The sequence below is a fragment of the Wolbachia endosymbiont of Drosophila pseudotakahashii genome, from assembly GCF_026015925.1.
GTDB lineage: Bacteria > Pseudomonadota > Alphaproteobacteria > Rickettsiales > Anaplasmataceae > Wolbachia > Wolbachia pipientis.
Genome location: NZ_CP110359.1, coordinates 978403 through 1093745, shown reverse-complemented (window position 1 = coordinate 1093745; position 115343 = coordinate 978403). Strand labels below are relative to the sequence as shown.

Genomic DNA, 115343 nt, shown 5'->3' with positions numbered 1-115343 from the left:
ACATGATGGCGTTTAGGCTTATCTACTTTATTGCGGCTGTCCCGGTCGGATTTTAACTTTAGCACGTATACTTAAAAAGGGCTTGAAAGTTTTTTGGCGCAATAAGTACCTGATAGAGTTTCTGTCTCATTACACTAAATAAAACTGAAAAATTTAAACGATACTCAGTAATTTGATCTGGTTTCCAAGGCCCTTGTGCATCACATATATGAAGCGATAATATATTGCACATGAACAAGTTTGCCCAAAATTCTTGTAATACAGCCTCTCCAGAAAAATTCTCTAACTCTGCTCCTACTTTGAGTCGTTTATAGCACTCCTCTATGTGCCACCTTAACACATAAGCTTTGCTCCAAAGTCTCGGTCAAAAACTCTGTTTCTCAGTTGGCTAATGTCAGCACTATAACTCTTACTTTCTGTCCTTTTATTTTATTTTTTAGCTTTTCATTTTCTAATATAAAATCAAAATCTAATTCGCCAGCGTTCCCATAGCTTACTATAATTTCTTTTTTGCAAGCGAAAAATAAAATCTACTTCCAAATCATAATGCTGCTGAATGAATTTTACTGAAGACGATCATAGATAAATAATAATTTCTCTTGATTTAATAAACGCATTTGAGTGATAACTTCGGGTAATTGCTCTGCCGCCAAGGTTTGTTCACCTATATTCCAAGCTGCAAGACGAGCACTGCAAATCAATGAAGTACACAAATCAACAAACAAATTGCCAATGGTGCCTGTTGTTCCATTTGGTTTAAAGCGGCCAAACTCGGATACAATTTCCTCAGAGCTGGGTAATCTCATACCAGAACCATCTGCTGCAATAAGTCTATAGCCTCTCCAACTCAGGTTCATCCTGATAGGCTGTTTGGATGCTTAAATTCTTGAAAGCCTGTATGGCAAATCTTATACCTTGCTTTAGAAAAAGCTTGCTTTGAGGGTACATGTCAATGGCTCCATAAGTTCACATTCTATTCCCAAACTTTTTTTAACTAACTTTAAAATCATAGAAAATACTGTCGAAAAAGGAAGTTTTCTTGTTCGTGTAAAACTGTTTTTTCCAACACAATGGATTCTCTGAAAAGTTTTCGAGTATATTGCATTTTTAATTTGTAGAATAAGGTTTTTTCCTTTTTGCATGTTTCACCTAAAAAAGACACATTTTAAACTTTTTTGTTGCAATAAAATAGAAACAAAAGTGCTGTTTCTTGCACTCTTTGGATAATTTAATGATAAAAAATTTAGAGAGAAATTTTATACACAATCTCTGACATTTTTCCTTAAGTTGACGCCATTGTGTGAACGGTTACGGTTTCCCGTCTTCACCATGCTATATAGAAAAAAGTCTGGATTCCAATTTGCATGACAATATGGAGTATCTGCTTCTTTCATCCCAGTGGGATCTTTTATTCCATTTTATCAACAGTTTGTTTTGCAGTATCAAACAATTTTAATCCTATAATCCCGAATGTAACTAAAATAAAGCATATTACTTCGAATAAATTAACTGGTTCATCAAATAGGTAAACTCCAAGTATCGAAGCTCCTATAGCGCCCACTCCAGTCCAAATTGCATAGCATACTCCGATAGGTATAGAACGTGTAGCGAGCGAAAGTAAATATGTACTAAGAGCCATGGAGAATATGCTAATTATTGATGGTACGAGATGAGTAAATCCACAACTATGCTTAAGTGTTATGACCCAGAACACTTCAATTAGTGACGATAAGAGTAAATATATCCAATTCATGCATAAACTTTAGGTTTAAATAGAGAGCTTTAGCCCTATGGTTCCTATTACAATTAAAACGATACATAAAACTTGAGATAAATTAATATTCTCTGTGAAAGTGGTTGCACCAATTATAGTTATTCCAATTGTGCATATTCCAGAGGAAACTGCATAGCATACTCTAATAGGTAGAAAGCATGCTGCAAGAGATAAAAAATAAATGCTAATGATCATCATTACCAATGTTGCAATCGAAGGCACAACTTTAGTAAAACTGTTACTAAACTTTAGTGTTACAGCCCACAGTATCTCTAGGATACTAGACAGCAACAAATATAACCAGCACATTTTCGTAACACTTCAATCTTGTATTGTAACAGAAATTGTTAGTTAAAACTATACTAAAGTGCAATAGATCTCTCTTTCGAAATTGCTTTAATATTAAACTTAAAATAACATCCTAAAAAACTTTTCTACGAAATTCAATTCCTGCACGTCATTTGCTGCATAAAGTGGTGTAGTTTGTTGCTCAATACCTGGTATTTCTACAAAAACTTTGCCCACTTCTTGACCTTTTTTAATTGGTGCAGGTATCATATCTTTATATTCAATACGCACCTTAATTTGGTCATGCAATTTGCGGTTGTAAGTTATGGTAACATCGTTTGCAACTGTAATAGGCACTTTTTTATCTTTTCCATAGAGAACATTTACTTCCTCAACTACGCTATCCTTAGCGAATATTTTCTTGGTGTTAAAATGATTTAAGGAATATTGTATCAGTCTTTTTGCTTCTTCTATTCGCTCTTTCTCAGTGTTTAAGCCATTTACGACAGCAAAAATTCTCCTATCGTTTCGTTTTGCAGATGCTACAATGCCATAACCACCAGCATTTGTATAACCGGTTTTTAAGCCATCAACTCCAATGTCGTGAAAAAGTAGAAGATTTTTATTCTTTTGTACAATTTCATTATATGTCAAATATTGTTCAGAAAATAAATCATAATATTCAGGAAAATCGGTGAAAATCCTTTTTGCCAGCATTACCAAGTCTTTTGCGTTCATAAAATGATCTTCATCTGGCCACCCGCTTGAGTTGACAAAATGACTGTCATTCAGATTCAAATTTTGTGCGACTTCATTCATTTCAGCCACAAAATTCTCTTCTGATCCTGCAATGCCCTCGGCTAGTGTTATGCAGGCATCATTGCCTGAGACTATTGTAATTCCTTCAAGTAATTCCCTCGCCGTAACGGATTGACCTTCTTTCAAAAACATAGAAGAGCCTCTCCTTTCCCACGCTTTTCTACTTACTCGAAATTTATCCTCCATGTGTATTATTCCAGCTTTTAGATAATCGAAGGCTATATATAAAGTCATTAGCTTGCTCATTGAAGATGGGGCCATTTTTTCATCAGAATTATGGTCAAAAATGAATGAGTCTGAAGCTAAATCTAAGACTACTGCTTGCTTTGCTTTGGTTCTAAACTGGTATGAGTATGAAGAAAAAGGAAGTATAAAAACTAATAGCAAAATTACCAATCTGCTTAACATATTTATAATTTTAAACTTACAGTGTACTAATTAATAGTATAATTTTACAGGGGCATTTCAATAGATCTCTTGCATAAAAATTCCTTGACAAACCTCGCCAGCCCCCTTATCATGAAACTGAAGCTATTTATTTATCTTCTCTGTACAGATTAAATGACAAAAAAACTCACGTATCTGGCGTCTCATGTTTAATTTTTTGCACTATGTGCACCTTATGTCTTTATAAAATTTCTAGGTTTTTACCTAATATAAGCTAAAGTGCGCTTATAAAGCATTTAAAACATAAAAAAACGCCAACTTAAAAAATGGATAGTGAGTAACTAGCTACCCTAGGGTTTCTTTTGCCTTTTTTCCTGTTTAGTAAATTTCTTAAATATTTATGACTAAAGGTTAGTTGCATTAAAAAGCAGCTAAATCGCGGTTATTAAGCGTTTAGAATAAAAAAACGCCATACTTGAAAGTATAATGTAAGTAATTAGCCAACCACGGGGCTTCTTTTGCCTTTTTTTTCGTTTGGTAAATTTCTTAAATATTTATAGCTAAACGACAACCGTCATCCCGCTACGTGTTAGCGGGATCTATGTTAAGGTATGGCGGTTAAATAAGGGATCTATGTTAAGAGATACCGCGAATGAATCGCGGTATGACGGTTCGCGGCGGGATTCCAGTGTCTGGGCACTGGGATGACAGGAAAAGGGGCTACTTGGATTACAGCAGATCACCTCTTCACAAAGATTTTATCAGTAATACGCATATCAATAATACTCCAATCGCTGAAAGTAAAATCAGTTGTATTGTGTAAGTGGTTTAAATAGTCCCATGCACTATAAGGGTTATCTTCAGGCAGTTTTACTGTGGAATCGTTATCAAGTATGATATTCCATCTTCTATTCCCTATATAAGCAAAAGAAGAAATGTGGTCTCTTAATTGAGTTTTACTCTCCAACACATCTCTAACAAATTCTAGGTTTGATAACGAGTTTTGTCCTATAATTACAACAAGATCATCTACTAGATAGTCATCTACGATCACTTTACCTTCAAAATCAATTACCGAGGTTTTGTTATTATCTTTCCAGAGAGCAAACGGTTTATGCTCATCTATATTAATGTGTAGAGTATTGGGCAAAATTCTGTGAACTCTTACGTGTTTTATCCATCTGCTTACGGATTGTATGTTACCGGCAAGTTTTGAAAGTGATATATACAGGATAGGTTGCGTTCTATCTGTCAAACTTAGAATATCCTTTTTGTTTGTAAATTTATTGCCGCTCACGACTACTTCGTCGATTGAAAATCCACTACTGAGTAATAAACTAGATAGGCAGTCATTATACCAAGTAAAGTAGTAATTAAATCGATTTATTATTTTATCAAGTGAGCTGTAAAGTATTAGCGTAAGAAAAAGTGCTGTGATAATAACCAAGGCACACTTACGCAAAAAACTCCTTTGGCTTCTAGTAATACTGCTCAACATGACTTAAATCCCTAATATTTTTGTGCTGCAAACTATCTTCAATAATAATTTTAACTAATTCATTAAAATTGATTCCTTTTGCCAATTTTGCAATTTCTGGCACTAACGATAACTCAGTAAAGCCAGGATGTGTATTAATCTCAAGCATTTTTAAAGTGTTATTTTTGGGATTATAACGGAAATCTAAGCGGGAAATAGTTTTGCATCCTAAAAATTGATGAACTTTCAGTGCGTGTTCCAAGGTCATTTTATATATATTGTTAGGAATTTCAGCAGGAAATATATGTTCTGCAAATCCATCTGTATACTTTGCTTCATAATCATAGAATTTATTTTTTGGTCGTACTTCTATAGTGCCAATTGCTTCATCCAGCAATACAGCAGTATGTAACTCTATGCCCGGTATGTATTCTTCTACGATCATCTTTTCCATTATAGTAGAACTATTATCTTTCAGTTCTAAGTAATCCTCGTGCGAGAAAATTATGTACACTCCAATACTTGAACCTTCATTAATTGGTTTTAAGACGTACGGATAATCAATTTTAATATTATTTTTTAGTAGATCTTCTCGGCTAATTACATAACCTTTTGGAGTATCAATACTAAGGGACCGGAATATATGCTTTGACATTGCCTTGTTCATAGCAACAGCCGAAGCCATAACTCCTGAGTGTGTATATTTTATGCCTAAGATTTCCAATAAACCTTGAATGCAGCCATCTTCACCATAAGGTCCATGCAGAGCTATAAAAGCAAGACCCGGATTAATTTTTTTAAGCTTTTCAGCAATATTGCTGTCAACATCTATTTCTATTGCATTATATGAAAGGCTATCAAGCGCCTTCTTGACTGCTTTTCCGCTCATAAGCGATATTTCTCTCTCACAAGAAAATCCACCACTTAAAATTGCTATAGTTGGAATCATAAGCATTCTATGTTTTGCTATATAGCATACATAATGGTTACGTTAAGCTTATTAAATACCTACTTTGGCTAACTATAAACTTTCTTCAAGCACTTTTTTTATCCACTTCAAATAGCGTGCTCGGCAACGGTAGTGGCGTGTTTGCTGCACCTTTATACTGTTCACAGATAAGCTTTTCTAAATCCTCAGCAGATTGTTCTTTTGCTTCTTCTTTTTTCACTACTCCACTAGTTACTAAATCAATTAAGGCTGTAGTGTGTATTATCATTCGATTATTTAGCTCAAATATCTTTTTTGTATCAAGTGAAGAGTTTCTAATTAAGGCAGATAGTGCATGCATATATTTGTCTATATCAGAAAGACTTTTGCTTATATCATAGTTGCTAACTAACATATATTCCTTCAAACGCTCAATTTCTTCTGGAGTAAACTTGTAAACTTCATCAAGTTTCCTTATTAAAGATATAGTAAGTATTCTACTTAGAACTCTCAATTCTCTAATAAATTGTACTCCTTCTCCTTCAGGATAAGACATTTCTTCTTCTTTATATTTCTTAAATAATTCTTGATTATAAGACTTTCTGAGATCTGACGTCATTGCCAATGCTAACTCTTTTGAACCTAGCTTAAAAACTTCGTTGAAGCTGCTTGCGTTGGCATCTTGTGCACCGCCTGCAGTAATTCCACAACTCCAAGAAATCTTTTCAAACAAGCTATGATACTCTTTTATCATCTCTTCCAGCAATATTTTAATATCATCTTCGGTTAACTTTACTGTTGATAATAGATCACATGTTTTTTCAAGATTACCGTTCGCTTGAAAAAGTAACCCTTCAATCTTTTTAATGGTTTCTCTTGTATTTATACTCATAACTTACCCCCAAGATTTGATGCTAACAGCTAGTTTTATAATCAAATATTTCAAAAGTCAATAAGCCTTTTTCCTTAATCCTTAAATTAATCGATACTAATTTATCAGCATAACAACTTAGATAACGCAACTATTTTCAGCAACCAAAAACAATAACCCTAAAATACAAAAAGTTTCTTTTCCTTCAGCAGTATTATTCTAAATTTTCGTCAAAATAAGCTGTTTTATCCTTTTTTTCCTTATACTCTTCTGCAGTATAGAGAGGTTGCTTCTTAGCTGTGATATTTGGCCATTTTTGTGAGTATTCTACGTTTATGTTGTAAAATGATTTGAAGATTTTTTGTTCACTGTTCAGTAACTCTTCATCTAGTTCTAAAATATCTTTTATGGAATCATCAGTTACAATTGCATCTACTGGACACTCAGGTATGCACACTCCGCAATCAATACATTCATCTGGGTTAATCACGAGCATGTTTTTACCTTCATAGAAGCAGTCAACGGGACATACTTCCACACAGTCCGTATATTTACATTTTATGCATTTATCTGTAACAAAATGCGTCATAAAACACTGTATATTTGTATTATCTTGGGTACACTAAATTGATAAGAAATTCAAGTCTTTTATGAAGATAAATAAATTGAACAACAAAGAATTAGAAGTATGGTTAAGCTTGGCTAGAACTATAGGACCAATAAAGTTTTTTAGTATACTAAGAACACATGGATCGCTAGATGAGATGTTGAAATATCTCAATAGGGTGGCTAATAATAAGGTGTATGGCATTCAAGATGCACGAGAAGAAATCAATAATGCAGAAAGAATTGGAGCTAAAATTATACCCGCATGTGACCCAGATTACCCTGATCTTTTAAGAAATATCTCTAGTTGTCCTCCTGTAATAACTGCGCTTGGTGATATATCATCATTAAGCCGTGAGATAATTGCAATAATCGGTGGGCGTAACTCTTCAATAAATGGAAGAAATTTTGCCAATAAGTTGGCACTTAATTTAAGCGAAGCTGGTTTTATTATCGTTTCTGGACTTGCAAGAGGAATTGATACTGCAGCAAACAGTGTAATATACAAAGATCATCCCACTATTGCTGTTACAGCAAGCGGGATTGATGTGGTGTACCCAAAAGAGAATTTTGATCTATACAAAAAAATCACCGAGAATGGCGGATTAATAGTTACTGAGCTTCCATTTGCTACTAAACCAAAACCTCAATATTTCCCTCAAAGGAATCGAATTATATCTGGTCTATCGCTGGGTGTTGCAGTGATTGAAGCGTCGAAACATTCTGGCTCTCTAATAACAGCAGATTTTGCTTTAAATCAAGGGAGAGAGGTATTTGCAGTTTCTGGTTTCCCTTTAGATTCACGTTGTAGTGGTAGTAATTATTTAATTAAAAACGGTGCTAAGCTTATCGAGTCCGCTGATGACATAATAGAAAGTGTTAGGTTTAGTCTACCTCCGCAGCAAAAAAAACTATTTGATGTTGAGCACTATGCTGTTAACCAAAAACAAGAAAAATTACAACAGGCAAAATCTGTTATAGTTGATCATATTAACTCTGTACCTGTTGATATAGATGAACTTATATTAGCAAGCGGACTTTCTACCAACATAGCTCTAATGGCTCTTTTAGAACTAGAGTTGGAAAACAGAATAGAGCGTTCCCCGGGGAATAAAATATCGTTAATTTTCTAGATTACTTTAGCTATACTAGATGCTCGTACAGACATATGCTTGACACTGGAATGATGCCATTTGTTATAGGATTCTTAGTTGCTGATTTTAGAATTGATAAGAGAAAACTTTTTTTCAACTTGTTGTATAATTTTATAAAAGTGATCGAAATCTAAGCTTGCACTGCCAATTAAAACTCCTGATAAATTTGAGATACTGAGCAAATTTTCTATATTTTCTGAACTGACTGAACCACCATATATAATGTGTTTTTTACCAGTACACAATTTTATTACCTCTATCACCTCAGTAATTGCATCATTATTTGGCACATGACCTGTGCCTATTGCCCATATTGGCTCATATGCTACGGTATATTCACCGTGTGTTGGCAAGCGGTTTTTACATTGATATTCTATTACTTCTTTTGTTTTTTCATTCTTATAATCTTCTGAATTTTCACCTACACAGATAATTGGGTGTAAGCCTGATTCTATTGCTATTTCCGACTTAAGTTTTATTTCACTATCTTCTTCATTGGCCCTTTCAGAGTGCCCAAGTATTACGTAAGTACACCCTAGTTCTTTTAACATTTCTGCACTAATTTCACCTGTGTAAGAACCGAACTTTTTATAATGGCAATTCTGTGCTCCTATATTAATATTATTGTTCAACTCTATACTGCTTGGAAATGATGTAAAAGGAGGGCAAATTAATAATTTAGAGGCAATTTCGTTGCTCTTGTCGTTAAGTTTGCCTATAAAGTCAACAAATGAAGAACGCATTCCATTCATTTTCCAATTTGCTACTATTAAAAAGGACATCAACTTTACTTATTAGTGAGAGTGCCGGCTGTCGGACTTGAACTGACAACCTCCTGATTACAAGTCAGGTGCTCTACCAATTAAGCTAAGCCGGCATAAACACATTAATAATATACAATTATCAATGGATTTTAGTCAACTGATTTTTAAAATACTATATAATGAAAATAATATGAGAAAATTTTTACTGAAGCCAAAAAAGAGTCTAGGGCAAAATTTTATTTTATCGAGTGAGATAACAAAAAAAATCGTCGCTTTAGCTGGTAGTCTGGAAAATTTTAATGTCATTGAAATTGGTCCTGGATATGGTGCATTAACAAGAGAAATATTGGTGCATAATCCAAAGTCTCTACTTTCTATAGAAAAAGATAGAGATTTAGTAAAACACCATGACCAACTGCTAAATGAGCATCAAGGAAAGTATAGAATTATAGAAGCGGATGCACTGCATGTTACAGAAGAAGAGCTGATAGAGCGCCCAGTTAAAGTTATTGCTAACTTGCCTTACAATATCTCGGTAGTGTTATTTTTAAAGTGGTTAAATAATATAAAATTTTTTACGAACTTGACATTAATGTTTCAAAAAGAGGTAGCAGATCGCATTACGGCAAGACCCAATTCTAAAAATTATGGTTCCTTATCAGTGCTAAGCCAGTTGCTATGTGATATAAAAAAGGAATTTGATATTGAACCTAAAGAGTTTTTTCCAAGACCAAAAATACATTCTTCAGTAATTACAGTAAATCCTTTGCCTACCCCAAAGTTTGCAGTAAATTTGGAAACCTTAACAAGATTAACACGTGTCGTTTTTTCTCAAAGAAGAAAGATGCTGAGAAATAGCTTGCAAAATATAACGAACCACACTGAAACTGTCCTTGAAAAGGCTAAATTGAGTGGAAACGAACGTCCAGAAAACTTAACTATTGAGCAGTTTTGTTTGCTGGCAAATAATGTAGAATGCTTATTTTGCAAAAGCCCTATTGCAATTTAATTAATTGGCGTATAAGCTTTAAATAAAGCCTATGAAAAAAATGGAAGCTTGTTATTCGTTTGACGATATACTTCTTTTGCCAGCCTATTCTAATATATTGCCTTGCGATGCAGATACAAAAACTTATTTAACAAATAATATAGAACTAAATATCCCTCTCATATCCTCTGCAATGGATACTGTTACTGAATCGGGCTTTGCAATAGCTATTGCCCAACATGGAGGGATAGGTTGCATACATAAGAATTTATCAATAGATGAACAAGTTTTAGAAGTAAGAAGGGTGAAAAAATATGAAAGTTGGATCGTGTATAATCCAATCACGATTTCACCGAATAAAACAGTTGCGGAAGCAATTTCATTAATGAGAGAGCACAATTATTCTGGCATTCCTGTAGTCAATCAACGCAAGTTAGTTGGAATTTTAACTAACCGAGATGTGAGGTTTATTGAAGACCAGAACATGAATGTAAAAGTTTCCGAAGTGATGACAAAAGATAAGTTAGTGACAGTGCGGGAGCAGGGAGTGAATAGTGCCTCAGCAATGAAATTGTTGCATGAAAATAGAATAGAAAAGCTTTTGGTCGTAGATGAAAATTCTTGTTGTATAGGTTTAATTACGGTTAAAGACATTGAAAAATACAATAGATACCCAACTTCATGTAAAGACAGTAAAGGACGGCTCAGAGTTGCCGCTGCAATTGGCACTGGTAAAAAAGATGGTATAGAAAGATGTGAAGCTTTGATCGGAGAAGAAGTTGATGTAGTTGTTGTGGATACTGCTCACGGTCATTCCGAAAACGTTATCAATACCATTAGGGAAATAAAAAAGATGTATCCTAATACGCAATTAATTGGCGGAAACATTGCAACAAAGGAGGCTGCTGAAGCGTTGATTGATGCGGGTATTGATGCAGTGAAGGTCGGAATAGGACCAGGATCAATCTGTACAACCAGAATAGTTACAGGTGTTGGTGTGCCACAATTCTCTGCAATCAAGAATGTTGCAGAGGCGTGTAGAGCAAGAAACGTCAGACTAATTGCTGATGGTGGGGTAAAATACTCAGGAGATGTTGCAAAAGCTATTGCAGCTGGTGCTGACTCTGTGATGATTGGTTCGATTTTTGCTGGCACTGACGAAAGCCCAGGTGAGATTATCATGTATAAGGGCAGAGCATATAAAGGCTATCGAGGAATGGGATCTATTAGTGCAATGAAACGAGGTTCAGCTAGCCGTTATTTTCAAGATAAAGATTCAAAACTCAAATTAGTTCCACAAGGAGTGGAAGGAAGAGTTCCATTCAAAGGTCCAGCTTCAGGAGTAATCCATCAGTTGATTGGCGGATTGCAAGCTGCAATGGGGTATACTGGTAATAGGAATATAGAAGAGATGAAAAAAAATTGTAAATTTGTTACTATTACTGCATCAGGATTAAGAGAGAGTCACGCTCATGATATAGTCATTACACAAGAAGCTCCAAATTATGCTTATCAAGCGTCCAATTTGTCAACCGATTCGGAGTAGTCCAGAAAAAGTAGAGAGAAAGTTAAGACGTTTTTGGAGTAAAATAAAACGTTTTTTCAAAATATGACAAATAGAAGAGAATATACAGCAGAATTCAAATTAGAAGCTGTTAAGCTGGTTAAAGAAACAGGTCAAGCAAGTACAAAAATAGCAAAAGATCTAGGTATAGATGGCAGTATGTTAAGTAAGAAAATATGATGGAAAAATGTCTGGAGCATACGCATTTCCAGGCAAAGGCTCCTTATGACAAAGAAAGATTTGATCTAAAAAAAGAACTAACAAGAGAAAGAGACATTTTAAAAAAAGCCCTGGGCAAAGAAAAAGAGTAAAGTATTCTTTTATATAGAAATTGCTATAAAACACAGGAACTATGTAGGGTTTTGTACTGGTGGTATTGGTTGCTAAGGAAAAAAGCAGTAAAGAATTAGCAAAAGAAGTGCTTCTAGCAGATACTCAAAAAATACATCAAGCATTCTAAATGCAGATATGGAGCTCCTAAAATTCACGCTGAATTAAAAGCTTTAGGCAAAAATTAAAACAGTACAAAGTGTTATGCAAGAAAATGGCATTAAAACCAAGCTTAGACGAAGGTTCAAAAATAAAAAACAGCAAATAAGCAACCGAGTTGTGGCTCCGAACACATTGGATCAAAATTTTACTACTGATCAGCCAAATAAAGTTTGGGATTACCTACATAAAAACTAAAGAAGGTTGTTGGCGGCAATAATTGACCTATATTCACGCATGGTGGTTAATGAGTAACATGATAATTAGTTATAGATTCTTTATTGATGGCCGTTGATAAACGCAAACCCGATAAAAATCTGCTGTTACATAGCGATCAAGGGTCACAGCATACCTCTCAAAATTACCAATTTCTATTGAATACAAAAAACATCATTTCCAGCATGAGCCATAAGGGCTGTTGTTACGATAACTCTGTTGCAGAAAAGTTCACTTAAAAGGGAGCTGCTTATTGATACTTCTCGCTCAACAAACCAGAACTGCCATATTTGAATACATAGAAATCTTTTATAACAAATAACGTAGACATTCTACTATTAACTATTGCATTCCTGCACAATTTATTCTCATGATAAAAACGTCTTAACTTTCCCTCTACTTTTTCTGGGTAAGGTCAAATAGAGAATTTTACAAAAATCTATTTTTAACTTACAATCAATTATTACAATTTTAAACCTACAACTTATGTACAACAGACTTATAGTCAAATCTTTTTCAGTATTATGCATCTGTTTATTTGCTTTATACATAACACTGCCAAATTTCTTTGATAATAAGCTTTTTATTTCGAAAAAAAGAATAAACTTAGGCCTTGACCTGAAAGGAGGGGCATCTTTGCTTTTAAACATAGACTTAGACTTCTATTTTAAGGAAAAGCTAAGCATGCTAGCTAACGAAATAAAAGAGACATTGCTAACAAAAAATATTGAATCTAACGTACAAAATAGCGTTATAACTTTAAATAATATTGATGATTATAAAAAAGCATCTGTGTTGATTAATGCGATAAATCCAAATTTAGAGCTAAATAGAAAAGATTCTTCGATTCTCATTTCGTATAAACCCCATTATAAAAATTCTTTGATCAGTGAAGTAGCTGCAGAATCAATAAACAATGTCCAGCGCCGTTTGGACAAACTTGGCACAAAGGAAGTCAGCGTTCAAAAACAAGGGCAGAATAAAATATTAGTGCAGGTGCCTGGAGTAGAAGATACCAAGCAGATAAAATCTCTGCTTGGCAAAACTGCTAAGCTAGCTTTTCATTTGGCAAACACTAACATAGCCAAGGTGCAGGATATAGACCATGAAACCACTGTCATGCTCAAGGATTCTTTAGGTAATTCTTATCCAATATTCCGCAAAACTGAAATAGGTGGTGATTCGCTGGTTAACGCATCAGTTAGATTTGGTCACTTAGGTAAACCAACAGTGCATTTTAAATTTGACAGCATAGCGAGTAAAAGATTCGCAAAAATCACTAAAGAAAATGTGGGAAAACCTTTTGCAATTGTTCTGGATAACACAGTCTTAACAGTACCTACAATACGTGAGCCAATTTTAAATGGAGAGGGAGAAATTAGCGGTAATTTCACTGAAAAACAAGCAAGCGAACTTGCAATACTTTTAAAATCTGGAGCACTGCCAGCACCACTTAAAATAATTGAAGAAAAAAACATTGGCCCAAGTCTTGGAGAAGAATCAATAAAGGCAGCGGAAATGGCAGCAACAATCTCTATTATAGCCGTGGCTTTATTTATAATCATCACTTACGGCAAATTAGGTGTATTGGCCTCTGTTGCACTTTTTTCTAATGTAGTTCTTATATTATCAATTCTCACTCTGCTTGAAGCAACTCTAACTTTACCTGGAGTTGCCGGTATTGCACTTACTGTTGGTATGGCGGTGGATGCAAATGTTTTAATATTTGAGCGAATTCGTGAGGAAATCAAATCTGGCAAGAGAGTGGAACGTGCTATTGAAGAAGGGTTTAAAAACGCTATAAAGACAATACTGGATTCAAATATCACTACATTAATTGCTGCAGGAATAATGTTCATTATTGGCAGTGGAGCAATAAGAGGCTTTTCTGTCACTCTATCAATAGGAATTTTATGTTCGATGTTTTCTGCAATCACAGTCACAAAACTCCTGATAGAGTTGTGCATGAACCCGAAGGAACTAGTGCTTTGTTAGTCAACTACCTTCATTCCCACAACGTTATATCCTGAATCAACGTGCAAAATTTCTCCAGTAGTGCCACTACTTAAGTCGCTTAATAAGTATAACGCTGCCTTGCCAACATCCTCTATTGTAACATTGCGTCTGAGCGGAGAATTATTTCTATTCCATTCTGATATGGAGTGAAAATCGCTTATTCCAGAAGATGCTAAAGTTCTGATTGGACCAGCGGAAATTGCATTTACTCTGATATTTTGTGGCCCGAGATCACATGCTATATATTTTACACTTGCTTCAAGTGCCGCTTTACATAAACCCATAACGTTATAATTTGGCATAACTTTTTCAGCGCCATAATAAGATAAAGTAAGTAAACTACCACCATTTGACATCATTTTTTCAGCCCTTTGCGCTAAAGCAGTAAAAGAATAGCACGATATATGCATTGCATTGAGGAAGTTATCCAGTGAAGTATTGACATATTTACCATCTAACTCATTTTTATCGGAGAATGCTATTGCATGCACCAAAAAGTCAAGAGTACCCCATTTTTTCTCTATTATTTCGAAAGCGTTATCTATGATTTTTTCATTTGAAACGTCGCAGTGTAATATTAGCTCCACATTTAGTTCATCTGCTATTGGTGATAGTTTTTCTTTTATTATTTCATTCTGGTAGGTGATTGCAAGTTCTGCTCCGTGCTCTGAGAGAGTTTTTGCTATACCGTATGCTATTGATCTCTTATTTATTATTCCGGTTATTAATCCCTTTTTGCCTTGTAATAGACTTGTCGTCATAGAACTATCTGTTTTTTTATAATTTGGAATATTAACTAGGTAAAGTCAAGATATCACTATGTTTTAAAATATTTTTTGCAGTAACTTGAAGTCTATAAACAGTAATCTTGATTCTTCTACAACAAAGCCATCCCGTATGACATTTTGTCTATACCTAATTAAGTATATCAATAAGTAAGTAAATCTTAATATAATCTTATTATACTTATAAATACGCTGTATAGAATGAAAGTATGGATGATTTCATAACTGCAAGAAGAAAAGATGATGCTGTGGTATCTGTTTGTCAGGATAATAAGAAAAAAAACGTGTTAATTTTAGGGCTCAATCAAGTTGCAATGGATTTGTTAAAATATGAAGAGGAGAATTTGCTTAATAAGCCATTAATTAATATCTTAAGCACAAGAGCAGCTGACAACGTGAAGAATTATTTAGAGTATACCGAAAATGGGCACGATTTACTTGATATATTACCTAAAGTGATAGATTTTTCCTTAACTGATGCTAAAGGAGAAGATATCAGGACAAAAGTAAAAGTTTTCCGCACTACACAATTTGCCAGTAATAAAATAAATTATGAGCTATTAATACGTGATATCAGTTTGTCCCATAAACTAGGAATCTTTAGAGATAAATATCTAATGGGTAAAAAATATAAAAACCATGACTTATTCGATATACTGGGCAATGAGTCCACTATTCTAGAGTTATACGTTATATTAAATTTTGCCTTTCAACATCAAATTAATGCAGCTATAGGAGTGATTGGCTTAAATAGTAGCTGTAGTGAGACAAATAATGCACTGAAAGTTATCATAGAACATTTTTATAAAAATTGCCGTAGTGATGATTTTCTAGGGTATATTGATGAGAATAAAGTGCTTTTTGTTTTGATTAACTGCGATGTAAAAAGTATATCTAAAATAATTAATCGTATACATTCTGCCATTAATAAGCAGTTATTAAAGCGAAAATTACCAAGTGTATCAATAATTTATGGGAATATAGCTCAAAAACAGGCAGCAAAATCTACCAGCGGTGCCTTCTGAAAAGTTGTTTTTTATTTATATTGAGTTTAAACTTAAATTTTTATAAAGATTTAAGTTTATTTATGAAGTTAAAGTACTACCTGGTAGCACTGCTTTCATCATTGTTTTTGCAGAATAGTGCTAGCTCTAAAACAATTTTGGATAAGGAAATATTTTATGCAGAACTAGACGGAAAAATAGATTTGAGATTCGGCTACGCCTTCAACAGAGATTCTTTCAATGCTAAGCCTAAGGATAAAACTTCAAGTTATTCATACTTACGCTTTCTTTATTTACAGCAAGTTTATCCAAATACTCAAATGGGGGTTAATGTTAAGGCAGGGGTTTCTGGTATTGCAAACCTAAAAGCGTTAGACATAGAAAAGTTAGACATGGAGGAATGGTATTTTATCATAAAAAACCAGGAACTTGGATCAATTGAATATGGTAAAAGAAGTTTAGTTGGTCAGAGCATGTTAATTAACACTTCAAAAATTTATGTAGCTGCTGGAGGAGTAAATGGTCATTGGACAAACTATGCAAATTTGCGCGGTGATCATAAAAAAGATGGTGACCCTGGATATGATCAAGACAAGGTGTTCTGGGTCAAGCCCAATATTTATAGCGATTATAATGAACTCGAACTAGGGTTAAAACAATCATCAATTAACTACATCTCCCCTGAAATCTATAACTTTCAACTCGGATTCAGTTATGTTCCAGGAAAAAATGACTTACAGTACAGCAATTTAATTGCTGCTGGCCTTTCCTATAAAAACAGCTTGTCAGATGATATAGGTTTTACTACTGCCTTAACTGGTGAATTTGCAAGAGAAAATTTAACTGATTGCTCAGATGGGACTTCTAAAAATTATGAATGCCGCAATCAATTACTACACTGGAATTTTGGTTTGAAGCTAAAATTGTTCGATCTTGATTGCATTTTTTCGTATGGTAATGGTGGTAAATCTGGTGAGAAGCGTAATCCTGAAACAAATAATACGTATTATATGAATGCAGGTATCGCTTACCGTTCTGATTCTTACAAATCGAGCTTAACATATTTTAGTAGTGGTAGGGATATTGCAGGCGAAGGTACAAACGAGTTAACATCATATGCTTTAAGTCTTGAAAATTCTCTTTTTTTAGGTACTTCATACTATTTCGATATTGTAAAGTTTAGTACAAAAGAGCCTAAAATAGAAAATAACAACTCTGGTTATGTGTTCTTGGCTGGACTGAAATTAAGTTTTTAATATTGCCTCCTTCCAACACTCTTTTCTGTCATCCAAGGTAACCGTTCACAGATTTCCACTTAATTTTTCAATCTCACTCATGGAGAGGCCAGTAAACTGACCTTACCCAGAAAAAGTGGAGAGAAAGAAAAGAGTTTTTTTGGGTAAAATAAAATTTTGGAGGATTAGAAATGGTAAGAGAATATACGGCAGAATTCAAATTGGAAGCTGTTAAACTGGCAAATGAACAAAGAAAGGCAGGTCAAACAATTACAAAAACAGCAAAGGATTTAGGAATAAAGGGTGGTTTATTAGGAAAATGGATAAAGAAACACAACGAAAAAAAGTCGGCAGCAGATGCATTTCCAGGTAGAGGTAACATGGCTCCTTACGACAAAGAGAGGTTTGATTTACAAAGCAAGAGTAACAAGGGAAAGAGACATTTAAAAAAAAACCCTGGCCAGTCAAAAAGAGTAAAATATTTTTTTATATAGTAACTGCTATAAAGTACAGGAATTATGTAGGATTTTCTGCTAGTGGCTACTATAAGTGGACCACAAGAAAAATAAGCAGTAGAGAATCAGCAAATAAAGAGCTACTCGAAGCTATTCAAAAAATATATCAAGCTTCTAAATGTAGATATGGAGCTCCTAAAATTCATGCTGAATTGAAGGCTTTGGGTAAAAGTTGCAATTTGAAAACGGTGCAAAGTATTATGCAGAAAAATGACATCAGGGCTATACTGAGAAGAAAGTTTAAAATTAAAAAACAACAAACAGATAATAGAGCTGTAGCTCCCAATATACTAGATCAAAACTTTATTGTTGATCAACCAAATAAAGTATGGGATTACTTACATCAAAACCAAGGAGGGATGGCTATATTTGGCAGCAATAATTCTCACGTATGGTAGTTAATGAGTAGTGCAATAAATAAACAATTGGTTATGAACTCTTTATTAATGGCCATTAATAGGCGTAAACCTGTTAAAAATCTACTGCTGCACAGTGACCAAGGTTCACAATATACTGCGCAAGGGTATCAATATCTCTTAGCTGTAAAGAATATAGATGAGTAATAAAGGCTGTTGTTGCGACAATTCTGTTGCAGAAAGCTTCTTCAGTTCTCTAAAAAGGGAGTTACCAATAGACACCTCTCGGCACTCTAAACAGCATATCAAAACTGCTATATTTGAATATATAGAAATTTTTTATAACAAACAACGTCACTATTAACTATTGCATTCCAGAACAATTTGATGCATCATTCTTTTTGTAAAAAACATTCCACACTTTCTCTCCACTTTTTCTGGGTAAGGTCACTGACTCAATACCCAGTCAATATCCTTTCCACCAGTTCTTTTACTGCTGGTACGTAGCCATTCTCATAAAATGGATCTTGCTTAAATTTGTACACATTGTGCCCGGAAAACATGAGTTCGTTCTCAATATCACCACCCTGTATAATGTTTTGCAGTGTTTTTTGTATGCAAAAACTACGCGGATCTGGCTTTCGTCCTGTTGAATGGTCACCATGATCTTTCCAATTGCTAAACAAACAATGACTTAAGCATCCCATACAATTGATTTGATCTTGTCTTATCTCTGCAAACCTGCCTGGCGTCACAAAAATAACAGTTGTATCTGGAGTTTTCATTGCTTCTGTATACCCTGCTTTAGTCCATGTATTTGCCAGTTCTTTGTCTTTTGCAGTAAGGTAGATCTTTCTACCTCTGCTACCCATTGCAAATTCATTATTAAATTCTTCGCTAGCATTTTCTGAAAACTTTATTTGACGTGAATTCCGTTCCTGCAACTCACGTATGAAGTTATTTTTTACTGCAGATGAGTAAAACCCTGTTGGACTGAATTTATTTAAAAATACATCACCTTCTTCTAAAGTGAGTAGCTTCTTTTTCCACTCTGCAGAAATTGGGCTTTCTTTCGTCAAAAGTGGACGAGTGCCAAACTGAAAAGCTATTGGTCCAATTTGCAGATTGTCAAACCAATGTTCCCAATCTTTCAAATGCCACACTCCTCCTGCCATAACAATTGGTGTTTCTGAAAGACCGATCTTGTTCATGAAAGATCTAAGCTCTGCAACTCTTTCAAATGGAGCCTGTGGTAGCTCTGGGTCTTCACTGTTACTCAGTCCATTGTGCCCTCCAGCAAGCCATGGATCTTCATACACTACTCCACCAAGCAAATAGGAAGATATTCTTTGGTAAGCACGCTTCCATAATGCTTTAAAAGCACGCACCGATGAGATAATAGGGTAATAATAAACCTGATATTTAGCTGCAATTTCTCCAAGCCTATAAGGCATACCAGCACCGCAGGTAATACCATGAATCAAACCTTTCGCTCCTTCTAATATGCCATGAAGCACGCGTTCTGCTGCTCCCATCTCCCAAAGTACATTCATGTGTATTCTTCCATGACCTTTTGATATTTCATTTGCTATTCTTGCTTGACTAATTCCAGCTTCAATACTATACTCAATCAATTCACTATGCTTTTCATTTCTTGTTTTGCCTTTATAAATTAGTGGCACTAACTCGCCATTATCATCAATAAGCTTAGCATTTGCACCAGAAAATGTACCCACAGCATCTGCTGCAGCAAATGCTCCGCTTGATCTTCCATCACTAACTGCAATGCCTTTGCCGCCCTCGATGATTGGCCACACTTCCTTTCCTGAAATTACTATCTTTTTTATCTTATTTTTCAAAACTTCCTCGCAATCTTTCACTCTATTTTACTTAATTACTAAAAAAATGATAGCTGTTTATTTTTTCTTGTATCATTAAAGCTTCTATAGCTACTCATGCTGTTGTAGTTTGAGAGCAGTTCCCATCGGAAGGGTGTCATTCCAGTGCTTGACACTGGAATGGCTTTGTTGCATCGCTACTTATGAAAGGCTAACTATAGTTAGAATTATAAGCAACTTATTGAAAATCTTGTTTTTTTGCAATCAATCTGATCAAATTTAAGAATAGTAATTTATTATTTATATTAATAAATTTAATTCTATTGAAAATAGCTAAAGCATTGAAATTCTTGAATTTTAGCCAGATTAGTGAGTGGTAGTGAAATTTCTTTTACTCAAATTTAGGTATTCACTGACCGTTCTTATTATAAATACCAGAATAATAAGCTACTGATATTCTCCATCTTTTTTATCTTTAATCCATCATAGCTAGCGATGCAACAAAGCCCACTGGAATCCAGTTTTTGATCAAAAATATTGCTATAGTGCACAATCAATTTTCCTGGATCCCAGTGTCTGGGCACTGGGATGACACCATAGGGGGCTACTTGGATGACAGGGGAGGGAGGCTGCTGGGATCCTGACAACCGTCATCCCGCTGCTTGTTAGCGGGATCTAGAGATACCGCGGCGGTATGACGTAGAGCTACGTGTTTAGGTTTAATGAATCCACTATATCTTTTACTTGAGAAAAAACATACTCTTTGCTTACACTGGTATCGATAATAAAGTCACTCATCTTCCTTTTCTCCTCAATAGATAACTGAACATCGGAGATTAGATTAAGCTTTTCTTTATCTATGTTGCGTTCGTTAAGTCTTTGAGCTTGCACAACGCTATCTGCATGAACAAAAACAATAAGGTCGCAATATAAATAAAATTTTGTTTCTAATAGAAGTGGCACATCTAAAACTAAAAGTTTTCTATCGATCTTTTTTTCCTTGGCAATAAAAAATTCTAATTCACGCAGCACAGCAGAGTGAACCAAAGATTGAAATTGTTTCCAATTTTCATCGTAGGCTAAGAAATATTTAGACAGTACTGTTCTATCTATTTCACCATTTACTACCACTCCAGGAAAATTTTTCTCTGCATAACTTATTATGCTTTTATCCACTTTATAAAGTTGGTGTACAACAGAATCAGCATCAAATACAACAGCACCAAACTCTTGAAAGCAATTAGCTACAAAGCTCTTTCCTACCCCAATTCCGCCTGTTAGACTTATAATCATATAACAAAATACATTCGACTTCTTTTGAAACTATAGCTAAGGTTTCTCTATATATATTAACTAGATTTTCTAGATCCCAGTGTCAAGCACATAACTATACGAACATTGCAATTTGTAGGTGGTGTCATCCCAGTCTGGGATCTAGCTTTTTGGTAATTTTATCGAAAATGTTTGCTCGTTTACAATCAATTTTCCTGGATCGAAGTAGTCAAGGCACTGGGATGACACCCTACTTAACCTTCATACCGCCGCGGTATCTCTTAGCCACTAACACGTAGCGGGATGACGATTGTCGATAAATCTAAGTTACTTTAGCAACAGTTATTCTCCACTAAATTACTCTGAATTTTGGTTATATTATTTGCGGATTTCACTGCTGAAATCTCAAATTTTGAGCTTGTGTTCAAAAATGATTCAACTGACCTGCCAAAAAAATCATATCTCCATCCCTTGAATAATTTATCTGTCTGTCTAGATATTGACCCGGTTAACTCATCTTTTGAAGAAACTAATTTCCTTGATATGTTACTTTCTTTACATTTACTATCTAAAATAATTGAGAGTATATCAAGTACAGATTTATCATAATTACTCGATAAGGTGTTGTTTTGCTGCATCCAATTTCTCTCATTTTCATTAAAAATATTCACAAACTCTAGTAAATCCGCATCTTTTATATTTTTTGTATTCCTCTTGAGATCATCTAAAATCTCATCAACATGCTCTACATTTTTTTCAATAAAATCAGCTATTACAGCATTATTGATTATTTTATTACGGTTCATATTATAGCGCTGTGCTAAGGTTTCTTGCCACTCACTAACTGCTTTAACAGTTAGTATCAATCTTGGATTTACTTCATAATTAAATTTAATCCTCTTCCATGCATCTTTTGGGCTATGTAAATACTTATTTATATCAACTATTGATTCCATCTCTTCTTGAAACCAACCCATCCTATTATTTTCTTCAAGTTTATTGCACAATATTTGGTATAGGTCATATAGGTGTACCACGTCGCTTACTGCATAATCTAACTGATCTTCGGACAACGGACGCCTTAACCAATCTGAATTTTTAGCTTTAATTTTATCCAGTGCTATTCCTTGATATTGCTCCACTACTTTTGAGTAACCAATAAAGTCATGATAATAATGACAAAACATAGCAGCAACTTGGGTATCAAAAATGGGAGTGGGAATACATTTAAATACAGTGAGTAAGGATTCTATATCCTGCCGGCAGCTATGAAACACTTTGGTTATCCCCTGATTTAGCATTATTTTCTTAATGAATGATAAATCAATTTCTGGCACTAATGCGTCTACAATAAAACTCTTCTCTCCGTAAGAAATTTGAATTAACGATAATTTTGGGTAGTAGATTAAATTATTTCTAATGAACTCCGTGTCAACTGCTATAAATTTTGGCTTTTTTGCTATCAACCCCTCACATATGTCCTCCAGCTCCGACGTTGTATTAATTAACATATGTTTTTTATTCAGTGGTTCTACTTTACCACTTATATTAAATTTTTGCAATTAATGACTTCTTGCAGAACTTTCTATCACTCATTGGCATAACACAAATAGCCTTTTCCATCCCAATCCCAGTGCTTCCTTCTCCTGTCATCCAAGTAGCTGACACTGGGATCTAGAAGACTTAATTTCAACCAAGTGGCTGCATAATAAAGGCTGGATTCCAGTGCCAAGCACTGGAATGACAGCACTCTACGTCATACCGCCGCGAACTGTCATAACGCCGCGGTATCTCTAGATCCCGCTGCGGGATGACGATTGTCGTTTAGCCATAAATATTAAGAAATTTACCAAATAAAAAAAAGGCAAAAGAAGCCCTGGGGTTATTATCCGCTTTAAAATATTGGCGTTTTTTATGTTTTAAACGCTTGACAAGCAAGATTAAGCTGCTTTTAATTGCAACTAACTTACGCTGCAAATGTTTAAGAAATTTACTAAGCAGAAAAAAAGACAAAGAATTCCCGAGTTAGCTAGTCTTTTACTATCTCTGTCGAGTATTGGCATTTTTTGATGTCTTGTAACGCTTTGTAAGCGCGTTCAGCTTATTTAGATAAAAATCTAGATGTAGATGAAGTTTTGTAAAGACATACAGTATCTATACACTGCAAAAAATTGAACATAAGACGCCGATACATTAAGTAATCCTTACCTTTTAATCTGCAGATTGGCGAAAGCAAATACAATAGCTCCACTATCATGATAAGGGCGCTGGTGAAGGGTGTCAAGTAAGTTTTTCGTTTCTATAGCTACTACCACGATTGTATAGGTAATTCTTCACTTATAATAATGATTCAAGCCTTCAGCTCCTCAAACACTTCACTTGCTCTATTTAAAACAGAATCAGGAAAACCAGCAAGTTTTGCCACATGTATTCCATATGACTCATCTGCAATGCCTTCAATTACTTCATGTAAAAAGATAACCTCTCCGTTCCACTCCCTTATTTTTACACAAAAACATTTCACGTTCTTCAAGTATTTGCTTACTTTAGTTAATTCATGATAATGAGTTGCAAAAATGGCGCGGCACTTATTTACATTGTGAATATGTTCAATCACCGCCTGTGCAATAGATAATCCATCATATACCCCTGTGCCCCTACCAATTTCATCAAGTATCACCAAGGAACGGTCCGTTGCCTGATTTACTATCGTTGCTGTTTCGATCATCTCTACCATGAAGGTAGAATAACCAGCCGTTATATTATCCGTTGCGCCAACCCTGCTGAATACCTTGTCAATCACTCCAATATGTGCACTCTCTGCTGGCACAAATGACCCCATGTGAGCTAAAATTGCAATGAGAGCGTTTTGCCTCAAGAAAGTGCTTTTTCCAGCCATATTAGGACCAGTAATTAGATGTATACCAGCTAAATTGATGCTATTTGCAATGAATTTATCGTTAACCTCAACCACTGGATGTCTTCCTCCACAGATATTGAACTCTTTACTGTCATCGATAGTGGGTTTTACATAATTATTTTGCACTGCAAGCTCTGCAAACGCGGTTCTAATATCAAGTTTTGCCAAAGCATTTGCAGCAAGAGCAATTTTTTCAGACTCTTTAGCAATTTCACTACACAGTTCACTAAAAATTTTCATTTCTAAGCCGATTGCAGCATCACGTGCCGTAAGAATTTTATTTTCTAGTTCTTTCAATTCATTAGTAGTGTAGCGCATGCTATTTGCTAAGCTTTGCCTATGAATAAATATATCCGAAGTTATTTTGTGATTTGCTGACACTTCAACGTAATAACCGAGTATGTTGTTGTGTAATATTTTGAGTGCGGCAATGCCAGTTAGGTCGCGATAAGATTCACGGAGTTTGGTTATTAGTTTATTACTATTATTTAATACATAGGATAACTCAGATAATTCTGAGTTGTATTTTGAGTGGATAAACCCTCCTTCTTTTACGGAACTAAGATTGTTATCAAGCACAGCACCGTTTAGAAGCTCAAACAGGTTCTTATGATTGTCAAGACTTTTATGTATTGTGCTGAGTTCACTCTCGTCACTACTTATCACCTGAGTGGTAGACACTGACTCCTTTTCTCTAGATTCCAGTGCCAAGCACTGGAATGACATCTGAGAGTTAGCTACTGGTTCTTCACTTAAACAATAATTATGCAAGGTAGACAGAAACTCAGACAACTCTAAAGTTTTTCCTAGGCCTATTTTCAATAGGTTCATATCCTTTGGTGAACCACGCCCTAGTATTAAGCGCGATAAAGACCTCTCAATATCCGGAATGTTAGATAATATCTCTCGTATTTTTCTGCGTGGCTCATGATTATTTACAAAAAATTGAGCGGTGCTGAGCCTCAAATTGATTGCCTTGGAGCAAGCAAGTGGTGAAGCGAGCATTTGCTTGAGCAGGCGTCCACCAGAGGCTGTAACTGTGTGATCAATAACTGAAATTAGTGAACCTTTCTTTTCACCAAATTGAGTTGAAAATAACTCAAGATTTCTCCTTGCTGAAGCATCAATAAGCATGAAATTTTGTTGCTTATAGGTTTTTGGGAATTCAAGCCTTGGAATGGAGCCCCTTTGTGTTACTCTGACATATTCAAGCAGTGCACCGCACGCCATGATCTCTACTTTGCTGAAATTTCCTATACTCCCAAGTTCCCTGATTTTATAAAACTCGCATAACGTTCTGTGAGATTTACTATACTCAAAAAAACTCTGGGCGTGTTGTGTAATTGATATTTTATAGTTTTTTAAAATCGATCTAATTTTTTCGTCCTCAGTGAGTTTTTCAGAAATTAATAATTCTCTTGGTGATATACGCAACAAATCACTATCTAGAGCTTTCAAACTCGTTAAAGTGTGAAAAAATTTTCCCGTCGATAATTCAAGCCAACTAATAGCATATTCGTCATTTTGTTCAACTATGGACGCGAGATAATTATTGCTTTTATCCTCCAGTAGTGAATCTTCTATAATTGTACCTGGAGTTACAACTCGCACTACATCACGTTTTACTATGGATTTATAGCCCCTCTTTTTTGCTTCATCAGCAGTTTCTAATTGGTCACAGATTGCTACTTTGAATCCTAAATCTATTAGCTTGTGTAGGTAAGATTCACTACTGTGTGCTGGCACTCCACACATTGGTATTTCTTGCCCACACGAATTACCTCTCTTAGTGAGCACTATATTCAGCAATTTCGCAGCTTTAATAGCATCATCGAAAAACAATTCATAAAAATCTCCTAGCCTATAAAATAGCAGATGATCTTTGTATTGAGCTTTCAGGTTCAAATACTGCTCCATCACAGGGGTGTTTTTTTCTTTTACGAAGCTCATAATATTTTTTAATATATTGTATTGATAAACGTTATTATAGATTATATTGCACATGTGAATAACATAAATTTTAAATAGGTGTATAGAGGGGAAAATTTAAAACAATTAAATTTCTTGGATCCAAGTAGTCAGGACACTTGGATGACATAAAGAGTAGGAGTATTTGATGACAAAAAAACAAAAAACGCAGTTGTCATTCCAGCGCGTGACGCTGGAATCCAGAATATCCTAATTACAAAGTTTATTATTTAGTTTGAAAAATACTATAGCTTTTTCTATGTAAGTTGTTGCCCTTCTTTATCATTTTTACCATTTGCAGCACCAACAGATATTTCAGAGCTAACAGAGCTAATAGTTTTTTCTATCGCTTTAGCCTGTTCATAGTCTTGACTCAAAAAATACATGGCCAGCCCAACAGCTATACTAGCAACAAGAACAGATGCTATCATTACACCTAGTATCATACCACCAGAAAGACTTACTGCAACATACACACCAGCTCCAAGTACAACACCAAGAAAACCACCAATCATTATGCCAGGCACTAAACTGCCTATCATAGCGCTTTCTTTTTTCGTATGAGCTTGTTTTTTCATACTTTTAATAAGCACTTCTTTTGTTTTTCCTTGAGCTAAATCTGAAGGAATTTTATTATCCGCGTTTTGTATCAAAGGATTTGCACTATATGTAACAAGAAGGGTGGTTATTTCTTCAGTTTTATTACCTATAACTGCATGATGTAGTAATGTATTTCCCTCTTCATCTTTAAAGTTTATATGAGTACGAAATTCTTCATCTAGATTTCTTATTGGGTTGTTTTTTGCATATATCCCAGATTGTATTGCTCTATCTAAGCATTGTATCACTTGTTCTAGTGATTGCTCGCCAGGATTTTGTATAAAATGAAGCAGAATTTCGTGTACTATCGCTTCCTTTGTAGTTTTTGGGCATCGTAAAGCGTAATTAAATGTCTGTGTAGTAATAACTTCTTCTTTTCTTTTTTTAAGAACAACCCTTAAATCTTCAATCGCCTTTTCACCATCTTTTATTCCAAGAATTATTGAATCCAAATTATTTATCATGCTATCCTCCTTGGTTTGATTGCATTACTCATTAATAAATAATATAATGAATCCTGCTAAAAGTCAAGCAATTAATTAATAAGTTAATATAATCCTCCAAAAGGAGCTCCTTACTTTTTGTTCAGCATGTCCATTGGATCAGACTCTTTAAGCTTGCTGTTTGCTGAATTTATTCATCACAATAGCTACAATGTGCTATCGAAGTTCTCTGTAATCTTAGTTGGTTCTTCTAGAATATTCAAAATATCAGTTGCACAATAAACCCGATCTCTCTTTCCTTGAGAAGTTTGTGAAACGATGCCTAAATCTTCAAGCTTTACGATTGCTCTTTGGGCTGTTGTAAATACGACACCTAAGTTTTCAACCACTTTCCTTATAGTAAAGTAAGGGTTTAAAGACTATTAACTAAATCATTGTCCCATTCAAATTTTGGTGGCAAGGGGCTTGGTATAAATGCCTGATAACCAGCGAATACTTTGCCTGATGATGATCCTTTAATATACATTCATTCAACCGAGCACACTATTTTTATAGTATATATTATTTTCAAATAAAGTCAAAAATGAAAATAAGGCTTTATCTTATTTGCGTGCATGAAAATAAGAAACTCTCTTATTATTGATTTTGCTCAAAAACGAAAATAGAAGAAGCTGCTGAACTTTATATATCCTGTTTTTCTGGAGAACTGCTATAAAACTTCTGAGTGAAGTCACTTAATTTTTACACATCTATTGTAGAGTAAGAAGAACCGAATTTGAAACAAAAATGCTAACTGATGCTTGGACTTTACTGACACTTACACTACTTGAAACTATACTTAGTGTAGACAATTTAATCTTTATTTCTCTAGCAATAGATAAGGTACCAAATGCGCTGAGAGAAAGAATGCGCCTTATGGGCCTTGGATTAGCACTATTAATGCGTTTTGTAATACTATTTTTTACATCATCTATATTATCAATGCAAAAACCTATATTTCACACTGCATCAGCAAGGGATTTACTTATGATCGCAGGGGGATTATTCCTTATTGTTAAGAGCTCTATGGAGTTACGGGATGACATCTTTGTATGTAAGAAAAATAAAAAGAAAGCAAACGTTAAATCAAAATTTTTTTTAGTTGTGCTACAAATTATATTAATAGATTTAGTTTTTTCGGTTGATTCGATATTAACTGCTATAGCACTAACTTATAACATGGTAATAATTGCTACAGCATTTACATTTTCCATGCTAGCAATGCTGTTTTTATCAAGTTATACCGCCCAGTTAATCAAATCTAACCCAGGGTTAAAAATAATCGCCATTTTATTTGTTTTACTTGTCGGTGTGTACCTCATACTTCATGGATTTCATATAGAATTACCAAAAGGATATTTGTATTCTTCATTTATGTTTGCACTGCTTGTGGAAATTATAAGCAAAATAAAGAAAATTAACCGTCATACCGCGATTCATTCGCGGTATCTCTAGATCCAGCTAACAAGCAGCGGGATCTTTTTGATTTACTCCCACTCAATAGTTGCGGGTGGTTTAGAAGTGATATCATAAACAACTCTATTTACTCCGGGAACATTATTAACAATTATACTGCCGACATTGCGTAAAAAATCCCAAAATACTAGCAAGTGTTGATCCTTATCTTCAAATGGAAATGCATCGGCTGTCATACCATCAGATGATGTTACAGCCCTTAAAGCACAAACATATCCATACGTACGACCATCTCCCATAACGCCTACAGTTTTTATTGGTAATAATACAGCAAAAGCTTGCCATATCTTATCATATAGATCGTAATTTTTCATCGTATTAATATATATTTCATCTACTTCTTGCAATATTTGCACCTTTTCTTTATCGACTTCACTTATAATCCTCACTGCAAGTCCGGGTCCAGGAAATGGATGTTGAAATATTATCTCGTCTGAAAGCCCAATTTCTTTTCCAAGTAGCCTTACCTCATCTTTAAAGAGGTAACGTAAAGGCTCCACTAACTTCAGATTCATCTTTTCTGGCAACCCACCAACATTATGGTGAGACTTAATTGTACTAGTGTTGTCTGAGGCATGCCCTGACTCAACTACATCAGAGTAGATGGTACCTTGCATCAAAAAATCCACATCACCTATTTTTTTTGCTTCTTCTTCAAACACTTCAATAAAAGTGTTACCGATAATTTTTCGCTTTTCTTCTGGATCAGTTATTCCCTTCAACCTACTCAAAAATAAATTTGATTTATCAACGTAATTTATCGGAATCTCTTTCAACATAGCGATGGTTTGGTTCTTGCGTAACAACCCAGTATCGATAAAAATACAGTTCAATTGTTTTCCTATAGCTTTATGTGTGAGAGCCGCTGCAACGCTTGAATCAACCCCACCACTTACTGCAGCGATTACTTTTTTCTCTCCTACTACATTTTTGATTTTTTCCTTTTGCTCCTCAATAAACGACTTCATTGTCCAGTCTCTTTTGCAATTTGCAATATCCAAGAAGTTAGAGAGCAATTTACTGCCATTTGTTGTGGGCTTAACCTCAGGATGGAACTGAGTACAGTAAATCTTCCGCTGTTCGTTGACAATCATTGCAATTGTTTGATTTATCACACCTGATGCGATAACAGTAAATCCCTGTGGTATAGTATCAACACTGTCCGCATGGTTCATTAATACATCCACTTCAGAATTAACATCCCAGGTATCCTTTACAATGGGGGATTCTTTTAGTATCTTGATTTTAGTTCTACCAAACTCCTGTTTGAAACTCTCTTTTACTTTTGCTCCAAAATAATGACAAATGAGTTGCTGTCCATAGCATATTCCAAGTATAGGAACGTTTGTTGCCTCATTAAGTTTTATAATTTCATGTACTACTCTACTTGTTTCAGAACAATCATCATTTACAGATTGTGGTCCTCCAGAGAGAATAAACCCATTGAATTTTGATATTGTTTCAAAACTGATGTTGCTTGGAAATATCTCACAATAAACACCCATTCCTCTTACTTGTCTTGCGATAAGCTGTGTAAACTGTGAACCAAAATCAATAATGGCAATTGCTGACAATTTGCTCCTCCATATTATTTAAAATGATATCTGATAATAAAGAAAATAATGGAGTAAGTAAACCAAGACCTGTTTAAAAGCTTTAACGCGTGGTACAAGTTAGCTATATAGCTAATTTTCCTACACCATACCGCTACAACGCTAACAAGTAGCGGGACGACGAGCTTATCGTCATACCGCGATTCATTCGCGGTATTCCTTAGCCGCTAACAAGTAGCGGGATTATCTTCATGCTGCCACGAACCGTCATACCGCGATTCATTCGCGGTATCTCAGCCGCTAACAAGAGATCCCGCTAACAAGCAGCGGGATGACGAGGTATAAACTTTATCGTCATGCCACCGCGAACCGTCATACCGCGATTCATTCGCGGTATCTCGGCAATAGATCCCGCTAACAAGTAGCGGGATGACGATTGTCGTTTAGCCATAAATGTTTAAGAAATTTACCAAATGAAAAAAAAGGCAAAAGAAGCCCCGTGGTTGGCTAATTACTTACATTATACTTTCAAGTATGGCGTTTTTTTATTCTAAACGCTTAATAACCGCGATTTAGCTGCTTTTAACTTGCAACTAACCTACACCGCAAGTGTTTAAGAAATTTACCAAGCAGGAAAAAAGGCAAAGAAACCCTAGGGTAGCTAGTATTCAAATTCTCCCTTGTCAATTTGACGTTTTTTGCTGTCTTAAACGCTTTGTAAGCGCGTTTCAGCTTATATAGGTAAAAACCTAGAAATTTTTAAAGACATGCGATGCACGTAGTGCGAAAAATTAAACATGAGACGCCAAATACCCTAAGTTTTTTGTCATTAACCTGCACAGATTGCGAAGATAAATAAATAGCTTCAGTACCATGATAAGAGGGCTGGCGGAGTTTGTCAAGAAAGTTTTTTCGTTTCTATTCCCAATAAAAGTGCGTTATATGGTTATGCAAGAAGTCTATTTACCCATTTGCTTAACTTTCTCTCTACTTTTTTGAGTAAGGCCGCTATTGGCATGACAGACATTCATCGTAGTCAATATCTGTTTTTTGTTGCAATATTTCACTTTTTTTGAATATGTCATGCGAGACCTTATCGGCTCTCTGCATTGATTGTGATCTGCAGTAATATAAGCTCTTCAATCCTTTTTTCCAAGCAAGCATGTGTATTTTGTGCAAGTAACGTTTATGTACGTTGGCAGGTAAGAACAGATTTACTGATTGAGATTGACAAATATACGAAGTTCTATTACTTGCATGTTCTATAATCCATCTTTGGTCAAGCTTGTACGCTGTTTTAAATGTCAATTTTTCATGCTCGCTAAGAAAATCTAAATGCTGAACGGAACCCTCGTTTGTTGAAATTGAAGACCATATTTTATCATTGTCTTGATTTTTTTCTGCTAATAGTTTTTGCAAGAATTTATTTCGCACTACAAATGAGCCTGTAAGTGTCTTTTGTATGAATACGTTTGCTGCGTATGGTTCTATTCCAGGGGAGGTATTACCTGCAATAATGGAGATCGAGGCAGTAGGAGCAATAGCGAGTTTGTGTGTAAACCTTTCCATTAGATCAACTTCTTTGGCATCAGGACATGCTCCCTTTTCTTCTGCTAATTTTTTAGAAACTATATCTGCTTGCTCGCGTAAATACTTAAATATTTTTTTATTCCATTGTTGTGCTGTTACTGATTCAAAAGGAACCATTTTGCTTTGTAAAAATGAATGAAAGCCCATCACACCAAGACCAATACTGCGTTCTCTGGCTGCAGAATATTTTGCTCGCTGCATTTCATTCGGTGCTTTATTTATGAAATCTTCCAATACATTATCAAGAAAGCGCATTATATCTTCTATGAAGAGTTTATTGTCTTTCCATTCTTCGTAGTACTCAAGGTTTACGGATGATAGACAACACACAGCAGTGCGTGACTTATTCAGGTGATCATAACCTGTGGTTAAAGTTATTTCACTGCATAGATTTGACATCTTGATGTCTAAGTTGAGCTTTTTGTAAGATTCTGGCTTATTGTTATTTGTTGCATCAAGGAAAATAATGTAAGGTTCTCCAGTTTCAACTCTTGCTGTTAATATTTTGATCCATATATCCCGCGCTTTTACAGTTGAAATAACCTTATTGTTGTGAGGGCTTATTAAATTCCATTCTTGATCATTCTCAACAGCCTGCATAAATTTATCTGTTACTATTACAGCATGATGTATATTTAACGCTTTGCGATTTGGGTCACCGCCTGTTGGCTTGCGTAAATCTAGAAACTCTTCTATCTCCGGATGAGATACAGGAAGGTAGACTGCTGAACTTCCTCGCCTTAGGGATCCCTGACTAATTGCAAGCGTTAGAGCATTTTGCACTACAATAAATGGAACAATTCCTGATGTTTTGCCGCTACCCTTTACGCTTTCGCCTATTGAGCGTAAATTTCCCCAATAACTACCTATGCCTCCTCCACGTGCAGCAAGCCAAACATTTTCGTTCCATAGATCAACTATTCCCTGCAAGCTGTCTTCGGTTTCATTAAGAAAGCAAGAGATAGGTAACCCTCTCTTAGTGCCACCATTGCTGAGTATTGGTGTTGAAGGCATGAACCACAAGTTGCTCATGTAGTCATAAAGACGCTGCGCATGTTCTTTATTATCAGAATAGTAATTAGCAATACGTGCAAAGAGGTCTTGATAACTTTCATTTTCTATTAAATACCTGTCTGATAGAACTGCTTTTCCAAAGTCGGTTAATTTGCTGTCCTTTGCGTAATTAATGGTAATGTTATTCATAAAATTCCTTTTATTCTTTTATTATATATAGATACTTAAAAGTCATTTTGAGCGATTTTTAAGTTAGGTTTTTCGGATTTTCTTGTTGATGCTGTAATGCAAACAAGATACCGTCAACCTGACTGCCATATATTTTACAGTAACTCATATAACTTATTTGCATATTTATTTCTTTTGCAACATGTTGAACATAACTTTCTGAGTGACGAAAATAGTCTCCTTTATTTACAAAGTCAATACCTTCACCTTCCTTTCTTCTTATTAAACATACAATAACTCCTTTTTTGCTCGTAGATCTTTTTGCTAATTTCAATTCTTCTTGAAAGTCATGTAGATAATGTAGCACTTCAGCAAAGATAATTACATCATACTGCTGGTTTTTCTCTTGTTTAAGAAACTCTTTCATTTCCATATGTATTAATTCATTGTAAACAGGCTTACCTTTTATAAAGCATCCTCTTGCGATATTTAGCATTCTACTTGAAATGTCAATTCCTGTTATGTGGTTTCCAATACTATTTATTTTTAAGAAATGACCACATATTCCAGTCCCACAACCAAGGTCAAGTATATTGAGCTCAGAAGTGGAGTTGTTGAAGATTTTTGTAATTATCATGTGTACAAGTTCATGCCCTCTATATTGTTTGGCAATCAACCAATGCTCAACAAAATATTCACCTGTGTAATCAAAATATTGTCTTATGAGGTTTTTTGGCAATTCTGTAATAAGCGCTGAGTTTGTCATTTTTTTTATATAGTAAGACGCCTCCTCGTGGTCATTATCTAATTTTAGTGTCCTTGTTAAATAATTATAAGCTTTGTTAGTATTCCCTACCGCAAAATGACACCTTCCGATGTTATACCAGACTATAGGTAAATGGGGGTAAAATATGCTAATTAACCAAAATCGTAACTTTGCATCTGATATGCTACCTTTATAAAAGTGATATAAACCGATTTCAATGTTGGTGTTTAACAGGTTCTTAGATTTTTTAAGAAGCACTGTCATTTCTTTATGAAGAGTATTATATTTATTCACAATGAAGTGTTTTACTTTCTTAATATTTAATACGCCAATGAGCTTAGACATACAATTTAAAGCAACGTTTTTTATAAAAGAGAGATTACTTTTCATACGTTAGAAATACTCCGAATGTTTATTATCATTTTTAGGCAATTGATTTTAACACATTTTATCTTACAAAATATCTTTTTTATTAATTTTTACTGTATATATAAGTTTACCACATATTTCTCAGATTATACTGTTTAGGATTGCTAGTATATTGTTGTTGATAATATAAGTAAATGTTTTGTGCAAAAAGGCGTTGACATATTATTTATTAGGTTATAATATATAAAAGATTAATTTAGTTTTTAGATGTTTGACAAGTTTTATGGTAGAGATTAATTTAATCTCAATTCAATTTTAATAATATTTAACTCTGCATATTCTGCATATAGTCGGATAAATAAATTATTAAGAGCACTTGATGGATGCCTTGGCACTAAGAGGCGATGAAGGACGTGGTACGCTGCGAAAAGCCATGGGGAGCCGCGAACAGGCTTTGATCCGTGGATGTCCGAATGGGGCAACCCCCTCGCAAGAGGATCATGTACTGAATACATAGGTGCATGAGGCAAACCCGGGGAACTGAAACATCTCAGTACCTGGAGGAAAAGACATCAACAGAGATTCCGCTAGTAGTGGCGAGCGAACGCGGAGCAGGCCAATGCCTTATCAAGAAGAAGCAGAACGGTCTGGAAAGTCCGGCAAGAATGGGTGATAGCCCCGTATGCGTAGTGTCTTGGTGAGGATTCGAGTAGGGCGGGGCACGTGAAACCCTGTCTGAACATGGGGGGACCACCCTCCAAGCCTAAATACTCCTTAGTGACCGATAGCGAACAAGTACCGTGAGGGAAAGGTGAAAAGCACCCCGATAAGGGGAGTGAAAGAGACCTGAAACCGGACGCCTACAAGCAGTCGGAGCCTCTTATGGGGTGACGGCGTACCTTTTGTATAATGGGTCAGCGAGTTTCTGTTTGCAGCGAGCTTAAGCCGTTAGGTGTAGGCGTAGCGAAAGCGAGTCTGAATAGGGCGAATGAGTTGCTGGCAGAAGACCCGAAACCGAGTGATCTAGCCATGGCCAGGCTGAAGGTGCGGTAACACGCACTGGAGGGCCGAACCCACGCCTGTTGAAAAAGTCGGGGATGAGCTGTGGCTAGGGGTGAAAGGCCAATCAAACTCGGAGATAGCTGGTTCTCCGCGAAATCTATTGAGGTAGATCGTCGGGTGTTTACCCTGGGGGGTAGAGCACTGGATGGGCTAGGGGGGCCCAAAGCCTTACCAAACCTAACCAAACTCCGAATACCCAGGAGTATAGCCCGGCAGACAGACAGTGGGTGCTAAGGTCCATTGTCGAGAGGGAAACAGCCCAGACCACCAGCTAAGGCCCCTAAATCGTGGCTAAGTGGGAAAGGATGTGGGGATTCCAAAACAACCAGGAGGTTGGCTTAGAAGCAGCCATCCTTTAAAGAAAGCGTAATAGCTCACTGGTCTATTAGAAACCCTGCGCCGAAAATGTAACGGGGCTCAAGCCACGTGCCGAAGCTGTGGGTGCATTCTTATGAATGCGCGGTAGCGGAGCGTTCCGTAAGTCTGCGAAGGAGGCGGGGTGACCCCCTCTGGAGATATCGGAAGTGCGAATGCTGACATGAGTAGCGACAAACAGTGCGAGAAACACTGTCGCCGAAAGTCCAAGGGTTCCTGCGCAAGGTTAATCCACGCAGGGTGAGCCGGCCCCTAAGGCGAGGGCGAGAGCCGTAGTCGATGGGAACTAGGTGAATATTCCTAGGCCTGCCAGAAGTGACGAATGAGAAATGTTGTCTGTCCTTATCGGATTGAACAGGCTTTTCGACCATTCCAGGAAATAGCTCTGGCGTATAGACCGTACCCGAAACCGACACAGGTGGACTGGTAGAGAATACCAAGGCGCTTGAGAGAACGATGCTGAAGGAACTAGGCAAATTGCTCGTGTAACTTCGGGATAAACGAGACCCAATCGTGGGCAACCATGGTTGGGTGGCACAGACCAGGGGGTAGCGACTGTTTAGTAAAAACACAGGGCTCTGCGAAATCGTGAGATGACGTATAGGGCCTGACGCCTGCCCGGTGCCGGAAGGTTAAGAGGAGATGTGCAAGCATTGAATTGAAGCCCCGGTAAACGGCGGCCGTAACTATAACGGTCCTAAGGTAGCGAAATTCCTTGTCGGGTAAGTTCCGACCTGCACGAATGGCGTAACGACTTCCCCACTGTCTCCAGCATCGACTCAGCGAAATTGAATTCCCCGTGAAGATGCGGGGTACCCGCGGTCAGACGGAAAGACCCTATGAACCTTTACTGCAGCTTTGCAGTGGCATCAGGAAAATCCTGTGTAGGATAGGTCGGAGGCTTTGAAGCCGGGGCGCCAGCACCGGTGGAGCCACCCTTGAAATACGACCCTGAATTTTTCTGATGTCTAACCGAGACCAGTAAGCCTGGTCCGGGACCCTGCATGGTGGGCAGTTTGACTGGGGCGGTCGCCTCCCAAAGTGTAACGGAGGCGCGCGATGGTGGGCTCAGGCCGGTCGGAAACCGGCTGTCGAGTGCAATGGCATAAGCCCGCCTGACTGCGAGAATGACAGTTCGAGCAGAGACGAAAGTCGGCCATAGTGATCCGGTGGTCCCACGTGGACGGGCCATCGCTCAACGGATAAAAGGTACTCTAGGGATAACAGGCTGATCTCCCCCAAGAGTCCACATCGACGGGGAGGTTTGGCACCTCGATGTCGGCTCATCACATCCTGGGGCTGGAGCAGGTCCCAAGGGTTCGGCTGTTCGCCGATTAAAGTGGTACGTGAGCTGGGTTTAGAACGTCGTGAGACAGTTCGGTCCCTATCTGCCGTGGGTGTAAGAGACTTGAGAGGATTTGTCCCTAGTACGAGAGGACCGGGATGAACATACCTCTGGTGCACCGGTTGTCACGCCAGTGGCACAGCCGGGTAGCTAAGTATGGACGGGATAACCGCTGAAAGCATCTAAGCGGGAAACCCACCTCAAAACGAGGTCTCATAGAGCCGTGACAGACCATCACGTTGATAGGCCGGGTGTGAAAGCATGGTAACATGTGAAGCTAACTAGTACTAATAGCCTGATTGATTTATTTGCTTTCTATATGTGTGTATGCAGTGTTAAATATTAAGTTAAAATTGTTAAGTTAGAAATTTTTATTGACTTGGTGGCTATAGCAAAAATGAACCACCCGATCTCATCTCGAACTCGGAAGTGAAACTTTTTAGCGCTGATGGTACTTGAAAAGGGAGAGTAGGTCGCCGCCAAGTTTATAAAAATCTCTTTGTTAATTAGACAGCAGGTATACTTATATTTTAACTTTCTTGTTTTGTTACTATTCTTTAAGTTTTTACTTTAACCACGATATCTTTTTTTTCTTATATGTTTTTGGTCATTTTCTACATTATTTAGCATTGTTCCTACTTCCCCTAATTGATTCCCTTTTGAAGGAGAATTACTGATTTCTGGTAATATTACATTACTTCCCACTTTTTTAAATAATTCTTCTTGTTGGCGAAATGCTGACCTCCAATCTGTTCCTGTTCCTTTAGGAAGAAATAAGAATTGATACATCTGACCAAAGCCTGTGTTATTTACCTCTTTTATATGCTCTACCATCCACCACACCCATTAACTATTTTTAAAGATTTTATCTATATTATCATAAAAAATATAGTTGTAAATACCTTAATTGAGATTTTTTTTATTTTATCTTTTTTAAGCAAATAGTTAGATCTTTTTGTAAGTTTTTGTAACTTGCTTGCATAATGTTTCTATGAGTTAGTATTATGTAGTAGTGCCCTATATTACTTATATTTAAAATGCTAATTTTAGCAAGCATTCGTAGTTGCCTTTTTATTTTATTTCTTTTTGCTGCTTTTCCGGTTTTTTTACTGATAGCCAGACCTACTCTAATAGTATGAATGTACTTTTCAGGTTCTCTTTCTTTTATAGCGTACAGTGATATATAAAGCCCACGATAAAAAAGACTGTTGAATGCTAACTTATTTTTGAAAGCAGAAGAAAAATCTTTTTTTTTATACTTACTATGCGCATAATTTGTTACACCCTAATGAACGGCGCCTATTAAGGATTTTTCTTCCAGCTCTTGTTGCCATACGTGAACGAAATCCGTGTCTGCGCTTTCTTATCAAATTTTTTGGTTGAAATGTTCTCTTCATTGTTTTTATATTAATATAATTATTTATTTTAAATTGTTTTACTTTATTGTCAAATAATGGTGAACTTGTATGACATTTTCGTAGAATAAAATTTGATGCATGGAAGAATGAATTCGGTGATAGTCATACCTGTCTTACTAATCCTTTTATTTTGTTTTAGTAGGTTTCAAGAAGTAAATAAGGTTAAATCTTATCTATATCTTAGTTGTGTATGGATGCTAACTTGGTTGTTAGTATTCTATAATAATTGTTTTGTAACTTTTATTTCTATAGCGTTACTTTTTTTCATGCTTGCTTTTATCTTTAAAAATAAAAGAAATAAGATAATAAAACTTTCGTTATTTGTGGCTTTGGCCATATCATTTTTTATCACTTTATTTATAATGCTGTCTATTTTTATTCAATCCATTAATTTTTTTAATAAAGTAGCTATTTCAGAATTCTTGTTTTGCTTGAAATGGGGCCACAATGTAGTCACTATCAATGAAGAGAAGATAGGATGTTTTGGTATAGCGCCGCTTTTAGTTGGTACATTACTTATAACTATTATAGCAATGTTAGTTGTCGTTCCGCTTGGTTTATTTTCTGCAATATATATTAGTGAATATGCGAGTGAGAAAGTGCGTTATATTGTTAATACAACTTTGCAAGTTTTGTCTGCTATTCCTACGGTTGTATATGGATATTTCGCGGTTGTGTTTTTGTCTTTCTTTATAAAGCAGGTAGCAAATTTTTTTGGTTTAAGTATACACTCAGAAAGTGCCTTAGTTGCCGGTTTATCGATTGGGATAATGATTCTTCCTTTTATTATTTCTTTACTCGAAGATGCCATAAGATCTGTTCCAAAAAGCTTGCGTTATGGCTTCATGGCACTTGGTGCAACTCCAGCGGAAACTATATGGCATATAACAATACCTTATGCAATGCCTACAATTTTAAGTGCAATTTTATTGTCAATTTCAAGAGTGATAGGTGAAACAATGATTGTGCTAATGGCTGTGGGAATCAACGCAAATTTGACTTTTAACCCTCTTAATTCAGTTACTACCATTACCGTGCAGATCGCTACATTACTTACCGGAGATCAGGATTTCAATAGTGTACAAACTCTTGCTGCTTATGCGCTTAGTTTAGTATTGTTTATTATTACTTGGCTATTAAATGCGTTTGCATTGTTTGTAATGAAGCGTAACTAGTAAGCGTTTTAATGTTGCAAAATTTCTATTAATAATATAAAATTTATTTTCTTTAGAAGTTCTTTTATGGAATTATAGTGTTAGGTGATAAAAATAAAGAGATGAATATAGGCAGAGCGATTAAGGTAACTCAAGCAGTTGTTGATATAAAATTTGAAGGTGAATTGCCTAAAATATTTAATGCTTTAAAAAGCAAACTAAAATATAAGGATAAGGAGCTGGTTTTAGAAGTTTCGCAGCATATAGGTGACAATATAGTTCGTTGTATTGCTATGGATAGCACAGATGGCATGTCAAGGGGGGATGAATTTGTTGATACAGGTGCACCAATATCGGTGCCAATTGGGCGTTCAACTTTAGGAAGGATTTTTAATGTTGTTGGAGAGCTTATAGATGAGTGTGGTCCACTGAAGGGAAAATATAACTTAGAGCCTATACACAGAGCACCTCCAAGTTTTACTGAACAGAGAATACAGGAAGAAGTTTTAGTTACGGGAATAAAAGTTATAGATCTTCTTGCACCTTATCTTAAAGGAGGAAAAATTGGCTTATTTGGTGGAGCCGGTGTTGGTAAAACAGTCCTAATAATGGAATTAATTAATAATATAGCAAAAGCTCATAAAGGATTTTCTGTGTTTGCCGGGGTAGGGGAGAGAACGCGTGAAGGTAACGATCTTTATCACGAGATGATCACTTCAAATGTAATAAATATAAATGAGCATGAAAAATCTCAAGCTGTTTTGGTTTATGGTCAGATGAATGAGCCTCCTGGAGCAAGGGCTAGAGTTGCTTTAACAGCACTTACTATGGCAGAGTATTTTCGTGACCGTGAAAACCAAGATGTTCTATTTTTTGTGGATAATATCTTTAGATTTACACAAGCTGGTTCTGAAATTTCTGCTTTACTTGGAAGAATACCGTCAGCTGTTGGTTATCAGCCAACCCTTGCAACTGATATGGGTGCAATGCAAGAAAGAATAGCTTCAACAACTTCTGGCTCTATTACTTCTGTGCAAGCTATATATGTTCCTGCGGACGATTTAACTGATCCAGCTCCAGCAACTACGTTCTCTCACCTTGATGCCACCACAGTGTTGTCAAGGCAAATAGCTGAAATGGGAATATACCCTGCTGTTGATCCACTTGATTCAACTTCTCAGTCTTTATCTGCTGAAATCATTGGTGAAGAACATTATAAGGTAGCTTCTGAGGTGAAACGTATATTGCAAACTTATAAATCACTGCAAGATATTATCGCAATACTTGGTATGGATGAGCTATCTGATGAAGATAAAATTATTGTTGATAGGGCTCGTAAGATTCAGAAATTTCTTTCTCAACCTTTTCACGTTGCAGAAATATTTACTGGCATGCCTGGTAAATTTGTTTCACTTTCTGATACTGTTTCCAGTTTTAAAGGGATTGTTGAAGGCAAATATGATCACTTACCAGAGGCTGCTTTTTATATGGTGGGGAATATAGATGAAGCAATAAAAAAGGCTGAATTAATACAAGCTGAAGCTAAATAAAAGTTAAGGATTATGAATACTTTTAAAGTGCAATTTTTCTCTCCTGATGATCAAATTTCATTCAGTGGAGTGGTTTCTCTTTCAGTAACTGGGCTCGAAGGGGAGCTTATGATTTTAGCTCACCATGCTCCTTACTTAATTTATTTATTGCCTGGTATGATTACTGTTAAAATGAGTAACCAAACAGAAAAGAAGGTTGTAATTGATAGTGGCGTATTAGAAGTTGCAAGTAATAATTGTAGCATTATAACAAGTCAAATTCAGGTTTTTGATCGTGCAATTCATGATGAGAAATCGTTTAAAAATAAGAGAATTAGTATATACTTAAGTTATCTTGATGAGAAGTTTCTTTCTTAGTTATTTTAGGCAAAAAGTCAATTATCATTCAAGTGGCTATAAGATTTTTGCTCAGGGGGCTCTTTTTTGTCATCCCAGAAACCCCGGGGTGTCATCCCAGTGTCGGAGTACTTTAGGTGTATGATCCCAGAGTGTGATGGTATGGGACCATACACCTAATCAAATAAAAATTAAAGAAGGAGAGTTGGTTGTAACGGTTGGAGATAACGACTTTGTTTTACCTGGAATTTACGTTGGATAAACTACAAAAAATAACAGGTAAAAATCAACGTAAATTTAAGATAAATCTATTTTATTAGTATTATCAAATCAAAATCTGTTTTTAATTAATCAATAATACTTTTTTACATATTTTCATCCCCTTTCATGGATTTTTTAATTTTATAGATGATATCTAATATTATTAGAAGCATTGTAAAATATCTTATGAGAAAAATTATAAAATATATTAGCATTATTGGTATTGCATGTTTGACCTTACCCAGAAAAAGTAGAGGGAAAGTTAAGACGTTTTTATCATGAGAATAAATTGTGCAGGAATGCAATAGTTAATAGTAGAATGTCTACGTTATTTGTTATAAAAGATTTCTATGTATTCAAATATGGCAGTTCTGGTTTGTTGAGCGAGAAGTATCAATAAGCAGCTCCCTTTTAAGTGAACTTTTCTGCAACAGAGTTATCGTAACAACAGCCCTTATGGCTCATGCTGGAAATGATGTTTTTTGTATTCAATAGAAATTGGTAATTTTGAGAGGTATGCTGTGACCCTTGATCGCTATGTAACAGCAGATTTTTATCGGGTTTGCGTTTATCAACGGCCATCAATAAAGAATCTATAACTAATTATCATGTTACTCATTAACCACCATGCGTGAATATAGGTCAATTATTGCCGCCAACAACCTTCTTTAGTTTTTATGTAGGTAATCCCAAACTTTATTTGGCTGATCAGTAGTAAAATTTTGATCCAATGTGTTCGGAGCCACAACTCGGTTGCTTATTTGCTGTTTTTTATTTTTGAACCTTCGTCTAAGCTTGGTTTTAATGCCATTTTCTTGCATAACACTTTGTACTGTTTTAATTTTTGCCTAAAGCTTTTAATTCAGCGTGAATTTTAGGAGCTCCATATCTGCATTTAGAATGCTTGATGTATTTTTTGAGTATCTGCTAGAAGCACTTCTTTTGCTAATTCTTTACTGCTTTTTTCCTTAGCAACCAATACCACCAGTACAAAACCCTACATAGTTCCTGTGTTTTATAGCAATTTCTATATAAAAGAATACTTTACTCTTTTTCTTTGCCCAGGGCTTTTTTTAAAATGTCTCTTTCTCTTGTTAGTTCTTTTTTTAGATCAAATCTTTCTTTGTCATAAGGAGCCTTTGCCTGGAAATGCGTATGCTCCAGACATTTTTCCATCATATTTTCTTACTTAACATACTGCCATCTATACCTAGATCTTTTGCTATTTTTGTACTTGCTTGACCTGTTTCTTTAACCAGCTTAACAGCTTCTAATTTGAATTCTGCTGTATATTCTCTTCTATTTGTCATATTTTGAAAAAACGTTTTATTTTACTCCAAAAACGTCTTAACTTTCTCTCTACTTTTTCTGGGTAAGGTCACTACTTGGATGACAGATAGTAGTGCGAAAGTCTCTTACAACTTACTTTTAATTAGTCTAACCCATGCGTGCCAATCCCTCTCACCAAGATTGCTTTCAAAAGATAGGAGATCCTTTACAGCTTTTGAGCAAATTTCTTCACTTGGAATTGATAACTCCTTATTCATTGCTAACGTTAAACATTGAGTTTTGCACGCTTGTTCTAAATGATACGTGTAAAACATTGCTTCTTGTATAGTCCGACCACACGTTATAGATCCATGATTACGCATTAACATGACAAAATTTTCTTTCAGATCAGCTATTAACCTCTTTCCTTCTGTATCGCTAAGTGCTAGGGAATTATAATTATGGTAAGAGATTTTATTGTAAAAGTGCAGTGCCCATTGACTTATAGGAAGCAGCCCATCTTTGAGAGAAGAAACCGCTACAATAGAAGGTGTATGCAAGTGAAAAATTGCTTGAATATCTTTCCTTGCTTGATAAACAAAACCATGAATTATATAGCCAGTTCTATTATATTGATATTCTTTGCCTTCAATTACATCTCCATCAAATGATACTTTCATTAACGAACGTTCATCTACTTCATCAAAATGCATACCAAACGGATAAATATAAAACGACTTTTGATCTTCAGAACGCACTGAAAGGTGAGTATATGTATGATCATCGAACTTAAGGTAGGACAAAATCTGATAGGCATAGACTAGATCCCTTTTTACTCTGCTCTTTGTTAACAACACAATCCTCTGTTAGAATCTTCTGAAGGTTTATACGCGAAAAGAGACTTGTAGTAAACTAATAAGTCTATGCCACTCTGTCTTGCTTTCTGAATACCAAACACTTTTGTGTTGTAGCTTGCTTAAAAATAGTTGTCGTTATTATAGAGTTTATATACAGAATTTATGTTTTTAAATTACATAATATCTTAACTACAAAAATAATTTTCTATATAATATTTCATATGCTTTAAAGCTTCATTTTTATGTTATTATAAATGTAAGTTTCAAGATTGAAAATAATATGGTAAATATTAACACAAAAAAACAGCCAGCAGGATTTTTCATATATCTCTCTGGTCTTTCGGGAAGTGGTAAACTTTCCACAGCAATAGAATTATCTAATATGATAAACGCATTAATTGTAAATAGTAAGTTCTATAACAATGTTCAAGCTTGTTCTATATACGATGGTGTCTTTGAACGTGATCAAATACCTAAAGAAGTTCAAGATAGAATATATGGCATTATGCAAATTATGCTTCAGGTAATAGAAAATTATCCGATTCACTCAAAAAATTACATATTTATTGATGAGTTGATGGAAAATAATGACCAGAACATGAGGGTGTATGATTCAATAGTAAGGCTTAGTAAAAAAATGAACACAGAAATCCTTCCTGTGGTACTTAGGTGTGATCTACCGACATTACAAAAGCGTATTGCATTAAAAAGGCAAAGAAAAAATAGGAAGGTGATTAATCTAAATAGCATGATAGAGCAATGTAGGATTAACAATTTATTTACACCACCGAGTGCTATAGAGATAGAAAATTCAAATATGAGTATAAAAGAAGTAGCTCAAGAGATAGTAAACCAGATGCACAAGCTTAGCCAAATTGCGTGTATGCAAAAAAATAGTCTATAGCAATTTCATATACTGAGGCTCATTTAAATATAGAGCTTCAACTTCATTTAATTTTTGCTTGTTCTTTAGTCTATAATGAACTAATAGCCCTGCATGGCTAGCATTTAAATTGCAATCCATATGTGTACTGCTTGTAGCGTGACCAGGGTCACATGCTGCAGTTGGACCAGACAGCGGCAATAAATTGAAATCAAATAACTGTGTATAAAACCCTTGAGCATTTTTGATTATAGCTCTGATATTTTTTTTGCTATTTGCACAAAGCAAAGATATTGCGTAGGCTTGAACTTCCAGCGCACTAACCCCGTATAACGGCTTATTTGTAGCAAGATTTATACCTTGTGCAGCTGATATACCAACTCTAATTCCAGTGAAACTTCCTGGTCCAACTACTACCGCCAAATGATCTATTTTATCGTAGTTATAATTGTACTTATTAAATAAAGTATTTAAAGTTTTAAAAAATGATTCTGCATGACTATTGCTGGCGGAATTGCGCTCTACAAAACAATTACCATCATAATCAACTATTGCTATTGAACTACCAATACCTACAGTATCAATCGCTAAAATAGACATTACTTAAGCTTATCATAGAGTTTTGCAAACATCATAGTAAAGGCACCATTACCCATAACATTTGCTGAAGTGATTATTGGATCAAACACTATATACAATGCTGTAATTAACGAAAGCATTTCTGGAGAGAATTTGAGATGTTTCTCAAGAATAGGTAGCATTACCATAATTCCTCCTGCCGGCACTGCCACGATAGCAAACTTAAATAACAAAAAATAGAGAAGAAAAGTTACATAATCTATTGTGAATAATGAATAACCGGAGGCAATTATCATTGATAATATTATAATAAAAAAGCAATCACCTACTAAATGAAAGCTAGCAGTTATTGGTACAACAGACGATGCTATGTCAGGTTGCTTTACATTTTTTTTGCTTCCTTCAAGAGTAAGTGGCATAGTTGCATTACTAGACATTGTGCTCATTGCAGTAATAAATGCCGGTATCATATTGCCTATACTAGCTATCCAGCTTGTGATCTTGAATGAATTTGCTGCTCCATATAAGAGGAAAACATAAAGGTAGGTTGCAGATGCTATAATAATGAAAATTGTTGAGTAATCCTTAAATATTATAGATAAAACTTGATCATGCTGCATTTTTAAAGCAAGCCCAAGTACAAATATTGGAATAATCGGCGTCAAAAACGTCTTCAAAATAAAGAGAGTTAAATCTAACATTTTGTTCGAAAGCTCTTTGCTTTTCTTGGGTAGCAGTGTGGACACTACTATGCTGGACACAAATCCACAGGCAAGGGCATAAAAATTAGAAAGCAATGCAGGCAGCCTAAACGACCATAAGGGAACAATTGTTTCTTCATACATTATATCTTGTATTGAATGAGTGTTTTGTATGATAAAATGCCCAACAGAATAAGCTATTAAACTTGAAGCCAGATTTGACAAGAAGGTCATTATAATAAGTAACAATATGAACTTTATAGCTGACTGCTTAAGATTGTTAACACTGCTAAAGATTAACGCAAAAATAATAAAAGGCATTATAAATAGCAAAACCTCTTTTATACTCAGGCTCGTTGAGTACAAGAAGGTTTTTGCTTCCATTGGAACTAAATGACCAAAGAATGCAACTGAAGTGATGACCGTGAGTAAGATTAATAGTTGTAGCACGTTCTTATATACCAATGTCCTATGGACATATATATGGTAAGTTAGTTGTTAAGTAAAGCAAAACTGTCTAAACTGCATAGCAAATGGTGTAATGAAAGTAGCTGACACTGGAATGACAAAGAAGAGTGAAATTAGCACTCACTTATTATTCGTGTCGTTTTCAGTAAAAGCCTCCTCCCATGTGCCTTGAGTTGCTGCACGGCTATACTCTGTTACTCTATTTTCAAAGAAATTCGTATGTTCCACACCATTTAGTATTTCATCAAGCCACGGAATAGGATTATCATTAACATCATATATGGACTCAAGACCTAATTGCATTAACCGTCTGTTTGCTACGTAGCGTATGTAATTGCGCACTTCTTCTGCAGATAGTCCTTCAACGTCTCCGAAATTAAAAGCAAGCTTTATAAACTCATCCTCAAGCTCAACAATAGTGCGGCATGCAGAATATAATTCCTCTTTAAACTCATCGTTCCAAATTTCATTATTCTCTTTAATAAATGTATTAAATAACATAATAATTGAATTGGTGTGCAAAGTTTCATCACGGGCTGACCAGGCAATTATTTGTCCCATGCCTTTCATTTTTCCAAAGCGTTGAAAATTGAGCAAAATTGCAAATGATGCGAATAACTGCAACCCCTCGGTAAATGCACCAAACACCGCTAGAGTTTTAGCTACATGTTTTTTATCGTGTTTTTTGCTTTCCTCGAATTCTAACATGTATTCATACTTCTTTCTCATAGCATCATACTTTAAGAATGCTTGATACTCGCTTTCTGGCATGCCAATTGTGTCTAAAAGATAAGAATAAGCTGCAATGTGTATAGTTTCCATATTGGAAAAGCTTGCAAGCATCATGCATATTTCTGTTGGCTTAAATATATTTGAATAATGCCTCATGTAGCAGTTATTTACTTCAATGTCTGCCTGAGTAAAGAATCTAAAAATCTGAGTTAGTAGATTTTTCTCTACGTTTGAAAGTTTAGTTTTCCAATCCTTTACGTCATCAGCAAGCGGAACTTCCTCAGGTATCCAATGGATTCTTTGTTGCTGCAGCCACGCATCATACGCCCAAGGGTAATTAAAAGGTTTGTATATTGGATCTGCTTTTAACAATGACATAAGACACCTATTATTTTCTAAAGTAAATATTATATTAAGTGATATTGAGAATCAGTCAATTTAACTTTTTTGAAATTTGACGGCAGATAATTTATTAGTGTATTATAGCTTCAAGTAATTTATCAACAGAAATGCGAGTATTAATATCTTTTATTTTATTATTTACAGTGAGCTGCACTCACACTATTCACAATCACGGAGCTCCTGGCATTAGTGTTGAATTGTGGAGCAAGATAAAAGTAGGTGACGATAAAGAAAAAGTGGTTCACACTTTAGGATCACCAACATTAGTATCAAAGTTCGATGACAATGTTTGGTACTATGTCTCATATAAAATTAAACAAGCCAATTTTTTAGGAAAAAGGAAGTATAGTAGTAAGTCTCTGCAAATTTCATTCGACCAGGACGGTAAAGTTGAAGATACAAAAGAAACTGACATCTTAGAGAGATCTTTGGCTGTTTCTGATTGAAAGTTTGCTAACTATAGAGTTTTTCTCACTCTTCTTTGCATCCAAGAACCGTATAACGTCATCCCAGTGTCAAGCACTGGGATGACACCATTTGTTGTAAACTCACTTTTACTCTATGGTTATACTGCCTTGCTGCTATCCTGAACGGATACAGTGGGCTTATTAAATTATAGAATTACTTTAGCTATAGAATAAAGTCTAGTGTTACTTCACGCCAAATGTGGTGGTGCTGAGTAGGCAAGCCGGTTAATGGGCTACATTTATATACTGCACGCATTGCGTTATCTGCTATCGACCTGAAAAGTGGATTATTTCGATAGGAATCACTGTCTGCTACATCCGCCATAATTATCTCGCCTTGACTGGATAACAATAAGTTAATTTTTATATTAAAATTTTCTTTGTAAGCTATGCTTTCAGGAATGCTCCAGCATTTTGTGAGCTTGTCTCTTATAGAGTTAATAATTTCTGTTACAACTAATTCATCCTTTTTGCTCTCAACGCTTTTTTCGTTTCCTATTTCATTTTTTGCCCCTCTAACATCCCTTCTTAGTTTTTTCTCTACACTTTTTTTTCTTTTTGGAATTGGAATGAATTCTTTACCCTCGTTAATAATGACTTCTTCTTGCATTTCGATAATTTGCCTCGGTTGTGCTACAACAGTGTGCTCAACCAATTCTTTTTTCCTTTGTGGTATAGGAACAACTGACGTATCATTCGTTTGGGCTTTTGTTGAAGGTAACGAAAAAAGCAGAAAACAACATAAAGACAAAAAAAGAATATAATTAGAATAGAAAAAACGCATATGTTAAGCAGCTTGTTTTACTGGTTTAAAGCTAATATTGCACATAAAGTCAATATATTTTAGTTGATGGACAACTTTGAAGTCAATAAGGAATCCCTTCAAAGTTGCAGGCAAGCGAAAGATTGTCTTCTCGACAGACAAAGAATTGTATAATGGATTAAAAGGGACCGTATGACAAAAATTATAGGAAAAGAATATACAGAACTTTTAGAGCAGTTGAAAGATCGTATTGCAACAAACCGTTATAAGGCAGCACTTGCAGTAAATAGTAAGCTTATTTTGCTTTACCACCATATTGGTACAGAGATCCTAAAACGCCAAAAAGAACATACCTGGGGAGCTAAGGTAATTGATCAATTAAGTAAGGATTTGAGAAGTACATTTCCAGAAATGAAAGGCTTTAGCACGAGAAATCTGAAGTATATGCGTAAGTTTGCCGAAGAATATCCTGATGTTGAATTTGTGCAGGAGCCTCTTGCACAATTAACTTGGTATCACAATATCACTCTTTTGGAAAAAATAGAAAGTCATGAAATAAGATTATTTTATGTAAAAAAAGCTATTGAACATGGCTGGTCACGTAACATTATGGTGATGCAGATAGAACTTGGACTACATAAACGTCAAGGAAAAGCAATAACTAATTTTAAAGAAAAATTACCATCTCCACAATCCGATCTAGCACATTACACATTAAAAGATCCGTATATTTTTGATTTTTTAAGTATAGGTAAGGATGCTCATGAAAGAGAAGTAGAAAAAGGACTCGTAGGGCATATGGAAAAATTTCTGTTAGAACTCGGTGAAGGATTTGCATTTGTTGGTAGACAATTTCATTTAGATGTTGGTAATAAAGACTTTTATATTGATTTATTATTCTATCATTTAAAGTTACGTTGCTTCGTAGTGATTGAACTAAAAGATAAGGATTTTAAGCCGGAATATGCTGGTAAAATGAATTTTTATCTTTCTGCAGTTGATGATTTACTAAAGCACTCGACAGATCAACCTTCTATAGGGTTAATCTTATGTAAATCTAAAGACGATGTACTTGCTAAATATACACTCAAAGACATAAATAAACCAATAGGATTAGCGGAATATCGAATAACTGAAAATCTACCAGAGAACATAAAAACAGCTTTACCGACGATAGAAGAATTAGAAGCTGAATTATCCAAAATTTCAGATAAGGAAAAGTAATGGTTACTAAAATCATTCAAACAATTATTTAGCAAACCAAAAGCTCAGCATGGAGGCTCAGGAAGAAGAGTGGCAGCCAATAACTTACTCTCTCATAGCCTTGAAACTTTGGAATAGTAACGGAGTAAGTGATTTTTATGGATTACAAGCTCTAGGTGTACTATCCTATAATATCATACGGTCAATACACTCTAAATGAGATGGAAAGATGAAGGCATCATTATAGCTGCTAAAAAATACGGCGATAAAAACTTAATTCTTTCTCTGTTTACAAAAAGTCATGGAAAGCGCAGGGGATTAACTAAGCTAACAAACAATAGCAATTATAAGTTTCAGATAAGTAATCTATTACATGCAGAATGGAGTGCTAAGTTACCTGAAAATCTAGGTTTTTTTAAGTGCGAATTAATCGAATCTCCATTCCATCATTTCTTTCAAGATAGGTTAAAAAGCATTACTATTGTTTCTTTCTCCTCTATTTTAGAAAAAGTGCTTCCAGAAAGTGAACCCTGTGCCATACTGTATGACAATTTTCGATATTTCATCGATGTAATTAAACACAACAATCAGTCTTGGCAAAGCCATTATCTTAACTTAGAGCTTCTGCTTCTTACGCAATTGGGATTCAAGTTAGACTTATCCAAATGCGCTGTAACAGGTGTTAAGGAAAATCTGCAATTTATTTCTCCAAAAACTGGTAGAGCAGTGTCAAAAAAAGTAGGAGATTATTATGCAGATAAACTCCTACCTTTTCCACAAATGTTGCATGATGTATACAATAATACCCTACAAAACAGCTACTCATTCCAAGAATTTCAGTTAGGACTGAAAGTCACAGGATATTTTTTAAATAAGTATCTATTTTTGCAGTTAAACGTGAAATTTCCAGAGCTGAGAAACCTCATGTTGTCGCTTTAATCTTAGTTATCATTTTTTTGAAATCATTTCAGAAATCTATAGCTAACCCGAGCAACACGTCATACCGCGATTCATTCGCGGTATCTCAGCATAGACTCCGCTCACGAGTAGTGGAATGACGGTTGTCGGTAAACTTAAGCCACTTTAGCTATAGCCAGTAACCACTCTATTTCTACCACTGTTTTTTGCTTTATATAAATATCTGTCAGCACGTACTATAAATTTTTTAATATCATCAAAGTCAGATCCTTGCATTTCTGCAATTCCAATGCTCACAGTTACATTATGGGTTGTATTTTTATCCGCAAGTACAAAAGGTTCTTTAGCAATAATTTTTCGTATTCTCTCCGCAATAGTATACGCATCTGATACATTGGTATCTGGCATTACAACAACAAACTCCTCACCACCAAACCTAGCTAGTAAATCTGTCACTCTGATATTTTCAGAAATTCTTTTCTGTATTTGCTTTAAAAGTTCATCTCCAGCACTATGCCCAAAACTGTCATTCACTATCTTAAAATAGTCTATATCAAGTATCATAAGAGACAACCTTCTATCCTTTTCCACAGAGTCCTTAACAATGTTTCTTAAGTGTGCATCAAAATATCTTCTATTATAACAGTTAGTTAATGGGTCCTTTATAGACATTTCCGCATTATTAAATAAATTCATTCTCAAGGCATCTTGATATCTTTTGCGTTTTACTTGCGAATTAACCCTTGCTATTAGCTCACCCTCATCCAAAGGTACTGTTAAATAATCATTAGCACCTACATCAAGTGCTTTTACTAAATTGTTTTTATCATAATCCTCAGAAAGAATCAGAATTGGTGTATAACGTGTTTCCACCTTACTACGAAACTCAGAACACAAACGCAAGCCGTCAGTTTTTGAAAATTGCATATCAGAAATGATCAGGTCGTAACCATTCTCAATACCAACCTTCAATGCTTCCATTGGATCACTCAGTATTTTAATTGACCTAAAGCGTTGCTTTAATATATTATATATCTGCTCTGCTTGATTAACATCCTCATCTATAACAAGTATGTTAGCATCAAAAATCTGATTGGAATAATCCATAATACTGTTTCCTGCGACTCCACCAATCTCAGCGTTAGTTTCTCCTCTCAAACGCAATTCATCAATAATCATCTTTAAGCGTGTGAGAGACTTAATTCGTGCAGATAAAGCAGTTTCGTTTATTGGTTTAGTCAGAAAATCATCCGCGCCAGCATTAATACCTTGCACTCTATCATGAGTATCATGCAGCGCAGTTACCATAATTATTGGAATATGGGTTGTCAAGGGATCACTCTTTAGCTCCTTACAAACTTGAAAGCCATTCATCTTTGGCATCATGATATCAAGTAATATAATATCGGGCTGCTGCTTTGCTACTAAATCTATAGCTTCTTCACCATCATGAGCTACGATAACCGTATAGTACTCTACTTTTAGTCGAGCTTCTAAAAGCTTGACATTAGATAGTACATCATCTACTACCAGAATCTTTGCTGTCATTATCTTTAGATGTATTATCTATATCATAAGTAGGATAAAGCTTACCATTTTTACCAATTATGTAATTTACTTTCTCAGCATTACATTCTTTATATAAGTCTCCAACTCCTGCGTCTTTCAATAACCTCCTAGCTTTTGATTTTATAATCATAAGATACTTATACACATTCCTAATAAGATCAATAAATACAGGCACCTTATTTTTATCAAGAACAATTATGCTCACTAAAGCTACAACTAAAATTTCTGAAAGACCTATATTGAACATTTTCCTATGAAGCAAGTACTTTAATCCTTCTGATTATAAATATTAATTTGCTTAAATCAAGTTTAGAAGCAACCATCTCATCTAAAAAACTATTATAACGTTCTATGTAGTCCTTATCATTACAAGCCCAGGTTTGAACCTTATCTTCAGGGTTATCAGTAGCTTTTATGACTTTAACAGCTAGCTTGTGATGGTAATTGCTTAAATCGTCCAATAAATCATTAACTAAGCTGCGATCCCAATAAGAAGAGCGGCTTTTCATCTTGATGGCAATTGTTCTAATCAGATCGAATCTTAACAGCGACTTTAACTCAAAGTATATTTTACCAGCATCAAGAATGGACAAAGATGTCTGTTCAGCAACAGATATAATGTCCAGTGCATAAGCAAGAACGCATAGATCAGCAACTTTTTTTGCTAGATCTTTATTTATATTAAGTTCTACTAAAGAAGTTGATCCATGGCTATAGATCTTTAATAGGTGTTCATCTAAAACATCAGTTAAGTTCTGGCCTAAAGTTTCAATTGCATCTTTAAATTTTGTAACATCATCCAATTCTACAAAGCTAAGCTTGCCAAGATTTTTCACTAGCCAAAATGATACTCTGCCAATAAATTTCTGCACGTTCCTCACTATTTGTAAGTATGAGTTAACATCAATTTTTCCATCCAATTCATCAATTTTCTGCCACAGGCTGTTTAAATCATACAGGTGGTTAACAACAATATATATGTTAACCGCTTCTTGTATCTTAATTCCAGTGTTCTCAGCCAAATTATTGATGAATATACAGCCCATTCTATTCACTACATCATTTGCAATGCAAGTAGAGATAATTTCTCTACGAAGTTGGTGTTTTAATATGAAATCCTTAAACTTTGTTACCATCTTTTTAGGAAAATAACCTAGCAAGTAGTCATGAGATATAAGATCTTTTTCAGACAGATCGGAATGTATAATTTCATTTTTTATTGCTGTTCTAGCATAAGACATTAGAACAGAAAGCTGAGGAGAACTGAAACCTTCTGCACCAGTTAACATCCTTGCTATCTCTTCTTCAGTTGGAAGAAATTCTACGCTTCGGTTTAACAGCCCAGATTTTTCTAAACTGAGCAGTAACCTGTGGTGCTGCTCCAATCTCTCTTTAGCTTGCAAACACTCAAGAAGTAATGCTTTTGTTTCAATTTTGTTGTGGTTCTCAAGCACTTTGGATGCAACTTCATCCACCATACTTGCCAGTATTTCATTCCTTTTTTCTAAAGAAATACCCCCTGCTTTCATAGCTGAAACAAATGCAATCTTAATGTTAACTTCAAGGTCCGAACATATCACTCCGGCTGAATTATCAACAAAGTCTGCATTGATATATCCACCTTTTTCAGCATATTCTATTCTTCCAAACTGTGTACAACCAAGATTTCCACCCTCTATAAACATAGAAGCTCTAATATCTTTACCATTCACTCTTAACTCATCGTTTGCTTTGTCACCGACCATGCTATGATTTTCACTCTTTGCCTTAACAAACGTGCCAATTCCTCCATTCCATATGAAGTCCACTTTTGCTTTCAATAGATATCTAATCAAATCACTTGGAGGTAGCATATCTTCTGTTATATCAAAGCACTTTTTTATTTCTTGAGAAATGTTTACTTGCTTACTGCTACGCTCAAATACTCCTCCACCCTTAGAAATCAAACCTTTATTATAATCCATCCAAGTTGAAAATGGTAACTCAAAGAGACGTTTACGCTCTGTGAAACTCTTTTCTGCATCAGGGTTTGGGTCAACAAAAATATGCATATGGTTAAATGCGCCGATTAAATGTATATTTTTTGAAAGCAGCATACCGTTTCCAAATAGATCGCCAGCCATATCTCCAATTCCAATAACAGTTGTATCCTGGTAAATATCCTTATTCATTTTCCAAAAATGCCTCTGTGCTGCAATCCACGCACCTCTGGCTGTAATACCCATTTTTTTGTGATCATAACCTGCTGATCCACCAGATGCAAATGCATCGCCAAGCCAAAAATTGTATTCAGAGGCTATCTGGTTGGCATAATCAGAAAATGAAGCAGTGCCTTTATCTGCTGCAACTACCAAGTATGAATCGTCTTCATCATACCTAATCACATTCTCTGGTGGAATTATTTCACCATCAACCACGTTATCAGTAATATCAAGCATTCCTCTAATAAAACTCTTATAGCACTCAACACTTTTCTCTCTTAAAATATTCTTATCTTTATAAGCTTGCTTTATTACAAATCCACCCTTTGCACCAACAGGGACAATAACCGCATTTTTTGTCATCTGAGCTTTCATGAGCCCCAAAACTTCAGTGCGAAAATCTTCCGTCCTATCCGACCACCTTAAGCCACCACGGGCTAATTTCCCTCCTCTTAGATGTATTCCCTCAAAAAGGTTTGAATAAATATACAATTCGCGATACGGACGAGGATCAGGCAAACCATTTATTTTACTTGAGTCAAATTTTGTAGATAAATATGGTTTATCGTCTTGATAATAACTGGTCCTTAAAATAGCCATTATCAAGTTAAATATCGAGCGCAAAACGTAATCATGTGAAACATTGCTGATCTCTTTTAGAAGTTCCTCAATTTTTTCTCTGACAATGTCCGTAGTTTCTGCTCTATCAATGTCTATGTTAGGATCAAATCTTGCATGAAATAGTTGTATCAAATACTTTACTACTTTTGGATACTCTGAGACTACCTTTTGGATATATTCTGGGTTGTAGTTAAATGACGTCTGCTTTAGATAAGCACTTAGCGCTCTAATCAGAAGCACTTCCTTCCACTTGAGCCCAGCAATAATGATCAAACTATTGAAATAGTCATTTTTAATTTCCTTGCTAAACACTTTCGCAAGTGTTATTTCAAATTGCTCTTTTAGAGTAATGTTGTCTATTAATTCATCGACTCTTGACAACACAAAATGGTGTATCCATATTCCACCGTTAATTTCTATGTAATAGCCATTATGAGATAGAATTTTAGCTCCCAAATTCTTAGTGATCCTTAATATCTTCGATAATTCAAGGCCTCCATTGTTTGGAGTATAAACCTTTAATTGATAATTAAGATTATCACGAGTAAGTCTTAAATCGACCTCGCTAACTCCTTTCTTCCTCACTATCTCCAATTTTTTCATATCGTAATATGCGTCATGAGGTTCGAAACTCTCTTGATAGCTTATTGGAAATGCCTTGCAATAACGGATGAATATATCCTCAACAGTGCTAAAAGTATTGTATAAATTGTCTATAAAACGATCTTCCCACTTTTCTGTAATGTTTCTTAATTTGTTTTCGATACGCAAAACTTCATCATCAAGAACGCTAGCATTTTTGGTCTTTAGCACTACATGCAATTTCATCAAATCATATTCATTGATAATGTGATTGTTATAAATATCTGAACTTCCTGCACTTGTCTCATCCTTCAATATGTCACGTATCTTGAACATTAGCCTAGCGCTAGCATAACGCATCGGTATCAGCACTATGCAACTAATAAAATCCCCGACTCTTCTTAAAAATAATCTGACCTTTGGCCTAATCGCAAGAGACATGATCGAAATGCAAATTTTAAATAATTCGTCTTCATTTGATTGGAATAATTCATCACAAGAGAACACTTGCAAAATAGAAATCAAAGCTTTATTGTTGTGGCCCCCGGTTAAAAATCCTGCATTTTTTTCTATAACTTTAACTTTATCTTTTATTATTGGAATAGTTCGAATATCTTGGACCTCCGCTGCAGAAGTAAATAGCCCGAAAAAACGCCGTTCCTTTACTACATTACCCTGGTCATCAAATTCTTTTACTCCTATACAATTCATGTATGTACGCCGATGGACTATTGAGATTAGATCTGATCTCAATATGTATAGGGAATCAAGGTTTGCAGAAGGAATCAACGTACTTTGACCTACTCTCATCAGGCCAAGGTCCTTTTTGCCATCACAGACGAGTTTTTCATCTTTACCAGCAATATATTCTTGATAACCTAGAAATACAAAATTATTATTCTTTAACCAAACTAGAAAATCTTTTTGCTCTTGATTTCGGTCTGGTGTCATTCCAGTGCGTGACACTGGAATCCACGTGTCCTTTTCCTGGATCCCAGTATCAAGTACTGGGATGACAGAAAGACTTGCCTCATCAAGTTTCTTAAGCATTAAGTGCCAATCTTTCACAACACAATTAACTGCTTTCAGCGTTTTTTGTAGAGATTCTTTTAATGTATCAACAAAACTGTCACTTATACCTTTGATAATTACATATATAACTGACTCTTTTATTCCATTACTTTCTTCCAAAGGGTAAATCTCATCTATTAGGCCATCTTTTCTTTTAATGTTAATTATGCTGTTGCTGTAATAGCATATGGTTAAATCGTGCGACTTAATAGTTGTAATAACGGAGTCAACCAAAAATGGCATATCATCGTTTGTTATCTTAATCGTGGTAAAATCGCCTTCTATTCCTGATATATCATCTATATTACTTACTACTAACTTACTTTCATCTTTCTCTTTTTGAGAAGCAAAATTGTAAGCATCGTTTACAATATATAGCAAAAACTTATCATTGGCTTTTAGGTCGCTTTTATAAACAAAACTATAAAAATACTTAATAAATTTTTTAATTTTTTCTTTATCTTGCTGATTTTCTTGATCAGCTAACTTAAATAAAGACTCAGTGTCAACATTATGATCTATACACATTTTTTTTAACAAAAATACACAGTGAACTTAAACCTTTTTAACTAAGATTTCATTATCAAGAGCGTACACTATTAGTTCATCATTTTCTACTACTTCCCCCGATAAAACTAATTTAGCTAAATTATTTTGAATACACTCTTGTATCACCCTTTTTAGGGGCCTTGCTCCATATTCAGGGTCATAGCCAGTTTGTGCTATTAGTTCTTTAGCTTCCTGCGACAAACTTATACTCAGTTTACGCTTAGCAAGTGTTTTTTGTAAATAAGAAAATTGAACATCTATAATTTTATAGATGTCATTTCTGGTTAAACTGTGAAATATAATAATTTCATCCAGTCTGTTTAAAAATTCTGGACGAAATGTTGATTTAATTATCTGCATTACCTCATCTTTTACAGACTCAGCAATCCCCTTTAGCATTATCTCAGAACCAAGATTAGAAGTTAAAATCAGTATGGTATTGCGAAAATCAATCAATTTGCCATGACTATCAGTGAGTCTCCCCTCATCCAAGATTTGCAGCAATAGATTAAATATATCTGGATTTGCCTTTTCTATCTCATCAAATAAGATTACCTGATATGGTCTTCTCCTCACTGCTTCAGTTAATCTGCCACCTTGTTCATAGCCAACATAGCCTGGAGGCGCGCCAATTAACTTTGAAACAGAATGTTTTTCCATATATTCTGACATATCAAAACGCAAAAGCGCTGATTGATCGTCAAACAGAAATTCAGCAAGGGCTTTTGCCAATTCTGTTTTTCCAACTCCGGTTGGACCCAAGAATAAGAATGAACCAAAAGGTCGATTAGTATCTTGCACACCAGAGCGAGAGCGCCTAACTGCATTACTTATCGCTTCTATTGCATCTTTCTGCCCTATTACTCTTCTTCCTATTTCATTCTCCATGTTGAGAAGTTTTTCCTTTTCGCTGTGCATCATGTTATCAACTGGAATTCCTGTCCACTTTGAAACAATGTTTGCAATATCATCTCCAGTCACCTCTTTCTTTAAGAAACTATCAGTAACCTTTTCCTGATTTTTTAATTCATTCTCAAGCTGAGGAATCACACCATACATCAGCTCTCCTGCTCTTCCCAAATTCCCACTACGCTGAACTAATTCCAACTCTTTTCTAGCGTTATCTAATTTTTCGGCTGTTTCTTGTATTCTAGCTATTTTATTCTTTTCCATCTGCCATTTGCTGTTCAAGTCAGCAAATTTACTGTTTAGATTTTCGATCTCTTCATTTATCTTTTTTAAACGCTGTTTAGAATTTTCATCACTTTCTTTTTTTAAAGCCTCTGCTTCAATCTTTAGCTGTATAACCTTTCTCTCAAGTTCATCAATAACTTCAGGTTTGCTATCCATTTCAATTCTCACCCTGCTTGCTGCTTCATCAATCAAATCAATTGCTTTATCAGGTAAAAACCTATCTGTTATATATCTATTGGACAACGTTGCAGCAGCAATTATTGCACCATCTGTAATTCTTATACCATGATGCACCTCATATCTTTCCTTCAAACCCCTGAGTATTGAAATGGTATCAGTTTCAGTTGGTTGAGAGATAAACACAGGCTGAAAACGCCTTGCAAGTGCAGGATCTTTTTCTATATGCTGACGATATTCATCTAAAGTTGTGGCTCCTATACAGCGAATTTCTCCACGCGCAAGAGCAGGCTTCAGCAGATTCGAGGCATCCATTGCACCACTTGTTGCTCCTGCTCCAACTAAAGTGTGCAATTCATCGATGAATAATATAATTTTTCCCTCCGCTCTCGAAATCTCATTAATCACTGCTTTTAACCTTTCCTCAAACCCTCCTCTAAACTTAGTGCCAGCAATTAGTGCTCCAAGATCCAAAGCTAAGACCTTTGCATCATGCAAACCAAGTGGCACATCGTTTGCAACAATTCTATTTGCAAGCCCCTCAACTATTGCAGTTTTTCCAACACCAGGTTCACCGATCAGCACTGGATTATTTTTTGTCCGCCTCAGTGATACCTGCATAGTTCTTCTGATCTCTTCATCACGACCAATTACATGATCAAGCTTTCCTTGCATAGCAAGCTCTGTAACATCTTTTGTATATTTCTTTGCCGCGTTTAATTTTTCCTCACTGTTTGGCGAGTCCGCACTGCTGCCCTTTCTCATTTCTGCAATAACTGAGTTCAGTTTTTGTAGAGTCACACCATTCTCTGCCAGAATTTTGCCTACAGTATCATCTTTTTGTGCAGTGAGGCCCTGTAGTAAACGCTCAACAGCAACAAATGAATCTTTATTTCTTCTTGCAATACCAATTGAATCTTCAAAAACTTTTGCTATTTCTCTTGAAAGTTGAAGGCCACCACTTCCTGGACCTTCAATTACTGGCAACTTTTTTATTGCGCTATCCACAGCATCAGAAATACTTTGCACACTTCCACCACAAGCGTTTATCAAATCCTGAACTAAACCTGATTCATCTTCAAGCATCACTTTTAGTAAATGCTCAGGCATAAAAATCTGATGCCCAGCTCCCAACGCTTTCATTTGAGCACTTTGAATTAGACTTTTTGCTTTTTCGGTAAATTTATTTAAGTCCATAACACCAGTTAAATTCGTATTTGCTGATGTATATAACAACTGATTTCATAAATTTAAACCTAAAGTTGTTTATTGTTAGGTATGAAATTTAAAACTTTCTTAAAAAAGGAACTATCATAGTAACCATACAAATATCTTGTATCTCAAGACCTTTGGTTTTTGTTGCTGAAAATGGTTATATTATTTAAGTTATTAACAATATACAATACTAAGTTAATATAATTTATTTGGAGATGACAGGAAAATTTATTGTAACTTTATATTCTAAATAGAATAAAGTTCTTTTGTTAGTATTGTCCTTTTTGTAAAAAATATTCCTAATTTCTTCATCATTTCTGTGGGTAAGGTCATCTGCTTCTCTACCTCAAGTGGTTAACAAAGTTTCTTGTCACGAGGGACCAAATGGAAATCTGCTCGTTTTCACGCGAATTAATGTTACAAATTCTATACATTTCGTTACAAAATGGCATTCGCTTTCTCCATTATCCTTTACCTGCATTTTCATCAGCGTTCCTTGCGGTTTGCTTGCCATATAGGCGGAAATACAGGCTTACCCTGTTCCTTCTGTAATACAACAGTGGGTTAGGTGACTTCTCTATACCGGTGATTTGCGTACATCCAGAAATGAAAAATGTCACATTACCTTTTGGTCGGAGCTTATCAGCATCTTTAGCTCTTTAATCGTTACGATACTTATGAAGCTTCACTTACGTTCACCATACCACTAAGCCTAGCTCTCCAACCACATGATGCTTGTAGTTTATGCTCCTTTCACGATTGAGCATCTTCTTTTTCAAGAGGAGGTTCATTGTCCGCATCGCTTGGCACCAACCGGTTACCCGATTCGCACTGATGCGTAGACTCAGATGGCAAAACATCTGGTTTAATAAGTTTTAGAACTCTTTTAGTTTCTTTCTGAAGGAATTCCTCTCCTTTTAAACAATATGACCGAAGACTTTCAGGTCGCACCATTTCAATAATTAGCTGGGTTCCAGCAGAATCAGTACAGAAAACATCAACAATACTTTGTTTTTTAGAGGCAATCTCAGCATCCATGATAGTGCTGAGAAATTCTATTTCTTCTATTTCATCTTTGCCAGCGAAGCCCAATATATCATTGAGAAAGTGAATGAGAATATCTTTATTTTTCTCAGTGCCAAATATTCTCTTGAACGCGAAATTGTTTTTTGGATCGAGAAATTTCGAAAAGGCCATAATTAAATACAATTAGGAGACAAATAATTATACACTATTTTTCGCAAATGTTCAACCTCTGATTACTCCTTATTCTTTGCCCTTCCTGCACGCTTACGTTCATTTGGATCAAGGAATTTCTTGCGTAAACGTATAGATTTTGGAGTTACTTCCACCAATTCATCATCATCTATATACGCTATCATATCCTCCAGTGTCATTATCTTTGGTGGAGTGAGCTTTATAGCTTCATCACTACCTGAAGCTCTTACGTTTGTTAATTGCTTACCCTTTAACACATTTATCTCCAAATCATTGTCACGGCTATGCTGGCCGACAACCATGCCACAATATACCTTATCCTGTGGCTTAATAAACATAATTCCCCTGTCTTGCAAATTGAAAATTGCATATGCCACAGCCTCACCCTTATCTGTAGAAATTAAAACTCCATTGCGCCTTCCAGAAATTGGACCTCTATGTGGAGCATAACTGTGAAATAAACGGTTAATTATGCCTGTGCCACGAGAATCAGTTAAAAACTCTCCTTGATAACCGATTAATCCTCTTGATGGCACTAAAAACGTTAATCTTGTCCTGCCATTACCAGAAGGTCTCATGTCAGTTACTTCACCTTTACGGAAGCTGAGTTTTTCCATGATGATTCCACTATATTCATCATCTACATCAATTACTACTTCCTCTATAGGTTCAAGTTTTTTGCCATCTTCTTCCTTAAATAGCACTCGAGGGCGTGATACCGAAAGCTCAAAACCTTCTCTCCTCATATTTTCAATTAACACCCCAAGCTGTAGCTCACCACGTCCACCTACTTCAAACGCTTCACTGCTTGGTGCTAAAGTCACAGTAATTGCAACATTTGTTTCTGCCTCCGCGTATAAGCGATCCTTTATAGCAGTTGAGGTAAGCTTTGTACCTTCTTGCCCAGCAAAAGGTGAATCATTAACACTCAGAGTAATCGCCATTGTCGGCGGATCAACTGGAGTTGAGCTTACTGCAGTTGTAACCTCTGGTGCTGCTATAGTGTCTGAAACTGAAGCTTCCTCAAGCCCTGCAATTGCAATTATGTCTCCTGCCACAGCTTGTTCTACTGGAATGCGTTTCAAGCCAGAAAATGAGAGCAACTTAGTTAATCTTCCTCGTTCAATTACTTTGCCATCGAGGTCAAGCACCTTAAGATCTGAATTGACTTTTGCAATGCCCTGATAAACCTTTCCTGTCAATATTCTGCCAAGAAACTTATCAGACTCAAGTAGAGTGACCAACATAGCAAAAGGTGCATTTTGATTATAAACAGAAGGTTTTATATAATCTATAACCGTTGAAAATAATGGGCTTAAATCTTTTCTTTCATCAGAAAGCTCCTTAGCACACCAGCCATTTCTACCTGAAGCATACAACACTGGAAAATCTAGCTGCTCGTTGGTTGCATCAAGGTTAAAAAATAACTCATATATTTCATTTAATACTTCATCAATTCTGCTGTCTGGTCGATCGACCTTATTGATTATCACAATTGGCTTCAAATTTGCTTTTAGTGCTTTTGAGAGCACAAATTTTGTTTGTGGCATGGGACCTTCTGCAGCATCAACCAGCAGCAACACGCCGTCTGCCATGCACAATACCCTTTCTACTTCTCCACCAAAGTCTGCGTGCCCTGGCGTATCAATAATATTGATTTTTTCATTACCCCACATTATTGATGTGCATTTTGCAAGTATTGTAATCCCGCGCTCACGTTCTTGGTCGCCACTATCCATCACTCGTTCTTGAACTTCTTGATTCTCGCGGAATGTGCCACTTTGTTTTAACATGTTATCAAGTAAAGTAGTTTTACCGTGGTCAACGTGTGCGATTATTGCTATATTTCGGATCGATTTAAATTCGTTCATTTTCTATCATTTCAAAATTAATTTAGTAATAAGTATACATAAAATACACTTGGAGTAAATAACTAAAGCTGTGTATAAATGCTGTGTTTTCAAGATATTATAGGATTACTTTGTTAAATATTCCCTACTCCCAGGTTTTGTTATGGGTAGTTGTTTTAATTCACTTGGAAGTTCTTCCTCGCTGTAGTTTTTGATGTTCAGTTCAATCAAAGATATGACAGGAAAAGGCAGTTTCGTTTCACTATTTCTCTTTATCAAAGAAGCTTCAGCAACAACTTTACCTCCTTCCCCTTCTGCACATTCCACTGCTTCAAGTGAAGATTTACCTGTGGTTATTACATCTTCAATGAGCAATATTTTCTCACCCTTTTTGATCTTAAATCCACGGCGTAATTCAAACTTACCATTAACGCGCTCGCAAAACATTGTCTTTATTCCAAGCTGCCTGCCAATCTCATAACCCACAATTATTCCACCAATTGCAGGAGATAATATTAAATCTATGGAGCTATTTAATTCTTTTTTTATTTTATCTGCTAATAATGCGCAAACTTTCATGGCTCTGCTTGGATTTTCAAAAATCTTCGCACACTGTATGTATGTGTCACTATGCAGCCCGGATGATAAAACAAAATGCCCATGCAAAATTGCTTCTGCTTCTTTAAATTCTTTTATTATTAGGTTATTTTCGTCTAATATCATTTTTTAAGTTTCACTATTACATTCTTTATTAATTATCTGAGTGATACAAACATCAGACCACACATTTATTGCAGTTTCAAACATATCGATGATTGTATAAATAGGCAAAATCAGTCCCATAATATGCAGAGGAACATTCATCGACATGAGATAACTGGTTGCCATAAAATAGCACCCCATCGGCACTCCAGCGTTACCAATTGCAGCCCCTGTAGCTAAAAAAATCCATATCAACATTTCGCTTAAGGAAAATACGTATCCGTTCATTTCTGCAACAAACATTACAGTGATTAGTATAAATGCAGCACATGCATTCATGTTAATTGTTGTGCATATTGGTAAAATAAAAGACGATAATTTCTTTGGCACCTTTAGCTTGTTCTGCACACATTCTATAGTTGTTGGCAATGTTGCACTGGATGATTTAGAAAAAAACGCAAGTGTGAGTGCTGGCATAACCCCTTTCAGCGTTTGAATTGGTGATATGCCTTTATACCACATAAATAGCGGTAAAATCAGAAATGCCTGCACAAAATTTGCAGACATTATGCAAACAAAATACCATAAAAGATTGTAGAACTCACTACCGCCTTTTAATTCATGCAAAAAACAAGTAATAAAAGACCAAACAGCAAGCGGAATAAATTTTAATAACCCTTGAGCAATTTTAAGTAGCGTATCAAAAAGTGCAGAGAATACTTGATATAATATATCCTGCTTTTCTTTTGAAAGTGAAACAATAGCTCCACCCATCAAAAAAGCGATTAATATGCTACCAATCATATTATTTTCAAGAAAAACTTGCACAAAATTAGAAGGAATGAGTGATTTTAAATATGAAAAATAACTGTGGTTATTGCTGTTAATACTCCCTATTGTATTACTTATGAAATTTTTTCTTGCTGGATCTATTAACAAATAAAACGATAATGCAACAAACGCAGCTATAATAGTTGTAAGCAGAGTATAAAATAGTGTTTTCTTAACTAAGACTTTGATTTCAATTGAGTCTTTGAGCCCGGAAATTGTGGAAACTATGGATAAAAAAACCAGAGGTAAGCTTATTAATTTGAGCAAGCTGATAAAGATATCACTAAATAGCTTTGCTATTTCAAATATGATTTCATTGTTTAGGTAGTAAGCAACTATTGCAAGCAGTATAGAAAAAAGTATTGCAAACTTGTGCATTGAAAATAAAACTTCAAAGTAACATTATACAATAATTTTGCTGTTTTGGAATCAGATTGATAGACAAAATAACTTTACAGATTAGGGAAAGATAAGAGGATGTGTTTATTCGGAGACAGTGTAAGATTTCTTAATTTAAATTTAGGTGCACTTAGCCCATTCTGGTGATAACAAATTGGAATAGATAAGATATGATAACTAACTCTTCTGCGAGTATATAGTTTTGCCAGACACAACAGTACGTACTACGTGTCCTTTTACTTTGCGACCATCGAAAGGAGAATTCTTTGATTTACTAGCAAAGTTGTCAGTTTTAATTTCCCATTCATGATTGAGGTCAACTAAAATTAAGTCTGCAGCAAGGTTTTTTTGTATACGACCACGTGGTATGTGTATTATATCTGCAGGCTTATATGTCAATTTTGCAAGCACATCAAGTAGACCCATTTGCCCACTGTGATAGAGTTCAAGTGAAAGGGGCAGCATTGTTTCAAGACCAACAATACCAAATGCAGCATTTTCAAGTGGTAGATCTTTAGAACTACGATCATGCGGAGCGTGATCAGTTGCAATGCAATCAATCACACCTGTCTTTAAACCTTCAACCATAGCTAAACGATCTTCTTCAGTGCGAAGCGGCGGATTCATTTTTGCAATTGCCCCATGTTGTTTTACTATATCTTCAGTCAAAGTGAAGTGATGAGGGGTTACTTCGCACGTAACATTTAATCCCAAATCTTTTGCACGTTTAATAGCATCAAGTGAATCTTTTGAAGAGACATGTAAAATATGGTAGTGCACATTCTCCATATCTTTCATGAGCAGTATATCGCGACTTACCATAACCGATTCTGATGCACTCAAGATTCCCTTTACTCCCAATTCTTCAGAAATTTTACCTTTGTTGATTGCACCACCTGCTGATAAATTTAAATCTTCTGCATGTTGAGCAATAGGGACATTCAGCATACTTGAATAAAGCAGCGCCTGTCTCATAATCATTGGGTTCATAACTGGCATGCCATCATCAGTGAACCCAACCGCACCTGCTTCCTTTAAAAGTGCCATTTCAGTCAACTTTTCTTCCGAAGTGGTGATTTTAGCGTAAAATTCAACGTTTACATGTGAAGTTTCAAGTGCTCTATATTTCAAATATTTAGCCAAAATAACGCTATCAATTGCTGGAACAGTGTTTGGCTGACAAACTACAGTTGTAACTCCCCCCGCAGCTGCAGATTTGCTGCCTGTATATATAGTTTCTTTATGTTCCTGGCCTGGTTCACGAAAATGTACGTGAATGTCAATAAGGCCTGGCATTAGAACAAGCCCTTTACAGTCTATTGTTTCATCAACTCCACTTGTTGAAAATAATGATTCACCAAAGTCAACAATTTTATCCCCTTCAGTCAATAATGAACCTTTTATATCAAGTTTAGTTTCCGGGTCGATAATACGAGCATTAGTATACGCAATTTTATAGCCTTCCTTTTGCCCTGTTTGCAACAAATCCCAAGTTTGAGTCATTATATTTGAGTATCGATTATAAAATAAATTTAAAGTTTTTTTAATAAAACACAACCAAATTAAAACACAGACTAAGAGCTGTCTTGAATTAAAGTGCTTTCATTACCCTAAAGATTTGGTTCTTATAACCTAGTTAGCTCAGTTTTAACGTTAATGTGTGAAACTCTGAGTTCTGTTGAAGGATTTTCCAGCTGAATATCTAGCTCATTCTGTATGTTCGATAAACAAATTAAAGCTGAATCAAAAATTTCATCACACTGCTTTGCTTCATGTATATCATCAATTATTTCCTCGAATTCTTCCACATCATCCATTTCTTGCGGCGCACTTTTTAATATCGCTTTTATTTGGTTTAAGTTTTGACGAATTTTCTCCTGATATCCAACAATTCTCTCTTGATATATATCAATCATTTTTTGACATGCGTTGCCTCTAAATGGATGTTCTTTTTTCTCTTTTATGTAAGAATTTTGAAAGTCTTTACAGTTAAGGATTGCTTCTCTATGTTTTTTTATGTCATTAATTGCGCTGATTATCGACTTATCTCTTTTCTTTAAATTTTCTTCCCGTTCTTCTCTTTTAATTATACTTTTGGATTCATTTTTTATCTGGTTCATTTTGTCATACAGGTTTCTGCATCCTTTGTAAGATGCCATTGGTTGTAATATTCCTTCTTCTACACCTTTATTGTAAAAATTCTTCAACTCATCACTTGATAGTATTGTTATAGCATCTTCCCTTTTACCTTGTGATTTAGGATACTTTTTATTCAATAAACTAACATGATTTAACAAGAAATCTCTAACTAGCCCTTCTTTTTTTACTTCGGATAATCTTTCTAGTGTTTCTATATATTTCAGAGTTTCCGCAAAGAGCTGTCCACCAGAGGGAGCAAATCCTTGAAGTGATTTACTCTGTGCTTTACAAAAATCGGTTTGTAAAAAATCTTCAGCTTGTTTTTTTATTACTGAAAGTTCATTAAAGGCTTTTTCTGGATTGATTTTTCTCAAAATACTAATAGCTTTTCTAATCGCTTTTTCTCTCTTTTTATTATCTTGCTTTTCATTTAATATGAGATGTTCAGTTTTGGTAAAAGCATTACCTTGATCACTCTTTGCAATGTTACAAACGATGTTTTTTACAACTTCTTCGGTTGCTGCATAATCTATTTCTTTTGCAAAGCAGTCAACAAATGATTGCCAAACTTTTTTATTAACAAGTTTACTTGTCTTATTTTCAAAATCTTCTATATCTTTGAATCCTAAAATAGTATAGAGATTTTTTTCGATTATTGGTTCGGCATGTTGTTTTGCCACTTTACCTTTTATATTGAATGGAAATTTACTAATCTTAGTTGTACCCACAATGTTACCTCAATATTAACGCTATCTATAAAAGTATAAAGATTTAATATTTAATTTTTAATTAATACTAGCACAGCTAACTACGGGAGCATTATGCTAGCATCAATTAACACTTTAACTTCTAACTTGTCATCAGTAATATTGTTTATATAAAAACTATAATTTTTTATGCCTGAACTTGGGAATATATTGCTATTGCTAGCCTGCTTATTGTCTTTGACATATTTGTTTTTACCGCTTAGTTCTTGTCGGTTTATTACCACTGCCATATTTTTTTGTGTATCAGCGTCAATGGCTATTTTGATCTACTGCCACATTACAAATGATTTTTCACTTGAAAACGTATACTACCACTCACACACAACAAAACCTTTGATCTACAAGATTTGTGGTGTTTGGGGAAACAAAGAAGGGTCCATGTTGCTTTGGACCTTAGTGCTTGTCATGTATTTATTACTAATGGATATTTATATACCTTCTGTCATCCCAGTTTCCCCCTCTGTCATCCCAGTCTCTTCTTCTGTCATCCCAGTGTCCAGACACTGGGATCCAGACAATTTAATTGCAAATGAGTACATCAAATGGCAGTGTAATAAAAACTGGATTCCAGTGTCAAGCACTGGAATGACACCAGAACGAACTAATGGTAGTAAATTAAAAAAAATATCTCTTATCACTCATGGGCTGATTTGCTTTTGTTTTTTGCTGTTCACTTTAATTGAATCCAGCCCCTTCACTAAAATGCCAGGCATTGAAACAGATGGATTGGGTTTTAATCCGATATTGCAGGATATAGGCCTTGCTATTCATCCACCGATATTATATTTGGGGTACCTTGGATTTAGCGTTCCTTTTTCGCTCTCTATAGCTGGATTAATTTTAAATACTGAAGGAAATGTTTGGGCTAAAATTGTCAGGCCTTGGGTACTTATTTCTTGGTCGCTGCTCACTTTGGGCATCAGCTTGGGTAGCTGGTGGGCATATCGCGAACTTGGGTGGGGTGGATTTTGGTTTTGGGATCCAGTGGAAAACGTTTCTTTGATGCCGTGGCTAATTGCAGTAGCGCTGACACATTTGTTGTTCGTGGTACGGAATTTCAATGTTTTAAGGAACTTTGCTATTTTACTTACGCTTACAACTTTTATATTGAGTGTGACTGGAACATTTCTAGTCCGCTCAGGAATACTTACCTCAGTGCACACGTTTGCAGATGACCCAAGATATGGACTATATATATTAGCTCTACTTGGTGTAATTACAGTCAGTAGCTTAGTAATATTTGTAGTATTTACGAGAAAAAATCACACGCCTGCGATGTCATTCCAATGCTTGACACTGGAATCCAGAAAGAAACTTGCTACTCAAGTGACAGAGGGTAGAAGATTCTTTTCACGCTTTACGATGATACTGATGAACAATTTATTATTCATCACTGCCTTTTTCATCGTGTTCGTTGGCACTTTATACCCTACAGTGCTTGAGTATTTAACCGGTGAATTAATTTCAGTTGGAGCACCATATTACAATTCTTTATTTAACTCTATTGCACTAGCTATTCTAGTGCTCACCATGATAGGGCAATACTGCAGTTGGCAGGGAAATAGTCTATTGCCAATATTCCGTGAATACAGATTCTCATTTTGTAGTGCTGCAGCTATTTTGCCGTTTATCTTTCACATGGAGCTAATGATTGTGCTATCAATTACCATCTCCATAGCATTATTAATCTTTGTTTTAGAAGCATACAGTAAAAGAATTCGTTTATTTAAGGTAGCATTTGGTGAATCAATTTTATTAGCAAGAAGAGTTTCTAAGTCCTACTATGCAATGATGCTTGCTCATGCTGGAGTGGCAACTCTAGTGCTTGGTATAGCTTATTCAGTTGGTTGGCAGGAGAAAAAAGAAAATTACTTAAAAATAGGGGATAGCATAACAGTCAATAAATTTAAAGTTACTTTACGAAATATTGAGCTAATAAAAGAAAAAAATTTCCATGCAGTGAGGGGTACAATGGATATCAGGAATTTGCTGAATAATAAGATATTAGGTGAAGTAACTCCTGAATATAGATTTTACCTTGCGGAAGGTCAGAAAAATGTTGAAAGCAGTATCTACCACAATTTATTTTCTGATATTTATGTTGTAATTGGAGAAATTGATAAGAGTAAGAGCAAAATTGCAGCTAAAGTGCACTATAAACCTGGAATGTCTATAATCTGGTTTGGATCCTTTCTTATCGCTTTTGGTTCGCTCCTTGCTGCTTTACCTTCTAGTAAACGGGCGAAGGTTGTCTAGCTGTCGTGGATTTATTAACAACGCTCCTAGGTCCAGAGTGCAATATATGAGAAATTACCGGGCTATAGATACTGATTTGCAAAGGTTAGAACCAAAGAAAGTTATATTTTTTTATTGACAGACCTATATATTACGATATTCACTAAGGGATTAGTGAGTAATGGTTATACAATATGAATGGTGGGGTATCAGGCAAGGAAAAAGTTATATGCACTGCTTTCGACTTTAATAAGGATCCTTGCAGTGAGTGGCGTAAAACTCTTAAAAGTAATGCACAAACTCCTCTACAGCACTCCGATGATTCTCGTACAAGCGATAACAGTAATAATCATAGTCAAGTGCTTTTCACTACGCACCGTTCTAATCAACAGTATAACCCTTCCAACTATGATTCGTCGAGCGAAATAAATGAACACGATATAGAAACTCAAAAGATTAAAGAAGGTGATGGCCATGATTCAGGTATTAGTTCCGATGATGAGGATGACCGGACAACTTATACAGCAGTACAATTAACTAATGATTCTCTTGATAGCCAAAGATATACAGGAATATATATTCCAACAACAACTGATGGTTGGGTAGGTGAAAATAATCATCAGACTGTTTTATCAGGTAATTTGCCAGACGGAAGTAATAATCCACAAATTTTTGAAAGTACTGATTCAGTAGAGTATAATTCTACCTGCAATGATCATGTAATTTGTGATTCAGGTCACAATTCTGACGATGAGGATCAGTTTAAACTGTTGTACGAAAAGGAGAAAATAGAAGCACAAAATAATCAAAAATATACAGAAAATGTATGTAATCCAACAAATGGTGGTTTGTTAGGTGAAAGTGATAATCAACAGATTTCTGAAGATACAGAAATAACTTCTGATTGTAATTCAGATGATTCAGATCCAAAAGGGAATGAGGGCTATGGTTCAGATGATTCTTGTGAAAGTAAAGAAAATTTGACAAAGGGCGCTGGTGGTAGTAATCAGACTTTTGAAGGTGAACAGAAAAGCTCAGAATTTCCGAAAGTTGACAATTGGTTAGATAGTGATGGGAACTCAGAAGATAGTTCGGACTAAAAAAAGGGTTCGTACTATAGCTCAGGTAATTTTGATTCAATGGAGTTAACAGATGATTTGGATTCAGAAGATGATAATCCTTTTCTAAAAGACTCGCTTTTTATGAAACTAAAAATGTCGTTAACTCAAAGTGAACAGGATCTGATTAATGAATGCTGTGAGAAGGTGAGAGGTATAACAAAACAAAATAAACAAGAATGTATAGAAAATATTCTAGAAAGTATTAAGCACACAGTAGCTGGATACTTAAAAAAAGGAGTAATGTTAAATTTACAATGTACTTGTTGTGAAAAAACTGTAACAAATACAGTATTTGAAGAAATAAAAGATCTTACTAGTGGTAGTCATATAAGTAACAGAAGTAACACTTTTGTATTCGATAACTCTCCCTATCAAAGTAAAGATCAAAACTATAACAAAGAAAGTAAAGATCAAAACTATAACAAAGAAAGTAAAGATCAAAACTATAACAAAGAAAGTAAAGATCAAAACTATAACAAAGAAAGTGAAGATCAAAACTATAACAAAGAAAGTGAAGATCAAAACTATAACAAAGAAAGTGAAGATCAAAACTGTAACAAAGAAAATGAAGTGTCCGAAGAGGACATTACCAAAAGCATTGTTAGTAATTTATTGTTAAAAAGTGGAAAAGTAGAACGCCCTAATTTTTTCGATGGGAATGAGTTTGAGCAGATAGTTACTTATAAAGGATTTGATGATGGCCTTTCTGAGAAATGTAAGGAAATTGAAAGCAAGCTAAAAGATTTAGCATATGAAAGTATTGTAAACAAAAGCAAGCAGACTCAAAATGTATTAGGAGTAGACAAGGATAATAGATATTTTTGTATAGAATACTCGCAAGATAGTATTGTTGAAGTTGCAGAAATCCTAAACAATGAAAAAGCCAAAGACTTAAATTTAAGAGTTGGCATACTCAAAATTGGAGAAAGTATAGTAAGAGTTGAAAATGTAGAAGAAATAGGGGAAAAAGAAATTACATGGATGTCTCAAAAGGTGGTATTGAAATGTCTTTTACTACTGAGGTAGGAGAGATAAGTATTTATCTAAGTCCTAGTGAGAAAGGTAGCAATAAAATAAAAGTGGAGATTGATGGGGAAAACAGAGCAAGGCTTAATGAGTTAAAAAATAGGGGAAAAAGTTTAGGGGAAAACTGTCTTTTAGGAGGAAAAAGTGTTGAGGAAGCTATAGAGCATGAAAGTTTTGAAAGATATGGCAGTGTACCTAACACTGCTATGAAGGAACCTAGCTTAGGTTGCGTTGCTAACATAGCAAGGGGGGGATAAGCTTGCAGAGATAAAATGATGGGCCAAATTGGCAGTATTTCGCTTTTGTAATGTACTTCAAAATGGTAGTATGCAAGCTAGATAGAACTTAATTGACAGACAAGAATTAACTGATGGAAAAATTGACATAATCAAACAATCACAGAATAAACTAGTGAATTTTTTGAAAAGTATATAAAATTCAAGTTTAAGTAAATAGCATGGCACTTAGACTCATTCCAGACAACCTCGATATCAAGTTTAGTAAATATAGGGATTTGACTGCATTAATTAGCATTATTCTTATCATCTTTTCAATATTCACTGTTGTGCTGCGTGGAGTGAACTTAGGCATAGACTTTGCAGGCGGAATTTTGATAGAGATAAAATCTTCAGATGAGAATCACTCTATTCTCGATGCATTAAAAGAAAATGGTTTTACAGTGCAGAGTTCAAAAGCGGGTGATAATTTAGTCATGCGTTTTAAAGATGAAGGAGATGAAGATAAAATCAAAAAGATAAAAAGCATACTAGAAGAAAAGCTGGGGAGCTCAATAAGCTATCGTAAAATAGACTATGTTGGCCCACAAATAAGCTCAACACAAATATTTGAAGGAATGTTATCCATGTTGATCGCAATTGTTGGAATATTTTTTTACGTTTGGTTTAGATTTAATTGGCAATGTGGATTCAGTGGAATAACAGCACTGATTCATGACGTGATTTTAACTGTTGGTTTTATTAGCCTAACTGGCATTGAGTTTAATATTTCATCAGTTGCAGCTCTTCTCACTGTCATTGGTTATTCAATCAATAACTCAGTAATTATATACGATCGGATTCGAGAGTATTGCAAGAGTGGTAAAAGTGGGCGGATGAGTGAGATAGTAGATGCAAGTATCAACGCTACATTATTTCGCACTATATTAACCTCGGGTACAACCCTTCTTGCTGCTCTTCCTTTGGCATTAATCTGCACAGATGCAGTGAAAGACTTCAGCTTGATCATTTTTTTTGGTATTTTGATTGGCGCTTGTTCTGCAATATTTATTTCTGCTCCTATATTAACCTACAGAGCTTTGATAAGTAGATTGTAGAAGTGTTTAGTCGCGGTATAATATCAACTTATTATCTCTTATAGTGAAATGAAAATACCTTAAAAAGCTCATTCCAAGTAGTGAATGAGACATAGAATGAGAGTTAACGCTTGCCTGTACATCATTAATCAAAAAATTTCCTATTTTAACTTGAGGTATTTGAACCACTCCAGCTTTTATTTGACCTTTCGCAGTTTCATATATTTTAAAATCCTGAACATTTTGTAAGTTAATACCAACATGTAATGCGTCTTTTTGTGATAGAACAATATCGGTTGCTCCAGTATCAAGCAAAAACGTTATATTGCAATCATTGACTTGAGCCTGAATATAAAAGTGTCCATCATATGACTTCGTAAATTCAATACTTCCACTATTCTGACCGCTATTTTGAATTCTTCCTTTATATGGTAAAAAAGTACTGAGAAATCTGTCGCTTAGTTTGTCCCTTTGTGAATCAATAAGCATTGCAGTAGTGGCTATTATTAGCAACCAAATAACTAGATTTTTCACCGCGTTCATATTGTTAAAATTTGAAGCTATTAAAATAAATTTTAAAGATCAGCGTTAAAAGTTATTATTAAAAATAAGTAAATTTCATTGTTTTAGTACAATATTTAGTATACACTTTAAGAAGATATGTTTGATTTAATTTCATGTCAGAAGCAAAAAGTTTAATTTTAGCAGCTATCCTTTCCATGTTGATCATGGTATCTTGGCGTATTATTTATGATAATTTTTTTAGTGCAAACCAAAATCAGCCATTGATTGAAAATATTGAACATATCGAATCTTTTAACGACCTTGCTCCTATAATACACCAAAATCGTTCTGAAATTATTAATTCTACTCGAGAACAGAGGGTTAGTTTAACCAATAACATGATTAAAGGATCAATTTCTCTGAAAGGTGCAAGGTTTGATGACTTAATTTTAACTAATTACCACTTAGAACCGAGTTCTTCTTCTCCACAAGTGGTGTTACTGTCACCTGCAGAATCAAAAGATGTATATTTCGCAGAATTTGGGTGGCTCGATCCGAATAAAAAGATTAAAGTTCCAGATTCTAAGACAGTCTGGCAAGCAGATAAACTCAATCAAAAAGAGGTAATTTTATTTTGGGACAATGAGAATGGCATTGTGTTTAAAATGAAAATTAGCCTTGACGATAACTACATGTTTAAAATTGAGCAGATTGTTGAAAATAACACAAAAGATAATGTAGTTTTGGTTCCTTATGGTAAAATTAACCGTAAACGTGACAATATCAACGAATCTTATTGGATATCCCATGAAGGAGTTCTGGGTGCATTTGATAATAAACTAGAGGAGTGGACATATAAGGATGTCTCTAAGAAACATTTAATAAAAGCAAGTGCAAGTGAAAAAAATTGGTTTGGTTTTGCTGATAAATACTGGCTTACAGCCATCATACCTGAGAAATTCGATAAAATAAATGTAAGCATTAAACACACGAACGTTGATAATACTGATAAATTCCAAGTAGATTTTGTCAAACCTTACAAGAGCATACTTCCTGGTGCAAGCACTTCTAATGTGAATTATTTTTTTGCTGGAGCAAAAAAGTTGAATTTACTGGATTCTTACAAGGATACTCTCAATATACCTTTATTTGATAAAGCTGTAGATTTTGGTGTTCTTTATTTTATAACCAAGCCAGTGTTTTTACTGCTTGAATACTTTAACTTCGTTTTAAAGAATTTTGGCTTAGCAATATTATTGCTGACTTTAGTAATCAAACTTTTGATGCTTCCCTTGTCTAATAGATCATATGTTTCAATGTTCAAGGTGAAAAGCTTGCAGCCTGAGCTAACTCGTGTAAAAGAGTTGTATAAAAATGACAGCTTAAAGCAGCATAAAGAGACAATTGCATTGTTTAAGAGAAACAACGTAAACCCAATGTCGAACATTTTTCCCATGCTAATACAAATACCGGTATTTTTTGCTCTATATAAAGTATTATTTGTTACTATAGAGATGAGGCATGCTCCTTTTTTTTTATGGATTAAGGATCTTTCAGCTCCTGACCCAACGAACATCTTTACATTATTTGGGTTGTTTAATTATAACTTTCCTATTTCTATAGGCATTTTACCTATAATTTTCGGTGCCACCATGATAATTCAGCAGAAGCTAAGTGAGAAAGATCAAACCAGTAAAGATGATATTCAAGTAAATGTTATGAAGTTTTTACCTTACATTTCTGTCTTTATTTTTTCTTCTTTTCCTGCCGGCCTGGTAATATATTGGATATTTAGTAATATTATAACTCTAATTCAACAGTCATTAATAAAGTTGTTTTTAACAAAAAAAGTGGTAGTAAATGTCGAGAATACTAATAGTTAATTCGATTTATTATACTGAAATAGCGAACCTTTTGCTTGAAGGTGCAATTGATAAATTAAAAGGCAGTAATGCCAGTTACGATGTAGTTGAGGTTCCTGGTACATTTGAGATACCAGCTACAATTCTTTTTGCAGTCAAGAGTGGGCATACTAATTATGATGGTTATTTAGCTCTTGGGTGCGTAATTCGCGGTGAAACCGATCATTATCAATATGTTTGTAAAGGAGTAATTGAAGGCTTAAATGAGGTTGTTATGCATTATGCAATACCCCTTGGTATGGGTGTAATTACCGCTGACAGCAAAGATAAAGCACTAGTTAGAGCTGATAAAAACAAAAAGAACGTTGGTGGCCATGCAGCCTCAACTGTTTTGCATATGATAGATTTACACAATAAATTAAAATAGTGGAGGAAAAACCAGTAGATAAAAAGTGGCGCATAAAAAGAAGCACGGCAAGATTTCTTGCTGTACAAATTGCTTATTCAAATATTTTCGTAGGTTACAACAAAAGCACTTTTAAATTGGAAAATTGTGAGCTTAAGGACTACATAAATAAGTTGAAAGATATATTTGAATGTGAAGAATTTGAACATCAGTTCTTAGAAAATTTGTTATGTAAGGTTATAAAAAGCAGTGAAGAATATGATAAAATAATAGAGTCTTACTTACACCCAAGCTGGTCCCTTTCACGGTTAAATCTCATAAGCTTATCTATTTTGCGTGTTGCAATATGTGAGTTGATTAATTGCGATACGCCAGTTCCAGTTGTCATTAATGAATATACTAACATTGCATCTGATTTACTTGATAAACCAAGCGAAATTGGCTTTATTAATGGGTTATTGGATAAGGCAAAAGATGCAGTTAAATTAAATAAAAATCCTTAGCAATTATAGCCAGCAAACACAGGGTGTCATCCGAGTAGCTGCTGTATGAACATTGTCTACCAGGAGGGTGTCATCCCAGTGCCCAGACACTGGGATCCAGCTTTTGATCGAAAATGTTGTATAGTGCACAGTCAATTTTTCTGGATCCCAGTGGGCTTTGTTGCATCGCTAGCTATGATGGATTAAAGATAAAAAAGGTGGAGAATATCAGTAGCTTATTACTCTGGTATTTACAACAAGAACGGTCAGTGAATACCTAAATTTGAGTAAAAGAAATTTCACTACCACTCACTAATCCGGCTAAAATTCAAGAATTTCAATGCTTTAGCTATTTTCAATAGAATTAAATTTATTAATATAAATAACAAATTACTATTCTTAAATTTGATCAGATTGATAGCAAAAAAACAAGATTTTCAATAAGTTGCTTATAATCCTAATTATAGTTAGCCTTTCATAAGTAGCGATGCAACAAAGCCATCCCAGTGTCAAGCACTGGGATGACAAGAAAGGGAGCACTGGGATGACACCATCATAAAGTGAACCAGTGTCAGCTACTTGCATGACACCATTTGTTGTACACTCACTTTTTCTTGATTTTTTAGTTTATCTTGCCTACCTACTTTGCCACTCTGCTGAACGGATACATTCCCATAATGAATTTGAGTAACCGACACTAAAAAAACAAAGAGGCAGACTTAATTTACCTCTTTTATTTCACTTGGCTATACTGTCTGTTGTTGAGAAGCAACTTGTTCAACAGAAATAAGTTGGCCTAAATAAGTGTTAACCTCTTTAGCACCATCTTTGTCTAAACCTAATGTTTTACTCCACTTTGTTTCATTTACTGCCTCGAACTTACCTTCATCGTTTTTCTCTTTTAGTGAATCTATCTTGAAGAGTAAAGTATTGCCTAGCGTCTTGGTAAGCTGATCAATATCAACAATAATACGGTAGTTCTTGCCTTCTAAGCTGAAGTCTATATAATGTTTATCCTTTTTTACCTTACCTTCTTCATCTTTAACTTGGTTATTTCTTACAATTTCCCTAAATGCGTCTTCTGTTACTAGCAATCCATCCTTAATAACCTTCAGAGCTTTCAACTCAGATATTTCGTTATTTTTGCTGATAGCATATATTGCTAAATAAGTCAGCGCAGCAGCAACAAATGCTAAAACGCCCATTCCAAGTGGTGTAGCTGCAAAAGCTGCTAGCTTGCAAGTTGAAGGCCTCCAAAGCGGTGTTGAAAGTATTGCTAATCCACCTATAACGTATATAGCAGTAAATGCAACAAATACAGTGTTTGCTTTGTGGAGCTGGCCACAATGATTTTTGAAAGTTAGCATAAACGACTTCATTTAATAAAATATTAATATGCTTAAATTGTGTATAAAAAAATTGTCATAGTCAAGCTTTTCCGTAAGTTACCTGCCACTTGAGCCAAAGCCCCCTGCATTGCGACCGGTTTCTTCTGCGCAGAATTCTTCTCTGTCATCCCAAATTACCTGAGATACAGGAGAGATAAGGATTTGTGCGATTCTATCTCCTCTTTTTATTTCGTATGGCTGATTACTTAGATTAATTAGACAAATTTTAACTTCACCTCGATAATCAGAGTCTATAGTGCCCGGAGAATTTAAGACAGTGATTCCATGTTTTGCAGCAAGACCAGAACGTGGGCGGATTTGCCCCTCAAAACCGTTTGGTATTGCAATCACAATTCCAGTTGGAACAAGTAATCTTTCAAGTGGATTTAAAACAGCAGAATCATTCAATGCAGCATAAAGATCCATGCCAGCACTCTGCGTAGTTGCATAACATGGAAGAGACAAGTCTTCTCCGTGTGATAATCTTTTTATTTCTACTTTAATTTTACTTCTTTGCACTCCAATTTACCATCTATGAAGACTCAATTATAGCATGTAAATTGTATCTGCAAAAGTGATAAATGTTACATCGTAAATGATGTCATTCCAGCGCGTGACAGCTAGGCCATAAAATTCCTTGACAAGTTCAGTGCTCCTTTTTTTGTCATCCCAGTGCCCCTATGATGTTATTCCAGTCTGGAATCTAGTCCTTATTATGCAGCCACTTGGTTGAAATTAAGTCTTCTGGATCCCAGTGTCTGGGCGCTGGGATGACACCCTGACAGCCGTCATCCCGCTACTTGTTAGCGGGACCTAGAGATACCGCGAATGAATCGTGGTATGACGTAGATTGCTGTCATTCCAGTGTCAGCTACTTGAATGACACCCTCTTGGTATTCGTGTAGTTGTAAGCAGTATAGCTATAAATCACTCACAATCGATATGCTTGAATTATTCTCAGTAAATAAATCAAGCATAATGTTAGGTATTCTACCATCAACTATGTGAACAACTCCAGCACATTCCTCCGCCATTTTAACGTATGCCATAAGCCTTTCAATAAATTTTTCCCCTTTAATTTTCCCACAATCAATCGATGCATTTAAATTTTTAACAGATATCTTCCTGCCACCAATTTTATCTATTTCTTCATCTGTGTCACTCAAGATTATCATTTTAGATGCAGAAACTGCAATTGCAATTGCGCTTGCAGTGCTATCGGCATCAATATGATACGTTTCCCCATCTTTTCCATGACCAATTGGTGCAATAACTGGTATAAAATCTGATTCTTCAATAAAAAATAATATATCAGGATTGATTTCAGTGGGTCTACCGATGAACCCCATGTCTAATATCTTTTCGATATTATTTGATCTATCTTCTCTAAGCGTAGCGGTTATTTTTTCGGCTTTAATTAAGTGACCATCTTTTCCACATAATCCAATAGCTGAACCACCAGCAGAATTTATATACTGAACAATTTTTTTATTAACTGAACCACACAGTGCCACTTCAATGATTTTCATAGTGCCTTTGTCTGTAAGTCTGATACCATTCACAAACTTACTGTCCATACCCAGCATTTTTAACACCGAGTTAATTTCATATTCTCCGTCATGAATTATTACCGGATTTATACCAAGCTGCTTCAACAAGACAACATTATGCACAAAAGTATTAAATAGTGTTTCATCTGAGATTATTGTACCACCGCATTTAATGACAAAAGTCTCGCCTACAAAGCTAGGTATGTTAGATAGCACTTCAAGTAATATTTCTGCTTTTTGTTCAAATGATACCTCACCCTTTAAAAATTCACTACTCTTCATTTTTTTATCTTGTAAACTTGAAAAACTCATCTCTTACCTTGGTTATTTTATGCTTAACACGGATGCTCATTTGATGAATTGACACATTCTCATTATTAATCCATTTTTGAATATCTTCTATAACAGCACCTAAGCTTTTTTGACTTACTTTATCTATTTTTGTTAGCACAATGTTAAAGTTAATGTTATTATATATTAACCAATAAATGAAGTCTTTGTCTATTTCTTTTAATCCTACCTTGCTATCTATCAACACAAACACTCTTCTTAGATTTCTTCTTTGAATTAGATAATACTCAATTAAGTTTAAATATTGTATAATTTCCTCCTTGCCTGCATGAGAGTAGCCATACCCTGGTAGGTCAACAAGTCTGAACTTATCATTGTACATAGAGTAAAAATTTATTTGTCTAGTGCATCCAGGTTTAGAGGAAACTCTGGCAGCTTTTTTGCTGTTTATCAGTAAGTTGATCAGACTGGATTTTCCTACATTTGATCTACCAGCAAACGCAATCTCTGGAGCCGACTCATTTGGTAATGATTTTATGTCCGAAGCTCCAAATATGAAATTGCAGTTTGATGTTATCTGTTTTGCCATTATATTCAACTAGAAGGTAGTAGGTATATTATAGTGTTATTGCTTGATATAAGAAATTTTTTATTTCAGTATATATTACTTAGCTAGATCTGTGCTATATGGATATGGAAAATAATTTACAAGACTTAAAGAAAAAATTTAATGATATAGAGAGGAATTTGGAAAATCCTACCAATTTAAGTCAAAAAGAATTCATTACCCTTTCAAAGGAATACTCTGAGCTCAGGCCAATAATCAAGATAATTGATGAATATAACACGCTGAAAGAGGAAATTTCAGACTTAGAAGAAATAATGAAAGATGAAAACAGCGAAGGTGATATAAAAGAGTTAGCAAAAGAAGAATTTTTCGAAAAGCACAAGGTATTATTACCAAAAATAAAAGCAAAATTAAAGTTAGCATTATTGCCCAAAGATGAAGATGACTCAAGAAATGCAATATTAGAAATTAGAGCAGGTACAGGCGGAGAAGAAGCAGCATTATTTGCAGCAATGTTATTTCGTATGTACCAAAAATATGCAGAAAGAAGAAATTGGAAATTCGAGCCAATAAGCATTTCTAATACAGGTATAGGTGGCTATAAGGAAGCTTCTGCACTCATTAATGGAACAGAAGTTTTTGCAAGGTTGAAATTTGAATCAGGGGTGCACAGAGTACAGAGAGTGCCAGAAACTGAATCCTCAGGAAGGTTGCATACCTCTGCCGCTACTGTTGCGATATTACCTGAAGTAGAAGAAGTTGACTTTAAAATAGAAGAAAAAGACTTACGAATAGATGTTTATAGATCCAGTGGTCCTGGAGGGCAATCAGTGAATACAACTGACAGCGCAGTAAGGGTCACCCACTTGCCAACAGGGATAGTTGTGATACAGCAAGATGAAAAATCGCAGCACAAAAATAAAGCTAAAGCGCTCAAAGTATTGAGGGCAAGGCTATACGAAATTGAAAGACAAAAAAAAGAAATGGAAAGGTCAACAATGAGGAAAAGTCAGATTGGCTCTGGTGATCGTTCCGAGCGCATAAGAACATATAATTTCCCACAATCAAGAATAACAGACCACAGAATTAATCTAACTTCACATCGATTAGAGCAGATTATAAAAGAAGGTGAACTAGATGAGTTTATTGAGGCATTAATTTCACGTAATGAAGCAGAAAGATTGGCCGGAGAGAGTTAAAATTGATTAAACAATTCTGCAATTGTTCTCTAATCAAAACAGGCTTATACACGTACTCTGCTTGTAGTTCTTTTCACAGAGATCTCAAACCCTCTAACGCTTAATGCTAAGACTAATCTATTTTTTTTAAATATTTCTATTGATTTCTTGATAAATACTAATATAGTATTTATGTACTAATTAATAATAGTAGTAAAAGAATGCATAATAGTCCTAACGATATAAGCGGTGAAGTAATTCAAGAATTGAACGATTCAGCGAGACGCAGGCGAATAAACAAATTTAGAGAGACATTTAATAGCCTCAGTAACTACCATAAACAGTGCTACCTTGACATAGCAACACTGGGGCTTCGTAATCACGCTATGTCTCTTATACTGATAGCAGTGGCAAAAGATCAAGCTGCTGTGGTATTTTTTGATCTACTCAAAAAGAATCAAGATTTTGCGTTCAGTACATTGAAAGCTACCTATCGTTTTCAACGTGCTTCATATAAAACTCTATTTAATAAATTAAATTATCGGCAAAAAGAAGGCTATCGTGCATATTTAGACAAGTCATCGGCCAGAACTTGGTCTACCCTAAGGAAAATTTGCTCAAACAATAAAGAGGGTTCAAGCAAGCTAAGAACCGAAAACTCCAATACAGACAGTTTAGGTAATGAATCGTTAGCGCAAAAAAGAAAGAGATCTTTTCAGGATGAATTTTCAACGTTAAATAATTCAATAAATTTCCTTCCAAATTCTGCTCCGTTAGAGGAGACAACTGATCAATATGGGTTGAATCCCAGAGGCGTCGTTCCAAAATCTACTCTTGTGGACAATTGTATCGTCGATTTTGAGGATCAATCATGCGATGAATTGACCTCCTGGGTGATTGGAGAGCAGCCATCAAGTAGTCTTCGATCCTCAATATTAGAAAAGCTTGATAGACTAGATGAGTTGGAAGAAATACGTATAGAACCAGCAGCAAAGCACCAACACGTATCACAGTAATAACTGAAAATGAGAAGATCTATATACCAATAATTATAGATCTTCTCCAGACCTTGAAAACAATAAGTAGACAGTAAAAATAAGTTCTAGTACTATTGCAGATAAAACAAGAACAGCTACACTGATTGCCTGACCATTGTAAACGTAGCTTGTTAAGCCGATAAAAATAGCCATGATAAAAGCTCTAATGAATGAGACTGCAGAAGAAGCTGTGCCTTTAATTTCAGGGAAAACATTTATTGATGCATTAAAAATCACTGCCTGGCAAATTGCACAACCGATAGAAAAAATAATCATAGACAGTGTTACTAAGTAGAAAGAGTGGGGTGCAATTATACTGAATATTACAAGCAATAGAGATCCAATAGCACACACGCTCGTACCAGAAATTACACACTTTATTGCTCCAAGTTTCTGCAAGATTTTGCCAGCAAATAGACTAATGAGTGAGAAGCACCCAACTATTGCACCTTGATGTAGTGCATAAATAGTGCTAGATAAACCAAAAGTCTTCATATACAGAAAAGGTCCACAAGTAATGAATGACATATACGCAGCAGAAAAGAGGCTTGACATCAAAGACAACGTAACAAACCTCGGATTAGATAGTAGTTTTCTGTAATCTTTCATCGTTTTTTTCAAACTGAAAATATCGCGGTCCTTTTTTGTTTCTGGTAACGCTAAAAGCAGCAAAAACCAAGAGATTAAACAAAGTATTGCAACAGTTGCATAATTACCACGCCATCCTACAATTTCATTGATGAAACTGCCTAACACTGGCGCAATTGCCATGACAACTGTAAGAACAGAATTCATGATTCCAATAAATTTCACCGCTTCGTCACCTTTATAGCTATCTGCAATTATGGCAAACACAACTACAGATGTGCTGACACCAATGCCCTGAACAAAGCGAGAGATTAAAAGCCAAAAAATCGACGGTGCAAAAACACAACCAACAGCGCCGATTAATAACAAAGTGTTACCTATGATCATAATTCTCCTTCTGCCGTAGCATTCAGACAATGGACCGAAAAACAACCCTCCTATGCAAAAGCCTAAAAAATTATAAGCAATAGTTAATTGAATTGTTCCTTCTGATACGTTAAAATAGCGCACCATATCAGGAAAACTAGGTACGGAAATGTCAATTTCAATGAACTTGGCAATTAGAGACAGGATTAACAGAAATGGTAGTAACATTTAAGATTTTCAATTAATGAATAAAAATATCACATTTAAAGCGTTGAAAGAAGAACATTTTTTACTGCTATTAAAATGGTTAGAAACACCTCATGTAAAGAAGTGGTGGGATCAGGATATTCATTGGACACCAGAGTTAATTAAAGAAAAATATGACAACTATGTTAAAGCTCTTACTCTCTGTCCTAACTTTACTTATTTCCTCTTACTTTTTCAACAGTCCGTCTAAATTACTACAAGCAGTTTAATTTTTAGTAAATATGTCATTATTCAAAAATATGCAAGAAGCTTTATAGAAACTTAACATAATTTTATCATAAAAATGTCATTCTTAAGTCCTGTGTAAAAACAAATTTTGGCACTAATTTAATTAACTATGAGCTGGATAAATTGGAAAATAAATTTTGTTTACTTTTACAATACCTTAAGATCTAATATCACTTTATCAGTCAAAAATATTACAATAGGCTAGTATGTTCCTTACTCTTTTTCTCAAAATATTACCTATTTATATTACAATATTTATTGGTTACTTAGCAGGAAAATATCTTAAAATTGATAGAAACACTATATCTCAAATACTTTTTTATATAGCTAATCCAATAGTGATTTTATATGGAGTCTCTCATACAGAAGTTAACTTAAAAGTAATTTCTCTGCCGATTTTGATATGGTTTATAGGTAGCACTATGTCCTTATCAGTGTATTATCTTTCTTCTTTTTTATTTAAGGATAACACAAGAAACATATTAGCATTTAGCTCGGGCAGCACAAGTATGGGTTATTTTGGCCTGCCGATTGCCATGGCTTTATTTGATGAAGATTCAGTATCTGTATATGTTGTTTGTTATATAGGAATGGCGCTATTTGAAAACAGCTTAGGATTTTACATAGCTGCAAATGGTATTTATACCGCAAAAGAATGCATATTAAAGTTGTTCAAACTTCCTTCGCTTTATGCGATGGTTCTGGGCTTCTTTTTAAGTATATACGATATACAAATACCTACTTTTTTAACAGATGTTATGATGAATATTAGAAGTACATTTGTCACATTAGGAATGGTGCTACTTGGAGTGAGCATTGCGAATATTGCAAGCTTTAAAATAGATTGGAAGCTTGCTTTGATCACTATTACAGCAAAGTACGTATTCTGGCCACTGTTTGTTTTAGGAATTGTCCTTTTAGACAAGAATGTTATAGGTATATACGATGAGAGCATATATAAAGCACTGATGTTGCTGGCTATTATTCCAGTTTCTGGGTCCAGTATAATACTTGCTAATATTTTGAATTATCAACCAGATAAAGCTACTCTGTTGCTTCTAATCAGTACTGCAGTGGGACTGTTTTATGTTCCACTAATAATATCATTATTTTTTACTAAACTTGTTCCTTTTTGATCAAAAAATTAAGCGCTTGCACAACCATTATTTGGGTAACAACACAAGACATTGATAAAACTTGAATTTATAGCTAAAGCAACTTCTACAATTTGGTAACCCGTCATCCCGCTACTAGTTAGCGCCGCGGCGGTAAATTGACCTTACCCAGAAAAAGTAGAGAGAAAGTTAAGACGTTTTTGGAGTAAAATAAAACGTTTTTTCAAAATATGACAAATAGAAGAGAATATACAGCAGAATTCAAATTAGAAGCTGTTAAGCTGGTTAAAGAAACAGGTCAAGCAAGTACAAAAATAGCAAAAGATCTAGGTATAGATGGCAGTATGTTAAGTAAGAAAATATGATGGAAAAATGTCTGGAGCATACGCATTTCCAGGCAAAGGCTCCTTATGACAAAGAAAGATTTGATCTAAAAAAAGAACTAACAAGAGAAAGAGACATTTTAAAAAAAGCCCTGGGCAAAGAAAAAGAGTAAAGTATTCTTTTATATAGAAATTGCTATAAAACACAGGAACTATGTAGGGTTTTGTACTGGTGGTATTGGTTGCTAAGGAAAAAAGCAGTAAAGAATTAGCAAAAGAAGTGCTTCTAGCAGATACTCAAAAAATACATCAAGCATTCTAAATGCAGATATGGAGCTCCTAAAATTCACGCTGAATTAAAAGCTTTAGGCAAAAATTAAAACAGTACAAAGTGTTATGCAAGAAAATGGCATTAAAACCAAGCTTAGACGAAGGTTCAAAAATAAAAAACAGCAAATAAGCAACCGAGTTGTGGCTCCGAACACATTGGATCAAAATTTTACTACTGATCAGCCAAATAAAGTTTGGGATTACCTACATAAAAACTAAAGAAGGTTGTTGGCGGCAATAATTGACCTATATTCACGCATGGTGGTTAATGAGTAACATGATAATTAGTTATAGATTCTTTATTGATGGCCGTTGATAAACGCAAACCCGATAAAAATCTGCTGTTACATAGCGATCAAGGGTCACAGCATACCTCTCAAAATTACCAATTTCTATTGAATACAAAAAACATCATTTCCAGCATGAGCCATAAGGGCTGTTGTTACGATAACTCTGTTGCAGAAAAGTTCACTTAAAAGGGAGCTGCTTATTGATACTTCTCGCTCAACAAACCAGAACTGCCATATTTGAATACATAGAAATCTTTTATAACAAATAACGTAGACATTCTACTATTAACTATTGCATTCCTGCACAATTTATTCTCATGATAAAAACGTCTTAACTTTCTCTCTGCTTTTTCTGGGTAAGGTCACCTCTTTAGGTGCTCCTTTTTTCTTTCTTATACACACAAAAATCATATAGAATTGTAAATACAGCTTTTTTATTCTGATGCTTTTCAATTCTATAGCTCTGGTTGTCTCTCTATTACTATTTTTCTACATTATCGTAAAAAAACTGAGCGAAAAGAAAGCAAACCTTGAGGGTAATTTATGTAAATTAGAGCAAGAACTTCAAGAAACAAAGCAAACTTTGCTTACGAAGAATGAAGAAATAGTTGATTTAAGGGTCAAAAGAGCAGAACTTGAAGTAACTCTGCAAAAAGAACGTGAGGAAAAGAAAAAGGAAATAGAATTACTAACAAAAGCAGAGGAGAGATTAACAAACACTTTTAAAGCGCTCTCTCTTGATGCTTTGCAAACAAATAACAATAATTTTCTGAACTTAGCAAAGGAAGTAATCGATAGTAAATTAAAAGAAACGGAAAGCGATTTCAAAAAAAGACAAGCAACGATCAACGAAGTTGTAACTCCAATAAAAGAAAAATTAGAAAAATTCGATAATGAAATACGTGAGCTAGAAAAGGAGAGGGTAGGGGCCTATGAAGGTTTAAAGGAGCAAATTGGAGCGCTGATGAACCAAACTTCCAACCTTGCTAATGCCCTGAGGAAACCTCACATTAGGGGCAAATGGGGTGAAATGCAACTCAAAAGAGTGGTAGAAATGGCAGGAATGATTGAGTATTGCGATTTTTTTACTCAGCCGTCAGTGATTGATAAAAACGAGAATAATTTATTGCGTCCTGATTTAATAATCAAAATGCCATCTGGAAAGCAAATAATAATAGATGCTAAAGTGCCGCTTGATTCTTACATGGATGCTATATCACAAAATGATTTGCAAATACAAAAGGAGAAATTAAAGAACCATTCCCTGGCAATAAAAAAACACATAAATGATTTGGGTAAAAAAGAGTATTGGAATCAATTTGAAAATACGCCAGAACTTGTGGTGCTTTTCTTAACAGGGGAGGGGGTTTTTAGCGCAGCACTGGAATATGAGCCTGCTTTGATAGAGATTGGAGTGGAAAAAAAAGTGATCATTGCAACACCGATCACTCTAATTGCGTTGCTGAAAGCAATAGCGTATGGATGGAAGCAAGAGATGATAGCTGAAAACGCAAAGAAAATCAGTGAACTAGGTCATATTTTATATGAGCGCATTTGCACAATGGGTGAAAACTTTGATAATTTGCGCAGGAGCTTAAAAAGTGCTGTTGATCATTATAATAAAACTGCTGGCTCTCTTGAAGCAAGGGTGTTTCCTGCTGCTCGAGAATTCAATAAGCTTGGTATACATGCAAAAAATAAAAGTTTAAGTGCTGCAAAGGAATTAGAGTCTTTACCACGCAGTTTACATACTGAGGAGCTGAAAGTAGATTAGGCATCTTAACAGGGAATGTTGAAAAAAGCATACGCGTCAAGTTAAGGAAATAAAGGTATGAAAGAGATAGAATAATAAGGTATAAGTTCTCCCAGATATACTTTTAGTGAGAGAACCAATGAATAAAATAACTTGCTTATCAAAAAAGCTCAAAGAATTTTTTAATGAAAAAGCAGAGAAAATCTCAATTACAACAAGGTTTATAAAAAGAAAGAGAAAGCTAAAAGGTTCATCATTCGTAAAAGCCATGGTCTTGGGTAATATAGGAGTTGATAATTGTAGCGTAGAAACAATGTGTCAATTACTAAACGAGGACTCGATAGATATAACAAAACAAGGTTTGGATTTTAGATTTACTGAAGAAGCAGTGGAATTTATGAAAAGGATGTATAATGAATCTGTGATTCTCTTTAAAAATATCTTGCAAGTTGATTGCAAAATCTTACAGCAATTTAATAGTGTTAAATTATTGGACAGTAGCTATATTACTCTACCTAACAGTATGGAAGAGATGTATAAAGGTTATGGTACTAGCTACAGTGGCTATGAAAGCAATACTAAATCTGGAATAAAGTTACAATTAGTTTTCGATTACATGAATCAGATAATAGACCAACTTAATTTAACGGAGGGAATAAGATCAGACCAGGGATATAGGAAACATTTAAGTAATATATCAAGCAATGATTTGCTAATATCTGATCTCGGTTATTTTGTGCCAAGTTCTTTTAAACAAATCAATGAAATAGGAGCTTATTTCATAAGTCGTCGATACCAACGTATATGATGTAGAAACAAATCAAAAAATGGAGTTATTAGAATGTTTAGAGATTTTTAGAAAACGAGGTATTGTTAGGAAAAGAAGCAAAAATTAGAGTAAGAATTATATGTCAGAAACTAACTGAAGAACAGTCTATGGCCAGAAGAAGGAAAGCTAATAGATTAGCAAGATCGCAGGATCCTTTAAAAGAAATCAAAAATTATTGAAATGGTATAACTAATGTTCCAGAAAATAAAATTAGTGCTGAGCAAGTATTAACGATTTACAGAGTAAGGTGGCAAATTGAGTCATTATTTAAATTGTATAAAAGCCATATCAGGCTTGATAAGCTAAAAGGAAAGCCATGCAGAGTATTATGTGAACTATATGCTAAATTGTGCGCAATTCTTATATTTCACGGCATAGTTGGTTGCACAGAAGTGAAAAAGAATACAGAACTTAGCTTAACAAAGGCATTTATTGAGCTAAAAAGGCGGGTTAGAGAGTTATTTTTAGTATTAACCAAAATTAATAGTTTAAAAGCATTTCTTAAAAAACTCACTATAACTTGGTCGCGATTTTCATTAAAAGACAAACGTAGAAGGGCTAGAGCATCCACTTTAACCTCTCTAAATTTGCTCACAATCTCTTAACTTGACGCGTATGGTTCAAAAAAGTGTGTCAAACCGAAAAAAAAGTAATAAATTGATATAAAAAAATGGAGGTTTGACAATGAGTCAGAAAGTAGTAAACAGAACTACCGGTTTGGTAGATTATAAAGAACTGGAAGCAAATATACTGTCATCAATAAGGGAAGGCAGACCATTAACAGGAAGGGATGGAGCATTTACACCACTTATAAAAAAGCTGCTGGAGGCAAGTTTGGAAGGTGAAATAGAAAATCACTTATTAGCTGAAAGTGAAGAGAGGGTTTGGTTGGAAGAAGTGGAGTAGCGAATGGATATACAAAACGCTGGGTCTATATTCAGACTACAGAATAAGGTATTACAAACCGAAAGCATCACCAGCACAATATGTTATAAACTTTGGTAAAGAATCTGCTAGGAAAGCGTAGTGCGGATGCTGTGTTTGACGAGGCGGGAGCTGGAAACGTTAACATGGGAATTTGGATTGAGGCCTATTGTGAAAACAATGGATCAGCCACCAAACCCTAAAGTAGGCGCGCCAGTTCTTGACCCTACATATTTTTTTGAAGGTTAAATCCAGCTTAGGGTCGAGAAACTTAGATAAAGCTATAGCCAAAGTGTTTAAAGATATTAATAATTATACACACAATTATTCAACCATATTTTTGAAGATAGCTATGCCGCCGCGGTATCTCTTAGCCGCTAACAAGTAGCGGGATGACGATTATTGGTAAATCTAAGTCAGTTTAGCTATAGGCAGCAATTTTCTGTATTTATTTTAAATTGAAGGAAGCTCAAATGAAAGATCATGTTTTGCTAAAAATCACAGAATGCAGTCTAACAGTGAACGGTTACGCTTTTGATCAAAAATGTTGTATAGTACACAATCAATTTTTCTGGATCCAAGTAGTCAAGGCACTGCCTTTGTGTTTGAGGCAAAATCGGCTATAACACTTAACATACTGCCTTTGCAAACAAATGTTCGTACAGTTATGTGTCAGCTACTTGCATGACGCCATTGCCTGAACGGGTACCAATGATTACCTATCAATCTCACCAAAAACTATATCGAGTGAGCCAATAATTGCTGCAACGTCAGCAAGCATGTGTCCTTTTGCCATAAAGTCTAAGGCTTGTAAATGCGCAAAGCCAGGTGCTCTTATTCGGCACCTATAAGGTCTATTGGTACCATCTGAAACTATATACACTCCAAACTCACCTTTTGGTGCCTCAACAACTGCGTAAGCCTCACCTTCTGGTACGTGATATCCTTCTGAATAGAGCTTAAAATGGTGAATCAGAGCTTCCATAGATTTTTTCATCTCTGCTCTTGACGGTGGAGAAATTTTTCTATCTTCAGTTTTTATTTGCCCTTCAGGCATTTTCTCTATGCACTGCTTCACCAAACTGATAGATTGCCTAATCTCTGCCATTCTAACTAGATAACGGTCATAACAGTCGCCATTTTGGCCGATCGGTATATCAAAATCTAGTTGATCATATATCTCATATGGCTGGCTTTTTCGCAAATCCCAAGCAAGCCCAGCAGCGCGCAACATTGGGCCACTAAAGCCCCAATCAAGTGCCTGTTTAATTGATATTTCACTAATTCCTACAGTGCGTTGCTTCCATATCCTATTTTCTGTTAAAAGTTCATCAACATCGTCTATATATTTTGGAAATTGCTCTATAAACTTTGCAATATCCTCAATCAAATCTTCTGGAACATCTGCTGCAATTCCACCTGGCCTGATGTAAGCTGCGTGAAACCTTGCACCTGAAGCTCTTTCGTAAAATTCCAGTATTTTTTCTCTTTCTTCAAAGAGCCATAAAAGAGGGGTCATTGCTCCAACATCAAGTGCTTGAGAAGAAACGTTCAGTAAATGATTTAGTATTCTCGTCAGTTCACAAAACAAGACACGTAAATACTTTGCCCTAATTGGCACTTCACATTGCAACAATTTCTCCACACAAAGTGAATATGCATGCTCTTGTGACATTGGTGATACGTAATCAAGGCGATCAAAATAAGGCAAAGCTTGAAGATACGTTTTATGTTCTATTAATTTTTCAGTACCGCGGTGCAAAAGCCCAATATGGGGATCTGCCCTCTCGATCACTTCACCATCCATCTCTAAAACAAGACGCAACACTCCATGTGCAGCTGGGTGCTGAGGTCCAAAATTTAACATCATTGTCTTTAGATCGGGCATGTCCAGTAGTTTAAGATATTAAAATTGTATAGGCTAAAGTGCGCTCAAAGTCAATAAACTTCTTGCATAGGCTACAACTATCATTCAATAGAAACAAAAACTTTTACAATGGCTAATAAGTGTTGGTAAAACCAAGTCACTTTAGCTATAGAATGACAAAAAAGGTTTGCATTAGCCAAATTTTTAGTTGAAGTAGCATAAGAGGTTAAAGGAAAAGCTTTGTGTTAATGGATTCATTTCAGGTATAGTATAGATAATACCACAATACTTATAAAATGGATCATGTTGTTAATGCGTATAATAGACTTGACACTCCTATAGTCAGGGGAGAAGGGGCATATCTTTTTGATAAAGATGGTAAAAAATATTTAGATTTTGCTGCAGGTATTTCTACAACTTCTTTAGGGCATTGTCATCCATACATTACAGATAAGCTGAAAGAGCAATCGAGCTCATTATGGCACTGCTCTAACATTTTCACTATTCCCGAGCAAGAAAGGCTTGCCGAGCGTTTAACAACCCTTACTTTTGCAGATAAAGTTTTTTTCTGCTCAAGTGGGCTTGAAGCAACAGAAGCTGCAATTAAGTTTATTCGACGTTACTTTTATTCAAAAGGGCAAGCAAAACGTAATCGTATTATTACAATTGAAGGAGGCTTTCATGGCCGCAGTATTGCTGCAATTTCTGCTGGAGGCAATGAAAAATCACGCGAAGGTTTTGCTCCGCTCCTTTCTGGTTTTGATAAAGTGCCAAGAAATGACATTAAAGCATTAGAAGAAAAAATCAACAATGAAATAGCTGCTGTATTTTTAGAGCCCATACAAAGCGAAGGTGGAGTATATCCACTAGACGTAGAATATCTTCAAAAAGTAAGGGAAATAGCAAAAGCTCAAGGAATAATTTTGTGCTTTGATGAAGTGCAGTGCGGATATGGACGCATCGGTTCTTTATTTCATTATCAAAATGTCGGCATTGAACCTGATATGCTAACCTGTGCAAAAGCTATGGGTAACGGTTTTCCTTTAGCTGCATGTTTAGTGAAAGATTATATAGCAGAAGCAATCACTCCAGGAACTCATGGATCAACCTATGGTGGCAATCCACTTGCCATGACTGTTGGTAATGCAGTGCTCGATATAATGCTAAAAGAAGGCTTTTTTGATCATGTTAAAAAAATTAGTAAAGATTTAAAAGAAAAGCTGTTGCTTTTAGCTAAAGAATTTCCTGAGATGATTTTAGAAGTTCGTGGAGAAGGGTTACTAATGGGAATAGAACTAGCAACTCCTGTAGCTGATAAAATTATTAGTCGATCTCTTGATAAAGGTTTAATAATAACTAGGGTTTTAAACAACAAAGTAGTAAGGGTAACCCCACCACTTATCATTGAGGATGAGCATGTGAACGCAGCGTGTAATATGCTTTATGATTTGTTTTTTAAGATTAAAGGTATATAAAATTCGGCAATATAAATTCAGGCTTGCAAATGCCTCTCATAACATGTAAAATTAATTTTATTTTTTATCACAATAACATCGTACTTTAATGGATTGGTTATTGGTCTTAGTATCATCAGCAATTTTTGTTTTGTTAGTTTTATCGTTTTTGTTCTCAGGAGCAGAAATAGGCTTAACCTCAATTAGCCGTTCTCGAGTTAATAAGCTAAAGCTAGACGGTAACAAAAAAGCCAGGGTAATAGATCGCTTATTAAATAGGAAAGAATTGACAATAGGAACGGTATTGCTCGGCAATACAATTATTAATATTACTTGCTCTGCTTTATTTACAGCAATATTTATCAATCTTTTTGGAAATGAGGGCATTCTCCTATCAACAATTATAATGACATTTTGTATTTTATTGTTCTGCGAAGTTTTACCAAAAACTTATGCTATTCAAAATCCTGAAAAATTTGCATCATTTTCTGCTTATTTTGTATTGTTTTTTGTAAAGATTTTTTCTCCATTGACACTAGGTATTCAATTTATTGTTAACCTCATCCTAAAATTATGTGGGCTGCATAAAGATAAGGAAGTGATATCTGCAGCGGATGCAATGCGTAATATGATTACTCTTCACCGCAGTGAAGGAACTATGTTGCAACAGGATTTAGATATGCTAAGCAGCATACTTGATTTGGCTGAGACAGAGATATCACAAATTATGACCCATAGAAGAAACCTATTTTCTCTTGATATAGATCGGAATAAAGAAGAGTTAATAAGAGAGATTTTAACCAGCAGTCACAGTAGAGTACCTTTATGGCAGAAGGAACCAGATAACATTGTAGGTGTAATTCACGTGAAAGCTCTAATAAATGCTTTGCGTGAAAAGAATAATAAAGCGGAAGAAGTTGACATTACCCAAGTTATGTCAAGGCCTTGGTTCATACCAGAAAGTACACCGCTCAGCGTGCAACTTCACAACTTCCGTAAGAACAGGAAACACCTTGCATTTGTTATTGATGAGTATGGAGCACTGCAGGGAATTGTAACTCTTGAGGATATACTGGAAGAAATAGTTGGAGAAATTTCGGATGAACATGATTTGATTACGGAGAATTTTATAAAGAAAATATCTGATAATATGTATCACATAGAAGGAAAATCTACTATTAGGGACATTAACAGGCAGTTATACTGGAATCTTCCTTATGAAGAAGCTACAACTTTAGCAGGTATGATTGTAAATGAAATAGAGCGCATTCCTGACGAAGGCGAGGAGTTTTCCATGTATGGTTTTCGCTTTAAGATTTTAAAAAAAGATAAAAATATTATTACTGTTGTTGAAGTGCAAGTAAAAACTGGTAATATTAGTGGCAGCAATTAATTAGTGGAGTTTCATGGAAGATACAGTAAAAATAACGGCTGAGGAGTTGAAGGGTTACATAGAGAGAATCGAAAAACTTGAACAAGAAAAGAGGGATGTGCAAGATCACATTCGTGATGTATATGCAAAAGCCGCAGATGAAGGTTGGGATATAAAAGTGATGAAGCAAATTATTAGGCTGAGGAAGATGGATGATGATGACAGAGAGGAACAAGAAGTATTGCTTGATACCTATAAACGTGCATTGGGAATGAGCTACGAAGAAGAGTTAAGTGAATAGCAGAATTGTAATTGGAATAAGTGGAGCATCTGGTTCTATTTACGGTGTGCGTATTTTAGAAGCGTTGAAAGACGTCGATTATGAAACTCATTTAGTGATAAGTCGTGCTGGGAAAATAACTTTAGCTCACGAGATTAAAGAAAAACTTGAAGATATTACATCGCTTGTAGATTTTTACTATTCTGAAGAAAAGATTGGAGAAAAAATAGCAAGCGGCTCATTTAAAACCTCAGGGATGATTGTAGCACCATGCTCTATGAAGACAATGTCTGAAATCGCATCAGGTGTTACTTCCAATCTATTGACAAGGACTGCAGATGTAACGCTAAAAGAAAGAAGAAAGTTAGTTCTTATGGTGCGAGAGTCACCACTGCATCTTGGGCATTTACAAAATATGTTAAAATTAACGGAGATGGGAGCAATTATTGCTCCACCAGTGCCTGCTTTTTATATTAAACCGAAATCGTTGGATGATATTATTAATCATTCTGTTGGCAAAGTATTGGATTTATTTGATATCAAATTACCCGACTTTAAGGAGTGGCAAGGAAGTGACAATTATTATTGATGGTAAAAAAATAGCAAACGACCTATGTGAGAGGATATCACAAAAAATTGATATTTTAAAGAGAGAGTATAACATTTTTCCTTGCCTGAAAGTAATTCTCGTGGGCAGCAATCCAGCAAGTCAGGTTTATGTTCGCAACAAACAGAAAAAAGCAGAATCAATAGGCATAAGTTCTGAGACCATTGTTTTGCCTGATAATATTTCAGAAGATGAATTAATTGAAAAAATCAATGAATTAAATGAAGATCCATCTGTGCATGGCATTTTAGTGCAATTGCCTTTACCAAATCATATTAGTGCAAGCAGAGTAATTAACACAGTAAGTGTTGAAAAAGATGTAGATGGCTTTCATGATGAAAACGTTGGCAAATTAGTTAAAGGTGAAAAAAACTGCCTTATACCTTGCACTCCTAAAGGTTCTTTGCATTTAATTAAGTCAATTGAAGAGAACCTTTCCGGTAAAAACGCAGTGGTAATTGGTAGGTCAAATATCGTGGGCAAGCCAATGTTTTACCTGCTATTGCAAGAAAACTGCACTGTCACCATCTTGCATTCACAAAGCAAGGATTTAGCTGAATATTGCTCTAAAGCGGATATAGTAGTTGCAGCAGTCGGAAAGCCAAATTTTGTTCAAGCAGACTGGATAAAGAAAGGTGCAATAGTGATCGATGTTGGCATAAATAGCGTTAACGTAGGAAAGCTTGTAGGTGATGTTGACTTTGAGGGAATAAAAGGGAAAGCCAAAGCTATGACCCCAGTACCCGGGGGCGTTGGCCCAATGACCATTGCATTTCTAATGATGAACACTGTTATTGCTGCTTGCTTGCAAAAGGGAGTTGATGCTTCTGATTTCATTAGTTGAGGTATGAAGAGGAAAGCTATATGAAGATAGAATGTACCATATCACAATTAATAAAAAATTGAGATTTTTGAAATTCCTCAGTAGTCAAATTTATTAAATATTTAGGATCATCATCTATTCTTTTTTCTCTACAAGTATAGCTAAAGTGGCTTAGGTTTACCTACAATTTGAAAAACAACAAATTCGTCATTCCGCTACTCGTTAGCGGAATCTATGCTGAGATACCGCGGCGGTATGACGTAGGGAAACCTTTCTTGGGTTAGCTATAGTTAGTGGAATTGCAAAGTTTCTAGGCATAAAAAGCTTTGAACCTAATATATGAGCCAAACTTGATTTTCCAACCGTAGATACACCTGTAATAAAAATAATAGTCTTCATTTTGTGAATTTACTTGCTATATGAACTATCGGAGAAATTTTTTTATAGTTTATAGTATCTGACCTTACCCAGAAAAAGTGGAGAGAAAGTTTGGAATGTTTTTCACAAAGAGAATGATGAATCAAAATGCTCAGGAATGCAATAGTTAATAGTGACGTTGTTTGTTATAAAAAATTTCTATATATTCAAATATAGCAGTTTTGATATGCTGTTTAGAGTGCCGAGAGGTGTCTATTGGTAACTCCCTTTTTAGAGAACTGAAGAAGCTTTCTGCAACAGAATTGTCGCAACAACAGCCTTTATTACTCATCTATATTCTTTACAGCTAAGAGATATTGATACCCTTGCGCAGTATATTGTGAACCTTGGTCACTGTGCAGCAGTAGATTTTTAACAGGTTTACGCCTATTAATGGCCATTAATAAAGAGTTCATAACCAATTGTTTATTTATTGCACTACTCATTAACTACCATACGTGAGAATTATTGCTGCCAAATATAGCCATCCCTCCTTGGTTTTGATGTAAGTAATCCCATACTTTATTTGGTTGATCAACAATAAAGTTTTGATCTAGTATATTGGGAGCTACAGCTCTATTATCTGTTTGTTGTTTTTTAATTTTAAACTTTCTTCTCAGTATAGCCCTGATGTCATTTTTCTGCATAATACTTTGCACCGTTTTCAAATTGCAACTTTTACCCAAAGCCTTCAATTCAGCATGAATTTTAGGAGCTCCATATCTACATTTAGAAACTTGATATATTTTTTGAATAGCTTCGAATAACTCTTTATTTGCTGATTCTCTACTGCTTATTTTTCTTGTGGTCCACTTATAGTAGCCACTAGCAGAAAATCCTACATAATTCCTGTACTTTATAGCAGTTACTATATAAAAAAATATTTTACTCTTTTTGACTGGCCAGGGTTTTTTTTTAAATGTCTCTTTCCCTTGTTACTCTTGCTTTGTAAATCAAACCTCTCTTTGTCGTAAGGAGCCATGTTACCTCTACCTGGAAATGCATCTGCTGCCGACTTTTTTTCGTTGTGTTTCTTTATCCATTTTCCTAATAAACCACCCTTTATTCCTAAATCCTTTGCTGTTTTTGTAATTGTTTGACCTGCCTTTCTTTGTTCATTTGCCAGTTTAACAGCTTCCAATTTGAATTCTGCCGTATATTCTCTTACCATTTCTAATCCTCCAAAATTTTATTTTACCCAAAAAAACTCTTTTCTTTCTCTCCACTTTTTCTGGGTAAGGTCACTCTATTTATAGTACAGATGAAGAGAATTGGATTTATATACCAGCGCCGAAAATAGTTGACAAAGATTGTGTATACTTATTACAATTGTTTGGGTACCAGAAGTTTTTACGGCAGCAAAGTATGCACTAACTATAAGTAAGGAAGACTTTAAGCAGGCAATAAAAAAAATGAAGGAATGTTTAAAAGAGATTAAAAGATAGAAGAAAAAGGTAAAAGGGAATACGGCAGAAAATGAATCTTATTACAAATAGCATAAAGGGCTTTTATTCTAGTGTTAAATCGGACCTAGATTGGCAAGCCAAACGTAGTCTTATTAGGACATTAGTAAAAGAAGTCAACATTGATCTTGATAAAGTAGATGTAGTATTTAAGATCAAAGAACTTGAAAACCCCGCCCAGAATGGACAAAATCAAAAGATGGTACATTGTCTAAGGGGTCTGGGCACTGGGATGACATCTTTTTTCTTGGTACAAATTACTCTTATGTCTCAATATTTGTACAGTTGTGTTATCGGCCGTTTGATGTTTACAACGCAGGAAGTTCATACGGTTGTAAGTCAAGCGGTAGGATGACAAGATTTTGCAAGGGTATTTTTTTTATAGGAGATTAATATGGAAATTTTTCTTGATAGCGTTGATTTAAATGAAATTAAAGAACTAAAGGAGTTCATTGACGGCATAACAACTAATCCTTCTTTAATAGCAAAGTCCGGGCGTAAAGATAAATACGAGGATTTAGTGCGTGAAATATGCTCTATTATAAAAGGGCCTGTTAGTGTTGAAGTTGTTGCAGATAGCCATGAAGAGATGATCACAGAAGGTCTGAATTTAGCAAAAATTGCTGATAATGTTGTGATCAAATTACCCCTTATACATGAAGGATTAATTTCTTGTAAAAAGTTATGGACAGAGCATAAAATACCTGTTAACATCACATTATGTTTTTCTCCTGGACAAGCACTGCTTGCCGCTAAGGTCGGTGCTTGTTTTATTTCCCCCTTTGTTGGTCGCCTTGATGATATAGGCTATGATGGCTTATCGCTAATAGAAGATATATGTACTATATATTCTAATTACGGTTTTGATACTAAAGTTCTTGTTGCATCAGTGAGAAGCCCAGCGCATGTAATAGAAGCTGCAAGGCTTGGTGCTGATTCAATTACTGTGCCAGCAAAAGTACTTAGACAATTAATTAATCACCCACTTACTGACCAAGGGCTAGCAATATTTGAAAAAGACTGGGGTGTAAAATAATAAACGGTTACAAATGAACATAAAAATTGGCGTATCCGTTCAGGCAATGGCGTCAACTTAAGAGCCTTCATTAGCAAACTCTCCTAAAGACATGATGGCGTTTGCTACCTTATTGCGGCTGCCCTGGTCGAATTTTAACTTTATAGCTAACCCAAGAAAGGTTTCCCTACATCATACCGCCGAGGCGCTAACGAGTAGCGGAATGACGAATTTGTTGTTTTTCAAATTGTAGGTAAACCTAAAGCTATAGAAAAAAAGAAGAACCAGTTTCTTAGGTTTTCATTGACATAATCCACTTCATATGCCATAATAAAATTTTATATCTTGGAGAAAAAAATGCAGGGGTTAGGTCAAATACTAATAGCAGTCAATTGTAGCCAAAACCTGAACAAGGATAATATAGCCGATAAAATAAAAGCTGAAATAGAGGCTAAGTCCAATGAAAGAAATTTAGGAACTATAGAAAAATTTCTTAAACGGTGGGAAAAAAATAATTTTGATCTAAAGAAATTTCCATGTGGTGATTTACTACAATTCGCAGCTAAATTTAATTGTGCAAAATTAGCAGAGCATTTGGTGGCAAATGGTTTTGATATTAATGACGGCTTTCCTTTGCATTGTGCTGCTCAGCACGGACATACACAAGTAGCGGAAATCTTACTTGCAGAAAAAGCAGACGTTAGCATGCAGGACCGAAAGGGATTCACTCCCTTAGATTATGCTGTTCACCTTGGGAATAAGATAGAAATGGTAAGGCTTCTGTTAAGGGCAGGAGCTACTAATGTACAAAATGGATGTGGATTTACTCCTTTGCATCATACTGCTGAGTGTGGATATGTACAAATGGTGGAAATCCTACTAAAAGAAGGAAGGACAGATGTTAATGCGCAAGATAAAAAAGGAAGAACTCCTTTGCATTATGCTGCCAGACATGGGCACACACAAGTAGTAGAAGTTTTGCTAGAAAAAGGAGCAGATGTTAATCTACAAGGCAAAGATGGAAAAACTCCTTTGCATTATACTGCTGAGAACGGGTATACACAAATAGCAGAGGCTCTATTAAAAGGAGGGGCAGGTGTTGATGTACAAGATAAAGACGGAAGGACTCCTTTATATTATGCTGTTTATTACACTCATGGTGAATATCCAAGACTAAATTATCAACATCCAAAAGTAGCAAAACTTCTACTAAATTATGGTGCAGATCCATCATTTATTCATAGACCTAAAGCTATAACAGCAGGAATTACTGTTGTAGTTCCACTAGTACTTGCCTATGTCACTGCATTACCTGCACTAGCAATAATTGGAATTACTGTAGCATCTGCACTGATAGTTGGTAGTATTACCTATGGAGTTACATATAAGTCATCAGAGTATTCATTAAACAGTAAGCTAAGTGAGGTTAGCTGCAGTAATGTTGATGGAAATAAACAAACTGTACAACCATAATTATTAATTCACCACAGTAACCGCGCCGTGGCAGTGTTTGTACTTCTTTCCAGAATTACAAGGGCACTTGTCGTTTCTTGAGACTTTGGGAAGTCTGCTATTTCTAGAAGAATGTAATCTATTGCCTATCTCTTGGTTGTCTGCCAACTTAAAGTGCGCTAGGCGATGAATGGTGAGTTCCTTCCATTTTTCAAGCATCGACTCAAACATCAAGAAAGCTTCGCGTTTAAATTCATTCAGTGGATCTTTCTGCCCCATAGCACGTAAGCTTATGCTTTGTCTTAGGCTCTCTAGAACTGAAAGGTGTTCCCTCCATAAATGATCAAGTGTCATTATCATCATTTGCTTCACGATCGTATTCCACAAATCTGTAGTGTGCTGACTGTTGAAATATTTTTCTTTCTCAGTAAAAAATTCTTGTATCTTATCATTTACATAATTCAAAGCTTCTTGTTTATTCAAAAACTTTGCCAAGTCTTCTTTATCAAGCGTTATTCCATACCTTGTATGGAATTCTTTGACTATATCTTCAATATAATCCTCATAATAGCCACTTTGGATTATACCTTCTACTACGCTCTCATTTACTTCGCTATACACTTCAAACAAATCATTAATTTCGTTGCCTAAGATATTGTTTCTCTGCTTAAAAATAACTTTACGTTGGTTATTGATTACGTCATCAAACTTAAGTAGAGATTTCCGCACGTCATAGTTTCTAGCTTCAACTTTCTTTTGCGCTTTCTCGAGTGCCTTATTGATCCATGGATGATGAATAGCTTCGTTATTCTTTAACCCTACTTTTTGTAAAAAGCTTCTCATTCTATCAGAACCAAATATTCTCATTAGGTCATCTTCGAGCGATAAAAAGAACTTAGAAAGTCCAGGATCCCCCTGACGACCAGAACGGCCGCGTAATTGATCATCTATTCTCCTGCTTTCATGTCTTTCGGTTCCAACCACACATAAACCACCAGCTTTTATAGCAATTTCCTTATCTTTTTTTACTCTTTCAATTATTTCTTGATATTTTTTTTCTCTTTCATCAGCATTTTTTATTTTCTTGAGCTCTACCTTTGCGATCATTTCAGCATTTCCACCAAGCTGAATATCAGTTCCACGCCCTGCCATGTTAGTTGCTATAGTGACACTACCTGGCACCCCAGCTTGCGCTATTATGTACGCCTCTTGTTCATGATAACGAGCATTCAATACTGAATGCTTAAGAGAATGGCTTTGCAAAAGCGCAGAAAGCTTCTCAGAGTTTTCGATGCTCACCGTGCCAACAAGGACCGGTTGAAGGCGTTTGTGGCATTCTTCTATAAACTTCAACACAGCATTAAATTTTTCCTTTTCTGTACCGTAAATTTCATCATCAATATCAACTCTTTTTACAGGTACATTGGTTGGAATTTTTACTACATTTAATCTGTATATATCACGAAACTCTTCTGCCTCTGTTGCTGCTGTTCCAGTCATTCCGGAGAGTTTATTGTACATACGAAAGTAATTCTGAAATGTAACCGATGCTAAAGTTTGGTTTTCATGCTGAATTTCAAGATTCTCCTTCGCTTCAAGTGCCTGATGAAGACCATCGGAATATTTCCTGCCCTCCATCATACGCCCAGTAAATTCATCAATAATCACTACCTTGCCATCCTTTACTATATAATCTTTATCAGCAGTAAACAGCTTATGTGCACGTAATGCTTGGTCTATATAATGAGTCATTATCATGCTGTCAGTATCATAGAGCGAGGAATTTTCAGGAATGAGATTGTATGACCTCAGTAGTTCCTCCACTCGTGAAATACCATCTTCAGTCAAGAATACCGTTCTACCTTTTTCATCTACTTCATAATCATAGTCAACTAATTTGGTTACTATTTTATTGATATGCTTATATATCTGATTATTTTCCTCAACAGGGCCAGAAATAATAAGCGGAGTGCGAGCTTCATCAATGAGTATTGAGTCCACTTCATCAACTATTCCGTAGTGAAAGCCTCTCTGAACCATGTCTTCTTGAGAAAATTTCATATTATCTCGCAGGTAATCAAAGGCAAGTTCGTTATTTGTAGAATACACGATATCTGCACTGTAAGCCTCTTTTCTCTCCTCATCCGTCAAATTATTCGTAATGAATGCAACAGAAACCCCAAGAGAGTTATATAATTTGCTCATCCACTCCGTGTCTCGTTTCGCAAGGTAGTCGTTAACAGTTACGACGTGCACGCCTTTCCCTTCTAAGGAATTTAGATATGCTGCTAAAGTTGCAACGAGTGTCTTTCCCTCTCCTGTTTTCATTTCTGATATCATGCCACTGTGGAGTACCATTCCACCAGTTAGCTGAACATCAAAGTGTCTCATGTTAAGAAACCTTCGGGAGGCTTCGCGCACAACCGCAAATGCAGGTACGAGAAGATCATTTAACGTTTTCCCATTTTTCAATTCTCGTTTGAATTCTTCAGTTTTACCAGCAAGCTCCTCATCAGATAAGCTCTGCATTTCCGCCTCTAGTGCATTAATTTGCTGAGCAATTTTTCTGAAGGATTTTATTATCTTCTTATTTGTTGACCCAAACATCTTTCTTATAAAAAAGAATGACGACGTAAAAATGAAAAATATAAGAATGGCTGTCAAAATTAGCGGAGAATCTAGCATAAACTTAAGTAAAGTCTTATTTAATATGAGATTATATTACTAAATGCAGCCTACAGCAATTACATATTAGATTCGGGAAATCTTTATTCATATACTAAGGTAATAAACAAAGGAACACTTCCAACCCTGTTCTTGCAGACTTTTTTATTGACACACAAAAATTCTGCTGCATTATTTTAGGCATTTGATAACTTTTATCGAAGAAAGTTATTGGTAGTCTTCAGTAGAGTGGTGAATTATGCACGGTAATATCTATCAGTTAAAGGTATTGATGCTGTTTTTGCATCGCGGAGTACTTTATCAGCATTCTTTTCGCTTAGGTACAGAAATAGAAGAAGCCAGAAAGTTTGATGACTTAGTGTTTGAATATACCCAGGGTAGTAAGAAAGCATACCGCTTTTTGCAGGCTAAACATACACAAGATGAAGATAATAGAAAAATTGAAGTAAGGGACTTACTTACAAAAGATAAAAATAGAGATGAGTTTAGGTTAGCAAAGTATTTCATCTCTTATCTAAAGATTAAAAATAATCAAGATTTTGCAGATGGTAACCTGAAAGATTTTATTATCTGTACTAATATCGATTTTGATCTGGATCAAAGTACAGCACAAAACACAGTGAGGAAATTGAAGGTAAAAACTTCAGGACCAAACGAGAAAATAGAAATTTTAGTTGAAGTAATCGACACTAGTGATGTCTTTTTTAAAGACGGTGGCACTAGATATAAGTTCTCTTGTACTCACGATAACATGATTTCAATAATGCAACCGACATTTAAGGGTGCTGTGGAAGAGACGATAAAAGAATTAGAAGAGGAGATAGAAAAACTTCAAAGTAAACCAGATCAGGACTCAAAAAGGAAATTGGAAAGAAATCAGACGTGGCAACGTGAATTTGGACGAATGATGAATGAAGGTAGGTGGAAGACAATATAAAAGAATTTTTTGACAAATTAGTATTTGCAGTAAATCAGCCTAATGAAATAAAACTAGCGGATATTATCAAAAGTGAGCTAGGTGAGCAATTTAATGATATTGACAGAAAAAATGTTTACGCTCGCTTCCAAGAAAAAATGCTAGATTGGCTGAAAGAAAAAGGGAGACGTTTTCTTACACATGAAGACGGAAGAGAATTCTTTCGCAAGATGAAAGAAGAAATCTTAGGAGGCTTTCGATTTGAGGTAAGAAACCCAGTAGGATCGTTTACTGGAAGAAAAACAGAGCTAGAAAAACTGCATGAGTCAATACAAGAGAGTCAAGGTGTAGCCACAGTAATATCGCAACTGGTTTCTATTAGTGGGTTGGGAGGAATAGGTAAGACTGAGCTGGCCAAAAAATATATTGAAGAACACAGTAAAGATTATGACAACAATATTATATGGATAAAAGCTGAAACCCATGAAACCATGGTGCAGTCTTTTCTCAGGTTAGCTAGAGATCCTTTAGGCATTCCTACAGAAGATAGGGATATTGAATCTATTGTAAGAGACATATACGCTTTTTTCGCCAAGAGAAAAAGTCTCTTTGTTTTCGATAATGCAGAAGAATATAGAAGTGAAGGTCAAGATGCTGGTATTAGTCAATTCTTACCGTCCCACTTTTTATCATCTGATGATAATAAACCTAGTGTTTTGATTACCTCTCGTAATCAGAAATGGGGAGATATAAAATCATTAACATTGGGTGCATTTACTGAACCAGAATCAATAGACTTTATTAGAAAAGCATTAGGTATAAAAGATGGGTCACAAGAAAATGAAATAAAGAATTTGGCAGAAACATTACAGCATTTTCCTTTAGCTTTGCAGCAGGCAGTTGCATACATAAAAGAAAGGGATATAGCATTAAAGAATGTAGGCTTGAAGTTTGAAATTAGTGATTATTTAAAGAGATACAAAGAGGAAGCAGAAAAATTACTTGATTTTAAGTTTCCTAAAGACAGCGACAATAGCTACACCAAGACAACTTTTATAACCTGGAGAATTACTATTGATAAAATCAAAGATAACCCAGAGTATGGTCAGCAAGCCAAAGAAATTTTGGATATCATTGCCTATATTGCTCCTGACAACATTCCTGCAAAAATGTTTTTAGGGGTAGAATGCAATGAAGAAAAGTTAGGTGATGCTATCCAACTACTTAAACAATATTCAATGATCAACTCAGGAGAAGAGCAAAGTTCAGTCAACGTTCACAGGTTAGTGCAGCAAGTAACAAGAATAGAGTTAGAAAAGCAAGGCAAAGAAAAAGTTGTGAAAAAGACTTTTGAATTACTGAAAGAAAGCTTTCCTTATGACAGTGACAAATTAGAAGATTATACTAAGAAACGACAATTATTACTACATTTAGAAGCGTTCTTATCACATATAGATAATTGGCTAAAAGAAAACCCTTTGAAAAAACAAACAATAGAGAAGGATTATCTAGGAGATTTATTAATATGGATGGGTGATGGATACCGTGACTTGGGTAATTCCAGAAGACAAAAGGAGCTGTTTGAACGGGCTTTAGTAGTTCAAGAGAAACATTATGGGCCTTATCACTTTCAAGTTGCTATAGCACGGGCAAACCTAGGTAACGCTTATGGGGATTTAGGTGATCATAAGAAAGAAAAGAAGTTACTTGAGCATGCTTTACCTATTCTTGAGAAACATTATGGACATGATCATTCTCAAGTTGCTATTATACTGATAAACCTAGGTAACGCTTATGGGAGCTTAGGCGATCCTCAGAAACAAAAGGAGTTGCTCAAACGGGCTTTAGCAATTCAAGAAAAACGTTATGAACCTGATCATTCTCAAGTTGCTATTATACTGACAAACCTCGGTATTGTTTATGGGGATTTAGGTAACCATGAGGAAAAAAAGGAGTTGCTTGAACGGGCTTTAGTAATTCAAGAGAAACATTATGGGCCTGATCATTTCCAAGTTGCTAGCACACTAATAAGTCTCGGTACCGCTTATAGGACTTTAGGTGATCCTCAGAAAGCAAAAGAGTTGCTTAGACGGGCTTTTACAATTCAAGAGGAACATTATGGTTCTGATCATTTTCAAGTTGCTATTACACTGATAAACCTCGGTATCGTTTACGGTACCTCAGGTGATCCTCAGAAGCAAAGGGAGTTGCTTGAACAGGCTTTACCTATTCTTGAGAAACACTATGGCTCTGATCATTTTCAAGTTGCCATTGCACTGACAAATCTAGGTAATGCTTATGGGGATTCAGGTAATCCTAGTAGGCAAAAGGAGTTGCTTGAACAGGCTTTACCTATTCTTGAAGAATACTATGGTTCTGATCATTTTCAGGTTGCCATTGAATTGGCCAATCTAGGTGATGCCTATGGAAATTTAGGTAATTCTCGGAAAGCAAAAGAGTTGCTTGAACGGGCTTTAGCAATTCAAGAAAAACATTATGGACCTGATCATTTCGAAGTTGCTAGAACATTAGTGAGCTTCGGTACCACTTATAGGACTTTAGGTGATCCTCAGAAAGCAAAAGAGTTACTTGAACAGGCTTTAGCAATTCAAGAGAAACATTATGGCCCCGATCATTTCCAAGTTGCTATCACATTGACAAACCTAAGTAACGCTCATGGAGATTTAGGCAATCTTCAGAAAGCAAAAGAGTTGCTTGAACGGGCTTTAGCAATTCAAGAGAAACATTATGAGCCTAACCATTTTACAGTTGCTATAATACTAAAAAACCTAGGCGGAACTTATGGAGACTTAGGTGATTCTCAAAAAGCTAAAGAGTTGTTTGAACGGGCTTTACCTATTTTTGAGAAACATTACGGTCCTGATCATCTTGAAGTTGCTAAACTATTGGCAAACCTAAGTATTACCTATGGGGATTTAGGTAACCCTCAGAAAGCAAAGGAGTTGCTTGAGCAGGCCTCATTTATTCTTGAGAAGCATCATGTCCATGATTACTTCTAAAGTCTATGGGAAATTCTAGGCCCCGCTTATGGGGCTTCAGGCAGTCCCCAGAAGGCACAAAAATTTCTTGAGCAAGCTTTGCCTGTTTTTGAGAAATATTATGGCCGTGATCATTTTAAAATTGCTAAAGTACGAGTGAGTCTCGGTAACGCTTACAAGGATTTATGTAACCCTCATAAAGCTAAAGAGCTGCTTGAAAGGGCTCTAGCGATTCAAAAGAAGCATTATGGGCCTGATCATTTTGAAGTTGCTAGAACACTAGCAAATCTAGGTAATGTTTACAGGGATTTAGGTAATCCTCAGAAAGCTAAAGAGTTGTTTGAGCGGGTTTCACCTGTTTTTGAGAAACACTATGGTTCTGGTCATATTCAAGTTGCTAAGCTACTGGTAAGCCACGGTGGCACTCATGGGGATTTAGGTGACCATAAGGAAAAAAAGGAGCTGCTTGAACAGGCCTTTCCTATTTTTGAAGAACATTACGGCTCTGATCATCCGGAAGTTGCCAAACTACTGGCAGACTTATGTGAAGTTTATGGTACCTTAGGTGACCACAAGAAACAACAGGAGTCGTTTGCACGGGCTGTATCTATCTTTAAGGAACATCAGAGCCCTAATCATTTCTGAAGTTGCTAAACTGCTGGCAGAATTAGACAAAGTTTAGGTTTTGAGCAATACTAGACTAACAACAACTCATTTGAGCTACACTTCCAAAACTAATCTGTTTGGATCTTCTATGTAATTTTTTATTTTAACGAGGAAAGTTACTGCTCCTTTGCCGTCAACTATTCTGTGATCGTAAGAGAGAGCAATGTACATCATAGGTCTGATTTCTACTGCATTACCAACAGCAACTGGCCTGTTTTGTATTGAATGCATTCCAAGTATTCCAGATTGCGGAGGGTTTATTATCGGAGTGGAAAGAAGTGAACCGTATACTCCACCGTTTGAGATGGTAAATGTTGCACCTTCCATTTCTGATACTTGTAATTTACCCTCACGAGCTTTTTTGCCAAGAGCAACTAAAATCAACTCAATTTCTGCAAATGACATCTGATCGGCACCCCGAATAACTGGTACAACAAGACCTTTATCGGTGCCAACAGCAACACCTACGTCATAGTAATGTTTATATATGATTTCATCGCCTGAGATTTCAGCGTTAATTTCAGCAATTTCTTTCAATGCTTGCACTGCTGCCTTTATAAAAAACGACATAAAACCAAGTTTTATTCCATATTTTTTTTCAAAGGCGTCCTTATATTTTGCTCTTAGATCCATGACATTTTTCATGTCAATTTCATTGAACGTGGTCAGTATTGCAGCAGTATTTTGCGATGCTTTCAAACGAGCGGCAATTACTTGCCTTATTTTGCTCATTTTTACTCGTTCCTCTCTTTGCTCTCCATTTACTACACTTTTTGGCAATTCATATTGTTTTATTGCAGGTTGTTCAGCTTTGTTCATATGGCCTATCACATCTGCTTTTGTTATTCTGCCTCCCATGCCAGTTCCTTTGACGCTTTCTGCACTGATTGCATTTTCTTCCATAATTTTACGAGCTGATGGAGCATCTTTTTTAGCAGCACTTTCGCTTTTATCTTCTTTTCTCGCTTCCTCTTTTACTTCTCCCATGGAAAGCTTTGCTAACAATTGATCAGGACTTATTACATCATCTTCTTTTATAAGAAATTCAGTTATTTGCCCTGAAGCTTCTGCAGTTAATTCGAGTGCTGTTTTGTCAGTTTCAATTTCAAAGATCAAGTCATCTACTTTTACTGCTTCTCCAATACCCTTCTTTATTTTTACTATACCTTCTGTAACTGATTCACCACCAAGAGTTTTTGGTGCTCTGATTTCTATAATTTTGCTCATAAAACAACTTCCGTATAAAACTTTCTATAGATTTATACATGAAAAGAGACATGTAATAAACTAATAAATTCATTGAGGCTCTTATCATTTAGAAGTGACAAACGGATAACATATTCCCAAATGTCATTCCAGCACGTGATGCTAGGCCATAAAAATTCCTTGACAAGCTTTGTGAGCCCCCCTATCATGGTACTGAAGCTATTTATTTATCTTCGCAATCTGTGCAGGTTAATGACAAAAAACTTAGGGTATTTGGCGTCTCATGTTTAATTTTTCGCACTACGTGCATCGCATGTCTTTAAAAATTTTTAGGTTTTTACCTATATAAGCCGAAACGCGCTTACAAAGCGTTTAAGACAGCAAAAAACGTCAAATTGACAAGGGAGAATTTGAATGCTAGCTACTACGGGGTTTCTTTGCCTTTTTTCCTGCTTAGTAAATTTCTTAAACACTTGCGGTGTAGGTTAGTTGCAAGTTAAAAGCAGCTAAATCGCTCTTAATCAAGCGTTTTAGAATAAAAAAAACGCCGATATTTTAGTACGTAGTAAATGGCCAACCACCACGGGGCTTCTTTTGCCTTTTTTTTCGCTTGGTAAATTTTTTAATATTTATAGCTAAACGACAACCGTCATCCCGCTGCTTGTTAGCGGGATCTAGAGATACCGTGACGGTATGACGGTTCGCGGTGGTATGACGATAAGGTTTATACCTTGTCATGCAAGTAGCTTGACACTAGAATCCAGTAAGCTTATTTATGCATATAAAAGGTTATTATTTTGTAAAGGCAAAGTTGCTTTTGGTTTTAAGTTAAAGTACAATAAATGCAAAGGCTCATATAAACTGGATCCAAGTAGTCAGCTACTCGGATGACATCAGAGAGAGGGTAACCGAAGTTCATGCGATACACGTTACCGAAGTGTTTAAATAATTAATTAGGTTAAGGTTTGGTATTCAAACAGTCGTACATATGCTAGTCAAAATAGGTACCAGAGGAAGCAAGCTTGCAGTTGCCCAGGCTTTGGAAGCAAAACAAAAGTTGCTGGACTCTTTTCCTAACTTATCTATTGAAATTGTTAAGATAAAAACTTCTGGAGATAAGTATGCAAACGCAAATCTTGCTGAAATAGGGGGTAAAGGATTATTCATTAAAGAAATTGAGGCTGAATTGCTCGAAAATAATATAGATATGGCAGTTCATTCGTTAAAGGATGTGCCTGCGTTTTTCTCAGGGGGCTTAACAATTCCTTGTGTTTTAGAAAGGCTAAGTCCATGCGATGCGTTTATTTCTCATAAACACAATAGCCTTGAGTCTTTGCCACAACAGGCTATTATTGCCACTTCTGCAATAAGAAGAAAAGTTCAGTTACTAAATTTTAGACCAGATTTAAATATAGTACCGTTACGTGGAAATGTAACAACTAGATTGCAAAATCAAAGTTTTGATGGAATAATTTTAGCTGAAGCAGGGCTCATAAGATTAGAAAAACATCACTTAATTACAGAGGTATTGCCACCAAAAGTTATGTTAAGTGCAGTGGGACAGGGAGCGATTTGTATTCAATGTAGAAGGAATGATGTAAAAATTATCGATCTTTTAGAGAAAATTAATAATAATATGTCTTTTATAAGAGTGAAATCAGAGCGCAGTTTTATGAAGACAGTGAATGGTTCATGTTTTACACCACTTGCAGCTTTGGCTGAATATGTGAGCGAAAATATGCTACATCTTCGTTGTATGTTGGCAGATGAAAAAAATATATACTTCACTGAGCGCACTTCATTTATAGAAGATGCGGAGAAAATGGGTATGGATGCAGGGTTAGAGTTGAAATCAAAATGCTTATAAGCTTACCTAAAGTACGTGGAGTCTATCGTTATGACATCTTAATGTCTAAAGCAACGTGGTTAAATGTCGGTGGACGAGCTGATATATTATTTAAACCACGTGATATTGAAGATTTAACATGCTTGATTAAAAACACTGAGTTGCCAATCAACGTTATCGGTGCAACATCCAACATAATAGTGCGGGATAGTGGCATTCGAGGAATAATAGTAAAATTGGGTAAGGAATTTTCATATATAAAAAATAAAGGTAACAACTCCATTGTTGCAGGTGGTGCTGCGCTGCTCAGGAACCTTGCTTACTTTGCAGGAGAGCAACAAATTAGTGGACTTGAGTTTCTAGTTGGAATTCCAGGAACAGTTGGTGGCGGAATAGAAATGAATGCAGGTGCGTATGGTAGTGACATCGCAAGCGTTGTACAATCCATAAAAGCAGTGAATCTAGAGGATGGAAACCTATATGAGTTCTCCAGCGAAGAAATGGGGTATTTTTACCGTGGACATAGCCTAAAAGGAAATTGGATTTTTGTTGAAGCTGAGTTTAAAGGAGTAAACTCAGAGTATGAGCTTATACTGCAAAGGTTAAAGGAAGTTATTGAGAGGAAAAATAAAAGCCAGCCAATAAGAGGAAAAACTGCTGGGTGCATATTCAAAAATCCAAAAAACTACCGAGCATGGGAGTTAATTGATAAATCTGGCTGCCTAGGGTTAAATATTGGTGGAGCTAGAATCTCTAAGAAACATTGTAACTTCTTGCTCAATTACGATAATGCAACTGCATCTGACTTGGAAAACCTTGGCAACAAAGTAAAAGATGCAGTAAAGGATAAATTTAATGTTGAACTTGAGTGGGAAATAAGGGTTTTGGGTAGCTATTAGATAGTTTTTATAGCTTATGTATATTCGTTCAGGAGAACGGCAAATAAGGTAGACAAGTAATCTAAAAAAATAATCATAGAGAAAACGTGAGGTAATGTGGTTAATCTTGTAGAACTTTGCAAGAATCTAGAGAGAAAAATAGCAAAGTTATACCAATTCTCATTATTAGTGAATCAAATAAGCGATATTGCAGAGTTATTTAATTGTGGAGTGAGAAAGAAAGGCAATAGTATGGCTTTTTTTCCATTGTTGCCTATCCGTTTGTTGTGCAGTGGGAATTGGTATTAGCTGAACGGACACTATTGTTATACTATATCTTATATACAATTGTGCAATATGGATAATGGCAACAAATTTACTAACGAAATTCAGTGACTTATGATTGATAATTAAAGTTCTTAATTAGTAATTGTTCACACTTAATTCTTCAATCTCACTAATAGAAAGGCCAGTAAATTTGACAATAGTGTTAACATCAACATTATTAGCCAGCATTGCTTTTGCGACTTCAATTTTCCCTTCAATTTTGCCTTCCTCTTTACCGATTTTGATGCCTCTTTCTTCGCCAATTTGGATGCCTTTTTCAGTAGCAAGATCAAGTCTGTATTCAAGAATGGCTTCTTCTTTGCGTAGATCCATTATTCTTTCCTCGTAAGCTACTAAATCTTTTTCATTCCAGCTAAACCTGTCTAATTCATCGTAGGCTAACTTTATTATCGGTGCTTTTTCTGCTATTTTCCTTAAGTCTTCTTCCGTAGTTTCATCTGCATATTTGAAGAAAAATAACCAACGATCCACTATGCTTTCTAGCTGTTCTTCCTTATTCTTAGGAAATTTAGGTAGTTCAATAAATACAAATTGAAAATCTTTTAAGTCATGCTCATTGGTTTTCTCATCTCTTATAGTGTGGCTGGATATATAATCAACTTCTTCAGGAAGTAAGTTACAATTTGATATAGCAATAAAGAAGATTTTCTTTAAATCAATGTAGTTGCCAGATTTATCTAATTGTCTTGAGTAAGCCTTAGCAGCATACAGTTGAGCTCGTTTTTCGAAACCTTTATCGCGAGTAAGCTGCATTTCAATCACATACCTGGCCCCACTAGAATCCCTGCAAAGAACATCAACTATACTTTGTTTATCAGATGCAATTTCAGGATCCATTATAGTACTGAGGAATTCCACTTCTTGTATAGTATTTATCTCAGTAAACCCTAAAATATCATTCAAAAAATGTATGAGAATATTCTTATTTTTTTCAGTGCCAAATATTTTTTTGAAGGTCAAATCCAGCTTAGGGTCGAGAAACTTAGATAAAGCCATAGCCAAAGTGCTTAAAAATATTAATAATTATACACTATTATTAACAATTATTCAACCATATTTTTGAAGATAGCTATGCCGCCGCGAACCGTCATACCGCCGCGGTATCTCTAGATCCCGCTAACAAGCAGCGGGATGACGAATTACTTAACCGTCATACCACCGCGAACCGTCATACCGCGATTCATTCGCGGTATCTCGGCATAGATTCCGCTAACTAGTAGCGGAATGACGATTGTGTATCGTGTTTTGCTAAAAATCACAGAATGCAGTCTGGTTACCTTAATTAGAAGTTTAGCTTTAACTTTAAATGGACTACTCAACCGTGACAGACTTAGCTAAATTTCTTGGACAATCTGCATCTAACCCTTTTTTTGCTGCAGTAAAGTAAGCAAGGAATTGCATAGCAACACTGTAGATGATTGGAGAGATAAAATTATCAGTGTCTGGAAGTTGCACCACATCTGCGCAAACTCCCCTTAGGAATGGCGCTCCTTGTTTATCACTGAAGGCAATTACTTTGCCTTTTCTTGCAATAATCTCTTGTATATTAGATAGCGTTTTAAAGAATAAATCATCATAAGGGATAATTGCTATAACAAGCACAGTAGAGTCTATTAAAGCAATAGAACCATGCTTCATTTCTCCCGCTGCAATACCAATGGTATTGATGTATGAAAGCTCTTTTATTTTCAATGCGCCTTCCATTGCAACTCCGTATGAACTTCCTCTGCCAATTAAAATAACGTTATTGTGTTCTAATATGCTGCCTGATATATGTTGTATTTTCATCACATTTAAAACATGCTCAACATACTTGGGAATAGAGTTAATAGCGTTGCTTAGCTGTTTTATTCTCTCTCCACCCAGTATACCTTTTATTTTTCCAAGCTCCGCGGCAAAGCATGCTAAAGTTGCAAGTTGCGCAGAAAAGGTTTTTGTTGAAGCAACACCAATTTCTTGCCCAGCAAGAGTATGTAACACAATATCTGAGATCTTTTCAATGCTGCTGCTAAATGTATTAGTTATACTTATGATTGTTTGCTTCTGTGATTTCGCATAACGCAGCGCTTCTATGGTATCTGCAGTTTCGCCAGATTGAGAGATAAATAACCCAATGCTGCCTTCTTCCAGCTTGACGTTGCTATACCTAAATTCTGATGAGATTTCTAGATATACTCGAACTTGAGCGACATTTTCCAGCCAATACTTTGCTATTATCCCAGCAAAATAAGATGACCCGCATCCAACTATAGTAATGTAACTCAGCTCAGAAAACAATTTTTTGTTAGCAAATATTACCTCTTTATATTGCTTGTAAAATTGATTTATTGTTTTGTTTAATGCACGCGGTTGCTCAAAAATCTCTTTTAACATGAAGCTAGGGTAACCATTTTTGCTAATTAGAAAATCACTTGGACTACTATTTTCTATACTGCGTTTAACTTGTGTACCATTGTTGTATATACTAACTCCACTAGATTTTATCACTGCAATGTCATCATCTTCCAAATGCGATATTTTTTCCACAAATGCACTTAAAGCATTAGAGTCAGATGCAGCAAACACTGTGTTACAGCTATAGCCTATTGCTAAAGGCAAATTTCTCTTCGCAACAAATAAGGCGTCTGGATATTCTGCAAATAATAAGACCAAGGCAAATGAGCCGTGTAGGTTGTTTAAACACTTAAATAGAGAATCAACTGGCGACAATCCTTCATCGAGATATAAGGTTAGCATGTTTGGTATGATCTCTGTGTCAGTGTCAGTATGGAATGACATGCCCCTTTCTTCTAGGCCCTTTTTTAGCAGACTGTAATTCTCAATTATGCCGTTATGAGCAACAACAACGTTATTTGTACGAATGGGGTGAGCATTTTTAAGGCCTGGGACTCCATGTGTAGCCCAGCGAGTATGTGCTATACCAACTGTACTGTGAGACATATTGCTGTCATCAACAACTTCACATAACCTTTCGACTTTACCTTCTGATTTTTTGA

Annotated in this window: 92 protein-coding genes, 1 tRNA gene, 2 rRNA genes and 11 pseudogenes (2 of these 106 only partly in view); 51 read left to right on the top strand and 55 right to left on the bottom strand. The window is 35.4% G+C overall.

Annotated elements, in window-relative coordinates:
- From ONI09_RS05690 to ONI09_RS05655, 8 genes and pseudogenes are all read right to left on the bottom strand, one after another.
- A pseudogene (locus tag ONI09_RS05690) lies at window positions 1–1142 on the bottom strand (IS4 family transposase); it reaches 19 nt to the left of the window's first position.
- 266 nt (window positions 1143–1408) lie between these two features.
- Window positions 1409–1753, bottom strand: a complete 345-nt coding sequence (locus tag ONI09_RS05685) for a DMT family transporter (RefSeq protein ID WP_007548372.1) — start codon at window positions 1751–1753, stop codon at window positions 1409–1411.
- Between the two features lie 15 nt (window positions 1754–1768).
- Complete coding sequence (locus ONI09_RS05680; protein ID WP_265013926.1) at window positions 1769–2083, bottom strand: DMT family transporter; 315 nt, start codon at window positions 2081–2083, stop codon at window positions 1769–1771.
- 99 nt (window positions 2084–2182) lie between these two features.
- On the bottom strand, window positions 2183–3289 hold the full coding sequence (locus ONI09_RS05675) for a D-alanyl-D-alanine carboxypeptidase family protein (protein WP_265013925.1): 1107 nt from the start codon (window positions 3287–3289) through the stop codon (window positions 2183–2185).
- Between the two features lie 718 nt (window positions 3290–4007).
- A complete protein-coding gene (locus ONI09_RS05670) occupies window positions 4008–4766 on the bottom strand; it encodes a cell division protein FtsQ/DivIB (protein WP_265013924.1) in 759 nt (252 codons plus the stop codon).
- Complete coding sequence (locus ONI09_RS05665) at window positions 4747–5700, bottom strand: D-alanine--D-alanine ligase (protein WP_265013923.1); 954 nt, start codon at window positions 5698–5700, stop codon at window positions 4747–4749. The genes ONI09_RS05670 and ONI09_RS05665 overlap by 20 nt, the downstream gene beginning before the upstream one ends.
- A 79-nt stretch (window positions 5701–5779) precedes the next feature.
- Window positions 5780–6565, bottom strand: a complete 786-nt coding sequence (locus tag ONI09_RS05660) for a hypothetical protein (protein ID WP_265013922.1) — start codon at window positions 6563–6565, stop codon at window positions 5780–5782.
- Window positions 6566–6758: 193 nt separating this feature from the next.
- Window positions 6759–7133: a ferredoxin family protein gene (locus ONI09_RS05655; RefSeq protein ID WP_077188509.1), complete on the bottom strand. Its 375-nt coding sequence runs from the start codon at window positions 7131–7133 to the stop codon at window positions 6759–6761.
- 61 nt (window positions 7134–7194) lie between these two features.
- On the opposite strand from ONI09_RS05655, the gene dprA reads away from it, so the two are divergent.
- Window positions 7195–8283, top strand: a complete 1089-nt coding sequence (gene dprA / locus ONI09_RS05650) for a DNA-processing protein DprA (RefSeq protein WP_265013921.1) — start codon at window positions 7195–7197, stop codon at window positions 8281–8283.
- A gap of 74 nt (window positions 8284–8357) precedes the next feature.
- On the opposite strand, the gene ONI09_RS05645 is transcribed toward dprA, so the two are convergent.
- Together ONI09_RS05645 and ONI09_RS05640 are read right to left on the bottom strand one after the other, a co-directional pair.
- Window positions 8358–9086, bottom strand: coding sequence for a triosephosphate isomerase (locus ONI09_RS05645; RefSeq protein ID WP_265013920.1), 729 nt, complete (start codon window positions 9084–9086; stop codon window positions 8358–8360).
- A gap of 22 nt (window positions 9087–9108) precedes the next feature.
- Window positions 9109–9181, bottom strand: a tRNA-Thr gene (locus ONI09_RS05640).
- A 77-nt stretch (window positions 9182–9258) separates the two neighbouring features.
- Here ONI09_RS05640 and rsmA point away from each other — a divergent pair.
- From rsmA to secD, 4 genes and pseudogenes are all read left to right on the top strand, one after another.
- Window positions 9259–10077: a 16S rRNA (adenine(1518)-N(6)/adenine(1519)-N(6))-dimethyltransferase RsmA gene (rsmA, locus tag ONI09_RS05635; RefSeq protein ID WP_265014443.1), complete on the top strand. Its 819-nt coding sequence runs from the start codon at window positions 9259–9261 to the stop codon at window positions 10075–10077.
- A 31-nt stretch (window positions 10078–10108) separates the two neighbouring features.
- Complete coding sequence (guaB, locus tag ONI09_RS05630) at window positions 10109–11602, top strand: IMP dehydrogenase (RefSeq protein ID WP_265013919.1); 1494 nt, start codon at window positions 10109–10111, stop codon at window positions 11600–11602.
- 63 nt (window positions 11603–11665) lie between these two features.
- A pseudogene (locus tag ONI09_RS07135) lies at window positions 11666–12647 on the top strand (IS3 family transposase).
- Between the two features lie 164 nt (window positions 12648–12811).
- The gene (secD, locus tag ONI09_RS05610; protein WP_265013918.1) at window positions 12812–14320 is read left to right on the top strand and encodes a protein translocase subunit SecD; all 1509 of its coding nucleotides are present in this window, start codon (window positions 12812–12814) and stop codon (window positions 14318–14320) included.
- Here the strand turns inward: secD and ONI09_RS05605 are convergent.
- Window positions 14317–15102 carry an enoyl-ACP reductase FabI gene (locus ONI09_RS05605; protein WP_006280349.1) on the bottom strand — a complete coding sequence of 262 codons (786 nt, stop codon included), beginning with the start codon at window positions 15100–15102 and terminating at the stop codon, window positions 14317–14319. The genes secD and ONI09_RS05605 overlap by 4 nt on opposite strands.
- 233 nt (window positions 15103–15335) lie before the next feature.
- Here ONI09_RS05605 and ONI09_RS05600 point away from each other — a divergent pair, with 233 nt between their 5' ends.
- The 3 genes and pseudogenes from ONI09_RS05600 to ONI09_RS07130 all read left to right on the top strand — a co-directional run bounded on the left by ONI09_RS05600 (window position 15336) and on the right by ONI09_RS07130 (window position 18643).
- Window positions 15336–16151, top strand: a complete 816-nt coding sequence (locus ONI09_RS05600) for a hypothetical protein (protein ID WP_265013917.1) — start codon at window positions 15336–15338, stop codon at window positions 16149–16151.
- A 62-nt stretch (window positions 16152–16213) separates the two neighbouring features.
- Complete coding sequence (locus ONI09_RS05595) at window positions 16214–17386, top strand: porin (RefSeq protein ID WP_265014442.1); 1173 nt, start codon at window positions 16214–16216, stop codon at window positions 17384–17386.
- A gap of 170 nt (window positions 17387–17556) precedes the next feature.
- Window positions 17557–18643, top strand: a pseudogene (locus ONI09_RS07130) (IS3 family transposase).
- Between the two features lie 48 nt (window positions 18644–18691).
- Here ONI09_RS07130 and ONI09_RS05570 read toward each other — a convergent pair.
- The 7 genes from ONI09_RS05570 to ONI09_RS05540 all read right to left on the bottom strand — a co-directional run bounded on the left by ONI09_RS05570 (window position 18692) and on the right by ONI09_RS05540 (window position 27666).
- Entirely contained in the window at window positions 18692–20095 is a 1404-nt protein-coding gene (locus ONI09_RS05570) for an NAD(P)H-dependent flavin oxidoreductase (RefSeq protein WP_265014441.1), read from the bottom strand.
- A gap of 404 nt (window positions 20096–20499) precedes the next feature.
- A complete protein-coding gene (locus tag ONI09_RS05565; RefSeq protein ID WP_265013916.1) occupies window positions 20500–20721 on the bottom strand; it encodes a hypothetical protein in 222 nt (73 codons plus the stop codon).
- 58 nt (window positions 20722–20779) lie between these two features.
- Window positions 20780–21367 carry a dephospho-CoA kinase gene (coaE, locus tag ONI09_RS05560; protein ID WP_006280338.1) on the bottom strand — a complete coding sequence of 196 codons (588 nt, stop codon included), beginning with the start codon at window positions 21365–21367 and terminating at the stop codon, window positions 20780–20782.
- Window positions 21368–21678: 311 nt separating this feature from the next.
- Entirely contained in the window at window positions 21679–22857 is a 1179-nt protein-coding gene (locus ONI09_RS05555; protein ID WP_265014440.1) for a ribonuclease D, read from the bottom strand.
- 839 nt (window positions 22858–23696) lie between these two features.
- Window positions 23697–26216: a DNA mismatch repair protein MutS gene (gene mutS / locus ONI09_RS05550; RefSeq protein WP_265014439.1), complete on the bottom strand. Its 2520-nt coding sequence runs from the start codon at window positions 26214–26216 to the stop codon at window positions 23697–23699.
- Window positions 26217–26491: 275 nt separating this feature from the next.
- Complete coding sequence (locus ONI09_RS05545; protein ID WP_265013915.1) at window positions 26492–27298, bottom strand: ankyrin repeat domain-containing protein; 807 nt, start codon at window positions 27296–27298, stop codon at window positions 26492–26494.
- Window positions 27299–27483: 185 nt separating this feature from the next.
- A complete protein-coding gene (locus tag ONI09_RS05540; RefSeq protein ID WP_006279522.1) occupies window positions 27484–27666 on the bottom strand; it encodes a hypothetical protein in 183 nt (60 codons plus the stop codon).
- A gap of 397 nt (window positions 27667–28063) precedes the next feature.
- Here ONI09_RS05540 and ONI09_RS05535 point away from each other — a divergent pair, with 397 nt between their 5' ends.
- Window positions 28064–28771, top strand: a complete 708-nt coding sequence (locus tag ONI09_RS05535; RefSeq protein ID WP_265013914.1) for a TerC family protein — start codon at window positions 28064–28066, stop codon at window positions 28769–28771.
- Between the two features lie 32 nt (window positions 28772–28803).
- Here the strand turns inward: ONI09_RS05535 and guaA are convergent, their stop codons facing one another.
- The 3 genes from guaA to ONI09_RS05520 all read right to left on the bottom strand — a co-directional run bounded on the left by guaA (window position 28804) and on the right by ONI09_RS05520 (window position 34273).
- The gene (guaA, locus tag ONI09_RS05530; RefSeq protein WP_151807741.1) at window positions 28804–30366 is read right to left on the bottom strand and encodes a glutamine-hydrolyzing GMP synthase; all 1563 of its coding nucleotides are present in this window, start codon (window positions 30364–30366) and stop codon (window positions 28804–28806) included.
- A 987-nt stretch (window positions 30367–31353) separates the two neighbouring features.
- Window positions 31354–33138 carry a ribonucleoside-diphosphate reductase subunit alpha gene (locus ONI09_RS05525; protein ID WP_265013913.1) on the bottom strand — a complete coding sequence of 595 codons (1785 nt, stop codon included), beginning with the start codon at window positions 33136–33138 and terminating at the stop codon, window positions 31354–31356.
- Window positions 33139–33196: 58 nt separating this feature from the next.
- Window positions 33197–34273 carry a methyltransferase domain-containing protein gene (locus tag ONI09_RS05520; RefSeq protein ID WP_264705580.1) on the bottom strand — a complete coding sequence of 359 codons (1077 nt, stop codon included), beginning with the start codon at window positions 34271–34273 and terminating at the stop codon, window positions 33197–33199.
- A gap of 335 nt (window positions 34274–34608) precedes the next feature.
- Between ONI09_RS05520 and ONI09_RS05515 the strand changes: the two genes are divergently transcribed.
- Window positions 34609–37346, top strand: a 23S ribosomal RNA gene (locus tag ONI09_RS05515).
- Between the two features lie 66 nt (window positions 37347–37412).
- Window positions 37413–37519 (top strand): 5S ribosomal RNA (gene rrf / locus ONI09_RS05510).
- A gap of 85 nt (window positions 37520–37604) precedes the next feature.
- On the opposite strand, the gene ONI09_RS05505 is transcribed toward rrf, so the two are convergent.
- The 3 genes and pseudogenes from ONI09_RS05505 to rpmH all read right to left on the bottom strand — a co-directional run bounded on the left by ONI09_RS05505 (window position 37605) and on the right by rpmH (window position 38431).
- Window positions 37605–37868, bottom strand: a complete 264-nt coding sequence (locus tag ONI09_RS05505) for a hypothetical protein (protein WP_264707046.1) — start codon at window positions 37866–37868, stop codon at window positions 37605–37607.
- Between the two features lie 85 nt (window positions 37869–37953).
- Window positions 37954–38229 (bottom strand): annotated as a pseudogene (gene rnpA, locus ONI09_RS05500) (ribonuclease P protein component); the annotation flags it as partial.
- A gap of 67 nt (window positions 38230–38296) precedes the next feature.
- Complete coding sequence (rpmH, locus tag ONI09_RS05495; RefSeq protein WP_006279898.1) at window positions 38297–38431, bottom strand: 50S ribosomal protein L34; 135 nt, start codon at window positions 38429–38431, stop codon at window positions 38297–38299.
- A gap of 107 nt (window positions 38432–38538) precedes the next feature.
- On the opposite strand from rpmH, the gene pstC reads away from it, so the two are divergent.
- The 3 genes from pstC to ONI09_RS05480 all read left to right on the top strand — a co-directional run bounded on the left by pstC (window position 38539) and on the right by ONI09_RS05480 (window position 41513).
- A complete protein-coding gene (gene pstC / locus ONI09_RS05490) occupies window positions 38539–39627 on the top strand; it encodes a phosphate ABC transporter permease subunit PstC (protein WP_265014438.1) in 1089 nt (362 codons plus the stop codon).
- A gap of 101 nt (window positions 39628–39728) precedes the next feature.
- Complete coding sequence (gene atpD / locus ONI09_RS05485; protein ID WP_012673086.1) at window positions 39729–41156, top strand: F0F1 ATP synthase subunit beta; 1428 nt, start codon at window positions 39729–39731, stop codon at window positions 41154–41156.
- A 12-nt stretch (window positions 41157–41168) separates the two neighbouring features.
- Window positions 41169–41513, top strand: a complete 345-nt coding sequence (locus tag ONI09_RS05480; protein ID WP_065095371.1) for a F0F1 ATP synthase subunit epsilon — start codon at window positions 41169–41171, stop codon at window positions 41511–41513.
- Window positions 41514–42081: 568 nt separating this feature from the next.
- Here the strand turns inward: ONI09_RS05480 and ONI09_RS07125 are convergent.
- Both ONI09_RS07125 and ONI09_RS05460 read right to left on the bottom strand, forming a co-directional pair.
- A pseudogene (locus ONI09_RS07125) lies at window positions 42082–43063 on the bottom strand (IS3 family transposase).
- 105 nt (window positions 43064–43168) lie between these two features.
- Window positions 43169–43879, bottom strand: a complete 711-nt coding sequence (locus tag ONI09_RS05460) for a class II aldolase/adducin family protein (RefSeq protein WP_265013912.1) — start codon at window positions 43877–43879, stop codon at window positions 43169–43171.
- Between the two features lie 280 nt (window positions 43880–44159).
- Between ONI09_RS05460 and ONI09_RS05455 the strand changes: the two genes are divergently transcribed.
- Window positions 44160–44783 carry an AAA family ATPase gene (locus ONI09_RS05455; RefSeq protein ID WP_265013911.1) on the top strand — a complete coding sequence of 208 codons (624 nt, stop codon included), beginning with the start codon at window positions 44160–44162 and terminating at the stop codon, window positions 44781–44783.
- On the opposite strand, the gene tsaB is transcribed toward ONI09_RS05455, so the two are convergent.
- From tsaB to ONI09_RS05440, 3 genes are all read right to left on the bottom strand, one after another.
- Window positions 44778–45362, bottom strand: coding sequence for a tRNA (adenosine(37)-N6)-threonylcarbamoyltransferase complex dimerization subunit type 1 TsaB (gene tsaB / locus ONI09_RS05450; RefSeq protein ID WP_265013910.1), 585 nt, complete (start codon window positions 45360–45362; stop codon window positions 44778–44780). The genes ONI09_RS05455 and tsaB overlap by 6 nt on opposite strands.
- Window positions 45362–46492, bottom strand: a complete 1131-nt coding sequence (locus tag ONI09_RS05445) for a cation:dicarboxylate symporter family transporter (protein ID WP_266407409.1) — start codon at window positions 46490–46492, stop codon at window positions 45362–45364. The genes tsaB and ONI09_RS05445 overlap by 1 nt, the downstream gene beginning before the upstream one ends.
- Before the next feature lie 138 nt (window positions 46493–46630).
- Entirely contained in the window at window positions 46631–47620 is a 990-nt protein-coding gene (locus ONI09_RS05440; RefSeq protein WP_182320796.1) for a ribonucleotide-diphosphate reductase subunit beta, read from the bottom strand.
- A 131-nt stretch (window positions 47621–47751) separates the two neighbouring features.
- On the opposite strand from ONI09_RS05440, the gene ONI09_RS05435 reads away from it, so the two are divergent.
- Complete coding sequence (locus tag ONI09_RS05435) at window positions 47752–48090, top strand: outer membrane protein assembly factor BamE (protein WP_006279908.1); 339 nt, start codon at window positions 47752–47754, stop codon at window positions 48088–48090.
- A gap of 184 nt (window positions 48091–48274) precedes the next feature.
- Here ONI09_RS05435 and ONI09_RS05430 read toward each other — a convergent pair whose 3' ends face one another.
- Window positions 48275–48895 (bottom strand): hypothetical protein, encoded by a 621-nt coding sequence (locus tag ONI09_RS05430; RefSeq protein ID WP_006279909.1) that lies wholly within the window; start codon window positions 48893–48895, stop codon window positions 48275–48277.
- Window positions 48896–49066: 171 nt separating this feature from the next.
- Here ONI09_RS05430 and ONI09_RS05425 point away from each other — a divergent pair, with 171 nt between their 5' ends.
- On the top strand, window positions 49067–50098 hold the full coding sequence (locus ONI09_RS05425) for a PDDEXK nuclease domain-containing protein (protein WP_077188564.1): 1032 nt from the start codon (window positions 49067–49069) through the stop codon (window positions 50096–50098).
- 195 nt (window positions 50099–50293) lie between these two features.
- Window positions 50294–51016: a DNA repair protein RecO gene (gene recO / locus ONI09_RS05420; protein ID WP_264707033.1), complete on the top strand. Its 723-nt coding sequence runs from the start codon at window positions 50294–50296 to the stop codon at window positions 51014–51016.
- 144 nt (window positions 51017–51160) lie between these two features.
- On the opposite strand, the gene ONI09_RS05415 is transcribed toward recO, so the two are convergent.
- From ONI09_RS05415 to ONI09_RS05360, 12 genes and pseudogenes are all read right to left on the bottom strand, one after another.
- Window positions 51161–52543 carry a PleD family two-component system response regulator gene (locus ONI09_RS05415; RefSeq protein ID WP_265013908.1) on the bottom strand — a complete coding sequence of 461 codons (1383 nt, stop codon included), beginning with the start codon at window positions 52541–52543 and terminating at the stop codon, window positions 51161–51163.
- Complete coding sequence (gene tatB / locus ONI09_RS05410; protein WP_265013907.1) at window positions 52515–52811, bottom strand: Sec-independent protein translocase subunit TatB; 297 nt, start codon at window positions 52809–52811, stop codon at window positions 52515–52517. The genes ONI09_RS05415 and tatB overlap by 29 nt, the downstream gene beginning before the upstream one ends.
- Before the next feature lie 4 nt (window positions 52812–52815).
- Window positions 52816–57567, bottom strand: coding sequence for an NAD-glutamate dehydrogenase (locus ONI09_RS05405; RefSeq protein WP_265014437.1), 4752 nt, complete (start codon window positions 57565–57567; stop codon window positions 52816–52818).
- Window positions 57568–57594: 27 nt separating this feature from the next.
- A complete protein-coding gene (gene clpB, locus ONI09_RS05400; RefSeq protein ID WP_265013906.1) occupies window positions 57595–60156 on the bottom strand; it encodes an ATP-dependent chaperone ClpB in 2562 nt (853 codons plus the stop codon).
- 388 nt (window positions 60157–60544) lie between these two features.
- On the bottom strand, window positions 60545–60688 hold the full coding sequence (locus tag ONI09_RS05395) for a hypothetical protein (protein ID WP_173862872.1): 144 nt from the start codon (window positions 60686–60688) through the stop codon (window positions 60545–60547).
- 437 nt (window positions 60689–61125) lie between these two features.
- A pseudogene (locus tag ONI09_RS06845) lies at window positions 61126–61371 on the bottom strand (PD-(D/E)XK nuclease family transposase); the annotation flags it as partial.
- Window positions 61372–61433: 62 nt separating this feature from the next.
- The gene (gene typA, locus ONI09_RS05385) at window positions 61434–63263 is read right to left on the bottom strand and encodes a translational GTPase TypA (protein ID WP_265013905.1); all 1830 of its coding nucleotides are present in this window, start codon (window positions 63261–63263) and stop codon (window positions 61434–61436) included.
- 105 nt (window positions 63264–63368) lie between these two features.
- Window positions 63369–63965 carry an orotate phosphoribosyltransferase gene (gene pyrE, locus ONI09_RS05380; protein WP_006279657.1) on the bottom strand — a complete coding sequence of 199 codons (597 nt, stop codon included), beginning with the start codon at window positions 63963–63965 and terminating at the stop codon, window positions 63369–63371.
- A 3-nt stretch (window positions 63966–63968) separates the two neighbouring features.
- The gene (locus ONI09_RS05375; protein WP_010082165.1) at window positions 63969–65153 is read right to left on the bottom strand and encodes a dicarboxylate/amino acid:cation symporter; all 1185 of its coding nucleotides are present in this window, start codon (window positions 65151–65153) and stop codon (window positions 63969–63971) included.
- Window positions 65154–65351: 198 nt separating this feature from the next.
- On the bottom strand, window positions 65352–66677 hold the full coding sequence (locus ONI09_RS05370; RefSeq protein WP_265013904.1) for a dihydroorotase: 1326 nt from the start codon (window positions 66675–66677) through the stop codon (window positions 65352–65354).
- A gap of 122 nt (window positions 66678–66799) precedes the next feature.
- Window positions 66800–68041, bottom strand: a complete 1242-nt coding sequence (locus ONI09_RS05365; protein WP_265013903.1) for a hypothetical protein — start codon at window positions 68039–68041, stop codon at window positions 66800–66802.
- A gap of 80 nt (window positions 68042–68121) precedes the next feature.
- On the bottom strand, window positions 68122–68310 hold the full coding sequence (locus ONI09_RS05360; protein WP_022626229.1) for a hypothetical protein: 189 nt from the start codon (window positions 68308–68310) through the stop codon (window positions 68122–68124).
- On the opposite strand from ONI09_RS05360, the gene ONI09_RS05355 reads away from it, so the two are divergent.
- From ONI09_RS05355 to secF, 5 genes are all read left to right on the top strand, one after another.
- Complete coding sequence (locus ONI09_RS05355) at window positions 68231–70336, top strand: cytochrome c-type biogenesis CcmF C-terminal domain-containing protein (RefSeq protein WP_458695107.1); 2106 nt, start codon at window positions 68231–68233, stop codon at window positions 70334–70336. The two genes, ONI09_RS05360 and ONI09_RS05355, sit on opposite strands and share 80 nt — an antisense overlap.
- Window positions 70337–70509: 173 nt before the next feature.
- Complete coding sequence (locus ONI09_RS05350; RefSeq protein ID WP_265013901.1) at window positions 70510–71415, top strand: hypothetical protein; 906 nt, start codon at window positions 70510–70512, stop codon at window positions 71413–71415.
- A 39-nt stretch (window positions 71416–71454) separates the two neighbouring features.
- A complete protein-coding gene (locus ONI09_RS05345) occupies window positions 71455–72462 on the top strand; it encodes a hypothetical protein (protein ID WP_265013900.1) in 1008 nt (335 codons plus the stop codon).
- A complete protein-coding gene (locus ONI09_RS05340; RefSeq protein WP_265013899.1) occupies window positions 72441–72719 on the top strand; it encodes a hypothetical protein in 279 nt (92 codons plus the stop codon). Before ONI09_RS05345 ends, ONI09_RS05340 begins: the two co-directional genes overlap by 22 nt.
- A 200-nt stretch (window positions 72720–72919) precedes the next feature.
- Window positions 72920–73795 carry a protein translocase subunit SecF gene (gene secF, locus ONI09_RS05335; RefSeq protein WP_182366504.1) on the top strand — a complete coding sequence of 292 codons (876 nt, stop codon included), beginning with the start codon at window positions 72920–72922 and terminating at the stop codon, window positions 73793–73795.
- A 6-nt stretch (window positions 73796–73801) separates the two neighbouring features.
- Here the strand turns inward: secF and ONI09_RS05330 are convergent, their stop codons facing one another.
- Window positions 73802–74317 (bottom strand): TIGR02281 family clan AA aspartic protease, encoded by a 516-nt coding sequence (locus ONI09_RS05330; protein WP_265013898.1) that lies wholly within the window; start codon window positions 74315–74317, stop codon window positions 73802–73804.
- Between the two features lie 134 nt (window positions 74318–74451).
- Here ONI09_RS05330 and yidC point away from each other — a divergent pair, with 134 nt between their 5' ends.
- Genes yidC through ONI09_RS07015 form a run of 4 tightly spaced genes read left to right on the top strand, consistent with a single transcriptional unit; the run spans window position 74452 to window position 77235 of the window.
- Window positions 74452–76161, top strand: coding sequence for a membrane protein insertase YidC (yidC, locus tag ONI09_RS05325; protein ID WP_265013897.1), 1710 nt, complete (start codon window positions 74452–74454; stop codon window positions 76159–76161).
- Window positions 76139–76567 carry a 6,7-dimethyl-8-ribityllumazine synthase gene (locus ONI09_RS05320; RefSeq protein WP_264705595.1) on the top strand — a complete coding sequence of 143 codons (429 nt, stop codon included), beginning with the start codon at window positions 76139–76141 and terminating at the stop codon, window positions 76565–76567. The genes yidC and ONI09_RS05320 overlap by 23 nt, the downstream gene beginning before the upstream one ends.
- Entirely contained in the window at window positions 76567–77049 is a 483-nt protein-coding gene (nusB, locus tag ONI09_RS05315; protein WP_265013896.1) for a transcription antitermination factor NusB, read from the top strand. Before ONI09_RS05320 ends, nusB begins: the two co-directional genes overlap by 1 nt.
- A gap of 45 nt (window positions 77050–77094) precedes the next feature.
- On the top strand, window positions 77095–77235 hold the full coding sequence (locus ONI09_RS07015; protein WP_265013895.1) for a hypothetical protein: 141 nt from the start codon (window positions 77095–77097) through the stop codon (window positions 77233–77235).
- A 192-nt stretch (window positions 77236–77427) separates the two neighbouring features.
- On the opposite strand, the gene ONI09_RS05305 is transcribed toward ONI09_RS07015, so the two are convergent.
- The 5 genes from ONI09_RS05305 to yihA form a co-directional block, all read right to left on the bottom strand.
- The gene (locus ONI09_RS05305; RefSeq protein ID WP_265013894.1) at window positions 77428–77613 is read right to left on the bottom strand and encodes a hypothetical protein; all 186 of its coding nucleotides are present in this window, start codon (window positions 77611–77613) and stop codon (window positions 77428–77430) included.
- 161 nt (window positions 77614–77774) lie between these two features.
- Complete coding sequence (locus tag ONI09_RS05300; RefSeq protein ID WP_265013893.1) at window positions 77775–78395, bottom strand: hypothetical protein; 621 nt, start codon at window positions 78393–78395, stop codon at window positions 77775–77777.
- Between the two features lie 78 nt (window positions 78396–78473).
- Entirely contained in the window at window positions 78474–78935 is a 462-nt protein-coding gene (dut, locus tag ONI09_RS05295; RefSeq protein ID WP_006279458.1) for a dUTP diphosphatase, read from the bottom strand.
- A gap of 401 nt (window positions 78936–79336) precedes the next feature.
- Window positions 79337–80248 (bottom strand): acetylglutamate kinase, encoded by a 912-nt coding sequence (argB, locus tag ONI09_RS05290; RefSeq protein ID WP_320109956.1) that lies wholly within the window; start codon window positions 80246–80248, stop codon window positions 79337–79339.
- Window positions 80249–80252: 4 nt separating this feature from the next.
- Window positions 80253–80846 (bottom strand): ribosome biogenesis GTP-binding protein YihA/YsxC, encoded by a 594-nt coding sequence (gene yihA / locus ONI09_RS05285; RefSeq protein ID WP_182320107.1) that lies wholly within the window; start codon window positions 80844–80846, stop codon window positions 80253–80255.
- Between the two features lie 98 nt (window positions 80847–80944).
- On the opposite strand from yihA, the gene prfA reads away from it, so the two are divergent.
- Together prfA and ONI09_RS05275 are read left to right on the top strand one after the other, a co-directional pair.
- Window positions 80945–82024, top strand: a complete 1080-nt coding sequence (gene prfA, locus ONI09_RS05280; RefSeq protein WP_007548640.1) for a peptide chain release factor 1 — start codon at window positions 80945–80947, stop codon at window positions 82022–82024.
- 200 nt (window positions 82025–82224) lie between these two features.
- On the top strand, window positions 82225–83019 hold the full coding sequence (locus ONI09_RS05275) for a hypothetical protein (RefSeq protein ID WP_265013891.1): 795 nt from the start codon (window positions 82225–82227) through the stop codon (window positions 83017–83019).
- 33 nt (window positions 83020–83052) lie between these two features.
- On the opposite strand, the gene ONI09_RS05270 is transcribed toward ONI09_RS05275, so the two are convergent.
- A complete protein-coding gene (locus ONI09_RS05270) occupies window positions 83053–84222 on the bottom strand; it encodes a multidrug effflux MFS transporter (protein WP_265013890.1) in 1170 nt (389 codons plus the stop codon).
- Window positions 84223–84238: 16 nt separating this feature from the next.
- Between ONI09_RS05270 and ONI09_RS05265 the strand changes: the two are divergent.
- The 7 genes and pseudogenes from ONI09_RS05265 to ONI09_RS05225 form a co-directional block, all read left to right on the top strand.
- Window positions 84239–84391, top strand: a pseudogene (locus tag ONI09_RS05265) (N-acetyltransferase); the annotation flags it as partial.
- A gap of 304 nt (window positions 84392–84695) precedes the next feature.
- Window positions 84696–85625 (top strand): AEC family transporter, encoded by a 930-nt coding sequence (locus ONI09_RS05260; RefSeq protein WP_265013888.1) that lies wholly within the window; start codon window positions 84696–84698, stop codon window positions 85623–85625.
- Window positions 85626–85834: 209 nt separating this feature from the next.
- Window positions 85835–86816, top strand: a pseudogene (locus ONI09_RS07120) (IS3 family transposase).
- Window positions 86817–86989: 173 nt separating this feature from the next.
- Complete coding sequence (locus ONI09_RS05240; protein ID WP_265013887.1) at window positions 86990–88321, top strand: DNA recombination protein RmuC; 1332 nt, start codon at window positions 86990–86992, stop codon at window positions 88319–88321.
- Window positions 88322–88439: 118 nt separating this feature from the next.
- Window positions 88440–89734 (top strand): annotated as a pseudogene (locus ONI09_RS05235) (IS4 family transposase).
- A gap of 79 nt (window positions 89735–89813) precedes the next feature.
- A pseudogene (locus ONI09_RS05230) lies at window positions 89814–90008 on the top strand (IS256 family transposase); the annotation flags it as partial.
- A gap of 589 nt (window positions 90009–90597) precedes the next feature.
- Window positions 90598–90741: a hypothetical protein gene (locus ONI09_RS05225; RefSeq protein WP_153296793.1), complete on the top strand. Its 144-nt coding sequence runs from the start codon at window positions 90598–90600 to the stop codon at window positions 90739–90741.
- Between the two features lie 27 nt (window positions 90742–90768).
- Here ONI09_RS05225 and ONI09_RS05220 read toward each other — a convergent pair whose 3' ends face one another.
- Complete coding sequence (locus ONI09_RS05220; protein WP_010962676.1) at window positions 90769–91941, bottom strand: NADH-quinone oxidoreductase subunit D; 1173 nt, start codon at window positions 91939–91941, stop codon at window positions 90769–90771.
- A 275-nt stretch (window positions 91942–92216) separates the two neighbouring features.
- Between ONI09_RS05220 and ONI09_RS05215 the strand changes: the two genes are divergently transcribed.
- The 5 genes from ONI09_RS05215 (at window position 92217) to folD (ending at window position 96477) form a co-directional block, all read left to right on the top strand.
- Window positions 92217–93395, top strand: a complete 1179-nt coding sequence (locus tag ONI09_RS05215) for an aspartate aminotransferase family protein (protein WP_265013886.1) — start codon at window positions 92217–92219, stop codon at window positions 93393–93395.
- Between the two features lie 88 nt (window positions 93396–93483).
- Window positions 93484–94767 (top strand): HlyC/CorC family transporter, encoded by a 1284-nt coding sequence (locus ONI09_RS05210; protein WP_265013885.1) that lies wholly within the window; start codon window positions 93484–93486, stop codon window positions 94765–94767.
- 13 nt (window positions 94768–94780) lie between these two features.
- Window positions 94781–95047 (top strand): DUF2312 domain-containing protein, encoded by a 267-nt coding sequence (locus ONI09_RS05205; RefSeq protein ID WP_265013884.1) that lies wholly within the window; start codon window positions 94781–94783, stop codon window positions 95045–95047.
- Complete coding sequence (locus tag ONI09_RS05200; RefSeq protein ID WP_265013883.1) at window positions 95040–95615, top strand: UbiX family flavin prenyltransferase; 576 nt, start codon at window positions 95040–95042, stop codon at window positions 95613–95615. Before ONI09_RS05205 ends, ONI09_RS05200 begins: the two co-directional genes overlap by 8 nt.
- Window positions 95599–96477: a bifunctional methylenetetrahydrofolate dehydrogenase/methenyltetrahydrofolate cyclohydrolase FolD gene (gene folD / locus ONI09_RS05195; RefSeq protein ID WP_265013882.1), complete on the top strand. Its 879-nt coding sequence runs from the start codon at window positions 95599–95601 to the stop codon at window positions 96475–96477. Before ONI09_RS05200 ends, folD begins: the two co-directional genes overlap by 17 nt.
- 480 nt (window positions 96478–96957) lie before the next feature.
- On the opposite strand, the pseudogene ONI09_RS07115 reads toward folD, so the two are convergent.
- A pseudogene (locus ONI09_RS07115) lies at window positions 96958–98044 on the bottom strand (IS3 family transposase).
- A 305-nt stretch (window positions 98045–98349) separates the two neighbouring features.
- Between ONI09_RS07115 and ONI09_RS05170 the strand changes: the two are divergent.
- The 3 genes from ONI09_RS05170 (at window position 98350) to ONI09_RS05160 (ending at window position 100824) form a co-directional block, all read left to right on the top strand.
- Window positions 98350–98691: a hypothetical protein gene (locus tag ONI09_RS05170; protein WP_065095098.1), complete on the top strand. Its 342-nt coding sequence runs from the start codon at window positions 98350–98352 to the stop codon at window positions 98689–98691.
- A gap of 39 nt (window positions 98692–98730) precedes the next feature.
- Complete coding sequence (fsa, locus tag ONI09_RS05165; protein ID WP_265013881.1) at window positions 98731–99372, top strand: fructose-6-phosphate aldolase; 642 nt, start codon at window positions 98731–98733, stop codon at window positions 99370–99372.
- 336 nt (window positions 99373–99708) lie between these two features.
- Window positions 99709–100824: an ankyrin repeat domain-containing protein gene (locus ONI09_RS05160; RefSeq protein WP_265013880.1), complete on the top strand. Its 1116-nt coding sequence runs from the start codon at window positions 99709–99711 to the stop codon at window positions 100822–100824.
- Window positions 100825–100827: 3 nt separating this feature from the next.
- Here ONI09_RS05160 and secA read toward each other — a convergent pair whose 3' ends face one another.
- The gene (gene secA, locus ONI09_RS05155; RefSeq protein ID WP_265013879.1) at window positions 100828–103410 is read right to left on the bottom strand and encodes a preprotein translocase subunit SecA; all 2583 of its coding nucleotides are present in this window, start codon (window positions 103408–103410) and stop codon (window positions 100828–100830) included.
- 316 nt (window positions 103411–103726) lie between these two features.
- Here secA and ONI09_RS05150 point away from each other — a divergent pair, with 316 nt between their 5' ends.
- From ONI09_RS05150 to ONI09_RS05140, 3 genes are read left to right on the top strand one after another with little or no spacing between them, the layout of a single operon-like run.
- The gene (locus ONI09_RS05150; protein ID WP_265013878.1) at window positions 103727–104425 is read left to right on the top strand and encodes a hypothetical protein; all 699 of its coding nucleotides are present in this window, start codon (window positions 103727–103729) and stop codon (window positions 104423–104425) included.
- The gene (locus tag ONI09_RS05145) at window positions 104410–107424 is read left to right on the top strand and encodes a tetratricopeptide repeat protein (RefSeq protein ID WP_265013877.1); all 3015 of its coding nucleotides are present in this window, start codon (window positions 104410–104412) and stop codon (window positions 107422–107424) included. The genes ONI09_RS05150 and ONI09_RS05145 overlap by 16 nt, the downstream gene beginning before the upstream one ends.
- Before the next feature lie 12 nt (window positions 107425–107436).
- Window positions 107437–108048, top strand: a complete 612-nt coding sequence (locus ONI09_RS05140; protein WP_266406914.1) for a tetratricopeptide repeat protein — start codon at window positions 107437–107439, stop codon at window positions 108046–108048.
- Between the two features lie 75 nt (window positions 108049–108123).
- Here ONI09_RS05140 and odhB read toward each other — a convergent pair whose 3' ends face one another.
- Window positions 108124–109296, bottom strand: a complete 1173-nt coding sequence (gene odhB / locus ONI09_RS05135; protein WP_265013875.1) for a 2-oxoglutarate dehydrogenase complex dihydrolipoyllysine-residue succinyltransferase — start codon at window positions 109294–109296, stop codon at window positions 108124–108126.
- A gap of 672 nt (window positions 109297–109968) precedes the next feature.
- Between odhB and ONI09_RS05130 the strand changes: the two genes are divergently transcribed.
- The 4 genes from ONI09_RS05130 to ONI09_RS05115 all read left to right on the top strand — a co-directional run bounded on the left by ONI09_RS05130 (window position 109969) and on the right by ONI09_RS05115 (window position 112308).
- Entirely contained in the window at window positions 109969–110166 is a 198-nt protein-coding gene (locus ONI09_RS05130; RefSeq protein WP_265013874.1) for a hypothetical protein, read from the top strand.
- 97 nt (window positions 110167–110263) lie between these two features.
- The gene (gene hemC, locus ONI09_RS05125) at window positions 110264–111142 is read left to right on the top strand and encodes a hydroxymethylbilane synthase (protein WP_265013873.1); all 879 of its coding nucleotides are present in this window, start codon (window positions 110264–110266) and stop codon (window positions 111140–111142) included.
- On the top strand, window positions 111133–112020 hold the full coding sequence (gene murB / locus ONI09_RS05120) for a UDP-N-acetylmuramate dehydrogenase (protein ID WP_265013872.1): 888 nt from the start codon (window positions 111133–111135) through the stop codon (window positions 112018–112020). The genes hemC and murB overlap by 10 nt, the downstream gene beginning before the upstream one ends.
- Before the next feature lie 96 nt (window positions 112021–112116).
- On the top strand, window positions 112117–112308 hold the full coding sequence (locus ONI09_RS05115; protein WP_006279936.1) for a hypothetical protein: 192 nt from the start codon (window positions 112117–112119) through the stop codon (window positions 112306–112308).
- A gap of 114 nt (window positions 112309–112422) precedes the next feature.
- Here ONI09_RS05115 and ONI09_RS05110 read toward each other — a convergent pair whose 3' ends face one another.
- Entirely contained in the window at window positions 112423–113343 is a 921-nt protein-coding gene (locus ONI09_RS05110) for an Rpn family recombination-promoting nuclease/putative transposase (protein ID WP_265013871.1), read from the bottom strand.
- 315 nt (window positions 113344–113658) lie between these two features.
- Window positions 113659–115343 carry the 3' portion of a glutamine--fructose-6-phosphate transaminase (isomerizing) gene (gene glmS, locus ONI09_RS05105; RefSeq protein WP_265014436.1) on the bottom strand. Its footprint extends 136 nt past the window's final position, so the window shows 1685 of its 1821 coding nt (coding positions 137–1821); its start codon lies beyond the right edge, outside the window; it ends in the stop codon at window positions 113659–113661.

What these genes read in the sequence shown, in the direction of transcription:
- ONI09_RS05685 (WP_007548372.1), bottom strand. Translation starts at nt 1,753, where the DNA reads ATGAATTGGATATATTTACTCTTATCGTCACTAATTGAAGTGTTCTGG.
- ONI09_RS05680 (WP_265013926.1), bottom strand. Translation starts at nt 2,083, where the DNA reads ATGTGCTGGTTATATTTGTTGCTGTCTAGTATCCTAGAGATACTGTGG.
- ONI09_RS05675 (WP_265013925.1), bottom strand. Translation starts at nt 3,289, where the DNA reads ATGTTAAGCAGATTGGTAATTTTGCTATTAGTTTTTATACTTCCTTTT.
- ONI09_RS05670 (WP_265013924.1), bottom strand. Translation starts at nt 4,766, where the DNA reads ATGTTGAGCAGTATTACTAGAAGCCAAAGGAGTTTTTTGCGTAAGTGT.
- ONI09_RS05665 (WP_265013923.1), bottom strand. Translation starts at nt 5,700, where the DNA reads ATGCTTATGATTCCAACTATAGCAATTTTAAGTGGTGGATTTTCTTGT.
- ONI09_RS05660 (WP_265013922.1), bottom strand. Translation starts at nt 6,565, where the DNA reads ATGAGTATAAATACAAGAGAAACCATTAAAAAGATTGAAGGGTTACTT.
- ONI09_RS05655 (WP_077188509.1), bottom strand. Translation starts at nt 7,133, where the DNA reads ATGACGCATTTTGTTACAGATAAATGCATAAAATGTAAATATACGGAC.
- dprA (WP_265013921.1), top strand. Translation starts at nt 7,195, where the DNA reads ATGAAGATAAATAAATTGAACAACAAAGAATTAGAAGTATGGTTAAGC.
- ONI09_RS05645 (WP_265013920.1), bottom strand. Translation starts at nt 9,086, where the DNA reads ATGTCCTTTTTAATAGTAGCAAATTGGAAAATGAATGGAATGCGTTCT.
- rsmA (WP_265014443.1), top strand. Translation starts at nt 9,259, where the DNA reads ATGAGAAAATTTTTACTGAAGCCAAAAAAGAGTCTAGGGCAAAATTTT.
- guaB (WP_265013919.1), top strand. Translation starts at nt 10,109, where the DNA reads ATGAAAAAAATGGAAGCTTGTTATTCGTTTGACGATATACTTCTTTTG.
- secD (WP_265013918.1), top strand. Translation starts at nt 12,812, where the DNA reads ATGTACAACAGACTTATAGTCAAATCTTTTTCAGTATTATGCATCTGT.
- ONI09_RS05605 (WP_006280349.1), bottom strand. Translation starts at nt 15,102, where the DNA reads ATGACGACAAGTCTATTACAAGGCAAAAAGGGATTAATAACCGGAATA.
- ONI09_RS05600 (WP_265013917.1), top strand. Translation starts at nt 15,336, where the DNA reads ATGGATGATTTCATAACTGCAAGAAGAAAAGATGATGCTGTGGTATCT.
- ONI09_RS05595 (WP_265014442.1), top strand. Translation starts at nt 16,214, where the DNA reads ATGAAGTTAAAGTACTACCTGGTAGCACTGCTTTCATCATTGTTTTTG.
- coaE (WP_006280338.1), bottom strand. Translation starts at nt 21,367, where the DNA reads ATGATTATAAGTCTAACAGGCGGAATTGGGGTAGGAAAGAGCTTTGTA.
- ONI09_RS05555 (WP_265014440.1), bottom strand. Translation starts at nt 22,857, where the DNA reads ATGTTAATTAATACAACGTCGGAGCTGGAGGACATATGTGAGGGGTTG.
- mutS (WP_265014439.1), bottom strand. Translation starts at nt 26,216, where the DNA reads ATGAGCTTCGTAAAAGAAAAAAACACCCCTGTGATGGAGCAGTATTTG.
- ONI09_RS05545 (WP_265013915.1), bottom strand. Translation starts at nt 27,298, where the DNA reads ATGATAAATAATTTGGATTCAATAATTCTTGGAATAAAAGATGGTGAA.
- ONI09_RS05535 (WP_265013914.1), top strand. Translation starts at nt 28,064, where the DNA reads ATGCTAACTGATGCTTGGACTTTACTGACACTTACACTACTTGAAACT.
- ONI09_RS05525 (WP_265013913.1), bottom strand. Translation starts at nt 33,138, where the DNA reads ATGAATAACATTACCATTAATTACGCAAAGGACAGCAAATTAACCGAC.
- ONI09_RS05520 (WP_264705580.1), bottom strand. Translation starts at nt 34,273, where the DNA reads ATGAAAAGTAATCTCTCTTTTATAAAAAACGTTGCTTTAAATTGTATG.
- ONI09_RS05505 (WP_264707046.1), bottom strand. Translation starts at nt 37,868, where the DNA reads ATGGTAGAGCATATAAAAGAGGTAAATAACACAGGCTTTGGTCAGATG.
- rpmH (WP_006279898.1), bottom strand. Translation starts at nt 38,431, where the DNA reads ATGAAGAGAACATTTCAACCAAAAAATTTGATAAGAAAGCGCAGACAC.
- pstC (WP_265014438.1), top strand. Translation starts at nt 38,539, where the DNA reads ATGAATTCGGTGATAGTCATACCTGTCTTACTAATCCTTTTATTTTGT.
- atpD (WP_012673086.1), top strand. Translation starts at nt 39,729, where the DNA reads ATGAATATAGGCAGAGCGATTAAGGTAACTCAAGCAGTTGTTGATATA.
- ONI09_RS05480 (WP_065095371.1), top strand. Translation starts at nt 41,169, where the DNA reads ATGAATACTTTTAAAGTGCAATTTTTCTCTCCTGATGATCAAATTTCA.
- ONI09_RS05455 (WP_265013911.1), top strand. Translation starts at nt 44,160, where the DNA reads ATGGTAAATATTAACACAAAAAAACAGCCAGCAGGATTTTTCATATAT.
- tsaB (WP_265013910.1), bottom strand. Translation starts at nt 45,362, where the DNA reads ATGTCTATTTTAGCGATTGATACTGTAGGTATTGGTAGTTCAATAGCA.
- ONI09_RS05440 (WP_182320796.1), bottom strand. Translation starts at nt 47,620, where the DNA reads ATGTCATTGTTAAAAGCAGATCCAATATACAAACCTTTTAATTACCCT.
- ONI09_RS05435 (WP_006279908.1), top strand. Translation starts at nt 47,752, where the DNA reads ATGCGAGTATTAATATCTTTTATTTTATTATTTACAGTGAGCTGCACT.
- ONI09_RS05430 (WP_006279909.1), bottom strand. Translation starts at nt 48,895, where the DNA reads ATGCGTTTTTTCTATTCTAATTATATTCTTTTTTTGTCTTTATGTTGT.
- ONI09_RS05425 (WP_077188564.1), top strand. Translation starts at nt 49,067, where the DNA reads ATGACAAAAATTATAGGAAAAGAATATACAGAACTTTTAGAGCAGTTG.
- recO (WP_264707033.1), top strand. Translation starts at nt 50,294, where the DNA reads ATGAGATGGAAAGATGAAGGCATCATTATAGCTGCTAAAAAATACGGC.
- ONI09_RS05415 (WP_265013908.1), bottom strand. Translation starts at nt 52,543, where the DNA reads ATGACAGCAAAGATTCTGGTAGTAGATGATGTACTATCTAATGTCAAG.
- tatB (WP_265013907.1), bottom strand. Translation starts at nt 52,811, where the DNA reads ATGTTCAATATAGGTCTTTCAGAAATTTTAGTTGTAGCTTTAGTGAGC.
- ONI09_RS05405 (WP_265014437.1), bottom strand. Translation starts at nt 57,567, where the DNA reads ATGTGTATAGATCATAATGTTGACACTGAGTCTTTATTTAAGTTAGCT.
- clpB (WP_265013906.1), bottom strand. Translation starts at nt 60,156, where the DNA reads ATGGACTTAAATAAATTTACCGAAAAAGCAAAAAGTCTAATTCAAAGT.
- ONI09_RS05395 (WP_173862872.1), bottom strand. Translation starts at nt 60,688, where the DNA reads ATGGCAAGCAAACCGCAAGGAACGCTGATGAAAATGCAGGTAAAGGAT.
- typA (WP_265013905.1), bottom strand. Translation starts at nt 63,263, where the DNA reads ATGAACGAATTTAAATCGATCCGAAATATAGCAATAATCGCACACGTT.
- pyrE (WP_006279657.1), bottom strand. Translation starts at nt 63,965, where the DNA reads ATGATATTAGACGAAAATAACCTAATAATAAAAGAATTTAAAGAAGCA.
- ONI09_RS05375 (WP_010082165.1), bottom strand. Translation starts at nt 65,153, where the DNA reads ATGCACAAGTTTGCAATACTTTTTTCTATACTGCTTGCAATAGTTGCT.
- ONI09_RS05370 (WP_265013904.1), bottom strand. Translation starts at nt 66,677, where the DNA reads ATGACTCAAACTTGGGATTTGTTGCAAACAGGGCAAAAGGAAGGCTAT.
- ONI09_RS05360 (WP_022626229.1), bottom strand. Translation starts at nt 68,310, where the DNA reads ATGGCAGTGGTAATAAACCGACAAGAACTAAGCGGTAAAAACAAATAT.
- ONI09_RS05350 (WP_265013901.1), top strand. Translation starts at nt 70,510, where the DNA reads ATGAATGGTGGGGTATCAGGCAAGGAAAAAGTTATATGCACTGCTTTC.
- ONI09_RS05345 (WP_265013900.1), top strand. Translation starts at nt 71,455, where the DNA reads ATGGAGTTAACAGATGATTTGGATTCAGAAGATGATAATCCTTTTCTA.
- ONI09_RS05340 (WP_265013899.1), top strand. Translation starts at nt 72,441, where the DNA reads ATGTCTTTTACTACTGAGGTAGGAGAGATAAGTATTTATCTAAGTCCT.
- secF (WP_182366504.1), top strand. Translation starts at nt 72,920, where the DNA reads ATGGCACTTAGACTCATTCCAGACAACCTCGATATCAAGTTTAGTAAA.
- ONI09_RS05330 (WP_265013898.1), bottom strand. Translation starts at nt 74,317, where the DNA reads ATGAACGCGGTGAAAAATCTAGTTATTTGGTTGCTAATAATAGCCACT.
- yidC (WP_265013897.1), top strand. Translation starts at nt 74,452, where the DNA reads ATGTCAGAAGCAAAAAGTTTAATTTTAGCAGCTATCCTTTCCATGTTG.
- ONI09_RS05320 (WP_264705595.1), top strand. Translation starts at nt 76,139, where the DNA reads ATGTCGAGAATACTAATAGTTAATTCGATTTATTATACTGAAATAGCG.
- ONI09_RS07015 (WP_265013895.1), top strand. Translation starts at nt 77,095, where the DNA reads ATGAACATTGTCTACCAGGAGGGTGTCATCCCAGTGCCCAGACACTGG.
- ONI09_RS05305 (WP_265013894.1), bottom strand. Translation starts at nt 77,613, where the DNA reads ATGCAAGTAGCTGACACTGGTTCACTTTATGATGGTGTCATCCCAGTG.
- ONI09_RS05300 (WP_265013893.1), bottom strand. Translation starts at nt 78,395, where the DNA reads ATGCTAACTTTCAAAAATCATTGTGGCCAGCTCCACAAAGCAAACACT.
- argB (WP_320109956.1), bottom strand. Translation starts at nt 80,248, where the DNA reads ATGAAGAGTAGTGAATTTTTAAAGGGTGAGGTATCATTTGAACAAAAA.
- yihA (WP_182320107.1), bottom strand. Translation starts at nt 80,846, where the DNA reads ATGGCAAAACAGATAACATCAAACTGCAATTTCATATTTGGAGCTTCG.
- prfA (WP_007548640.1), top strand. Translation starts at nt 80,945, where the DNA reads ATGGATATGGAAAATAATTTACAAGACTTAAAGAAAAAATTTAATGAT.
- ONI09_RS05275 (WP_265013891.1), top strand. Translation starts at nt 82,225, where the DNA reads ATGCATAATAGTCCTAACGATATAAGCGGTGAAGTAATTCAAGAATTG.
- ONI09_RS05270 (WP_265013890.1), bottom strand. Translation starts at nt 84,222, where the DNA reads ATGTTACTACCATTTCTGTTAATCCTGTCTCTAATTGCCAAGTTCATT.
- ONI09_RS05260 (WP_265013888.1), top strand. Translation starts at nt 84,696, where the DNA reads ATGTTCCTTACTCTTTTTCTCAAAATATTACCTATTTATATTACAATA.
- ONI09_RS05240 (WP_265013887.1), top strand. Translation starts at nt 86,990, where the DNA reads ATGCTTTTCAATTCTATAGCTCTGGTTGTCTCTCTATTACTATTTTTC.
- ONI09_RS05225 (WP_153296793.1), top strand. Translation starts at nt 90,598, where the DNA reads ATGTTGTATAGTACACAATCAATTTTTCTGGATCCAAGTAGTCAAGGC.
- ONI09_RS05220 (WP_010962676.1), bottom strand. Translation starts at nt 91,941, where the DNA reads ATGCCCGATCTAAAGACAATGATGTTAAATTTTGGACCTCAGCACCCA.
- ONI09_RS05215 (WP_265013886.1), top strand. Translation starts at nt 92,217, where the DNA reads ATGGATCATGTTGTTAATGCGTATAATAGACTTGACACTCCTATAGTC.
- ONI09_RS05210 (WP_265013885.1), top strand. Translation starts at nt 93,484, where the DNA reads ATGGATTGGTTATTGGTCTTAGTATCATCAGCAATTTTTGTTTTGTTA.
- ONI09_RS05205 (WP_265013884.1), top strand. Translation starts at nt 94,781, where the DNA reads ATGGAAGATACAGTAAAAATAACGGCTGAGGAGTTGAAGGGTTACATA.
- ONI09_RS05170 (WP_065095098.1), top strand. Translation starts at nt 98,350, where the DNA reads ATGAATCTTATTACAAATAGCATAAAGGGCTTTTATTCTAGTGTTAAA.
- fsa (WP_265013881.1), top strand. Translation starts at nt 98,731, where the DNA reads ATGGAAATTTTTCTTGATAGCGTTGATTTAAATGAAATTAAAGAACTA.
- ONI09_RS05160 (WP_265013880.1), top strand. Translation starts at nt 99,709, where the DNA reads ATGCAGGGGTTAGGTCAAATACTAATAGCAGTCAATTGTAGCCAAAAC.
- secA (WP_265013879.1), bottom strand. Translation starts at nt 103,410, where the DNA reads ATGTTTGGGTCAACAAATAAGAAGATAATAAAATCCTTCAGAAAAATT.
- ONI09_RS05150 (WP_265013878.1), top strand. Translation starts at nt 103,727, where the DNA reads ATGCACGGTAATATCTATCAGTTAAAGGTATTGATGCTGTTTTTGCAT.
- odhB (WP_265013875.1), bottom strand. Translation starts at nt 109,296, where the DNA reads ATGAGCAAAATTATAGAAATCAGAGCACCAAAAACTCTTGGTGGTGAA.
- ONI09_RS05130 (WP_265013874.1), top strand. Translation starts at nt 109,969, where the DNA reads ATGACGGTTCGCGGTGGTATGACGATAAGGTTTATACCTTGTCATGCA.
- hemC (WP_265013873.1), top strand. Translation starts at nt 110,264, where the DNA reads ATGCTAGTCAAAATAGGTACCAGAGGAAGCAAGCTTGCAGTTGCCCAG.
- murB (WP_265013872.1), top strand. Translation starts at nt 111,133, where the DNA reads ATGCTTATAAGCTTACCTAAAGTACGTGGAGTCTATCGTTATGACATC.
- ONI09_RS05110 (WP_265013871.1), bottom strand. Translation starts at nt 113,343, where the DNA reads ATGGCTTTATCTAAGTTTCTCGACCCTAAGCTGGATTTGACCTTCAAA.